At 64.3% G+C, this 115,343-nt stretch carries 87 protein-coding genes and 2 pseudogenes (1 of these 89 running past the window's edge); 31 read left to right on the top strand and 58 right to left on the bottom strand.

The genetic code is table 11. The annotated features are described in order from the left end of the window. Positions 1-899 carry the 5' portion of an AAA-like domain-containing protein gene (locus tag CKO42_RS12780; RefSeq protein WP_200244512.1) on the bottom strand. Its footprint begins 679 nt before the window's first position, so 899 of the gene's 1,578 nt are visible here — the first part of the coding sequence; its start codon is at positions 897-899; its stop codon lies off the left edge, out of view. 106 nt (positions 900-1,005) lie between these two features. After that, a complete protein-coding gene (locus CKO42_RS12775) occupies positions 1,006-1,386 on the bottom strand; it encodes a DUF72 domain-containing protein (RefSeq protein ID WP_200244511.1) in 381 nt (126 codons plus the stop codon). A 221-nt stretch (positions 1,387-1,607) separates the two neighbouring features. On the opposite strand from CKO42_RS12775, the gene CKO42_RS12770 reads away from it, so the two are divergent. Beyond that, positions 1,608-2,606: a DMT family transporter gene (locus tag CKO42_RS12770; protein WP_200244510.1), complete on the top strand. Its 999-nt coding sequence runs from the start codon at positions 1,608-1,610 to the stop codon at positions 2,604-2,606. Here the strand turns inward: CKO42_RS12770 and CKO42_RS12765 are convergent. The 12 genes from CKO42_RS12765 to otsB all read right to left on the bottom strand — a co-directional run bounded on the left by CKO42_RS12765 (position 2,557) and on the right by otsB (position 14,556). Beyond that, entirely contained in the window at positions 2,557-3,486 is a 930-nt protein-coding gene (locus CKO42_RS12765; protein WP_200244508.1) for a F0F1 ATP synthase subunit gamma, read from the bottom strand. The genes CKO42_RS12770 and CKO42_RS12765 overlap by 50 nt on opposite strands. Positions 3,487-3,490: 4 nt before the next feature. Continuing rightward, positions 3,491-5,008: an alternate F1F0 ATPase, F1 subunit alpha gene (locus tag CKO42_RS12760; protein WP_200244507.1), complete on the bottom strand. Its 1,518-nt coding sequence runs from the start codon at positions 5,006-5,008 to the stop codon at positions 3,491-3,493. 90 nt (positions 5,009-5,098) lie between these two features. Next, positions 5,099-5,857, bottom strand: a complete 759-nt coding sequence (locus CKO42_RS12755; RefSeq protein WP_200244506.1) for a F0F1 ATP synthase subunit delta — start codon at positions 5,855-5,857, stop codon at positions 5,099-5,101. A gap of 4 nt (positions 5,858-5,861) precedes the next feature. Next, positions 5,862-6,134: a F0F1 ATP synthase subunit C gene (locus tag CKO42_RS12750; RefSeq protein ID WP_200244505.1), complete on the bottom strand. Its 273-nt coding sequence runs from the start codon at positions 6,132-6,134 to the stop codon at positions 5,862-5,864. A 29-nt stretch (positions 6,135-6,163) separates the two neighbouring features. Continuing rightward, complete coding sequence (locus CKO42_RS12745) at positions 6,164-6,973, bottom strand: F0F1 ATP synthase subunit A (RefSeq protein ID WP_200244504.1); 810 nt, start codon at positions 6,971-6,973, stop codon at positions 6,164-6,166. Between the two features lie 69 nt (positions 6,974-7,042). After that, on the bottom strand, positions 7,043-7,399 hold the full coding sequence (locus CKO42_RS12740) for an ATP synthase subunit I (RefSeq protein ID WP_200244503.1): 357 nt from the start codon (positions 7,397-7,399) through the stop codon (positions 7,043-7,045). A 9-nt stretch (positions 7,400-7,408) separates the two neighbouring features. After that, a complete protein-coding gene (locus CKO42_RS12735; protein ID WP_200244502.1) occupies positions 7,409-7,723 on the bottom strand; it encodes an AtpZ/AtpI family protein in 315 nt (104 codons plus the stop codon). Then, entirely contained in the window at positions 7,723-8,196 is a 474-nt protein-coding gene (locus tag CKO42_RS12730) for a F0F1 ATP synthase subunit epsilon (protein WP_200244496.1), read from the bottom strand. The genes CKO42_RS12735 and CKO42_RS12730 overlap by 1 nt, the downstream gene beginning before the upstream one ends. After that, positions 8,189-9,574: a F0F1 ATP synthase subunit beta gene (atpD, locus tag CKO42_RS12725; protein ID WP_200244493.1), complete on the bottom strand. Its 1,386-nt coding sequence runs from the start codon at positions 9,572-9,574 to the stop codon at positions 8,189-8,191. The genes CKO42_RS12730 and atpD overlap by 8 nt, the downstream gene beginning before the upstream one ends. A 52-nt stretch (positions 9,575-9,626) precedes the next feature. Next, positions 9,627-12,059, bottom strand: a complete 2,433-nt coding sequence (locus tag CKO42_RS12720) for a glycoside hydrolase family 65 protein (RefSeq protein ID WP_200244492.1) — start codon at positions 12,057-12,059, stop codon at positions 9,627-9,629. A 129-nt stretch (positions 12,060-12,188) separates the two neighbouring features. Beyond that, positions 12,189-12,917 carry a hypothetical protein gene (locus CKO42_RS12715; protein ID WP_200244490.1) on the bottom strand — a complete coding sequence of 243 codons (729 nt, stop codon included), beginning with the start codon at positions 12,915-12,917 and terminating at the stop codon, positions 12,189-12,191. Between the two features lie 52 nt (positions 12,918-12,969). Then, positions 12,970-14,556: a trehalose-phosphatase gene (gene otsB, locus CKO42_RS12710; protein WP_200244484.1), complete on the bottom strand. Its 1,587-nt coding sequence runs from the start codon at positions 14,554-14,556 to the stop codon at positions 12,970-12,972. Between the two features lie 432 nt (positions 14,557-14,988). Here otsB and CKO42_RS12705 point away from each other — a divergent pair. From CKO42_RS12705 to CKO42_RS12690, 4 genes and pseudogenes are all read left to right on the top strand, one after another. Beyond that, positions 14,989-15,345, top strand: a pseudogene (locus CKO42_RS12705) (sugar phosphate nucleotidyltransferase); the annotation flags it as partial. 20 nt (positions 15,346-15,365) lie between these two features. Continuing rightward, positions 15,366-17,090: a DNA polymerase/3'-5' exonuclease PolX gene (gene polX / locus CKO42_RS12700; RefSeq protein WP_200244476.1), complete on the top strand. Its 1,725-nt coding sequence runs from the start codon at positions 15,366-15,368 to the stop codon at positions 17,088-17,090. Between the two features lie 277 nt (positions 17,091-17,367). Continuing rightward, positions 17,368-19,236: a PAS domain-containing sensor histidine kinase gene (locus CKO42_RS12695; protein WP_200244475.1), complete on the top strand. Its 1,869-nt coding sequence runs from the start codon at positions 17,368-17,370 to the stop codon at positions 19,234-19,236. Then, positions 19,236-19,871 (top strand): response regulator transcription factor, encoded by a 636-nt coding sequence (locus tag CKO42_RS12690; RefSeq protein WP_200244474.1) that lies wholly within the window; start codon positions 19,236-19,238, stop codon positions 19,869-19,871. The genes CKO42_RS12695 and CKO42_RS12690 overlap by 1 nt, the downstream gene beginning before the upstream one ends. Before the next feature lie 17 nt (positions 19,872-19,888). Here the strand turns inward: CKO42_RS12690 and CKO42_RS12685 are convergent, their stop codons facing one another. Continuing rightward, positions 19,889-20,221 (bottom strand): type II toxin-antitoxin system RelE/ParE family toxin, encoded by a 333-nt coding sequence (locus CKO42_RS12685; RefSeq protein WP_200244473.1) that lies wholly within the window; start codon positions 20,219-20,221, stop codon positions 19,889-19,891. Next, positions 20,218-20,448 carry a ribbon-helix-helix domain-containing protein gene (locus tag CKO42_RS12680; RefSeq protein WP_338034911.1) on the bottom strand — a complete coding sequence of 77 codons (231 nt, stop codon included), beginning with the start codon at positions 20,446-20,448 and terminating at the stop codon, positions 20,218-20,220. The genes CKO42_RS12685 and CKO42_RS12680 overlap by 4 nt, the downstream gene beginning before the upstream one ends. A gap of 147 nt (positions 20,449-20,595) precedes the next feature. Here CKO42_RS12680 and CKO42_RS12675 point away from each other — a divergent pair, with 147 nt between their 5' ends. After that, positions 20,596-23,292 (top strand): chemotaxis protein CheB, encoded by a 2,697-nt coding sequence (locus CKO42_RS12675; protein WP_200244471.1) that lies wholly within the window; start codon positions 20,596-20,598, stop codon positions 23,290-23,292. Positions 23,293-23,351: 59 nt separating this feature from the next. On the opposite strand, the gene CKO42_RS12670 is transcribed toward CKO42_RS12675, so the two are convergent. From CKO42_RS12670 to treZ, 4 genes are all read right to left on the bottom strand, one after another. Beyond that, positions 23,352-24,575 carry a 2,3-bisphosphoglycerate-independent phosphoglycerate mutase gene (locus CKO42_RS12670; protein WP_200244470.1) on the bottom strand — a complete coding sequence of 408 codons (1,224 nt, stop codon included), beginning with the start codon at positions 24,573-24,575 and terminating at the stop codon, positions 23,352-23,354. 96 nt (positions 24,576-24,671) lie between these two features. Beyond that, positions 24,672-26,093, bottom strand: coding sequence for an alpha-amylase family protein (locus tag CKO42_RS12665; RefSeq protein ID WP_200244463.1), 1,422 nt, complete (start codon positions 26,091-26,093; stop codon positions 24,672-24,674). A 30-nt stretch (positions 26,094-26,123) separates the two neighbouring features. After that, positions 26,124-31,865 (bottom strand): malto-oligosyltrehalose synthase, encoded by a 5,742-nt coding sequence (gene treY / locus CKO42_RS28720; RefSeq protein WP_200244461.1) that lies wholly within the window; start codon positions 31,863-31,865, stop codon positions 26,124-26,126. Continuing rightward, positions 31,862-33,832, bottom strand: a complete 1,971-nt coding sequence (gene treZ, locus CKO42_RS12655) for a malto-oligosyltrehalose trehalohydrolase (RefSeq protein ID WP_200244459.1) — start codon at positions 33,830-33,832, stop codon at positions 31,862-31,864. The genes treY and treZ overlap by 4 nt, the downstream gene beginning before the upstream one ends. Before the next feature lie 614 nt (positions 33,833-34,446). On the opposite strand from treZ, the gene treS reads away from it, so the two are divergent. From treS to CKO42_RS12640, 3 genes are all read left to right on the top strand, one after another. Beyond that, on the top strand, positions 34,447-38,253 hold the full coding sequence (treS, locus tag CKO42_RS12650) for a maltose alpha-D-glucosyltransferase (protein ID WP_200244454.1): 3,807 nt from the start codon (positions 34,447-34,449) through the stop codon (positions 38,251-38,253). A 173-nt stretch (positions 38,254-38,426) separates the two neighbouring features. Continuing rightward, positions 38,427-38,714 carry a ribbon-helix-helix domain-containing protein gene (locus tag CKO42_RS12645; protein ID WP_200244447.1) on the top strand — a complete coding sequence of 96 codons (288 nt, stop codon included), beginning with the start codon at positions 38,427-38,429 and terminating at the stop codon, positions 38,712-38,714. Beyond that, the gene (locus CKO42_RS12640) at positions 38,711-39,229 is read left to right on the top strand and encodes a GNAT family N-acetyltransferase (protein ID WP_200244445.1); all 519 of its coding nucleotides are present in this window, start codon (positions 38,711-38,713) and stop codon (positions 39,227-39,229) included. Before CKO42_RS12645 ends, CKO42_RS12640 begins: the two co-directional genes overlap by 4 nt. 68 nt (positions 39,230-39,297) lie before the next feature. Here CKO42_RS12640 and CKO42_RS12635 read toward each other — a convergent pair whose 3' ends face one another. Together CKO42_RS12635 and CKO42_RS12630 are read right to left on the bottom strand one after the other, a co-directional pair. Further along, a complete protein-coding gene (locus CKO42_RS12635) occupies positions 39,298-39,927 on the bottom strand; it encodes an HPF/RaiA family ribosome-associated protein (protein ID WP_200244443.1) in 630 nt (209 codons plus the stop codon). Between the two features lie 96 nt (positions 39,928-40,023). Then, positions 40,024-40,515, bottom strand: a complete 492-nt coding sequence (locus CKO42_RS12630) for a hypothetical protein (RefSeq protein WP_200244441.1) — start codon at positions 40,513-40,515, stop codon at positions 40,024-40,026. Between the two features lie 416 nt (positions 40,516-40,931). Between CKO42_RS12630 and pdhA the strand changes: the two genes are divergently transcribed. The 6 genes from pdhA to CKO42_RS12600 all read left to right on the top strand — a co-directional run bounded on the left by pdhA (position 40,932) and on the right by CKO42_RS12600 (position 47,061). Then, complete coding sequence (gene pdhA, locus CKO42_RS12625; protein WP_200244439.1) at positions 40,932-42,095, top strand: pyruvate dehydrogenase (acetyl-transferring) E1 component subunit alpha; 1,164 nt, start codon at positions 40,932-40,934, stop codon at positions 42,093-42,095. Then, positions 42,031-43,008 carry an alpha-ketoacid dehydrogenase subunit beta gene (locus tag CKO42_RS12620; protein WP_200244437.1) on the top strand — a complete coding sequence of 326 codons (978 nt, stop codon included), beginning with the start codon at positions 42,031-42,033 and terminating at the stop codon, positions 43,006-43,008. The genes pdhA and CKO42_RS12620 overlap by 65 nt, the downstream gene beginning before the upstream one ends. A 24-nt stretch (positions 43,009-43,032) precedes the next feature. Beyond that, on the top strand, positions 43,033-44,688 hold the full coding sequence (locus CKO42_RS12615; protein ID WP_200244435.1) for a 2-oxo acid dehydrogenase subunit E2: 1,656 nt from the start codon (positions 43,033-43,035) through the stop codon (positions 44,686-44,688). Positions 44,689-44,814: 126 nt separating this feature from the next. Continuing rightward, positions 44,815-46,236 carry a dihydrolipoyl dehydrogenase gene (lpdA, locus tag CKO42_RS12610; RefSeq protein WP_200244433.1) on the top strand — a complete coding sequence of 474 codons (1,422 nt, stop codon included), beginning with the start codon at positions 44,815-44,817 and terminating at the stop codon, positions 46,234-46,236. A 187-nt stretch (positions 46,237-46,423) separates the two neighbouring features. Next, positions 46,424-46,711 (top strand): toxin-antitoxin system TumE family protein, encoded by a 288-nt coding sequence (locus tag CKO42_RS12605; RefSeq protein WP_200244431.1) that lies wholly within the window; start codon positions 46,424-46,426, stop codon positions 46,709-46,711. Beyond that, a complete protein-coding gene (locus CKO42_RS12600; RefSeq protein ID WP_200244429.1) occupies positions 46,693-47,061 on the top strand; it encodes an HVO_A0114 family putative DNA-binding protein in 369 nt (122 codons plus the stop codon). Before CKO42_RS12605 ends, CKO42_RS12600 begins: the two co-directional genes overlap by 19 nt. Positions 47,062-47,236: 175 nt before the next feature. On the opposite strand, the gene CKO42_RS12595 is transcribed toward CKO42_RS12600, so the two are convergent. From CKO42_RS12595 to CKO42_RS12585, 3 genes are all read right to left on the bottom strand, one after another. Then, positions 47,237-48,007 carry an SDR family NAD(P)-dependent oxidoreductase gene (locus CKO42_RS12595; RefSeq protein ID WP_200244428.1) on the bottom strand — a complete coding sequence of 257 codons (771 nt, stop codon included), beginning with the start codon at positions 48,005-48,007 and terminating at the stop codon, positions 47,237-47,239. 136 nt (positions 48,008-48,143) lie between these two features. Next, positions 48,144-49,334 carry a cation:proton antiporter gene (locus CKO42_RS12590; protein ID WP_200244426.1) on the bottom strand — a complete coding sequence of 397 codons (1,191 nt, stop codon included), beginning with the start codon at positions 49,332-49,334 and terminating at the stop codon, positions 48,144-48,146. A 200-nt stretch (positions 49,335-49,534) separates the two neighbouring features. After that, positions 49,535-50,056: a type 1 glutamine amidotransferase domain-containing protein gene (locus CKO42_RS12585; protein ID WP_200244422.1), complete on the bottom strand. Its 522-nt coding sequence runs from the start codon at positions 50,054-50,056 to the stop codon at positions 49,535-49,537. Positions 50,057-50,166: 110 nt separating this feature from the next. Between CKO42_RS12585 and CKO42_RS12580 the strand changes: the two genes are divergently transcribed. Next, positions 50,167-50,469, top strand: coding sequence for a ZIP family metal transporter (locus CKO42_RS12580; protein WP_200244419.1), 303 nt, complete (start codon positions 50,167-50,169; stop codon positions 50,467-50,469). Position 50,470: 1 nt separating this feature from the next. Then, a complete protein-coding gene (locus CKO42_RS12575) occupies positions 50,471-51,058 on the top strand; it encodes a ZIP family metal transporter (protein ID WP_200244413.1) in 588 nt (195 codons plus the stop codon). Positions 51,059-51,107: 49 nt separating this feature from the next. On the opposite strand, the gene CKO42_RS12570 is transcribed toward CKO42_RS12575, so the two are convergent. The 3 genes from CKO42_RS12570 to CKO42_RS12560 form a co-directional block, all read right to left on the bottom strand. Beyond that, a complete protein-coding gene (locus tag CKO42_RS12570; protein ID WP_200244577.1) occupies positions 51,108-53,156 on the bottom strand; it encodes a CocE/NonD family hydrolase in 2,049 nt (682 codons plus the stop codon). A 129-nt stretch (positions 53,157-53,285) separates the two neighbouring features. Then, complete coding sequence (locus tag CKO42_RS12565) at positions 53,286-54,560, bottom strand: ATP-grasp domain-containing protein (RefSeq protein ID WP_200244410.1); 1,275 nt, start codon at positions 54,558-54,560, stop codon at positions 53,286-53,288. A 100-nt stretch (positions 54,561-54,660) separates the two neighbouring features. Then, positions 54,661-55,326, bottom strand: a complete 666-nt coding sequence (locus tag CKO42_RS12560) for an FAD-binding oxidoreductase (RefSeq protein ID WP_200244408.1) — start codon at positions 55,324-55,326, stop codon at positions 54,661-54,663. A 538-nt stretch (positions 55,327-55,864) separates the two neighbouring features. Between CKO42_RS12560 and CKO42_RS12555 the strand changes: the two genes are divergently transcribed. After that, positions 55,865-56,338 (top strand): TusE/DsrC/DsvC family sulfur relay protein, encoded by a 474-nt coding sequence (locus tag CKO42_RS12555; protein WP_200244407.1) that lies wholly within the window; start codon positions 55,865-55,867, stop codon positions 56,336-56,338. A 110-nt stretch (positions 56,339-56,448) separates the two neighbouring features. On the opposite strand, the gene CKO42_RS12550 is transcribed toward CKO42_RS12555, so the two are convergent. The 4 genes from CKO42_RS12550 to CKO42_RS12535 all read right to left on the bottom strand — a co-directional run bounded on the left by CKO42_RS12550 (position 56,449) and on the right by CKO42_RS12535 (position 60,048). Further along, positions 56,449-57,351 (bottom strand): PRC-barrel domain-containing protein, encoded by a 903-nt coding sequence (locus CKO42_RS12550; protein WP_200244404.1) that lies wholly within the window; start codon positions 57,349-57,351, stop codon positions 56,449-56,451. A gap of 183 nt (positions 57,352-57,534) precedes the next feature. After that, positions 57,535-57,669 (bottom strand): DUF3096 domain-containing protein, encoded by a 135-nt coding sequence (locus CKO42_RS12545; RefSeq protein WP_200244400.1) that lies wholly within the window; start codon positions 57,667-57,669, stop codon positions 57,535-57,537. Between the two features lie 54 nt (positions 57,670-57,723). Beyond that, entirely contained in the window at positions 57,724-58,536 is an 813-nt protein-coding gene (locus tag CKO42_RS12540) for a slipin family protein (RefSeq protein WP_200244398.1), read from the bottom strand. Between the two features lie 75 nt (positions 58,537-58,611). Next, positions 58,612-60,048 carry an NfeD family protein gene (locus tag CKO42_RS12535; protein WP_200244396.1) on the bottom strand — a complete coding sequence of 479 codons (1,437 nt, stop codon included), beginning with the start codon at positions 60,046-60,048 and terminating at the stop codon, positions 58,612-58,614. 481 nt (positions 60,049-60,529) lie between these two features. Here CKO42_RS12535 and CKO42_RS12530 point away from each other — a divergent pair, with 481 nt between their 5' ends. Next, positions 60,530-63,166, top strand: a complete 2,637-nt coding sequence (locus CKO42_RS12530; RefSeq protein ID WP_200244394.1) for a UPF0182 family protein — start codon at positions 60,530-60,532, stop codon at positions 63,164-63,166. A 6-nt stretch (positions 63,167-63,172) separates the two neighbouring features. Here CKO42_RS12530 and CKO42_RS12525 read toward each other — a convergent pair whose 3' ends face one another. Further along, positions 63,173-63,514, bottom strand: a complete 342-nt coding sequence (locus CKO42_RS12525; RefSeq protein ID WP_200244391.1) for a hypothetical protein — start codon at positions 63,512-63,514, stop codon at positions 63,173-63,175. On the opposite strand from CKO42_RS12525, the gene CKO42_RS12520 reads away from it, so the two are divergent. Together CKO42_RS12520 and CKO42_RS12515 are read left to right on the top strand one after the other, a co-directional pair. After that, complete coding sequence (locus CKO42_RS12520; RefSeq protein ID WP_200244390.1) at positions 63,482-65,383, top strand: DUF294 nucleotidyltransferase-like domain-containing protein; 1,902 nt, start codon at positions 63,482-63,484, stop codon at positions 65,381-65,383. The two genes, CKO42_RS12525 and CKO42_RS12520, sit on opposite strands and share 33 nt — an antisense overlap. Before the next feature lie 5 nt (positions 65,384-65,388). Then, on the top strand, positions 65,389-66,111 hold the full coding sequence (locus CKO42_RS12515) for a 3'-5' exonuclease (protein WP_200244389.1): 723 nt from the start codon (positions 65,389-65,391) through the stop codon (positions 66,109-66,111). Between the two features lie 155 nt (positions 66,112-66,266). Here the strand turns inward: CKO42_RS12515 and CKO42_RS12510 are convergent, their stop codons facing one another. Continuing rightward, positions 66,267-67,964, bottom strand: coding sequence for a BCCT family transporter (locus CKO42_RS12510; RefSeq protein WP_200244388.1), 1,698 nt, complete (start codon positions 67,962-67,964; stop codon positions 66,267-66,269). A 62-nt stretch (positions 67,965-68,026) separates the two neighbouring features. Then, positions 68,027-68,458: a universal stress protein gene (locus tag CKO42_RS12505; RefSeq protein ID WP_200244386.1), complete on the bottom strand. Its 432-nt coding sequence runs from the start codon at positions 68,456-68,458 to the stop codon at positions 68,027-68,029. Between the two features lie 389 nt (positions 68,459-68,847). Here CKO42_RS12505 and cfa point away from each other — a divergent pair, with 389 nt between their 5' ends. Further along, complete coding sequence (gene cfa / locus CKO42_RS12500) at positions 68,848-70,059, top strand: cyclopropane fatty acyl phospholipid synthase (RefSeq protein WP_200244384.1); 1,212 nt, start codon at positions 68,848-68,850, stop codon at positions 70,057-70,059. On the opposite strand, the gene CKO42_RS12495 is transcribed toward cfa, so the two are convergent. Then, positions 70,041-71,084 (bottom strand): class I fructose-bisphosphate aldolase, encoded by a 1,044-nt coding sequence (locus tag CKO42_RS12495; RefSeq protein WP_200244382.1) that lies wholly within the window; start codon positions 71,082-71,084, stop codon positions 70,041-70,043. The genes cfa and CKO42_RS12495 overlap by 19 nt on opposite strands. Before the next feature lie 272 nt (positions 71,085-71,356). Continuing rightward, the gene (locus tag CKO42_RS12490; RefSeq protein WP_200244379.1) at positions 71,357-72,946 is read right to left on the bottom strand and encodes a sodium:solute symporter family transporter; all 1,590 of its coding nucleotides are present in this window, start codon (positions 72,944-72,946) and stop codon (positions 71,357-71,359) included. Positions 72,947-73,250: 304 nt separating this feature from the next. On the opposite strand from CKO42_RS12490, the gene gndA reads away from it, so the two are divergent. Further along, positions 73,251-74,336, top strand: coding sequence for an NADP-dependent phosphogluconate dehydrogenase (gene gndA / locus CKO42_RS12485; protein ID WP_200244376.1), 1,086 nt, complete (start codon positions 73,251-73,253; stop codon positions 74,334-74,336). Between the two features lie 162 nt (positions 74,337-74,498). On the opposite strand, the gene CKO42_RS12480 is transcribed toward gndA, so the two are convergent. The 4 genes from CKO42_RS12480 to CKO42_RS12465 form a co-directional block, all read right to left on the bottom strand. Beyond that, on the bottom strand, positions 74,499-77,117 hold the full coding sequence (locus CKO42_RS12480; RefSeq protein WP_242479349.1) for a glycoside hydrolase family 31 protein: 2,619 nt from the start codon (positions 77,115-77,117) through the stop codon (positions 74,499-74,501). A 15-nt stretch (positions 77,118-77,132) separates the two neighbouring features. After that, positions 77,133-77,819, bottom strand: a complete 687-nt coding sequence (locus tag CKO42_RS12475) for an EF-hand domain-containing protein (RefSeq protein ID WP_242479348.1) — start codon at positions 77,817-77,819, stop codon at positions 77,133-77,135. 324 nt (positions 77,820-78,143) lie between these two features. Then, positions 78,144-81,290: an efflux RND transporter permease subunit gene (locus CKO42_RS12470; RefSeq protein WP_200244372.1), complete on the bottom strand. Its 3,147-nt coding sequence runs from the start codon at positions 81,288-81,290 to the stop codon at positions 78,144-78,146. Then, positions 81,287-82,525: an efflux RND transporter periplasmic adaptor subunit gene (locus tag CKO42_RS12465; RefSeq protein ID WP_200244370.1), complete on the bottom strand. Its 1,239-nt coding sequence runs from the start codon at positions 82,523-82,525 to the stop codon at positions 81,287-81,289. Before CKO42_RS12465 ends, CKO42_RS12470 begins: the two co-directional genes overlap by 4 nt. Before the next feature lie 353 nt (positions 82,526-82,878). On the opposite strand from CKO42_RS12465, the gene CKO42_RS12460 reads away from it, so the two are divergent. The 4 genes from CKO42_RS12460 to CKO42_RS12445 all read left to right on the top strand — a co-directional run bounded on the left by CKO42_RS12460 (position 82,879) and on the right by CKO42_RS12445 (position 86,625). Beyond that, on the top strand, positions 82,879-83,307 hold the full coding sequence (locus CKO42_RS12460; RefSeq protein WP_200244368.1) for a CBS domain-containing protein: 429 nt from the start codon (positions 82,879-82,881) through the stop codon (positions 83,305-83,307). A gap of 91 nt (positions 83,308-83,398) precedes the next feature. Next, on the top strand, positions 83,399-84,829 hold the full coding sequence (locus CKO42_RS12455) for a sigma-54-dependent transcriptional regulator (RefSeq protein WP_200244366.1): 1,431 nt from the start codon (positions 83,399-83,401) through the stop codon (positions 84,827-84,829). Positions 84,830-85,032: 203 nt separating this feature from the next. Then, complete coding sequence (locus tag CKO42_RS12450; RefSeq protein ID WP_200244364.1) at positions 85,033-85,524, top strand: hypothetical protein; 492 nt, start codon at positions 85,033-85,035, stop codon at positions 85,522-85,524. A 69-nt stretch (positions 85,525-85,593) separates the two neighbouring features. Further along, positions 85,594-86,625 carry a sodium:calcium antiporter gene (locus CKO42_RS12445; protein WP_338034910.1) on the top strand — a complete coding sequence of 344 codons (1,032 nt, stop codon included), beginning with the start codon at positions 85,594-85,596 and terminating at the stop codon, positions 86,623-86,625. Positions 86,626-86,705: 80 nt separating this feature from the next. Here the strand turns inward: CKO42_RS12445 and CKO42_RS28510 are convergent, their stop codons facing one another. The 4 genes and pseudogenes from CKO42_RS28510 to CKO42_RS12425 form a co-directional block, all read right to left on the bottom strand. After that, positions 86,706-86,885, bottom strand: a complete 180-nt coding sequence (locus tag CKO42_RS28510; protein ID WP_420844294.1) for a hypothetical protein — start codon at positions 86,883-86,885, stop codon at positions 86,706-86,708. 193 nt (positions 86,886-87,078) lie between these two features. Further along, the gene (gene gad, locus CKO42_RS12435; RefSeq protein WP_242479347.1) at positions 87,079-88,461 is read right to left on the bottom strand and encodes a glutamate decarboxylase; all 1,383 of its coding nucleotides are present in this window, start codon (positions 88,459-88,461) and stop codon (positions 87,079-87,081) included. A gap of 131 nt (positions 88,462-88,592) precedes the next feature. Then, positions 88,593-88,778: pseudogene (locus tag CKO42_RS27950) on the bottom strand (phenylpyruvate tautomerase MIF-related protein); the annotation flags it as partial. Between the two features lie 64 nt (positions 88,779-88,842). Further along, positions 88,843-90,312: a sensor domain-containing diguanylate cyclase gene (locus tag CKO42_RS12425; RefSeq protein ID WP_200244357.1), complete on the bottom strand. Its 1,470-nt coding sequence runs from the start codon at positions 90,310-90,312 to the stop codon at positions 88,843-88,845. 167 nt (positions 90,313-90,479) lie between these two features. Here CKO42_RS12425 and CKO42_RS12420 point away from each other — a divergent pair, with 167 nt between their 5' ends. After that, entirely contained in the window at positions 90,480-91,916 is a 1,437-nt protein-coding gene (locus tag CKO42_RS12420) for a metal-dependent hydrolase family protein (RefSeq protein ID WP_242479346.1), read from the top strand. Here the strand turns inward: CKO42_RS12420 and CKO42_RS12415 are convergent. The 4 genes from CKO42_RS12415 to mutS form a co-directional block, all read right to left on the bottom strand. After that, positions 91,861-93,744 (bottom strand): mechanosensitive ion channel family protein, encoded by a 1,884-nt coding sequence (locus tag CKO42_RS12415; protein ID WP_200244354.1) that lies wholly within the window; start codon positions 93,742-93,744, stop codon positions 91,861-91,863. The genes CKO42_RS12420 and CKO42_RS12415 overlap by 56 nt on opposite strands. Before the next feature lie 114 nt (positions 93,745-93,858). Continuing rightward, the gene (locus CKO42_RS12410; RefSeq protein ID WP_200244346.1) at positions 93,859-94,203 is read right to left on the bottom strand and encodes a phenylpyruvate tautomerase MIF-related protein; all 345 of its coding nucleotides are present in this window, start codon (positions 94,201-94,203) and stop codon (positions 93,859-93,861) included. Positions 94,204-94,351: 148 nt separating this feature from the next. Then, a complete protein-coding gene (locus CKO42_RS12405) occupies positions 94,352-95,269 on the bottom strand; it encodes a hypothetical protein (protein WP_200244344.1) in 918 nt (305 codons plus the stop codon). Next, a complete protein-coding gene (gene mutS / locus CKO42_RS12400; protein WP_242479345.1) occupies positions 95,266-98,133 on the bottom strand; it encodes a DNA mismatch repair protein MutS in 2,868 nt (955 codons plus the stop codon). Before mutS ends, CKO42_RS12405 begins: the two co-directional genes overlap by 4 nt. Positions 98,134-98,486: 353 nt before the next feature. On the opposite strand from mutS, the gene CKO42_RS12395 reads away from it, so the two are divergent. After that, a complete protein-coding gene (locus tag CKO42_RS12395) occupies positions 98,487-101,819 on the top strand; it encodes a DEAD/DEAH box helicase (RefSeq protein ID WP_200244341.1) in 3,333 nt (1,110 codons plus the stop codon). 92 nt (positions 101,820-101,911) lie between these two features. Here the strand turns inward: CKO42_RS12395 and CKO42_RS12390 are convergent, their stop codons facing one another. The 6 genes from CKO42_RS12390 to CKO42_RS12365 form a co-directional block, all read right to left on the bottom strand. Beyond that, positions 101,912-102,349, bottom strand: coding sequence for an ACT domain-containing protein (locus CKO42_RS12390; protein ID WP_200244338.1), 438 nt, complete (start codon positions 102,347-102,349; stop codon positions 101,912-101,914). 185 nt (positions 102,350-102,534) lie between these two features. Further along, on the bottom strand, positions 102,535-103,869 hold the full coding sequence (locus CKO42_RS12385; protein ID WP_200244337.1) for a phenylacetate--CoA ligase family protein: 1,335 nt from the start codon (positions 103,867-103,869) through the stop codon (positions 102,535-102,537). A gap of 215 nt (positions 103,870-104,084) precedes the next feature. Then, positions 104,085-104,624: a 2-oxoacid:acceptor oxidoreductase family protein gene (locus CKO42_RS12380; RefSeq protein ID WP_200244335.1), complete on the bottom strand. Its 540-nt coding sequence runs from the start codon at positions 104,622-104,624 to the stop codon at positions 104,085-104,087. Between the two features lie 108 nt (positions 104,625-104,732). Next, positions 104,733-106,565: a thiamine pyrophosphate-dependent enzyme gene (locus CKO42_RS12375; RefSeq protein ID WP_242479344.1), complete on the bottom strand. Its 1,833-nt coding sequence runs from the start codon at positions 106,563-106,565 to the stop codon at positions 104,733-104,735. 8 nt (positions 106,566-106,573) lie between these two features. Further along, positions 106,574-107,980: an alginate export family protein gene (locus CKO42_RS12370; RefSeq protein WP_200244333.1), complete on the bottom strand. Its 1,407-nt coding sequence runs from the start codon at positions 107,978-107,980 to the stop codon at positions 106,574-106,576. 318 nt (positions 107,981-108,298) lie between these two features. Continuing rightward, positions 108,299-109,048: a TSUP family transporter gene (locus CKO42_RS12365; protein WP_200244330.1), complete on the bottom strand. Its 750-nt coding sequence runs from the start codon at positions 109,046-109,048 to the stop codon at positions 108,299-108,301. Between the two features lie 45 nt (positions 109,049-109,093). Here CKO42_RS12365 and CKO42_RS12360 point away from each other — a divergent pair, with 45 nt between their 5' ends. Then, positions 109,094-109,798 (top strand): HAD hydrolase-like protein, encoded by a 705-nt coding sequence (locus tag CKO42_RS12360; RefSeq protein WP_200244321.1) that lies wholly within the window; start codon positions 109,094-109,096, stop codon positions 109,796-109,798. 1 nt (position 109,799) lies between these two features. Here CKO42_RS12360 and lon read toward each other — a convergent pair whose 3' ends face one another. Together lon and CKO42_RS12350 are read right to left on the bottom strand one after the other, a co-directional pair. Then, positions 109,800-112,286 carry an endopeptidase La gene (lon, locus tag CKO42_RS12355; RefSeq protein WP_200244318.1) on the bottom strand — a complete coding sequence of 829 codons (2,487 nt, stop codon included), beginning with the start codon at positions 112,284-112,286 and terminating at the stop codon, positions 109,800-109,802. Between the two features lie 48 nt (positions 112,287-112,334). Beyond that, positions 112,335-113,399 (bottom strand): ribosomal RNA small subunit methyltransferase A, encoded by a 1,065-nt coding sequence (locus CKO42_RS12350; protein WP_274608909.1) that lies wholly within the window; start codon positions 113,397-113,399, stop codon positions 112,335-112,337. Between the two features lie 146 nt (positions 113,400-113,545). Here CKO42_RS12350 and CKO42_RS12340 point away from each other — a divergent pair, with 146 nt between their 5' ends. Continuing rightward, the gene (locus tag CKO42_RS12340; protein WP_200244316.1) at positions 113,546-114,127 is read left to right on the top strand and encodes a Uma2 family endonuclease; all 582 of its coding nucleotides are present in this window, start codon (positions 113,546-113,548) and stop codon (positions 114,125-114,127) included. On the opposite strand, the gene CKO42_RS12335 is transcribed toward CKO42_RS12340, so the two are convergent. Further along, the gene (locus CKO42_RS12335; RefSeq protein WP_200244314.1) at positions 114,115-114,954 is read right to left on the bottom strand and encodes an ATP-binding protein; all 840 of its coding nucleotides are present in this window, start codon (positions 114,952-114,954) and stop codon (positions 114,115-114,117) included. The two genes, CKO42_RS12340 and CKO42_RS12335, sit on opposite strands and share 13 nt — an antisense overlap. Positions 114,955-115,343 lie beyond the last annotated feature (389 nt).

The following is a 115,343-nucleotide window of genomic DNA, read 5'->3' as shown; positions in this document are numbered from 1 at the left end:
AGCTGATCGAGATGGGTGACGCGCTCGAGGATCATCGACTCCTTGGCTGCATCGATCATCGCGGCGCTGATGGGCCGGCTGCGGTCACGGCCCTCGGGCTGCTCGAAACAGGTCCGATCGGCCAGCGCATTGACCAGCCAAGGCTGGCCGCAGGTCAGCTCCCAGACCCGTGCGAGCGCCTCGGGGGTGAAGGCCTGGCCGGTCTCCTGGGTGTGCTCCTCGAGTAGCGTGCGGGTTTCCGCGGCGGAGAAGTCCCCCAGGCGCAGCGATTTGGCCTTGATGTTGAAGGCGCTGCCGCCGGTGATGGGCGCCGGCTCGGAGCGGGCGTGGATGCGGTAGTCGCGCAGATCGCGCACGCCGCAGAGCATGACGGTCTGCGGAAACGGCAGCGCTGGGCGCTGGGTGTAGCCGGTGCGCAACTGCCGCAGCAGTGAGACCAGGGTGTCGCCGACCAGGGCATCGACCTCGTCGAGCAGCAACACGATGGGGCGCTCAGCGGCGGCGCTCCAGCGTGTGAGCATGCCGCTGAGCGCGCCGTGTGCGCCTTGCTCGGCTAAGGCTTCGTCAAGCCACTCGAATAGGCGTGTCTCGCCCAGGATGCCGCGTGCCGAGGCGCCGATGGCACCGCAGATGGCACGCATACCACTCGCAACATCCTCGCGCACGGTCTGGGCTGTTTCGATGTTGACGTAGAGTGCCTGATAGACGCCTTCGCGATTGAGATGCTCCATCAGCGCAAGCATGCAGCTCGTCTTTCCGGTCTGGCGCGGGGCATGCAGCAGGAAATACTTCTGGCGCTCGATGAGCCCGAGAATCTCATCCAGATCCCAGCGCACGAGCGGCGGCAGGCAGTAATGTTGGGCGCAGTGGACCGGCCCTTCGGTGTTGAAAAAGCGCATGCGGGCGAGGCTCCGGCGGCATGGGACTGGGTGCCCAAGCATAGCAGGCTCGGACTTGGGCTCGGGTTCGGGTTCGGGCGCCGCCGCCGCAAGTCTCTAAGCGTCTTCAGAGCCGGCACCCAGGGCGCGGACCCGCTCCTGAATTGCGCTCATCAGCGCGATTGCGTGGCGCATGGCCGGCCTCGTCATTGTCGAACCAGCAGTAGGTGTCCAGGCCGCGATCGGCCCAGCCTTGCAAGGTCTCGGCCCATCGCTCGAGCGCCTGATCGGAGTAGCGGCCGCGATAGGGGCCGTTGGGTCCATGCAGGCGCAGATAGACGAAGTCGGCGGTGAGATGCGGCGCGGTCTCGTAGCCATCGAGGTCATAGATGCACAAGTTTCTGGCCAATGGCAGGATCAAGCGCAGAGATTGAAATGAGAGACCGCGCAGAACCCGAGCACCAGCATTGACGATCAGCGCGACAAGGCTGGGGATCACGGGCGTCATCGGGGCATATTCCCCGTCGGCGGGGCAAATGCGCCACCGCACCTCAGCAAGTGACCGCCCACAACGGGGGATCACAGCTATCAGGACACCGCCTCACAGCGGGCAAATGTCGGCATGTGATCTGCATGGCCAGCAGGCGGAGGCATCGCATGACTGTATTTGCGAACTCGCCAAGTGGCCACTGCCGACGATGATCGTCGTACCAGACAGCGGGAGGACAGATGGCACGCATGAGCACGGCCTTCGTGGCGCTGGCGGCGCTGTGCTGGGGGCTTGCAGGCGGGATCGGTGGGATGCTGATGGCCGAGGGTTGGGGTCCGGCGGTGGTGTCGTTCTATCGCGGCGCGATCGGGCTTCTGTTTGTGCTCGCTTGGCTCCTCGTGTGCCCGGGTGGCAGCGGACTGGCGCGTCCCCGCCTCTGGGGCTGGTCGGTGGTTGCCGGTCTCGGGGTGGCCGGTAACTTCTTCTTCTATCTCACCAGTCTCGCCGAAGGCAGCATCGCGGTGGCGGCGACGCTGATGTATTGTGCCCCGGTGTTCGTCTACCTTCTGTCCTTCGCGCTGAAACTGGAACGACCCACGCCGTCAAAGTGGGTTTCGATGGCCCTAGTCCTGCTCGGCATCCTGCTCCTGACGGGGGTCTACGAGACTGGCGCGAACGACATCACGCTGCTCGGCATCGTCACGGGGCTGTTGGCAGGGGTGTCCTACGCGGTCTTCATCTTCGGCTTCAAGCGGGCTGCGGCCCACGGCAGTCCACAGGCCATCCTCTCGATCGCGTTTGCGCTCCTCGTCATCGTGCTCGCCTGGGGCGGCGATACGGGCGAAAAGGCGGCCGTGCTGACCTCCACGCGTTGGCCGCTCTTCGCGACGCTGGGCGTGCTCGGCGCAGGGCTATCATTCACCCTCTATATCCTGGGACTCAGGGCGACGCCACCGACCGTCGCCTCGATCGTCGCCATGGTGGAGCCGATCACCGCTGCGCTGTTCGGCGTGGCCCTGTTGAGCCAGGACCTGAGCGGGCTACAGGTCCTGGGTATGGGGCTGATCCTGGTCGCGGTCACCACGCTTGGCGCGAAAGAGGGTGGCAGCCAGCGTCAGACGCGATGGGTGACCAGGCCCTTGAGCCGTTGGCGGTCTTCTGGCGCAAGACCGTCGAACGCTGCCAGCATCAGGACACCGCCTCGAAGCCGGAAACCACATCGAGCAGCTCGCTGGTAATCTGCTCTTGGCGCACGCGGCGGAAGCGACCGGTGACCTCCTCGAGCCGTTCGTCGATGTTCTTCTCAGCGGCCTGCATCGCCGCCAGGCGACCGCCGTGCTCGGCGGCGAGCGACTCGGCAAGGGCGCGAAACAGCATGAAGAAGTAGTGCTGGCGCAGCAGATGCCGCAGCAGAGCAGGTTGCGGCATCAGCGCTTGCGGGAGCTGCCGTGATGGCCAGGGGCGCTGGGCGAAGCGCTGAAAGCGTTCTCGATCGAAAGGGAACAGCTGCTGCCGTGTCGGCTCATAGCCGCTGCGACCGCTTGGGCGGTTGTGGAACAGCTCGACCCGGTCGACGCCCTGTGCCCGCCAGTCATCGACGCGCAAGAGCACCCGTTGCACCACGGCCGTGATCCCGGCCGCCGAGCTCGGCACCTGCATCCATTCCAGTTGGCTCTGCTGATCCAGCAGCGGCAGTAGGCGCTCGCCGACGGCGAGCCAGTGCATCGCCTTGGGGGCCTGCTCGCCGCGGGCCTGCTCGCCGGGTGATTGTTCCGATGCTTGCTCCGATGCCTGTTCCGATGCTTGCTCCGACACATGTTCCAACGCCTGCTCGGCAATGACTTCATTGAAGCGGCCGCAGAGTCCATGATCGGTGCCAAAGACGATGACGGCTGCCGCACCGGTCCCGCTGGCGCTGCGATCAGGCAAGGCCTGAAGACCGTCGCGGAGCGCGACCTGCAAGCCGAGCTGAATGCAGTGCTCGGAATCGGCCAAGGTGTCGGCTGCACGCTCATACTGACGGATGCTGACCGCCGAGAGTGCCTTCATGGTGCGAACGATCTGCTGCAGATCGCCAAGGCTCTGAATCCGTTGCTGCAGGGCTTGGGGAGATTCCATGCGGTCAATCGTCCTCGGTCAGCCCGCTGACAGCGTCAGCGGCGGCCGTGTCGAGCTGTTCCCAGTCCGGCTCGTCCAGGTCTTCACCGGCATCGATCCGCGCGCAGATCTCAGGCAGCGAGGAGCGCACGTGCTCGCGGATGCGTTGCTCGGCATCGACGACGCGCTCGGTCGGCACCGCATCGAGGTGGCCCTCATTGGTCGCTAGCAGCACCGCGACCTGCTCGCTCGCGCGCAAGGGCTGCCCAGCCGGCTGACGCAGGATCTGCCGGACGCGCCGTCCACGCTCGATGCGTTGACGGGTGCGCTCGTCGAGCCGGGTCGCAAAGCGCGCGAAGGTCTCGAGCTCCTCGAACTGGGTATAGGCGAGGCGCAGATCGCCAGCGACTTGGCGAAAGGTCGGATACTGGGTCTTGCCGCCGACGCGCGAGACCGAGCGCCCGACATCGATGGCCGGCAGCAGTCCCTTGCGGAAGAGGGTCGGCGAGAGATAGATCTGGCCATCGGTGATCGAGATCAGGTTGGTGGGGATATAGGCGGAGATGTCCTGGGCCTGGGTCTCGACGATCGGCAGTGCGGTGAGCGAGCCGCCGCCGAGCTCCTCGCGCAGGTGCGTGGCGCGCTCGAGCAGCCGCGAGTGGATGTAGAAGATGTCGCCCGGGTAGGCCTCACGCCCTGGTGGGCGGCGCAGCAACAGCGACAGCTCTCGATAGGCGCGGGCGTGGCGGGTCAGATCGTCGTAGACGATCAGCACATCGCGGCCCTGTTGCATGAAGTATTCGCCCATCGCCGTCGCCGCATAGGGCGTGATGTACTGCAGCCCGGGCGCATCCTCACCGGAGGCACTGACCACGATGCTATGCGCGAGCGCGCCGCTGCTGCGCAGCGCGTCGACCGCGCGGGCCACCGCGGTGCCGCGTTGGCCAATCGCGCAGTAGATGCAGAGCACATCCTTGTCGCGCTGGTTGATGATGGTGTCGACGGCGACGGTGGTCTTGCCGCTCTGGCGGTCGCCGACGATCAGCTCGCGTTGGCCGCGGCCGATCGGGATCATCGCGTCGACGGCCTTGATCCCACTCTCGAGTGGGGTGGAGACCGGCGCGCGCTCCATGATCGCCGGTGCCGGTCGTTCTACTGGCTGGCGCTCACTGGTCGACAGCGGCCCGCCGTCATCCAGGGGACGGCCGGTGGCATCGATCACGCGCCCGATCAAGGCCTCGCCGACCGGGGTGTCGGCCTGGCGTCCGGTCGCCTGCACCTGAGCACCAGGCGTGAGGCGATCACCGTGATCGAGCAGGACGATGCCGAGCTCGTGCTCGTCGAGGTTGACGGCCAGGCCGAGCACGCCGTCGGGGAAGCGCACCAGTGCTTCGGCGCCCAGCGTCGGCAGTCCGCGCACCCGGGCGATACCGCCGCCGACCTCGAGCAGGGTGCCGATCTCGCTGAGCTCGGGTTGGAGCTCGAGCGAGTCGATCGCTGTGTGGACCTGGTCGAAGCTCGTGTCCAGCGTGCGTTGGAGCATAAAGTGGTCTCTGCAGCCTGAAAGCGTTTCCAGCGGCGTCATCCCCGCTGCATACTCGACGATTGAGCGCTAGACGCTAAGCGCTAGGCGCTAAGCCGGTGTCGCGCCGATGGCGTTGTCGAGGCGTTCTTCAAAGCGGTCGAGATAGTCGGCGAGGGTCCAGCCAAGCCGTTGGCCACCGACGCGAAACTCGATCCCGCACAGCAGCTGCGATGACTCCTGATAAGCGACTTCGCGCTGTTCGCCGAGCTGTTGCTGGATCGCCTCGGTGAGCTGTCGTCGCTGCGACTCGGCCAGTGCAAAACGGGTGTTGATCTGGACCTGCTCGCTCGCCGAGGCATTCGCCAACTGCTGACGCACGTCCTCGTCCAGCGCGTCCAACCTGGCGATGAGCTGATGCACCATCTGCGCCTCCAGCTCGACATCGGCCAAGTCGGTCAGGGCCTTGCGCGCCAGCTGTTCGAAGCCTGCTGTGGTCTCACGCCGCAGACCCTCGAGAAACCGGTCCTTCTCATCCTCGGCTTGCTGTTGCCAACGCTGGCGGCTGGCCTCGCGCTCGTCGCGGGCCTCATCCAGCAGCTGTTGACGCTCCTGCTCGGCCTTCTCGCGCGCCTCTTGCATGAGCTTGTCGCGCTGCTGATCGAGCTGCTCGAGGCGCTGATGCAGGCGTTCGCGCTCGTGCTCGGCCTGCGCCTCACGCTCGCGGCTCTGTTGCAGCCGATCCTCAACCCGCTGCTCGCGGCGCGCCATCGCAGCGGTGACCGGTTTGTAGAGAAAACGCTTCAGCAAGTAGACCAGGATCAGGAAATTGACCACTTGCGCGGCGACCGTGAGCCAGTCGATCTGCATGGTCTCAGCCTCCGGCGATGACGTGGTCCCAGAACGGGTTGGCGAAGATCAGGATCATCGAGACCACGAAGCAATAGATCGCGGTCGACTCGATCATCGCCAGACCGACGAAGAGCGTGCGCGTGATGTTGGCCGATTCATCGGGCTGCTGAGCCATGGCGCTCAGGGCCTGGGCCACTGCGCGGCCTTCGCCGAGCGCCGGGCCGATCGCGCCGATGCCAATCGTGAGTCCGGCGCTGAGTGCCGAAACCATGCCAATGAGGGCGATACTGTCCATAAGGCCTCCTGATGCTGAAAGTGTGGGGGTCAAGCCTGTGTCGAGCGGTCGGTCTGTTTGGATGCCTGGCCGCCTTGCTGATCGTCTTGCTGATCGTCTTGCTGATTGCCTTGCTGTTTGCCTTGCTGGTCGCTTTGCTGCTTGCCTTGCTGATCGGAGCCCTGGTCGGCTGCCCGGTTGGCACTGCTCGCCGAGGCGATGTAGACCATCGCCAGCACGGCGAAGATGTAGGCTTGGATCATGCCGGTGAGCAGCCCGAGCAGCTGCATCACGATCGGGAAGAAGAACGGCGTCAGACTCAGCAGGATGCCAACGATGACCGTGCCGCTCATGATGTTGCCGTACAGGCGGACCGCGAGCGCGAGCGTCCGCGAGAGCTCACCGATGAGATTGAACGGCATCATCAGCGGCGTCGGCTCGATGTAGTGGCGCAGATAGCCGAGCGGGCCGCGATGGATGATCCCGAACAGCGGCACGGCGATGAGCACGCACAGGGCGAGCGCGGTGGTGGTCGAGAGCGAGCCGGTCGGTGGCAGGTAGAAGGGCACTAGCGTCAGCAGATTCGAGACCGCGATGAACACGAACAGGGTGCCGACGAAGGGCAGGTACTGGCCGGGCTCCTGCTGGCTGACGTCGCGGATCTGATCGCGCAGACCGGTCACCAGCACCTCCAGCGCATTCTGCCAGCGCGATAGCTCAGGGCCGCTGGTCAGGCGCCGGCTGACGCCCCAGCAAACCAGGGTGATCAGTGCCATGATCGCCCAGGTCCAGGCCACCGTGGCGTTGAGATGGAGCGGTCCCCATGCCCAGAGGACGATTTGATCGGGACTGATGGTCATGGCTGCAGTGGCATGCTCTTTTCGTGGCTGAAGGCTGAAGGCTGAAGGCTTACGGTTCGCGGCTCGCGGTCAGCCGCGAGTGGATCGAGCGGGCTCTGAGACCGGTTGTGTGGGTGGGCTCGTCGACGGCAGCGAGCGGCGTAGGATCAGCAGGCGCATCAGCATCACGCCGGCCAGCGCCAGCAGGATCTGGACCCAGCCGCCGCCGACCTGCAGCAGCAGCCAGCCGGCGCCCGCGAGCAGCGCGAGGCGCATCACCAGGCTCAGCGCGAGCAGCCGCACCGGGTGCTCGCTGCTTGGAAGCGCCCGAACCGTGCGCAGCAGCCCATAGAAGAAGGCCCAGCCGACGACCAAGCCGCCGAGCAGGGCGACGACCGACAGACTCAGGTCCGATGACCAGGGGGCTAACCACCAGGATGTATTCATGCGGGCGCCTCACTGCTCGTTGCCGTCATGCCGACTCTCGCGTTTGACCCAATACCAGGCGTTCACACAACCGAGCGCGACGCCGATGAGGAGCAAGCTCAGGGTCCAGGAGGCCTGCTCGGCCGGCCAGAGGCGGTCGAGCCACACACCGAAGGCGACGCCGATCACGGTGGGCACCGCCACCGCCCAACCGACCAGGCCGAACATCCCGAGCCAGAACCAGACGTTGCGATCGCGCTCGCCGCGGGCGCGCCGTTTTCGCGCGGCCTTGCGCTCGACCTGGTCACGGAACCGCTCCTCGGGCGATTGTTTGTCCTGAGCCATCATCGCGTCTCTTGTGTATTGGCAAAGCGAGTTTCGGCAAATCGGGTTTCGGCAAAGCCGCGCAGCGTGCCGGCCTCAAGCCGGCCTAGGGCCGAGCGCGCCTCTTGTTCGTGTTGCTCGAGCGTCAAGAACGACTCGGTCACGGTGTCGCTGAGCCGTTCGAGGTCGTCGCCGACCACCGCGTTCAAGGTTGCGATCCGAACCCGATCATCCGCCTTGACCAGGGTGCCGACATCAACGGCGACGAAGCGCTCGACCTCGTCGGTATCCAGGAACGACAGGATTCCTGGCACCAGCTCAGCCACGCAATCGATGTGCCGAGGAAGCAGGCAGAAGGAGCCGTTGGCCGCCTCGGCGATGATCTTGCGCACCGGCTCGTCGACGAGGGTCTGGGTGGGCGCGAAGACCTGCAGTCGCAGCCTCGTCGCCCGGTTCGTCTCTGGTGCTGTTTCAAGCGCGTCGGCGTCACTCATCGATCGCCCCCTTCATGTAGAGCGCCTGCTCGTCGACGTCGGCAAAGGCGCCATCGAGGATGCGCTCGCAGCCCTCGATGGTCTGCTCACGGCTCACGAGCTGGCCCGAATGACCCGTGAACTGCTCGGTGGTGAAGAACGGCTGGGTCAGGAAGCGCTCAAGCCGGCGCGCCTTGCTGACCGTTTCGCGGTCCTGACGCGAGAGCTCTTCCTCGCCGAGCATGGCGATGATGTCCTTCAGCTCCTCGTACTCTGCCAAGGTCGAGCGCACCTGCTGCGCGACCTGGTAATGGCGCTCGCCGACGATCTGCGGGGTCAGCATCTTCGATTGAGACTGCAACGGGTCCACCGCTGGGTATAAGCCTTGGCTGGCGCGTTTACGCGAGAGCACGATCGACGCCGAGAGGTGGCCAAAGATGTGCGCGGCGGCCGGGTCAGTCAGGTCATCGGCGGGCACATACACCGCCTGCACCGAGGTGATCGCGGCGCTGGCCGAATTGCAGATGCGCTCTTCGAGCTCCGCAAGCTCGCTGGCCAGGGTCGGCTGATAGCCCACGCGCGAGGGGATACGCCCCATCAGCCCCGAGACCTCGGTGCCGGATTGCACGTAGCGGAAGATGTTATCGATCAGCAGCAGGACGTTGCGACGCTCCTGATCGCGGAAATACTCGGCGATGCTGAGGGCGGCGTGTCCGACCCGGAAGCGCGCCCCGGGCGGCTCGTTCATCTGGCCGAACAGCATCAGGGTGTGGTCAAGCACCCCGGCGTCGCGCATATCGCGATAGAGCTCTTCGGCCTCGCGTGTGCGCTCGCCGATGCCACAGAACAGGCTGATGCCTTGATAGTGACCGACCATGTTGTGGATCAGCTCGGTGATCAGCACCGTCTTGCCAACACCGGCGCCGCCGAACAACCCGGCCTTGCCCCCAGACTCCAAGGGCGAGAGGAGATCCAGCGCCTTGATCCCGGTCTCGAAGATCTCGGTGCGGGTGATGCGCTCGCTGAGCGGCAGTGGTGGGCGATGGATCGGCCAGCGCTCGACGTCCTGCAGCGGCTCGCCATTGTCGATACTGTCACCGAAGACGTTGAGCACGCGCCCCAGCAACGCCTTGCCAACCGGCACGGTCAGCGTCGCGCCGGTGTCGCGCACCGGCATTCCGCGCGCGAGCTGCTGGGTCGGCGTCAGCGCGATGCAGCGCACCCGGTCGCGATCGAGCAGGCTATGGACCTCTAGCACGACTTGATCCTGGGCGCCTGCACGCAGGGCCTGAAAGCGCGTCGGCAGCGGCGGCGGGAAGCGCACGTCGACGACGCTACCGCGCACCGACACCACCTGGCCGTCGCCCGTCGCTGGCTGCTGTTTGGCCTGCTCGCTCATGAGCCACCCTCCTGCAAGCACTTTGGCAAGCGCTTTGGCAAGCGATTTGGCATTAGGGCGCCTCCACGAACGCTGGATTGTCTTTGCGCTCGAACTCGTGGGTTTCACCGGCGCGGAGCGCGCATGCCTCCGACCCCACCCACAGCCGAATCGTCTCGGTCTCGGGCGAGATCGCGCGGACGCGCACCCGCTCGTGGCTGATGTCGAGCTCCAGGGTCTGGCCACGGAATCGCAACCGGATGCGCAGCCGTTGCAGCTCCTCAGGCAGCGCCGGGTTGAGCCAGAGTCGCTGATCGCGCACCTCGATCCCGGCATAGCAGCGTTGAATCAGATCGACGGTGCCGGCCATGGCGCCGAGGTGAATGCCCTCCGAGGTCGTGCCACCTTGAATGTCGGCCACGTCGCTCTCGAGTGCTTCGGTGAACAGCGACCAGGAGCGCTGTCTGTCGCGACGTGCCAGGACCCAGGCATCCACCACGCGGCTAAGCGTGGAGCCATGGCTGGTGCGGCTGCCGTAATAATCCACGTTGCGCGGGATCATCTCGGGGTGAAAGGGATAGCCCAGGCGGGTGAGCAGCCGCTCCAGCTCCTCGGTCGAGAACAGATAGAAGAGCATCAGCACATCGGCCTGCTTGGTGGCCTGATAGCGGTTCGGCGAGTCGCCCTCGGCCTCAAGGATGCGGTCGAGCCGTTGGATGTCGCCGTAGCGCTCGCGATAGCCCTGCCAATCGAGCTCGTCGAGCTGCTCGAAGCCCTCGAACTGGCTGATGACGTCCTGGTCGTGGAAGCACAGGCGAAGCTTGCGGCTGATCCGATCCCACTGCTCGAGCTCATCGCGCTGAATGCCGAGCTGCTCGCGCAGCTCATCCCAGCGCTCGTTGGGCAGGTGCTCGGGCAGATCGAGCGCTCGGCATAACACCCAGCAGGCCATGACATTGGTGTAGGCGTGGTTGCTCAGCCCCGGCTCCTCGCGGTCTGGATAGCCGGTATGGAATTCGTCGGGGCCGATCACGCCGTGGATCTCGTAACGCTCGAGCGCCTGGTTGTAGGTGGCGATGCTGGCCCAGAAGCGAGCGATCTCGAGCAGCATCTCGGCGCCATAGAAGGAGAGGAATTCTTGGTCGCCGCTGGTCTCGTAGTACTGCCAGAGGTTGTAGGCGATGGCTGAGCTGACATGCCGCTGCAGCCGCGACTCGTCCGGGGTCCAGTGTCCGGAGCGGGGGTTCAGGTGCAGCGTTTGGCTCTCCTCGCGACCGTTGCTGCCGCTTTGCCAGGGATACATCGCCCCGCGCAGTCCTGCCTCGCGAGCGGCCTGCCGAGCGGCGCCGAGTCGCCGATAGCGGTACATCAGCAGCGAGCGGGTGATCTCCGGCAGCCGCAGATTGAGCGTCGGGAAGATGAACAGCTCGTCCCAGAAGATGTGCCCACGATAGGCCTCGCCGTGGAGTCCCCGCGCTGGCACACCGGCGTCGAGGTCCATGACCCTGGGCGAGGCGGTGACCAACAGATGGAACAGATGCAGTCGCAGGATGGCGGCCGTGCGCCCGTCGTCGTCGTCGCGCAGGCCAAGCTCGAGGTCGAAGCGCCGCCACAGCTGCTGCCAGATCAAGGCGTTGCTCTCCCGCAGTGCGGCGAAGCGCGGCAGCGATGTGAGTGCCGAGCGGGCTTCCAGACCAGATTCGCTGATCGCCGCATCGCGCGAGGTATAGAGCGCGATCAGCTTCTCGATGCTGACCGTCTGGCCGGCGTCGAGGTGCAGCTGGAAACGTTGCTTGATCTGATCAGCCTCGGTCTCGACCCGCGCATCGAGGTCGATCGGCTGCTCCCCGCGGTAAGCCCGAGTGCGGGCGCTCATCGCGATCTCGAGGCGCGACTGCCGCGTGCGCGCCTTCAAATAGAGGCCGTCGACGTCGACCGCCTGGGTCTCGAGGCACTCGAGGTGGTCCCCCTCGAGACCGCGATAGCGTTCGACGCCGTCGTTGGTCACGCGTCCGTCGAGCGCGCTCAGTACCTCGACGCTGCCAGACCAGTTACAGGGCGTCAGCTCCGTTTCGAGCCCAGCAAGATGCTGGTGCTCTATATGCACCAGCCGACGCTGGCGCAGCTGGGTCTCGCGGCCGCCGGGCTCGCGGAATCTGATCTCGCGCTCCAGCACCGCATTGCGCAGATCGAGCCTCTGCCGGTAGTCGAGCAGCTCCACCTGATCGGGATTGAACCAGTCGCCATCGGCGAAGCGCAGTTGCAGCGGCAGCCAGTTGGGCAGATTGACTAGGTCCTCGTTCTCGACCACGCGTCCCTGGATCTCGGTCTTGGCCCGATCATAGCCGCCCGCTAGATAGGTCCCAGGGTAGTGATGCGCATCGGCTACCGACTCCGGGGCAGCGCCGCGGCTCGCAAAATAGCCGTTACCCACTGTGCACAACGCCTCGCGCAGCCGTTCCTGCTCGGGGCGATAGTCATGGTAGCTCCACTCCCAATCATGCATTGCGTTCAATCTCCACCAGAGGACCGAGCAGTGCTTCGATGTCTGCAGAGGCTCTGCAGGCCAGGCCATCGCAAGCAGCGCGGACGGGTCCGAAATACAAGACTCGTCGATGCAACTTATGGGCCACTATCAGCGCGCTGGTGCTGCGTTGTCCTCGCCAGCGGCGCTCGCTCGACAGGGGGCAAAGAAACTGTCGTTGAGTGCTTCGCGGCACTTGAGCTCGGTCCCTGTCACAGCATTCGGCCTTGCCTGTTGCGCCCGCTGCTCAGCGGCCATGTCGACCAGCTGATGTGCGGCGCTGCACTTGGTGGTATCCGCGCAGGCGTTGTCGGGACCGCAGGCCTGCTCAACCAGCACCTGGCAGGGACGGCTGTCGCCGCCCTGCGGTAAGGCTGTCTCGCCCGGCTGCCCCGGCTGCCCCGGCTGCGCAGTGTCATCCTCCCTGGGGGCCTGCTCGTCAGAGGGCGGTGGCATTGGCGTCGCCTGGCGACGCTCAAGCATCTCGGTGTTCGGCACCACCCGACCCTCGCGCACATGCAGCTCAGTGCCGTTGTTCAGGCGATAGATGCCATCCCAGAGCTGGGTCTGGTAGCCGGGTCCTTGGGTCATCGGCCGGTTGGTGCGGGGGTCGACCCAGACCTTGGCGCCGCTCTGCAGGGTGCCGCGCCAGGGCTCACCACTGGGTGTCCGCCTCGCCTCGCCGGGGGCGGCGGGATCAAAGGGTGCTTGAGCAGCGACGTCGGTGGTCGCCATAGCGGCGGTGATCGCCAGTGCGGCGCTGATAAGGAGCAGCAGGGTATTGGCGTTGAGTCGCTCGCCTGAGCATCGGGACTTTACATCGGTCATCGCAGTGTTCATCGGTTTTTGCTCTAGGAAAGGCTGTGAGGAAGGCGTTTAGCTCCACTGCCAGTCATGCATGGCGCTCGCTCTCCGTCAGAGAGGTCAGCAGGGCTTCGACGTCGTCGGGGGCGCGCAGGCGATAGTCCGCGGCGCTCGGGCGCGCTGTTTCAGAGACCAGGATGCTGATCCCGCCCAGCCGGCGCAGCGCACGGAAGGCATCCTCATCGGTGTCATCATCGCCGAGATAGAGTGGCAGCACGTCGGGACCCTCAAGCCCAAGCTCGGAGAGCAGCCAGCGCAGCGCCTGGCCCTTGTCCCAGTCGACGTCTGGGCGCAGCTCGAAGAGCCGTTTGCCGCCGGTCTGACGCAAACCATCGAGACTGCGCCGGGTCTGATCGACCGCCTCGCGCACCTGCGGCAGATCCTCGTCGGCGACCTGGCGCACGTGGATCGCGACCGCGAAGCGCTTGCGCTCGATACGGACTCCGGCGACGTCCGCAAGCCGCGCCTCGAGCCTGTCGGCCGCCTGTTGCAGCGCATCAAGCGCGTCGATGCCCTCGGGAAGCTCCATTCGCAGATCCGGGCCGCGGATATCGAAGCCGTGACTGCCAGCATAGATCAGACTGTCGATCCCGACCAAGGCGCTGACGTCGTCCAAGTCGCGACCGCTGATCACGGCCAGCGGCATCTGCTCAGCGGCGTCCCGCAAGGCGCGGCGCATGCTGTGACTGAGTTGGGCGTCTGCCGGGCGTTCGACGATCGGGGTCAGGGTGCCGTCATAGTCCAGAAAAAGCGCCGGTTGCTTGTCAGCGAGCCGGTCACTGATGAGCGCCATCTCCTCGAGCAACGGTGGTGTCTCGCGATGGGCCGATTCGATGCCGATCTGGCACAGATCGTCAAACACCCGATCGGCGCCCTTGTTCAGCAGCGACTCGCGCTGGCCGTCGCGATCGATGCCGATGACCAGCCCGAAGTGGCCGCGGCTCGCCGCCATCACGCCCGCGGTGGCGTCCTCGATCACCGCCGCGCGCTTGGGCTCGCAGCCGAGCTGATGGGCGGCCTCGACGAAGGTGTCCGCATCGGGCTTGCCTGCCAGCTCCAGTGCCTCGGCCTCGACACCATCCAGGTGCTTATCGAACAGCCCATCGAGCCCCGCCTGTTGCAGGATGAGCTCGCAATTCTTGCTGGCCGTGACCACGGCGGTGCGAAACCCCGAGCGGCGCAACCGTCGCACCAGATCGACCGCACAGGCGTAGACGGCGACACCACGCTGCTCGATCAGCTCGCGGAAGAGGGCATTCTTGCGGTTGCCGAGCCCATGCAGCGTCTCGTGCTCGGGTGGGTCATCAGGCTCGCCCTCGGGCAGATCGATGCCGCGCGCGAGGAGGAAATGCTTGACGCCCTTGAGACGCGGTCGGCCATCGACGTAGCGGCGATAGTCGCGGTCGTCATCGAACCGGCTGTGATCCTCGCCGGCCGTGGCCGGACGCTCGCTCAGATAGTCGTCGAACAGCCTTTTCCAAGCCTCGGCGTGGATCTCAGCGGTCCGGGTCAGGACGCCGTCGAGGTCGAACAGCACGGCGTCGAGCCGTTCGCGCGAGAACACCGGCTGTGCGTCGGCCATCGTGAGCTGTCCATCGGTCATCGCAGTGTTCATCGGGTCTTGGCTCTAGGGAAGTCTCGAGGAAAGTCTCGAGGCAAGCGTTAAGGAAAGCGAAGCGCTCGGCGACGGCCCTGTTCGGCGCAGTGCTTGATAGCAACGACGAAGCAACGACCGTGCCGCATAGACATCCGGCCAAGGCGTTGTGGCCCCCGGATTGCTTGAGTCTGAAATGGACACAACCACGGACACAGCCACCCGTCGCGATGGAGGCTCCATGATCTCAATCTGCGCAGCGCTTCTGACAGCACGCCAAGCCCCCCGATCCGCCTCCCCGAGCCGCCCTCAGATCCGACCTCCAATCAGGAGACCGTCATCGAATCGATCCTCGAGCCGGAGCGGCTCCATGACTGCTTCGGATGGGGCAAATCAACGATCGGCGGTGGTTTTGAACCGTCACTCACCGACACAGGGGACAGGAGCTTAGCGATGCAACCAACCCAATCACGCGCTGGCAATCGCAACAGCATCATGGCCATGGTGATGGCTGGAGGGCAGGGATCACGACTGCGCCCGCTTACCGATAAGCGCTCGAAGCCGGCGGTCCCGTTTGGCTCGCGCTACCGGATCATCGATTTCGTGCTCAGCAATCTGGTCAATTCCGGGATCTCGACGATCTATCTGCTGGTGCAATACAAGTCGCAGTCGCTGATCGAGCATGTGCGCAAGGCCTGGACGATCTCGCCGCTGTTTCCGGATCAGTTCGTGACCGTGGTGCCGCCACAGATGCTCAACGGCAAGACCTGGTTCACCGGCACGGCGGACGCTGTGGCCCAGAATCTTGCTAAAGCAGCTCATCAGACATCATGACCATCCATAACCAAGAAATCGCTGATCGGCTCGAGCGCGCGGCCGATCTACTCGAGATCGGTGGCGGCGATGCCTACCGGGTGCGCGCCTATCGCCAAGCCGCCCAGACCGTCTCCGGGCTGGCACAGAGCCTGGCCGATCGGGTCGAGAACGGCGCCGACCTGACCGAGCTGCCGGATATCGGCCAGAGCATGGCCGAGAAGATCGCGACCATCGCGCAGACCGGCGAGCTGCCCCAGCTCGATGAGCTCGAGGAGACCCTGCCGGCCCAATTGAGCGAGCTGATGCAGTTGTCTGGACTCGGGCCGAAGCGGGTCAAGGCGCTGCATCAGGATCTCGGGATCGAGAATCTTGATGATCTCAAGCAGGCCGTCGATCAGCAGCGGGTGCGCCAGCTCGAGGGCTTTGGCCGCAAGACCGAGGAGACTATCGCCGAGCATCTGGCCCGGCGCCAGGGCCAGGAGGCGCGCACGCGCTTGATGGAGGCCGAGGAGGTCGCCGACACACTCGCCAGGGATCTGGGCGGGATCGAAGGCGTTCAGCAGCTCACCGTCGCCGGCAGCTTCCGCCGCCGCAAGGAGACAGTCGGCGATCTCGACATCCTGGTCACCGCCGATGAAGGGTCAGCGGTGATGGAGCAATTCACCGGCCATGACGAGGTCCGGGAGATCGTCTCCCAGGGCGAGACCCGCTCGACGGTGGTGCTGCGCTCGGGCCTGCAGGTGGACCTGCGCCTGATGCCAGAGGACGCCTACGGCGCCGCGCTGCACTATTTCACCGGCTCCAAGGCGCACAACATTGCGGTACGCCGAATGGGGGTCGAGCGCGGCCTCAAGATCAACGAGTACGGCGTCTTCCGCGACGACGAGCGCATCGCCGGGCGCACCGAAGAGGAGGTCTATGCCAGCGTGGACCTGCCGTATATCGAGCCGGTGCTGCGCGAGCACCACGGCGAGATCGAGGCCGCGCAGCAGGGACGGCTGCCGCAGCTCATCGAGCTCGACGTTATCCGCGGCGATCTGCATTGCCATACCCGGGCCAGCGATGGGCACGAGAGCCTGCGGGCGATGGCCGAGGCCGGCGCCGAGCGCGGCTATGCGTACCTGGCGATCACCGATCACACCCAGAACCTGACCGTCGCCGGCGGCCTCGACGAGGCCCGGCTGCGCGAGCAGATCGAGCGCATCGATCGCCTGAACGATGAGCTTGACGGTCGGATCACAGTGCTCAAGTCCGCGGAAGTCGACATCCTTGACGACGGCTCGCTCGACTTGCCGGATTCCATCCTCGAGCGGCTCGACCTCTGTGTCTGCTCGATCCACGACAAGCTCGGTCTCTCGCGCGAGCAGCAGACCGAACGGGTGCTGCGGGCGATGGAGAACCCGAATTTCTCCATCCTTGGCCATCCGCGTGGACGTCTGATCGGCAAGCGCGATGCCTATGAGCTGGATCTGGAGCGGGTGCTCGCGGCAGCGGCCGAGCGGGGCTGTTTCCTTGAGGTCAACGCCCAGCCGAAGCGGCTCGATCTCAGTGACGCTGATTGCCGCCTCGCCAAGGAGATGGGCGTCAAGGTCGCGATCTCGACCGACGCCCATAGCAGCACCCATCTGAACTACATCCGCTTCGGTGTCGATCAGGCACGTCGCGGCTGGCTCGAGGCCGAGGATGTGATCAACACCCGCTCGCTCGAGGCGCTGCGCACGCTGCTCAAGCGCGGATGACGTTGGCGGGCATGACGGGCAATCCAGCCTAGCTCCCTACTAGCTCCCTACTAGCTCCCTAACAGTTTCACCCTGCCAGCCAGGATCGGGTCTTTAGAACCAAGGGGCTGTCTAAAGCAACCATTTGGTTGCCCGCGCTCCCTGTGCCTCGCCATTGCGCCGGCCAAGCGACAAGGCTGGCGCCGAATTTGCTCCGGTTTATGGGAACAAGACACTGACCTATCCTAGGCACACAGCGAGACCGCGAGACCGCGAGGCAGCGATCGATGAGGTAGGCATGACAGATGATGCAAGGGCGCCCGGTCATGGCAGGGGGCCCGTCCTAAACGTGTTGAGCAAGCCCGAGCTGGCGCGTCGGCTCGATCAGCTGATCAGTGAATTGCTGGACGGCGGAGGAGCCAACGACGCAACCCGGGATCTGCTGCTCGAGCTGCAAACGCACCAGGTGGAGCTTGAGCTGCAGGGGCGCGAGCTTGCCGATGCGCGCCACATCCTGGAGGTCTCGCGCGACCATTACGCCCGCTTGTTCGATCTAGCGCCGGTCGGCTTTGCGGTCTTCGATCGGCGCGGGCGCATCCGCGAGATCAATCTCACCGCCGCGCAGATGCTCGGGCGCGATCGCCTGCGGCTCGGTGGCACGCCGTTTCCGGTCCTGTTGGCAGGCGGTGAGATGCGGCGGTTCCTTGATCACGTCTCAGCCGTGGTTGGTGGCGCCGATGGCGTGATGGTCGAGCCACTGGAGGTCGATCTCGAGTCGCGCCGCCCGCGTCCCGAGCCGGCGCCCCAGGCCTTGCGGTTGGTGTCGTCACGCCGCTATGGCGACGACGGCCCTGAGTGCTTCAGCGCACTGGTCGATATCACCGCCGAGCGCCGGCTCGAGCGCAGCAAGCGGGCGACCGAGCACCGCGCCCACGCCATCCTCGATGCCCTGCCGGCCGAGGTGCTGGTGCTGGATGCGAAGGGCAGGGTCGTCTTCGCCAACGACGCCTGGCAGCGCTTTGCCAACTGCCCGAAGCGCTCGACCTCAGGGTCGTCAGCGCGCCGGGCCGATGTCGGATGGGATTATCTCGCCGCCTGTCGCGATCAGGCCTCCCGAGCAGAGGCTGAGCGCCCGGCGTCAAAGGCCGAGACCGCTGCCATTGCCGACGGCGTGGCGGCCGTGCTCGAGCGACGTCGCCAGCGGTTCGTCGCCGAATTTGCCTGTGAACGCCGGGATGGCGAGCACTGGCTGGCGTTGACCGCTGCCCCGCTCGATGCCGAAGGAGATGCGGCTAAGGGAGATGCGGCTAAGGGAGAGGAGACAGGGCAGGGGGCGGTGATCGTGCAGATCGACGTCACCGACCGCAAGCGCGCCGAGCAGAGAACGCAGATCGCGCGGGAGGTCGCGGCCCATGCGGCGCGCGTCAATGCGGTCGGCGTGCTCGCCACCTCATTAGTGCACGAGCTGGCGCAGCCGCTGAACGCCGCGGCCTTCTTCGGGCGCGCCGCGCTCGAGCAGCTGCAAGGCGCCGATGCGACGCAGCGCCCCAAGGATGCGGCGATGCTAGAGCCGATGATCGCCAAGGCCGATGCCCAGCTCGAGCGCGCCGGTGCCATTGTCGAGCGGCTGCGTGATTTCTTGCGCCATAAGGAGGTCCGGATGCAGTCGCTTGAGCTCGACCCCCTGATCGAGCGCACGATCGAGCTGATCGGCTGGTTCGCGAGCCAACGCCAGGTCGAGCTGCGTTTCACCTCGGGCTCAGCCGGTCTCTGGCTGCTCGGTGACCCGATTCAGCTCGAGCAGGTCATGGTCAACCTGATCTGCAATGGGGTGCAGGCCATTGATGAGGCGGAGATGGCCGAGCGGCGAGTGACCATTGCAACCTGTTCCCGCAGGTCCGAAGTGAGCCCTGAGGAAAAAACCGACGCGGGCTCGCCGATGGTTCAGGTCACGGTGAGCGACACCGGCCCTGGACTGGATGTGGAGAATGAGCATGCCTTATTCGATCTGTTCGCCTCGCGCCGCAGCTCCGGGCTCGGCATGGGGCTTCCAATCAGCCGCGATATCGTGGAAGCCCATGGCGGCAAGCTCTGGGTCGATCCCAGCTCGAGCGAGGGCGCCAGGTTCCATTTCATGCTGCCGCTGGCCCATTCAGGAGACCAATGATGGATGAGAATCAATGTGTCTACATCGTCGATGACGACGAGGCCATGCGCGAATCGATGCAGCTGCTGCTGGAGATGCTCGGCTATCGGGTGCAGGGCTTTGCGAGTGCCAAGGCGTTTCTCGGCTCCTGCGCGGACGATGACCGCGGCTGCCTGGTGCTCGACATGCGCATGCCGGAGATGACCGGCTTGGAGCTGCAGCAGGCGCTACGTCAACGCGGCTATGACCTGCCGATCATCTTCCTGTCCGGATTCGGCGATGTGCCGACCACGGTGCGCGCGGTCCAGTTGGGCGCGGTGGATTTCCTCGAGAAGCCGGTCAGCAAGAGCAAGCTGACCGAGCGCATCGAGCGCGCCTTCGAGATCGACCGCCGACGCCGTGACGATGCCCGCGCGGTGGAGACCGTGCGCACGCGCTGCGCGACCTTGACCCCACGCGAGCAGCAGGTGATGACCTTGGCGACCCAAGGCCTATCGAACAAGGACATCGCGCGCGAGCTGGAAATCAGCCCGCGCACGGTCGAGACCCACCGCGCAAAGGTGATGGAGAAGATGGAAGCCGACAGCCTGGCGATGCTGTGCAATATGGTCGCCCTCTGTCCGCCTGGTGAGGGAGAGTCCGCTGGTGTGGGTTGAGCGCCTCAGTCTAAGGATCACTCCAGCCCGTCTTGCTCGTGCATCCATCGAGGCACATCCTGGCTGCCATGGAGGACTCGCCAGACGTCGATGTGTTCATCCTCTTCCAGATAGAAAATCAGGTAGGGGTAGCGCTTGAGCGGCCATGACCGCAGACCCGGCAGCTCTAGCTCGTAGGCGTATCGCAGTGAGCCAATTGCAGGGTTCGAGCCGATCCGAGCATAGGCGGATTCCAGCGCATCCACGAACCCAAGGGCAATAGCTTCCGGACTGGTCTCCAGATAATGCTCGATGATCTCGTCGACATCCTGAATCGCGAGGCGCCGCGGTATGACTTTCTTCGTCGTCAATCGGCCTTACCTTGACGAACGCGCTTGCGTAATGCGTCGAAGTAGGCCGGATCAGCCACCGCTCCGGTTCCGGAAGTGGCCCCGTCGAGGAGAAGTCCACGCAGACGCTGCCGGTCTTGATCACGGCGGATCAGATCGCGCACGTACTCACTGCTGGTTCCAAATTGCCGACCAGCAACCTGTTCATCGACGTAGGTTTTCAGTGAGTCTGGGAGGGAGATGTTCATGGTGCTCATGTCGAGAAATTAGCGCCGATGGCAAAAGTTGGCAAGTCTCGATGGCGATCCCTCCGCGTGCGTTCTTTAACGATCGTGAAGATCACGCACGCAGGATGTTAGGCTCGTCGCTTGATCCTGTGCGGAGGTTTGAGGCGAGTGGCGAGCAAAGAAGACAGCACTACAGGTCACGCAGAGGCGCCGGCCAGCCCTGCGGATAACGCGGAGGAGCCGACGACGACAAACGCGGAGGAGCCGACGACGACAGCAGCGGATAACGATGCACATGAGACCCCCTCGGCGCCGGTGGTTGGCATCGGCGCCTCGGCGGGCGGCTTGGAGGCGTTCAAGGCCCTGCTGCATGCGCTGCCAGAGGATACTGGCATGGCCTTCCTGCTGGTGCAGCATCTGGCGCCGACCCGCGAGAGTCTGCTGAGCGAGATCATGGCGCGCGAGACCAATCTGCCGGTGCAGGAGGCCGAAGACGGTGCCTGGATCGCGCCGAACCATATCTACGTGGCGCCACCCGATCACAGCCTCGCGGTGCGCGCCGGGAGACTGCAGCTGACACAGGGTAGCCGTCGCGAGCGCGCCGGCAGTGAGCATCGCGAGCTGCCAATCGATTTCATGCTGCGCTCGCTGGCCGATGAGATCGGACCGGCCGCGATCGGCGTCGTGCTCTCGGGCACGGCCTCAGACGGCACCCTGGGGCTCAAGGCGATCAAGGCCGCTGGCGGGATGACCTTTGCGCAGGACGAGGACAGCGCGCAGTATTTCGGCATGCCCGGTAACGCCATCGCCAGTGGCGCCGTGGATTTCGTGCTGCCACCGGCCGAGATCGCACGGGAGCTGGGCCGGATTGCACGACATCCGTATCTGCTCGATCGCGGCGGCCGGACCGAGGGAGAGGAGGACCCGGGGGCGAGCACGGACCAGCTAACACAGGTGTTTCGGCTCCTGCGCGCCCGGACCGGACACGATTTCAGCTACTACAAGCATGCCACCATCAAGCGACGGCTCAAACGCCGAATGCTACTCAGCAAGCTGGATCGGTTCCGCGACTATCTGGAGTATCTGCGCAGCGAGCCCAATGAAGTCGACGCGCTCTTTCACGACATCACGATCAATGTCACCGCCTTCTTCCGTGAGCAGAAGACCTTCGATGCGCTGCGTGATTCGGTGCTGCCGACGCTGCTCAAGGGACGCGCGGCGAATGAGACGTTGCGCATCTGGGTGCCAGGCTGCTCGACCGGCGAGGAGCCCTACTCACTGGCCATGGTGCTGCTCGAAGCGCTCGGGTCGCAGCCGAGCATTCCGGTCCAGATCTTTGGCACCGATATCGACGAGCAGGCCATCGAGCGTGCCCGCAGTGGCATCTATCCAAGCCGAATCAGCGGCGAGATCTCGCAAGGGCGGTTGAATCGCTTCTTCCATGAGGTCTCGGGCGGCTGGCAGATCAACAAGTCGGTTCGCGGCCTCTGTGTCTTCGCGCCGCACAATGTGGCCAGTGATCCGCCCTTCTCGCGGCTCGATCTCATCTGTTGCCGCAACCTGATGATCTATCTCGGCAGCACGCTCCAGCGGCGGGTGCTGCAGATCTTCCACTACGCGCTGAAGCCTGGCGGCTTTCTGCTGCTCGGCGCCTCGGAGGGTATCGGCAGCAGCTCCGATCTGTTCCGGCTCGAGGACAAGGAGGCCAAGAGCTACGCCAAGCAATCGACAAGCTCGACGCCAACCTACGAGTTTGCCCCTGCCCGGCGCGAGCCTGATCGCGAGCCTCAGGGCGACGCGCATGAGCCCGGTGGGCGATCCGAGTCCGAGATCAGAAAGGAGGCCGACCGCGCCGTGCTCACGCTGTTTAGCCCACCGGGTGTCATCGTTACCCGCGATCTGACCGTCATCAGTTTCCGCGGTAAGACCGGGCGCTACCTTGAGCCCTTGCCAGGCACGGCGAGTCTGGATTTGGTCAAGCTGATTCGCCAGGAGATCCTGGTCGATCTGCGCAACCTGTTCAAACGCGCGCTCAAGAGTGATGAGCCGGTCCTCAAGACCGGGATTGAGCTCAAGGTGGATGGCCCTAGAAGCGAGCTGAGTCTGCGCATCATTCCTTTAGCGAAGGACGCCCTAGAGCGCTTCTATCTGATCCTGTTCGAGGAACATCCGGTCCATGGCGTTGAGTCCGGGAGCGCATCCGCCTCGGCGAGCAATGGCGCGCAAGAAGACCAAGAACGGGACAGCAAGGAACGGGACAGTGATGCGGATCAGGCAAGGATCGCCAAGCTGGAAAAGGAGCTGGAGGAGACGCGCGCGTACATGCAGTCGATCATCGAGGATCAAGAGAGCACCAATGAGGAGCTGCAGTCCGCCAACGAGGAGGTGCAATCGACCAATGAGGAGCTGCAGAGCACCAACGAGGAGCTGGAGACCGCGAAAGAGGAGCTGCAGAGCACCAACGAGGAGCTTGCGACGGTCAACGACGAGCTCGAGCATCGCAACGCCGAGCTGACGTCCACCAACAACGACCTCCGCAACCTCCTGAGCAGTGTCAACCTGCCGATCCTGATGCTCGATCGCGATCTGCGGGTGCGTCAGTTCACCCCGCGCGCCAAGCGGCTGTTCAATCTGATCGACGGCGATGTTGGCCGGCCGATCGGCAACCTCCGGCCCAATATCGACTTACCAAGGCTCGAGGCGCTTGCGCATGAGGTGATGGAGAGCATGGCCGTCAAGCGGCTCGAGACCGAAGGCGAGAAAGGAAAAACCCAGGATGTCACCTTGCGTCCCTACCGAACGCATGACCAGCGTATCGATGGGGTGGTGATCACCCTTTTCGATCGTGACCAGCCAACGCCTTGACCGGACAAAAGTCGGTGCTGGGGTGATGCTTGAAGTCCACCGGCGCCTCCGGTTGATCGTTAGGCGCCGAATTTCTTCATGCGGCCGGCGTGGCCGAGGGCGAGACCGAGCAGGTGGCAGCCCGGGCGCAGCCCGAGGGCGCCTTTCAGGCAGCTGGTTTCATCGAAGCGCTGGGCAGCGTCGCGACGCGCGTTCCGAGCGTGCAGAAGCACCGGTACCGGATGCCAGCTGTGCGCCGACATCACCGCTGGCGTCGAGTGATCGCCGGTGACGACGAGCACATCCGGCCTCTGCTCCAACAGCCAAGGAATGCGCCGATCGACCTCTTCGATCACCGCCACCTTCTCGGTGACATTGCCATCCTCGCCGGCGCTATCGGTGCCTTTGACATGGAGGAAGTAGAAATCATGCTCGTCGCCGATCTGCTGCTCGAACGACTCGAACAGGGCATCCATGCCGGTCGGTGGCTCGGCGATGTCCATCCCGAGCAGCCTTGAAAGTCCGCGATACATCGGATACTCGGCGATGCAGAGCCCATTGAGGCCGAAGCGCTCCTGCAGTCCGGGGATCACCTGGTGACGCTGGAAGCCGCGCAGCAGCAGTGCATTGGCAGGTTGCTCGTCAGCGATCGCCGCGTGCGCTTGCTCGAGGAACTGCGCGACCACCTCGGCCGCGGTCTTGGCCTGATCCGACTGTGGCCGCATGGGGATCGATGGCCGACCGGTGGCCTGGGGGTCGGTGTCCGGCAGGTCGTCATAGAGCGCATCACCATCTGGGCTGCTGCGCAGCACCAGCACCGCACGGTGTTGGGACTCGGTCTTGAGGAAGACCTCGCCGTCGAAGTCCAGGTCGAGGGCGTCTTGGATCTTGGCGCAGAGGCGCTGGTTCAGCTCCGTCGGAATGCGCCCGGCGCGCCGGTCGGTGATCTCGCCGGCGCTGTTGATGCTGGCAAAGTTGACCCGTGCGGCCAGATCACCGGGCTGCAGGGGGAAATCGATGCCGAGCGCCGAGAGCACCCCACGGCCGATGCGCCAGCGCAGCGGATCATAGCCGAACAGCGCCAGATGCCCGGGACCGCTGCCCGGCGTGATGCCGGGGCCGACCATCTCTAGCAAGCCGCAGGAGGAATCATGCGCGAGTGCATCGAGATTCGGCGTCTCGGCGGTATCCAGCGCGGTGCGTCCGGTCTCCTCGCTGCCCAGCCCACCGAGACCGTCCATGACCAGGTAGACGATCTTGCCGCCGGGGATGATCAGTTCTTGCCAGGTGTCGGTGATATCCATGAGGAGCCTCTGGTTAGTGGTTAGTGGTGAGTGGTGAGTGGTGAGGGGTGAGGGGTGAGCTCAGCACTTCGCTTGCCATTTGGCTGGCGTCTCGCTTCAGTGGTTGGCGATGAAGATGCGCAGACTTCGCGGCGGCAGATGGATCGCGGATGTTGGCATGCTGTCGCCAACGGAATCGTCCCCAGCCGGGTTGTCGGCCTTGTGGTTGGCCCCGTTTTCGGCCCCGTCGTTGAAGGCCGGTGTGATCTCCTGCAGCTGATCGGCCGCGCAGTCGAGGACATCGGTGAGTCGATCGCGGCTGTATTCCTGTGCTTCCTCGGGGTCCGGGTTGATCAGCACGGCGCTGTGTTGGGCCTGCCGGGGCGAGCGTCGCAGCAGCCCAACCACCGGCTCATCGACGGCGGTGAAGCGCTCTTGTGCCCCCTCTTCATTGAGCACCTGCGTCTCGGCCTTCATGCTGTTGACGCGGCCGATGAAGTCGCGGATGTCGAAGCTGGGCTCCTCCCAGTGCTGGGGGCGGGTCTCGACCACGTGCAGTCCGCGTCGGAAGCCGAGCTCGTAGCCGATGGGCATCATTACGCCGGTGGAGAAGACCGCCGCGAACAGGTACCAGAAGCGGGACTCACGGCTGTCGCCATCGGCGTCTTCGGCCAGCCGGGTGGTGTCGTGGCTCTCCGGAAAGGCGATGGATGGCGCCAGATCGCGGAAGCGCTGATACTGATCGAGCAGCCAGTCGCCGCGGAAGTCCCACCATTTGGCGCTGTTGAACAGATAGTCGAAGCCAGCCGGTCGCAGCTGCTCGATGTCGTCGGGCGGCGCACCGAGGGTCTCGGCGAAGAACCGGGTCTCCGGCGCGGCTTCGCGGGCGCGCTCGATCAGCACCTGCCAGACCTTGCCGGGCAGCTGATAGGCGGCGTCGCAGCGAAAGCCGCGGAAGCCGAGCGCGGTGTAGTGACCGATGACCTCGGAGAAGAAGTCGATCATCGCCTCGCGCTCCGGGCGCTCGCTGTAGTCGAGCTGGGCCAGGTCCTCCCAGACGGTGACGATCTCGGGGTCGTCCAGATCGGTGGCCGAGGGCGAGTGCACCGAGCCGTCGTCGTCATGGATGTACCAGTCTGGATGCTCGGTGACCAGGTCGGAGTCGATGGCGGTGTGGTTGACGACCAGATCCATCATCACCGCGATTCCGGCGTCGCTGGCGGCCTTGGTGAAGGCCTTGAGTCGCTCGTCGTCATCGCCGTCACCGTCGTCATTACGATTGCTGCCGTCATTGCCGTTGCTATCGTCATTACCGTTGTTGTCGCCGCGCAGCGCCGGGTGCAGGCGGTAATAATCCTTGACCGCATAGAGGCTGCCGGACTCGCCGGGGAGATGGAACGGGTTGACGAAGACCCAGTCGAAGCCCATCCGGGCAATCTCCGGCAGCCGCTCCGTCCAGTGCTCGATCGGACCGAGCAGGGTCGGAAACAGGTTGTAGATCCTCGGGCCCTGGGGAAAAGACGGTTGATTTGATGGCATCTTGGCGTGTCCTGAATAGCTTGTGAGATATCAGAGCGCACTGGTCTTCAGCAGCCCGACCGGGAACCGGCGCAAGACCGTGCTGGCGCGAAGGGCCTGACGGCCTTGGTGCTGCTCGGTCTCCAGCTGTCGGCTTGGTCCCGCGTTTGTGCTGCGCTCCGTGCCGCCTAGGACATCGTCGAGCCGCGCGGCCGGGATCGAGATCCAGGTCTCGTCCCAACCGGGGTCCTGCAATGGATCGATGTCGCCGTCGTCGGTGACGGCCAGCTCGCTCAGTCCGGCGAGCAGGCGAGGGGCAATGACCACCACCGACTGTCCCTGATGGCTGCGACTGAAGGCGCAGAGACGGTGCGCATGCGGGCCTTCAACGGTGAGAGGTGAGTACTCGCCGTGGGCGAAGAGGTCGGGCATCTGCTCGCGCAGCAGCAGCGCGCGGCGGATCAGATACAGCTTGGCGCGGCCGTCGCTGAGGTTGTTGCTCAATGCCTGTGGGCTCATTGACTCAGCGCTCAGTGCTTGGGAGCGAAGTGGCGGTGGCAGTTCGCTCGCTGTCTCGCTGGGATCATCGATGGTGGCGATGCCATCGATCTCACTGAGCCATTGGCGACGACGCTCGAAATCGACCGGACGACGATTGTCAGGGTCGACCAGGCTGAAGTCCCACAGCTCGCAGCCCTGATAGAGGTCCGGCAGCCCTGGCGAGGTCAGTCGTAGCAGGGTTTGGGAGAGGCTGTTGAGCAGCCCGAGCTGGGCGACGCGCTGCTGGAAGGGGATGAAATCCTCGAAGAAGGCACGGCTGCGCTCGCGATCGAGCACGGCATCGATGAAGGCCTCCAGCATCGCCTCGTAATCGGCGTTGGCGTTGGTCCAGGCGGTATGCACCTTGGCCTCCTTGACCGCCTTGCTCATGTAGGCCTGGATGCGCTGCTTGAGCGCTTCCCAGTCGTCGTTGTCCTGCGGTGTCTGCAGTGGCCAGACACCGAGCAGGGTCTGGTACAACAGATACTCGGTGTTGGCGTCGGGCCAGGTCACCGCATCAGCGTCGAGTGGATCGCGGCCTTCGCCGCTGCGGCGAAAGCGCCGATTCAGTCGCGCCCAGCGCTCAACGTGCTCACGCCAGACGAGCGGCAGCTCGGAGAGGACATGCAGACGTGCCCGCACATCCTCTGAGCGCTTGCTGTCATGGGTCGATCCGGCCAGCATCGCCTGCGGCCATTGGGCTTGGCGCCGTGCATTGGCGCGGTGGAAGCTGTCGACCGAGAGGCCGAAGCGCTCGGGATCACCGCCGACCTCGTTCAGGGAGCTGAGCCGGTGCCAGCGATAGAAGGTCGTGTCTTCGACGCCTTTGGCGGTGACCGGACTGCTGTACTGTTGGAACTTCATCGCCAGGCGCAGCACGCGCTCACGGTACGGCTCCGGCTTGCCAGCCGCGATGTCGGTCAACAGCAAGTCGCGGACGAACTCAAACACCGACTGATCCGGCATCCGGCTGCGCCGACGGGCTTCTGAGACGGCCTTCAGCACCTGATTGCGATCGGCGGTGGAGACGCCCTGATCGGTGATGTAGGTGCGGTAGACCGGAAAGCAGGCGACGACCTCCATCAGCGCACTGCGCAGCGCATCGAGGGTGTAATCGCGGGTATGCGGGTCCATCTCGGCGATGCGGGCGGCCTCGCTCGCGAGCACATGCAGCTCGCTGGAGAGCAGGTTCTTCATCACCAGCCGCTTGGCGGCATAGACCTCGTCGGCATAGCCTCTGGCTGAAGCGGAGCCAGGGCCTGAGTTGGAGCCCGAGGCCGAGCCTGAGTCTGAGCTTGAGCTTGAGCCCGAGCCTGAGCTGGCACCGATGAACGCTTGGTAGCAGCGATCAAGCTCAGCCTCGCCATCGCTGTCGACGAAGAGGGTATCGCAGAGCGTCGCGAAGTCGTAGCCGGTGGTCCCGTGCACGGGCCAGTCGTCGCGCAGCTGCTCGTCGCCGACCAGGATCTTCTCGGCCGCCAGATACAGCGGGCGATCGACGTCGAGCGGGGCGCGCTGGGGCTGCAGAACCTCCGCCGCGCGCCGTTGCAGGCGGCGAAAGTAGGCGGCTGGATCGAAGAGCCCGTCCGGGTGGTCGATTCGCAGTCCCTGCACCCGGCCCTCGGCAATCAGCTGCAGCACCCGCTCATGGGTCGCCTCGAAGGCCTTTGAGTTCTCCATCCGCAGCGCCGCGAGATCATTGATATCGAAGAAGCGCCGATAGTTGATCTCGTCGGCGGCCACGCGCCAGTGCGCGAGACGATAGGCCTGCGCCTCCAGCAAGGCATGCAGCCGGCCGCTGTCTGCCGGGTAGTCGTCGGCGCCGTTATAGGCATGCAGACAATCCTGGATGTAGCGTTGCAGGTCGGCATTGGCCTGACACAGCGCGGCGAGGCGCTGTTTGTGCAACTCCTTGTCGCGATAGCGCTCGATGACTGAGGTCTCGTCCAACGCGCTGCGCGGTGGCAGGTTGCCGAAGGCGGTGATGAGGCTCTCAAAGCTGGCCAGATCGGAGGCCGGGTCTGAGCCCGCTTTTTCTGAGCTGACTGCTGTTGAGCCTACCTCTCTGGAGCCTACTTCTCTCGAGCCTACGTTTCTTGAGCCTAGGTTCGGATCAACAGCCGGTTCATCGGCCTTGAGCCGCTCGCGCAGCGCCGCCAGAGCGGGTGCCAGGATGCGCGGATACTCGCGCGGATCGATCGGAAAATGGTGCTCGTAGTACTCGACCCGGAAGGCGCCGTCGGCGAAGACCAGCGTCAGCTCGCCTTGGTCGAGCAGGTCGCCGTAGTGATCGCCGAGCACCGGCACCAAGACCTTGTCGTGCAGCTCCTGTTTGAGCGGACGCCAGTCGATGTCGAAGAAATCGGCATGGGCCGACGCTGGGCCGTTCTCGAGCACGTCGAGCCACCAGGGGTTCTCGCTGCCCATGATGCCGACATGATTGGGTACCAGGTCGAGGATCTGGCCCATGCCGTGTGCGGCCAAGGTCTCGCACAGGCGATCATAGTCCGCCTGGCTGCCAAGCTCGGGGTTGAGCTGGCTGTGATCGACGACGTCATAGCCATGGGTGCTGCCGGGCCTGGCCTTGAGGTAGGGCGAGCAGTAGCAGTGGCTGATGCCGAGGTCAGCGAGATAGGGCACCAGCTCGGTGGCGGCGGCAAAGCCAAAGTCTTTGTGCAGTTGTAGACGATAGGTGGCGCGTGGGATTGGCGCTTGCAGCGGTGCCTCGCTGTTCGACTTGCCGCTGGCTTGCTCGTTGGACGACCGTCCAGTGTTGGATCGCCCAAGCTTGATCTGAGCTGCAGGGTTCTGGCAAGGGTTCTGGCCAAAGCCGTTCTGACCAAAGCCGTTCTGACCAAAGCTATTCTGACCAAAGCCGTTCTGACCAAAGCTATTCTGACCAAAGCCGTTCTGGCCAGCATTGGTCTGGCCAGCGTTGGTCCGGCCAGATTCATTCTGGCCAGAGCGGGTCTGACCGTTGTCGTTCTGAGCGGAGCCTGATGCGGCGTCGGCTTGGGAATTGATCTGCGGCTGTTCCGTGGCACTGAAGCGGGCTGCCGAGCTGCCGCGCTCGGCACGCACCGCCGCGAGCAGGCCTTGGATCTCGGGTTGCTCCAGCCAGTGCTCGAGCTGCAGCGGTTGGCGGCGGCGCCAGTTCGGATAGCGATCGCCGCTGCCGGGCAGGTTGATCTGCTCGGTCTCGGCGAGCAGGTCCGCGGTTTGGATCAGTAACAGCCGCGAGGGCGTGCGTGCCAGATAGACATGGATCGCCCGCAAGTGCTCGGGGCCGAGACTGGGCACGTCCACCGGGTCCGCGCCCGCGTGGTCGGGCAACAGGCCCTGGTGCTTCAACGCCAGGAACAGCTCGGTACGGTCCTGAGTGCGTTGCAGCAAGCGCTTGTCATAGTCGTGCTGGCTCGGGAACAGCTCCAGCTCACGCCTCTGCTCGAGGTCGACGCCTTGCCAGAAACCGGCCAATGGCGGGAGATCGTGGGTACCGGCCGTGACCATCGCATTCGGCTCGAAGGCCGGCGGCTCGAGAAAACCGCCGTCGCCGGCGCGCTCGAAGTAGAGCACGCGGGTCGAGAGGATGCCCCAGTCCGGGATCACCTTGCGGATCAGCTCCGGCACCGTGCCCAGGTCCTCGCCGATGATCAGGCAGCGGTGACGCACGCTCTCGAGTGCGAGCACGCCGAGCAGCTCCTCGAGCGGGTAGCTGAGATAGGTGCCTGCCGTCGGCGGCGCGCCGTCCGGGATCAGGAACAACCGCATCAGGCCCATCACATGGTCGATGCGCAGGCCACCGGCGGCGCGCATGTTGGCGCGCAGCTCGGCCGCGAAGGGCGCGTAGCCGGCCTCGCGCAGCGCCTCTGGGTGCCAGGCGAGGACATCCCAGTTTTGGCCTTTGGGGCTGAAATCGTCCGGCGGCGCACCGACATGCGCGCCCTGGATATAGAGGCCGGGCAGGACCCAATGATCGGCGCCGTCCGGTGCCGCGCCGACGGCGAGATCCAACAGCAGCCCCTGTGCCATGCCGAGCTCCTGGCAGCGGTTGCCGGCGGCCTCGAGCTGCATCTGGGCGAGCCACTGCAGCCAGGCGAAGAAGTCGACCCGCTCGGCGTGCTCGCGCGCGAAGGTGGCCACTTCGTCCGACCTCGGGTCCTGATAGGCGGCGGGCCACTGCTCATCGGCGCGCTGATCGTGATTGGCAGCGGCGAAGTGCTCACTCAGCGCCTGGTAGATCGCGAAGCGCTGCAGCGACTCACCCTGCTCGTCGCAGAAGGCCTGGAAGGCGGCGGCGCGCGGCCCCTTGACGTCGGGATGGTGCCGACGGAAGCAGCGGAACAGCTGTTCTAGCACCTGCAGCTTGGCGTCGGTGACCCCGGCCTGATCGACCAACGGCGCACTGCGCAGCGCCCGCAGCTGCGCCTTGAGCGCGTCGCTGTCGATCAGCTCCCGCGCTGCCCCGCAGTCGGCTAGCTCGGCGATCGCTTCGACATCGAGATGCAGCGGATTGAGAAACCGGCGGCTCGCTGGACCATAGGGGTTACAGCGCTCGGGCTGGCTCGGGAAGAGCGCATGCAGCGGGCTGAGCCCGACGGCACCGGCGCCGGCTTCAGCCGCGGTCTCGACCAGTCGGGTCAGGTCGGTGAAGTCACCGATACCCCAGTTGCGGGTCGAGCGCAGCGCATGCAGCTGGGTGACCAGTCCCCAGTCACGCTGGTTTTGGTCGTCGGGCTGCCAGCAGCGAGGCGGGGCGACGATGAAACGCGTCCGCGCCAGGACAGCGTCGGCTGTCGACTGGAGGGTCAGCTGGTGATAACCGATCTCGGAGGGTGCGGGAACCGCGATGCGGCGGCGCAGATAGCGGCGGCCATCGATCTCGCGCTCCTCGTCGATCGGCAGACTGCTCAGATCCAGCTCGGCTTCGGCGGTGGGGCCCGATTCCTCGGTCAGGACCAGCCGCACCGTCCTCAGCTCCGGCTGATCGGGCAGGCTCAGTGTCAGCCTCGGCGCCTCGGCACCCTGCCGGTGCACGATCACCGGCGCGAGCACGCGCTGCCATTCCCGATCGATCGCTTGGGCCAGGCTGCGCGCCTCGGTCGCCGGGTCACCCGCAGCGACGCCGAGCGCTTGGAGCAACGCCCGCCGCGTGCGGTCGTCGGCGTGATGCTGCTGGCCCTCGACATCCTCATAGGTCGCGGCGATCCCATAGTGGGCACAGAGACGCTCGAGCTCGGCGGTTCCGCTCATGGCTCGGCCTCCTCGTGATGCTGACCGTCGACACCGGCCTGTTGGGGCTGGCGCGGTTGCGATTCCTGAAGCTGTTGCGTGGAGGCGAGGTGCCAAGCGACCGCCCAGGGTGTTAGATGCTGATCGGCGAGCGCGTCGCCGAGACCGACTGGCTCCAGGTACAGGGCCTCGCCAGCCAATCGCAGCGGCAGTGCGTCCCAGCGGTGCTCGGTATCACTCAGATTGGCTGTCAGCGTCAGGGCAGCGCCATCACCGAGGCGCCATTGCACTTGGATGGCGTTGGTTGCGAAGGCCTCGAAACGGCTCTGCCCCGGGTCCATCCCGGCCAGGCGCGGCACGATCTCGCGCTGGCGCAGCCGCAACAGCTCCTGATGGAAGTGCCACCATGCGCGGTGGCGGGCATCGCCCTCGAGTGCGTTCCAGTCGAGCCGGCAGCGCTCGAAGGTCGCCGGGTCGTTCGGGTCTGGGATGGCCTCGCGCGCCTGCGGGTCAGCGAAGCGCTCAAAGCGCTGGAATTCGCGTCGCCGCCCTTGCGTGACCGAGTCGGCAAGGTCGGCGCCGAAGTCACAGAAGAACAGGAACGGGGTCTCGGTCAGGAATTCCTGCCCCATGAACAGCAAGGGCGGCGATGGCGCCAGCAGCATCAGGGCGCTGAGCGCGCGCACCGCCTCCGGTAACGCCAGCGAGGCGATGCGCTCGCCGAAGGCGCGATTGCCGATCTGATCGTGATTCTGCAGCAGGTTGATGAAGGCGCTTGGTGGTAAGCCCGCGCTCGGCTCGCCGCGTCGGGCACCGTCGCGGAAGGGCGACGGATCAGCCTGGTAGGCGAAGCCTTCAGCGAGACAGCGGGCGAGGAGACGCGCCGGCTCCTCGGTGTAATCGGCGTAATAGCCATCCTGCTCGCCGGTCATCAGCACATGGGCGGCGTGATGGAAGTCATCATTCCACTGCGCCTGGTACCACTGGGCCATACCGTTCGGGCGCCGGGTGAGATAGCGGGACTCGTTGCCGTCGTTCTCGAGCACCAGATGCACCAGCCGTCGGTGCCCGAGCTGATCCTGGACCGTCTCGGCCAGCTCGGTCAGGATGTCCGGCTCGGAGTCGTCGGCGATGGCATGCACCGCATCGAGACGCAGGCCGTCGAAGCGGTATTCCTCGAGCCAGTAGAGCGCGTTGTGGATGAAGAAGTCGCGCACAGCCCGGCTGTCAGGGCCATCGAAGTTGATCGCCGCACCCCAGGGGGTCTGGTGGCGCTCATTGAAGAACTGCGGGGCATAGAGGTGCAGGTAGTTGCCCTCGGGCCCGAAATGGTTGTAGACCACGTCGAGCAGGATCATCAGGCCGCGGTCATGGGCCGCCTGCACCAAAGCCTTGAGGTCCTCGGGGCGGCCATAGCTGGCATCGGGTGTGAACGGCAGCACGCCGTCGTAGCCCCAATTGCGCTGGCCCGGGAACGCCGCCACCGGCATCAGCTCGACCGCCGTGATGCCAAGCTCGGCGAGCTGGTCCAGTCGCTTGGCGGCGCCGGCGAAGGTGCCCTCGGGCGAGAAGGTGCCGAGATGCAGCTCGTAGCAGACCGCCTCTTCCCAGGGCCGTCCGCGCCAGGGCTCGCCGTCGTGCCAGCGGAAGTCGTTTGGCTCGATGATCTCGCTCGGGCCGTGGACGTCGGCTGGTTGGAAGCGAGAGGCGGGGTCGGGGACGGTCTGCTGGCCGTCGACGCGCTCGCCGGCGATGCGGAAGGCGTAGCGCATCCCTGGATGGGCGTTCGCCGTCGTCAGCTCGAACCAGCCGTCGCTGGTGCTGTTCATGCCGATGTCTTGCTCGCTATCGCCGTCGCCATCGCCGTCATTGCTCTCGAAGAGCCGGAGCACGACCTGATCGGCGGCCGGTGCCCACAGGCGAAAGCGGACGCTGCCATCGGACAGGGTCTCGGCGCCGAAGGACATTCGGTGTTTCGAGGTCGACATGGCGGGCTTCCTGTTTGGTGTTCGGGTTTTGGTGACGGTTCACTGACGGTTGGCGGGCGCTTCGCTGAAGGCGCACTGCCGCCTAATGCATGCGCTATACCAGGCCAGAGGCATTCGCTTGACCTGGCGGATGTCGGTCTGCTGCGGTCACAGCTGACGCTGCCGCAGTGGCTTTTGGTCGGCGCTCAGTTGCTGTTATCAGCTGCTGTGACTGGAACCCGTCTTGGCGCTGCCGCCGAGGGGTGGCTTGGTGCGCGTGCTATCCGATGATGGCCAGCATCGCTCCGCTGAGCGCTGATGCGGTTGATTTGACCCGCCTCCTGGTTGCCATGAACCAGGCGAGACGGCTGCGATGGGCTGCCGTGACGACTCGGGTTGCGGTGGCACTGAGCGTCATAGCGGGCGGGGGTGCACCAATGGGTCTATGGACGGCAGTCGAATGCTGGCGGATGGGGTGGTCGTGGTCCGATCTCGGCAACAGGGAGCAAGCCTGTGCTTTGTTGGTCCAACCATTGCACGGGCTACTGGTACAACCCTGATCCAAGTCCATCGAGTCCTCCGCCGACGCCTGCGGCCAAAACGCAGGGTCGACGCAGAGGCTGACCCGCATCCTTATGCCTGACCTTACTGATCTCGAGACCGTTGCCGCTGATCCGCTCTGGTACAAAGACGCGATCATCTACCAGACGCACGTCAAGGCCTTCTTCGATACCGATGGCGATGGCACCGGCGATTTCCGCGGCCTGACCCAGAAGCTCGATTATGTCCAGGCGCTTGGCGTCAACGCCATTTGGCTGCTGCCGTTCTATCCGTCGCCGATGCGCGACGACGGCTACGACATCACCGACTACCGCAACGTCCACCCGGCCTATGGCACAAAGCGCGACGTTCGCCGCTTCATCAGCGCTGCGCACCGGCGGGGTATCCGGGTCATTGTCGAGCTGATCATCAATCACACGTCCGATCAGCATCCCTGGTTCCAGGCCGCTCGCCGGGCACCGAAGGGCTCGAGCAAGCGCAACTTCTATGTCTGGAGCGACGACGACAGCCGCTTCTCCGAAACCCGGATCATCTTCACCGACAGCGAGGCCTCGAACTGGACCTGGGACCCGGTGGCCGAACAATACTATTGGCATCGGTTCTTCTCGCATCAGCCGGACCTGAACCACAACAATCCGCAGGTGGTGAAGGCGGTGATCCGGGTGATGCGCGCCTGGCTCGACATGGGCGTCGACGGCCTGCGGCTGGATGCGATCCCCTACCTCTGCGTGCGCGAGGGCACCAGCAACGAGAACCTGCCCGAGACCCATGCCGTCCTCAAGCAGATGCGCGCGGTGGTCGACGCCCATTATGAGAACCGGATGTTCCTGGCCGAGGCCAATCAATGGCCCGAGGACGTGCGCGACTACTTCGGCGACAGCGATGAGTGCCACGTCTGCTATCACTTCCCGCTGATGCCGCGCATGTACATGGCCCTGGCCCAGGAGGACCGGCACCCGGTGGTCGAGATCATGGAGCAGACCCCCGAGATCCCAGCCGATTGTCAGTGGGCGCTGTTCCTGCGCAATCACGACGAGCTGACCCTGGAGATGGTCAGTGATCGCGAGCGCGATTACATGTACCAGACCTATGCCACCGATCCGCGCATGCGGGTCAATGTCGGCATTCGCCGGCGGTTGGCGCCGCTGCTCGACAACGACCCCAACAAGATTCGGCTGATGGTCAGCCTGCTGCTGTCGATGCCGGGCTCGCCGATCCTCTACTACGGCGACGAGATCGGCATGGGCGACAATATCTATCTGGGCGACCGCAATGCGGTGCGCACCCCGATGCAGTGGACCCCTGATCGCAACGCCGGGTTCTCGCGCGCCGAGCCGCAGCGGCTCTATCTGCCGCCGATCATGGATGCGGTCTATGGTTATCAGTCGGTCAATGCCGAGGCGCAGTCGCGCTCGGCCTCCTCCTTGCTGAGTTGGATGCGGCGCATCATCGAGGTGCGCAAGGCGCATCGGGTGTTCGGGCGCGGCAGTATCGAGTTCCTGCATCCGGGCAACCGCAAGGTGCTGGCCTATGTGCGCGAATCGACCGCGACAGACCCGATTCCGGACGACGCCAGGGACAAGCACGAGATCCTGCTCTGTGTGGTCAATCTTGGCCGCGGTGCCCAACCGGTCGAGCTGGATCTGGCGCGGTTTCAGGGGCGGGTGCCGATCGAGCTGCTCGGGCGCACGGCGTTCCCGCCGATCGGCGAGCTGCCCTATCTGCTCACCCTCGCGGGTCATGGCTTCTACTGGTTCCTGCTGTCCGAGAAGGACGCTGCGCCGGCCTGGCATGATGAACGGCTGCCAGCGCCGCGTCTGGCGACGCTGGTGTTGCCGGAAGGGTGGAAGAGCCTGCGTCCGGATCTAGCCAAGCGGCCGGAGCCAGTGCGGCGGGCGCTGCGGCTGCTCGAGCGCCGGGTGCTGCCTGGATATCTGGGCAACCGCTTCCAAGGTGCGCCGGCTGGCGCGCAGGGGGGACTGCAAGGGGACGTGCTGGGAGGCGTGCCGGGGAGCCTGCCAGGGAGCGTGCCTGGGAACCTGCTAGCTGGTGCACCACTGTCTGCGGTGCAGCTCAGCGCCATTGAGGCGTGGCGCGACTGGCTGCTGACCTTGGTCACCGTCGATCTTGCCGATGGCAGCCAAGCGCGGTTGCTGCTGCCGCTCTGGCTGCTGTGGCAGGAGGATGGCGTCGAGCTGAACGCAGTGCCACCGGCGGCGACCACGCTGGCGCGAGCGCGCCGCCATGCAACCCCTGGCCAGCTCTGCGATGCGCTCGCGGACTCGCGATTCGTGCACGCGCTGATCGAGTTCATCGGCGATGGATCGCAGACGGCCTTGGGTGACGGGGTGCTGTCAGCGCAGCCGACCCATGCGTTCGAGCGCTTGACCGCCGATTGTGCGGAGGCTCAGGTGCGCATCCCGCCCGAGGACCGTGGCCACAGTGCCGCGCTCGGCGATCAACTGATGCTCAAGTTGTTGCCCTGCGCGACCAGGATTTCAACCAAAGCGACCGCCAGGGTATCCGGCGAGGCATCAGCCGACGAGGCAGCGACCGAGGCGTCAAGCGAGGCATCACGCAAGGCGTCAAACGAGGCATTAGCCGACGAGGCAGCGACTGAGGCGTCAAGCGAGGCACCAAGCGAGGCGTCAAGCAAGGCATCCAGCAAGGCGTCAGCCAGGGTTGCAACCGAGTTATCAGGGAATATGCCGACGGACGAGGAGGCAAGCGCGGTCGAGCACAGGCTCGATCCCAACATCGAGATTCGGCACTATCTGCAAGAGGTTGCCGGCTTTGCCAATACCCCCGCGCTGGCCGGCTGGCTCAGCTATCGGCGCGATCAGGGCGATCAGCAGGGCGGCTGCACCTTGGCCATCCTCGAAGAGTACATCCACAACCAGGGCAACCTGCGTACATTCACCCTCGAGCTGCTGTCCCGGCTCTGCGATGCCTATGGCGAGCGTCTTGACGATTGGGAGGCCGATGCGGCCCATCTGAGCTACGAGACCCTGATCGATAACCTCGGTCGTCGGCTGGCCGAGCTCCATCAGGCGCTGGCTCGAGAAGACGCCGGCGCTGCCTTCGCGCCGGAGCGCTTTAGCGCAGAGGATCAGGCAGCTTGGGCTGCATCGATCGCCGAAGACCTGGAGCGGACCCTGGCGCAGCTCGAACACTCACAGGAGGTGCTGCCCGATGAGGTTCGACCGTTGGCAACGGCACTTTTAACGCAACGCGCCGGGGTGCTGCGGCCAATGTCCGGTGCCGATGCTGGTGCTGGTGTCGATGCTAGTGCCGGTACACATGCCGATGCGGAGGACGGTGCTGGGACCGGTGGCTGCGCTGCACTGCGCATCCGGGTCCATGGCGATCTAGTGCTGAACCGGGTGCTCGTGGTCGAGAATGATGTCTTCTTCATCGACTTTGGTGGTGACTGGTTGCGGGCAGGGGAGGCGACGCCGGACAAGCAGAGCCCACTGACTGATGTGGCCCGCGTTCTCCAGTCGTTTCACGAGGTCGCCGACGAGGCGATTCAGGCGGTCTGTATCGATCCCTCCAGCACTGTCCAGCGCAGGCCCGTTGTCGATGCGATCGTCGACTGGCGTGGCCGGATCTGCCGTCGATTCCTGAGCGCGTATCGGGAGGGGCTCGCCGCTGCGGGCGCGGCACTAAGCTGCCCGACATCGCCGACATCGCCGACATCGCCGACACAGGAGACTGCAGTCACTCGCTTGTTGGCACTGCATGGAGCCTCAACACGGCTGCGGGAGGTGCTGGAGCTGGTTTCGGCTCTGGAGCCGAAGGGGGCATCTGGTGTGTCTGCCGCCGATCTAGGCGCGGCAATCCGCGTGCTCTCCAGCCTCGCTGAGCAGGAGGAGTGGTAGCCGGTATCAACAAGGAGCGGGCATCTTTCGAGCATCTCCAACAGTGCCTCGTGCCACAGCGCGGGCTTGATTACGCCCATCTTCTGCGTCAGCTTCGGTCTTCAGGTCGGAAGCCCAGTTTTTTTATGCTAGACTTTTCTACGTTCCGGTAGAAAAAACTGAGCAACTTTGATATGACCCAAATCTCGGCAACGATCTCCGCTGAAACACGGGACCGTCTCGAGCACTATGTTCGTGCGCGTGGTTTGAAAAAGGGATTCGTGATCGAGCAGGCGCTCCTGCATCATCTCCAGGCGGTCAGTGAACTCCCGGACGATGTGTTGATCCCCCCACGGCTTGTGGTTGGTCGGGACGTTGGCGACCGGCTTCTGGAACGGTTGGCATCGAACGAGTCGCCGAATCGGGCCATGCAGGCGCTCTTCGATGACCCTGTTGCGGCCGCTCCCAACAAGCCCTCGTGAAGCTTCGGATTAGGCGCTTAGAGCCGACTGACGATCGGCGTCAGTTTGCCAGCGGAAATCCGGATCTCGATCGGTTCTTTCAGCGTTTTGCGGGTCAGAACCAGTTTCGTCATCACATTGGTGTCACCTACATTGCGCTCGCCGAAGACACCATCCTAGGCTTCGTCACGGTCGCGCCCTCTGAGATCGAGCTCAGCGCGCTCCCCAAAGAGCGCAGCCGTCAACTTCCGCGCTATCCGTTGCCCGTGCTCCGTGTTGCGCGACTGGCAGTGGCCGAGCAGGCACAGGGTCATGGAGTTGGCAAGGCGTTACTCCGGTTCGCGTTAGCGCTCGCCCGTCAGACGGCTGAGGAGGTCGGTTGCATCGGCGTCGTAGTCGACGCCAAGCCGGAGGCGCAGGCGTTTTATCGCCAGTATGGCTTTGAGGCATTCAGGGTACTGGAAGGGGCTTTGCTCGAGCGACCTGAGCCTTTGCCAATGTTCCTGCCGCTGTCCGCGATCCCTTCGTCCTCATGATGCGCAGCTAACGGTCTGGAATGTCGCATCTCTGTGGTGTGGTGAGGCCTTGATGCTCGGTCTCCGCCTCAGTTGGCGGTATTACGCCACTCAGCCGGGACGTCTTCCCGAGCCTGGGTGTCTTCGGTCTCGCGTGCTCCAGGCTTGTTGACGATCTGAACGCTGCTCGCCTGTGGGCCGGCGTCGCCCATCTCCGGCTCGAAGCGCACCTCGGTACCGACCGCGAGGCGGCCGAAGTTGTCGTGGAGCACGCTGTTGCGATGGAAATAGTGCTCTTCGCCATAGGGCGTGCGCAGAAAGCCGTAACCTTCATCCGGAAAGAGCCGCACGATGAGTCCTCGTGGCTCCTCGTCGGCGGGTCTGAGGGCATCGCGCCGGCGCGGCTCGCCGGCCGATTGGAGACGTCGCTCCATGACCGAGAAAGCGGCCTCGATGACGGTGCGCAGGTTGGATTCCTGCTCGACGACTGCCGGCTCCTCGTTTACCACCAAGCGCCGGTTGCGCGGCAGATGCACCTCGATGCTGACCCGATAAGGGTTGCCGCTGTGCTGATGCTTATGCGGCTTGGAGACGATGACCGTGCAGGAGACGATATCGTCGTGGTAGCGCTCGAGCCGGTCGACGCGCTCGCGGATGAGCTGCTCGCTCCACTCCGAACGAGGCAGGTCGTGGTAGTTGAGCTCTAGCGGTTTCTGCATCGGGTCCTCCTTAAGGATCGATCAAGTCGGGTCGAACAGACGCATGGTGCGTTCATGACGCGTTCATGACGCGTTCATGACTCGCTCATCGCTCGCTCATCGCTCGCCAGCGGCGAGTCCATCGAGCGCTCCCGGTGACGCCGGCACCCGGAACAAGGCCCGGATCTGATTGCCGTCTCGCTGCTCAAAGCGGATGCCAGCGTCGGCATCGCCTTGGCGCTCGAGCATGATCGCCAGCGGCTGGACGCTCAGGCTGGTCTCGCTGCCGCCGCTGTCACCGACGACTAACGTCAGCTCCGGCGCTCCGTCCGACTCGGTGAACACCAAATCGTGCAGTGCGACATCGCTCACCAATTCCCTCGACTGTGGCTTCGACTGCGACCTCTTGGATGGCGCATGGGATGGCGCATGGGATTGCGCACGGGATTGCGCATGGGATGGCACACCAGCCTCGAGATCCACGTCTTCGCCACCGGGCGTCTCGCTGATGTGCAGGAGCCAGCCACGATGTCGATTCAGAAAACGCTCGCAGGTCTCTTGCCATCGTGGGCGCGGAATACGCTCTAAACGGTGATCCATTTCAGTCATCTGGGCCTCATCGCAAGGTCGGTCCAACAGTGTCGAGTTCCAGCAGTGAGGGGAGGTCACTGCCCATCAGCGCATCCGATGCAGCAAGCCCAGTGCCACAAAGCTGGACCGATGCGTCCGCCTGTTCGCTTGGCCCTGTAAGGCGCCGGTGATCCATCGGATGGTGCATCTGATGGTGCATCTGGCCCGACGTTGGTGGAAACCCACCGTCACTGGGCAGAACGAGCCAGCCTTGCCGAGCTTAATGTGAAGCTTGCGCGCTGCATGGTCTGAGGGTGGCCGCAAGCCATGACCGTTAGGAGGAGTGTTAGCGGCCGCTGTCACGGCAACGACGGGAAGCTAGCCGCCGGGGGCATGGTCGTGATGGCACGAAACCTGCTCTCTACGTGAGGAAAGTCACGGCTGGGGGTCTAGGCATGCCGAGAGAAGAGATCGATCTGAGCTGCAAGGTCGAATACCTATCGATCCTCGATGAGGACGGCCATCTCGATGAAGCGCTGGCGCCGGACGTCTCCGACGAGCAGCTCGAGCAGATGCACCGGGTTATGCTGCTAGCGCGGCGGTTCGACGAGCGGATGCTGAACCTGCAGCGCCAGGGGCGGATTGGCACCTTCGCCCCGGTCTCCGGTCAGGAGGCGGCACAGGTCGGGGTGATGGCGGCGTTGCAGGCGCAGGACTGGTTTGTGCCGTCGTTCCGCGAGTTTGCGGCATCGATCTGGCGCGGTACGCCGCTGAAGGCGTTGCTGCTCTACAACGCCGGCTACAACGAGGGGGCGGCGATTGCCGAGGATGCCCACGACCTGCCGATCGCCATTCCAGTCGCGACGCAGATTCCGCATGCGGTTGGGCTGGCCTATGCCGCCCGCTACCGCGATACCGACGCAGTCGCGCTGGTGTTCTTCGGCGATGGGGCGACCTCCGAGGGCGACTTCCACGAGGCGATGAACTTCGCCAGCGTCTTCGAGACCCCGACCTTGTTCGTCTGCCAGAACAACCAGTGGGCTATCTCGATCCCGCGCGAGGACCAGACCCACTCCAAGACCTTGGCCCAGAAGGCGCTCGCCTATGGGATGCCCGGTATCCAGGTCGACGGCAACGATCTGCTGGCGGTGCTGGCGGCGGCCCGCGAGGCGGTCGAGCGGGCCCGCAGTGGCAGGGGCCCGACGCTGATCGAGTGTGTCACCTACCGCCTCTCGGTGCATACCACGGCCGATGATCCATCGCGCTACCGCAGCGACGAAGAGGTCGAGGAATGGGAGCGGCGCGAGCCACTGCGCCGCCTCCAACGCTACCTCAAGGAGCGCGGCATCCTCGACGATGACGGCATCGAGGCACTGGAGAGCGAGATCAGCGAGGAGATCGACCAGGCCTGGCAGGAGACCGAGCAGGCGATGCAGGAGCTCGACGAGCCGCTCGATATCTTTGCGCACAACTATGCCGAGCTCCCTCGGACGCTGCGCGAGCAACGCGAGGAGATGGCGAGCCGCCTGGGGGAAGGCGGGGGAGGGCTGAGTAATGGCCAAACTGACCATGGCGCAGGCGCTCAACCAGGCCCTGCGCGAGGCGATGGACGAGGATGATGCGGTGCTGGTGCTCGGCGAGGACGTCGGTGTCGACGGCGGCGTGTTCCGCGTCACCGAGGGCCTGCTGGATCGCTTTGGCGCCGAACGCGCGATCGACACCCCGCTGGCCGAATCGGCCATCGTCGGCGTCTCGATCGGGATGGCCGCGCATGGGCTGCGTCCGGTCTGCGAGATCCAGTTCTCCGGCTTCAGCTATCTGGCCATGCAACAGCTCGAGGGGCATGCGGCGCGGCTGCGCTGGCGCTCGCGCGGGCGCTTCAGCGCATCATTGGTGATGCGCATGCCCTATGGCGGTGGCGTGCGCGCCCTTGAGCACCACTCCGAGAGCAAGGAGGTCTACTTCGCCCACACGCCGGGGTTGAAGGTCGTCGCGCCCTCGGGGCCGCGCAACGCCCGTGCGCTGCTGCGCGCGGCGATCCGCGACCCCGATCCGGTCGTCTTCCTCGAGCCCAAGCGCATCTATCGGGCCTTCCGCGAGGAGGTTCCCGACGACGACGAGCCGATGGCGCTCGGCGAGTCGCAAACCCGGCGCGAGGGTAACGATCTGACGCTCATCAGCTGGGGCGCGATGCTGCAGCCGACGCTGAAGGCCGCCGAGCAGCTTGCCGAGGAGGGTACCGAGGCCGAGGTCATCGATCTGCTGAGCCTCTCGCCGCTCGACGATACGCGTCTCGCGGACTCGGCCCGGCGCACCGGCCGGGTGGTCATCGTCCACGAGGCGCACCGTAGCTATGGCCCGGGTGCCGAGGTCATCGCCCGGCTGGTCGAGAAGGCCTTTTGGTATCTGGAGGCACCCATCGCGCGGGTGACCGGCTACGACACCCAGGTGCCGTTCTTCGCGCGCGAGACCGATTATCTGCCGGATGTTGCGCGCATCGTCACCAGCGCACATCAGGTGCTCGAGGCTTGAGGGGCAGGGCTTGAGGGGCAGAACATGAGTAGAGCATTTCGATTGCAGGACCCGGGCGAAGGCATCCACGAGGCCGAGATCGTCGAGATCAATGTCGCCGTGGGCGACCAGATTGAAGAAGGCGAGACGGTGCTCGCCGCCGAGACCGATAAGGCGACCACCGAGATCCCCTCACCCTATACCGGCACCGTTGAGCGTATCGCGGTCGAAACCGGCGACCAGGTACGGGTGGGTGATCTGTTGATGACCGTCTCGGGTGATGGAGACGGTGACGACGGCGACGATGGTGGTGACGGCGGCGACGGCGATGACCGGGATGACAGCGCTGTTGCCGCGGCAGCGAAAGAGGATGCCGAGGAGCCGATCTCCGCCGAGTCCAGCGCCGATGAACATGAATCAAAGGCCAGCGAGCGCGGGGCTGATGAACGCACCCGCGAGGCAGAGACGTCCAAGGCCGGTGAACGCACCCGCGAGGCAGAGGCGTCCAAGGCCGATCAACGCAGCGGCGAAGCGGCGCAGCGCCAAGCAGATGCCGAGCGTTCCACCACGGGCGGCGGCGAGCAGCGGGACCAGGCTGACCGCGACAGACCCGTGCCGGCCGCCCCATCGACACGCCGGCTCGCGCGTGAGCTCGAGGTCGATCTCAGGGCGGTCGACGGCAGTGGACCCGCAGGCCGAGTGCTGGCTGAGGATGTGCGTGCTGCTGCCGAGGGCCGCGGGGCACAGGCCGCCGGCAAGGCGGAGTCCGCGACCGAAGGCAAGCCGCAACGACAGCCCGAGGAGCCATCAGCGAAGAGGCAAGAGCAGCCACCAGCAGAGGCACCAGCAGAGGAGCCTTCTGCGGAGAAGCGAGAGGAGCCGCCAGCAAAGTCCTCGAAAAAGTCCCCGACAAAACCCAAGTCGGACCGTCAACCGAAACCCCAGGCGGGCGAGCGCGGAGACACACTGCCGGATTTCTCGCGCTGGGGCGAGACCGAGCGAGTCGCACTGCGCTCGATTCGCCGTACCACGGCGCGCGAGATGGCTCGCTCCTGGGCGCAGATCCCGCATGTGATGCATCAGGACACCGCCGATATCACGGCATTGGAGCGGTTTCGGCAGGCGCATCTTGTCGAGGTCGAGGAGGCCGGCGGCAAACTGACGCTCACGGTGCTGGTGCTCAAGGCCCTGGTCGGCGCGCTCAAGACCTTCCCGCGCTTCAACGCCAGCCTCGACGTCGATGACGACAGCATCCTGCTGAAGCACTACTACAACATCGGCGTCGCCGTCGACACCGGCCAGGGTCTGCTGGTGCCGGTGTTGCGCGATGTCGATCGCAAGAGTGTCATCGAGCTCGCCGTCGAGCTGGTGAACCTCAGCGAGCGCGCCCGTGAGGCCAAGGCCGAGCGCGACGAGCTGCAAGGCGGCAGCTTCACGCTGACCAATGTCGGCGGCATTGGCGGCACGGTCTTCACGCCGCTCATCCGCCATCCCGAGGTCGCCATCCTCGGGCTCGGGCGGGCCTCGCTGCAACCGGTGGCCGAGGGTGATCCAGACAAGCCAAGGTTCAGTGCGCAGCGTCGTCTGCCGCTGTGCTTGGCGTTCGATCATCGCGTCAACGACGGCGCCGATGCCGCCCGCTTCGTCAACCAAATCATGGCCGCCCTGCAGGACCCTGAACGCCTGCTGCTAACGGCCTGAGCAAGCAAGCCGCCCTGTCGTGATCGAGCGGTTGTGATCGAGCGGTCGTGATTGATCTGTCACGACCGAGCTGTCGCGATCGCGGTGGCGCGATGTAGGTATCGAGATGGAGGTATCGAGATGGTAATGGGCGATCTACCAGTCGAGACCCAGGTACTGGTGCTCGGCGCCGGGCCAGGCGGGTATGCGGCGGCATTCCGGGCCGCTGATCTGGGGCTGGATGTGACCCTGGTGAGTGATGAGCCGGTGCTTGGCGGCGTCTGCCTGCAGCGTGGCTGTATCCCGTCCAAGGCCCTGCTGCAGGCCGCCGAGACCGCTGTCATCGCGGCCGAGGCTGAGGCGATGGGGCTGGGGCTCGGCGAGCCACAGTGGGATCTCGAGCGGCTGCGTGGTTGGAAGGATGGCATCGTCGAGCGTCTGACCAAGGGCCTTGCCGGCCTGTGCGAGGCGCGTGGCATCCAGCGCATCCAGGGCCGCGGGCGTTTTGGCGGACCGCGGCGGCTGCTGCTCTCGGCGTCCGAGTATTCGAGCATCGATTTCGAGCAGGCGATCATCGCAACCGGCTCGCAGCCCCTGTCGCCGCCGGGTCTGAGTGCGAGTTCGCAGGGGCGGATCATGGACTCGACCGGCGCCCTGGCGCTGCCCGATATCCCCGAGCGGCTGCTGGTAGTCGGTGGCGGCTACGTCGGGCTCGAGCTTGGCAGCGTCTACGCCGCGCTGGGTGCGCGGGTCAGTCTGGTCGAGCAGACCGACCGCTTGCTACCGGGTACCGATCCGGAGCTGGTCGCGCCGCTGCGCAAGCAGCTCGAGCAACGCTTCGAGCGCATCGCGCTGGAGACCAGCGTGCGGGCGGCCGATGAGCACGAGGGCCAGGTGAGCGTCCGGCTCGAGGACGCTGATGGCTCGCGTGAGCAGTCGTTCGAGCGGGTGCTGGTGGCGATCGGGCGCCGCCCGAACACCGATGACCTCGGCCTCGATGAGGCCGGCATCGAGACCGATGACCAAGGCGTCATCAAGGTCGATGCCGAACGCGGCACCAGCACGCAAGGGATCTTCGCCATTGGCGATGTCGCCGGCGGTCAGCAGCTCGCGCATGAGGCCATGCACGAGGGCAGGGTGGCGGCTGAGGTGATCGCCGGGCGGCCGGCCGCCTTCGATGCCCGGGCCATCCCGGCGGTGATCTATACCGATCCGCAGATCGCCTGGTGCGGCCTGAGCGAGGCCGAGGCCGAGCAGCAAGGACGCCAGGTCAGCGTCACCCGCTTTCCTTGGCAGGGCTCGGGCCGGGCGTTGAGCCTGGGCGCCGAGGCCGGACTGACCAAGCTCATCATGGACCCGGACAGCGGGCGCTTGCTTGGTGCTGGCATTGTTGGGCGCGGCGCTGAGGGGCTGATCGCCGAGGCTGTGCTGGCGATTGAGATGGGCGCACTCGCTGAGGATCTGTCGCTCGCCATCCATCCCCATCCGACGCTCTCGGAGACGCTGGGCGAGGCCGCCGAGCTGTTCGCCGGGAACAGTCTCCATGGGTTGGCCAGCGCCCATCGCTGAACGGAGCGCAGTGGGTTTATCGCCTGGGGAGCCGGGCCGCTTCCCCTGACGATGGCTTGATTCCAGCAATCGAACACCCCGCCGGGAGAGCTCTATCGCGAAGCTCGATCCCCGACCGCGTCATGCCGTGATTTTCAATTCGTTGACGTTATTGACAACGGCCGCTTGCGTTGGCATTGTTGCCAACATGAAGGCCACGCTCATCACGAGTTTCAAAGACATCACGCCAGAGGGCGGAATCCTTGAGCTGGTGGTCTGGCGTCTACCAGCAGCGGTGCCACCCTGCATGCACCGCTATAAATACCGGGCGGTGTTTGTGGTCAACGGCGAACGGGTGATTGGCTTCGACAACGAGCGCGGCAAGGGCGATCATTGCCACCGCCAGGGACAGGAACAGCCGTACCAATTTACAGGTGTCGATCAGCTGATCGAGGATCTGATGACAGAGGTCGAACGATGGAGAAGCGAACACTAAGAATCACGCTCAATCCGGATTGGCGTGCGGCTCTGCGTGCGGCAGGCACCCGCGCGCAGGCCGAGAGCTATCAAGGCGAGACGCTGAATTTCGAGTCTGCGGACATACTCTTTGGCCGTTTGACGGAACGGCGCTGGTCCTTGGTGCAGGCGCTGATGGGCACCGGGGCGTTGTCCGTTCGCGAGCTCGCCCGTCGCCTTGGGCGTGACGTAAAGCGGGTGCATGAGGATGTGACGGCGCTCGCGCAACTGGGATTGATAGAGCGCACTGAGCGCGGTGGGGTGCTCTGCCCTTATGCCAATATCCACGTTGATTTGCGCCTGAGCGCAAAGCCGCGCCAGGCGGCCTGAGGCGGAAACGTACCCTCATCCCTCATCCCTCATCCCTCATCCCCCAACCGTCGAACGAATCGTCGCTAGCCGATCGCTCCCGCCCACCTTGCGCGCCAAGTTGATCGCATCGACTTCGATCTCCCACGGCTCCTCCTTTGCGACCGGTGCCAGCATGGAGTAGAGGCCCCTGTGCTCAGCGCGCGGTATAGCCGCCATCGATGACCAGCTCGCTGCCGGTGACAAACTTGGCCTCGTCGCTTGCGAGGTAGAGGACGCCATTGGCGATGTCGTCCGGCTCGCCGACATGACCGACCGGATGTCGCGCGTCAAGCTGCTCTCGATAGGCATCGACATCCTGCCCGGAATCCTTGGCGAGCGCCTCGACGAGGGGTGTCCAGATGAAGCCTGGATGGATCGAATTGACCCGAATGCCCTCGCCGGCGTAGAGCAGCGCATCGGTCTTGGTCATCTGTCTGACCGCGCCTTTGGAGGCATGGTAGGAGGGGATGTCCGGTGCGCCGATGATCCCGTAGATCGATGACAGGTTGACGATGCTGCCGCCGCCGACACGGCGCATGTACGGGATGACGTGCTTGGTGCAGAGGAAAACGCCCTTGACATTGATGTCCTGTACCTGCTGCCACTCGGCCTCGGTCAGTTGATCGGTCGGCTTGTCGGTGCCGGAGATGCCCGCATTGTTGACCAACACCTGGGGCGCTCCCAGCGCCTCGTCGATCTCGGCGAAGACCTGCTCGACCGAGGCTTCGGTGGCGACGTCGAGATGCCAGTAGCGGGCCTCGCCGCCTTGGTCGCGGATCGCGCTGGCGAGCGCCTCACCCTCCTCATCTTGGATATCGGTCACCGCGATCCGGGCACCCTCGGCGGCAAGCCGGGAACAGGTTGCGCGGCCAATGCCGTGGCTGCCGCCGGTGACGATCGCCGTTTTTCCGCTGATGCGCTGCATGCTGTTGCTCCTGTGGTCAGTGATTTGGGTCTGCATCGGTTGCGCTTATTGGAAGCGCAGCATCTTGCGTGCCACTCGGTTGCTTCGCTGTTCGCTGTCGCTATTTCGATCGCCGTGCCTCGATCGCCGTGCGCGCTCAGGCATGTGCCTCACCGGCCCGACGCAGCGCGAAGCGGGCCGCGATGGGGCCGATCAGCTCGAAGACCACGGTGGTGCCGAGCACGGTGGGCAGGATGAGGTTCTCGAGCGACGGGAAGGCCTGGGCGGCGACCAGCGCCAAGCCCAGGGCCACCCCGGCCTGTGGCAGGACCGCGAGACCGATCCAGTTGTAGATGCGCGGTGGAGCACCGCTAACCCGCCCGCCAAGCTGCGCGCCGAGATACAGCCCCGCGGCGCGTGTCAGGATGTAGACGGCACCGATCAAACCGACCGCGGTGAGGGCATCGAGATGCAGCGAGGCCCCGGCGAGCAGGAAGAACAGGATCAGATAGGGCCACTCGATCCCTTCGATGGCCTGGAACGGGCGCTTGTGATGGGCCGCGAAGCTCGACACGAAGGCGCCGAGCGTCATACAGGCGAGGATGTAGGAGACCTCGGCCCAGAGCGCGAGTCCGGCGCACAGCAGCACGAACCCGAGCGCCTCGGCCTGGGTCGGCTCGCCGCGTGTGATGCGCCCGCTCAGATAGGCCATTGGTGCGGCCAGCAAGGCACCGAGTGCCAAGGCGCCGAACAGCTCCCAGCTTGCCGAGAGCAGCACGCCCAGCGAGCCGCTGTCGCCGGCGATACGCTCGGCGATGCTGAGCAGCAGGCTGAACAGGATGATGCCCCAGCCATCGTCGATGGCAACGATGCCGAGGAGGGTGTCGGTGAATTCGCCTTCGGCCTCGATTTCGTGGACGACGTCGAAGGTGGCCGCCGGCGCGGTGGCTGGGGCGATGCCGGCCAGCAGCAGTGCGGCCTCCAGCTGCACGCCGAGCAGCAGCAGGCCGCCGAACACGCAGGCCGAGGCGAGGATCACCTTGCTCGTCGACAGGATCAGCACGCGCCGGCCCAGTCGCCGCAAGTTCTCGGGGCGGATCGTCTGCCCGATCAGTAACCCGATCATCGCCAGTGCCAGATTGGTCAGGATCGGAAACCACTGCTCGGTGAAGGCCGGCAGCAGATCCAACACCTCGGGTCCAACCAACAGCCCGGCGAGCAGCAGCAGTGTGACCCGCGGCAACGGCGTGCGCCGCCCGAGCAGATCGGCGAACAACCCGATCAGGAAGATCCCGCCGATGGTGAGCAGGATCGGCGCCGCATCATTGGCACTACCAGCATCCGTCATGTCCGTGCGCTCATCTGATCGAGTACCAGAGACTGTGATGCAGCTCGCTCGTCCATGAAAGGATGATCAGGCTCGTTCATTGGTTCCTCCACTGTGGCTGCGAGTGTCGACCCGGCTGGGCGGCTGTCATTGCAAAGGGTTAGGGTGCTATCCACCATCGGTTGGGTGATTTGCACGGCAACCGATGGCATGCGGACCCCTCAGCTCAGCTGTGCGATCAGGGCCTGACAGAACATCGGCAGATCGCCAGGATGCCGGCTCGAGATCAGCGGGCCATCGACGACCACCGCTTCGTCCTCCCACTCGGCACCGGCGTTGCGCAGATCGTCTTTGATCGACGGTGCCGAGGTGACGCGTCGGCCGCGCACGATCTCCGCCGAGATCGGCACCCAGCCGGCATGACAGATGAAGGCGATGGGTCGCTCCAAGGCTGCGACGCCTTGTACCAGCTCAAGCAGCGGCTGGTCGCGACGCATCCGATCGGGGGCATAGCCGCCTGGGATGATCAGCGCATCGAGTTCATCCGCGCGGACTGAGCCGACAGCCTCTTCGGCTTCAGCGGTCAGGCCATGCTTGCCCCGATAGGTCGTTTTCGCAGTGCCGATGAGCCGGGTCTGCGCACCCGCCTCGCGCATCCGAATCAGCGGATACCACAGCTCCAGGTCTTCGAAGAGATTCTCGACTAGAACCCCAATGGTCCGGTTGTTGAGCTCGTTTGCCATGCATCCTCCAGTGAAAGGTCAGTTTGGCGAAGGGTCAGTTTGGCGAGAAAAATGCACGGATGATGCCAAACCCTCCGACCTTATCAGTCCAGTCCAAGGAGCCACTCTCTATGGATGCCACTTCGATCGGACCGGCATTGCTGTTGACGCTGCTTGCCGGCCTCGCTACTGCGATTGGCAGTGTGATCGCCTTCTTTGCCCCTCGTGCCAATATCCGCTTCCTCGGGGTCGCGCTCGGGTTCTCGGCGGGGGTGATGATCTACGTCTCCTTCGTCGAGCTGCTGCCGTCCGGCGTGGATGCGCTCGAGGAGATCAGCAGCGCACCGCAAACCATAGCCGTTGTCGCCTTGTTCGTCGGCATGCTGCTGGTTGCCGTCATCGACCGCTCGGTTCCGCTCGTACAACCCGCATGAGATGCGCTCTCCCAACACGCTGGACTCTCCAGGCACGAGGAACTCTCCAGGCACGCAGGGCCCTTCTAGCAGTGGGGTAAACGCGGAGGCTTCTGGCAGTGCAGAAACCGACAGCAAGGGAAACGAGGCGGTTGGCGCCGAGCCGCTGATGAACGTCGGTCTGCTCACCGCAGCGGTCATCACGCTGCACAACCTGCCTGAAGGGTTGGCGACCTTGCTGACCTCGATGCAGGATATCCATCTCGGGATACCGGTCGCGCTTGCGGTGGGTATCCACAATATCCCTGAAGGGATCGCGGTCTCGGTGCCGGTCTACTACGCGACCGACAGTCGCTGGCAGGCGTTCGGCTGGTCCGCGCTGTCGGGGCTCTCGGAGCCGATCGGCGCGTTGCTCGGCCTGCTGTTGTTGTCGGGCTTTTGGTCCCAGGCCCTGCTCGGTCTCTCACTGGCGGCCGTCGCCGGGATCATGATCTTCATCTCCTTCGACGTGCTGCTGCCATCGGCCGAGACCTATGGTGAGCACCATCCAACGGTGTATGCGCTGGTCGCTGGCATGGTGGTGATGGCGCTCAGCCTGCTGCTGCTCTGAGCCCCGGCTGATCCTGATCCCAGGTTGATCCTGATCCGTCGCCAATCGCCTAAAGGAGGTCGCGCTCGATGCGATGATCCCAGTTGCGCGAATAGATCCGCTTGCCGTCCTCCCAGGCATCGAGTTCGGCGCTCAGGTAGAAGAATCGGCTGTCTGATGTGAGCAGGGTGCGCGTGCGCGTGTGGATACTCCAGTCGCCTCGCGTCAGCGAGCGCTCCCAGAGGGCCTCTCCGCGGGGCGAATCGTACTCGTCGCCACGAGAGCTGTACCACTCGAGTGCCTTTTTCGTTTCGGTCAGATCTGGCCCCGAGAGATGGCGACAGCCGTTGTCGTTGACGACCTCCAGTGTCGAGACATCGGTCTCCAGGTCGCGGATCACCCGCCAGCTGTGTTGGCCGGGGCTCAGCATTTGACTGGCCGATGGCGCCGTACCCTCGGCGGGACCGAAGTGACCGATTTCCGCGTCATGGCTGGCTGGTGGCCGGGCCGGAAGGGTGAGTCTGCTGCTGCCCGGGTAGACTGTCAGACCGACCGATTCTGGGGCCGGCCAGGCCATCGGCCAATAGGAGGTCGAGAGCGCGATGCGCACGCGGTGACCGGGCGGGAACGCATAGCCGACATCGTTGAGCGCTACCTGGACGCGATACCGTTTGCACGGCTCCAGCGGTGTCGGCGCATCGCTGGAATCGCGGTGGGTCAGGTTGAGCAGGCCGAAGGTGACGCGGGTTGCCTTGTTGTCGGGGGCGATGTCGGAGAGGCGCACCGCCACCATGGCGACCGGGCATTCCGCCGACAGCTCAAGCAGGAGGCTCGGACTCCCCAGGATCTCGAGCGGCTCTTCGAGTGGTGCCGAATCGTAGACGAGGGCGCCGCCGTCCTCCTGGCGCTGGTCGTGGGGGAGATCGGGCGATGCCGCATAGGAGCACCATTTGCCGGCGAAGAGTCCGAGCCCGAGCGGTGAGTGCAGGTATTGCGAGGCCTCATGGGCTTTAGGATCGGCCTTCTGATCAGACTCCCGTTCGGCCTCCCGATGGGTGGTTTGCGGGTTGGATTCCTGGTTACCTTCCAGGTTGGCTCCAATCTGGCGCTCCTCGGACTCGGTGAGCAGTCGATGCGGGGCCAATTGCAGCCTCAACGGCTGGATGCGCGCTGAGGGCCAGCTGCGTTCTCCGACCCAGCGCCCCGGGCGCTCCTCGTAGCGGGTGGTGGGTGGGACGCTGTCCTGCAGCCAGGCCCGCAGCATCGGCTCCTCCATCACACCGGTATCGAGGCCCTTGAGCCAATGGTCCCACCAGCGCAGGGCCTCCTGCAGGAAGCCGATGGCCGGGCCGGGCACGCCGAGATGGGGATACTTGTGCGACCAGGGACCGACCACGCCGAGGCGCGGCACCTCGAGCTTCGCGAGCATCCGGAAGACGGCATTGCTGTAGCCGTCGGCCCAACCGCTGACCAGCATGACCGGGCAGCGAAGCGCGCTGTAGTCCTCGCAGATCGACGCGTGGCGCCAATAGGCGTCGCGACGCTGATGGCGCAGCCAGTGCTCCAGCCACAGGCCGCTGTGCTCCAGGCGTTGCAGCCAGCTCGGCCCGACCAGCGCCGGGTCGGGCGGCAGCGCGTTGTAGGCGAACATGGTCGAGGCCCAGGACAGATTGTCGCCGAGCAGGCAGCCGCCCATGTGATGGACGTCGTCGGCATAGCGGTCGTCGCTCGAGGCCACGCTGATCACCGTCTTCAGTGCCGGCGGCCGCAACGCGGCGAGCTGCAGCCCATTGAAGCCGCCCCAGGAGATGCCGATCATCCCGACCTTGCCGTCGCTCCAGCGCTGTTCCGCAATCCAGCGGATCACCTCGAGGCCGTCGTCGAGCTCCTGCTGCAGATACTCGTCTTGGAGCAAGCCCTCGGAGTCGCCGCTGCCGCGCAGGTCGACACGCACCGCGGCGTAGCCGTGTCCGGCGAAGTAGGGGTGCAGGGTCTCGTCGCGCAGCCGGATCGAATCGCGCTTGCGGTAGGGGATGTACTCCAAGATCGCGGGCACCGGGAGTTGATCGGCATCCTCGGGCATCCAAATGCGGGCGGACAGACGCACACCGTCCGCCATCTCGATCCAGATAGGCTCGCGATCGATGATCGGGTTGGGGAACTCCGTGACCGTTCGCAATGGAACCTCCTCGCCGTGAACAGGCTGCTGGCTTCTATTGGCTGAACTCTATCGGCTAAGCTTTGGCTATCAGCTGAGCTTGAGCGGCATGGCGTCGACGATCTGCTCGTATTGTCCAAGCAGTTCGTGCTGATCATGGGCCGCGATGAAGATATGAGCGAGCTCGTAGCTATAGCTGTCCTGCTCGAACAGCTCTGAGAGACGCATGCCTGGCTTGATCAGGAGCTCAATGCAGCTCCCCGGATAGTCCTGTTCGATCTGACGCAGTGCTGCCTCGCTCGGAACCTGCTCGACAAGGGCATCCTCGAACGCGCGCAGATGAAACTTCGCCGCGCAGCCGAACGGCCCTTGGCGACGCAGCACGCAGGGCTCCTCGCCGAGCGCGAGCTCGACGCCGACCTGATGATTGGGCCGCCCGTCGACCTGCCTGTACAGGTATCCGTGTGACTGCGAGAAACGCGGATTGACCTCCAGCAGTGAGAGCGCATCGGTGCCCTCGTCGTAGAAGTACTCGATGTTGAAGGCCGCCTGGTCATAGCCGATGCCTTCCATCACCCTGACCGATGCCTCGCGCATCCGAGTCTTCACCCGGTTGGGTAGCCGCGACGGGTACTGATAACGCTGGAAGGACATCCCGTTCGGGTAGTTGATCGAATCGACCACGCCATAGATGTTCGCCTTGCCGCGATAGACATAGCCGGAGACGGTGCACTGGCGGCCCTTGAGGGGCGCTTCGGCGATGCAATAACGCCCACTGATCGGTGCGATCGCGCTCGGCAGGCTGACCTGAGACAAGAAGGCATCGAAGGCCTCGGCGATAGGGCCGATGCCCTCGCGGATCTGACTGAGCGCATCCTCCAGCTCGCGCCGATCATGGACGTGGAAGCTGAGCAGCGAATTGGTGCTCTTAATGGGCTTGAGCCAGAACGGGAAGTCGAGGTCGAGCTGATCCGCCGCCTTGGCGTCAAAGGGGTCGACCGCGGTGAAGCGGGGCACCATCTCTGGGACCAGCCTCTGCTGCTCGAGCCGGCCCCAATATTTGTGCTCGCAGCAGGCGACGCTCTCGACCGTGGGTGAGGGCAGGCCGAATTCGCGGCAGAGTACGGCCACAGCCGATGTGACCGGGAAATCCCAGTAGCCAATGATGGCATCGATCCGCCCGTCGAAGCGTGCGAGCTGGTCTCGGGCCTGGTCAAGGACGGATTGGAACGGGAAGGTCCCGTGCGCCTTGACCTCGTCGACGGTCATCAGCGGGTGGAAGCGATAATTGTCGGCATTGCGAATGGCGCGGAGCTGGCGCAGATTGAAGTCGTCGATGCCGAGCACGAACAGGTTGCGCTCCATTGTGATCCTCTCCCAATCGCGGTTCTTGTGATCCGAAGCGGCCTCACAGCGGCGTCGAAGCGGCAGCCAAGAGGTCGGCCATGGTCGTCTGTCAATCCTGCTATTGCTCGTAGACGAGCTGCTCCCGCTGCACGCCCAGGCTTTGCAGCTGATCGTTGATCGCTTCGACAAACGCATCGGGTCCGCAGACATAGAACATCCCATCGAAGGTCGCGAGATGGGACTTCAAGAAGTCGACGTCGATGCGCTGGCCCTGATGTCCAGGCTCGTGCTCGCGGGTGAAGGTCAGCACGCAGTCATCACCTAGGTAATGCTTGAGCTCCTTCTCGCAGATCACATCGTGCTCGGTTTTGTTGGTCAGCAACAGCTTGTGGCCGTCTAAGGCATCATCGGCCGCGAGTTGGCGCAAGATCCCAAGGAAGGGTGTCAGGCCGGTGCCGGCGGCGATGAAGGTGCCCGGACCCTGGTAGTTGATGCTCCCGAAGGCGTCGCTGAGCTTGAGCTGGGCGCCTGGCTTCAGGGCGTGCAGGGACATGGTCATGCCGTCGCCCTCGGGATAGCGTTTGGTGGTGAATTCCAAGAGCTGATCATTGGGCAGCGAGGTTGGCGTGAAGGGGCGGCCCTCTTCGCGCCATTCATCATTGTCGATATGAACCTCGACACCTTGTCCTGGCTGCCAGTCGAGCCCCTCCGGTCGCGTCAGCAGCAGACGCTGGACGTCGTGGGTGACAAACTCGGTCATCAATAGGGTTGCGTCATGGGACATCGGCAGCTCCTTCGACAGAGACTAAGAGGTGAGCGGTAGATCAGATGAGCGGTAGATCAGATGAGTGGTCGATCAGATGAGCGGTAGATCAGATGAGTGGTCGATCATCGGGAGAACCGCGATGACGCGACCGGCGGCGCCGACCGGACAGAAAAGCCGCAGGCCACGCATCTCGCGGTTGAATGAAAGCGAGCAAACCTGATGCCACAAAGCTGGCATGAAGGTTTGTCGTGCTTGCGGGGCCGGCGGCTCGGTGCGGCGACAGGGTCCTGCGGTGCACCTGACCCCCTCTTGGTGGCAATCCACCAGCTTGGCGTGCAAGCTCGGATGCTCGTCGCAGCCTCGAAGCCCCTTCCACAGAGCCAGCCTGGAAGGTTCCGCCAGGCGCATAAGGGCAGGCGCATAGACCTCGACCCAGACCAGACTTGCCTTCCGCACTGGTGCAGGGCTTGCTTCAATTGATCAAGAGCCCGCACCGGCGCTTGTCCGAGACTTGCTGCGGTGCGGCGATGCATTGCGATGAGTTAGGAGGTATGCGATGGCCAATCAGAACTCCAGCCAACAACCACGCCTGGACGCTCTGGTGCGCGACGATCAGCGTCTAGACGAGCGTCTAGACGAGCGTCTAGATGAGCGTTTAGATGAAGGACTAGACGGACGTCTCCATGCAGACGTGCTCGACGAGTATGGATTCTTCAAGGACCCCGATCTGTGGACCCGCGATCTGGCGCTGAGACTCGCTGCTGAGATGGACATCGGTGAGCTGAGCGAGACGCACTGGCGCGTCATCGATCAGGTGCGCTCGGATTACCTCGACAGCGGCATGCTGCCGGTGCAGCCGACGCTCTGTCACGAGTTCGAGCTGGACCCTGAGTGCATCCTGAGGCTCTTTGGTGGCCCGATCGACGTCTGGCGGCTCGCTGGTCTGCCGAATCCCGGCGAGGAGGCCCGCACCTATATGGAGAATCAGGAGGCACCCGAAGGGCAGGGAACGACTCAGGTGCCGCGTTGAAGCAGCCTCTAGTTGATCGAGAGGCTGGTTAGACGGCTCGCCGGCTGCTAGCCGGCGGGCCTCATTGCCACATTAGTGACGGGTCGTTGATGCAACAGGCATCAGGTGCATCAGTTGCTCTTCCCAGCCTGCTTCGAGCCGCTCGCTTCGAGCTCGAAGAGGGCAAATTCTGAGCGGGTGATACGGCCGTTGTCGTAGCTGTCGATGCGTTCGAACTCCTTGGCGAGCGGCGGGTGGGCTTGCGCTTCTTCCTTGGTGATCGCTGCGTCATCGTTGGCGTCGAGCTTATCGAATAGCTGCTCCTTAGCGTCCGGCAGGTACACCATGTCGCGGTTCTCATCAAAGGGGAGCGATGTCTGCTCTGAGCCGCCGCCGTCGTTGTTCCCAGACGACTGCTGCACGCTCTCGGGTGTCTTCGCCTTCACATCATCGCGATCCTTCGGCGGGTTTGCGTCCTTTGCGTCTTCCGGCAGCCAATAGGCGACGACGACGCTCTCCCAGCGCCGCAGGGGCAGGTTCGGATAAGTGCCAGCCTCAAAGCTCGGAGCTTCACTGACCTTTGCCGGGGTGGCATCCAGCACCATATAGCGCTCGTCGTCTTCGTCCGGGTACTGGAAGTGGTTCATCGGCACCGCGATCCGGTCGTCCTTGTACTCGTCGGCAACCTGCTCACTCTCCATGATCACATAGCGGAAACGCCCATAGTCATCCATGATCATGTCGCGAATGGTGCCAATCTGCTCACCGGCTTCATTATTGACCGGCTTGCCGAGCCAATTGCTGATCTTGTAGACCGGCGGCAGGTTGTGAGCCAAGCCGGTCTTCAGATCTTGTTGCGCCTGCTTCTGGTCACTACGACCGTCTTGCTCGGTGGCTTCGACAGCGGTGGTTATTCCGGCTAGGTAGAGCAGCGATGCCATGAGCGCAACGGCCGAGAAGGCTGTGGCGGTATGGTGGCGAGAAGAATAAGAAGCGGAAACGGCTGTCAGGGGCTTGTTTGTCTGTGTCGGCATCATTGGGAATGGCCTCCTTTGAGAGAGTTGGGATTGGCGATGCGATGTAGCTATTCCTCGGTAGCAGCGCAGTGCAGCTGGAACGGCAACAAAGCGCATCGGCTCGACATGGTTTGAGCAATCGTCAGGCCAATGTCTCGACCATTGACGCTGTCGTCTGATGTGATCGCGATTCGCTTGCGCTCAGAGCTGGAGCAGGCCAAGAAGGCCAACGACGATCAGGTAGATTGCGACCACATAGTTGAGCAGTGAAGGCCGGACCAGGATCAGGATTCCGGCGATCAGCGCGACGATGGGTTGGATCATTGGGTGCAACATGGACGTCTCTCCTTTGGCAAATGAGGGGCGGCGACGACCGCCGGGATGGGAATCTCACGCCGGGCGTTCCGAGGCCTCGGGATCGGCTTCTTGCGGTGATGCATGCTTCGTACCGGGAGCACCGGCGAGGGCACTGAGCCACTCCATCGGCAGCGGGAAGACGACGGTGGTGGCGCGGTCGCTGGACATGTCGGCGAGGGTCTGCAGGTAACGCAGCTGCAACGCCTGCGGCTGCGTGGAGATGACCTCCGCCGCGCCGCGCAGGCGCTCCGAGGCCTGCAGCTCGCCCTCGGCATTGATCACCTTGGCGCGGCGGTTGCGCTCGGCCTCGGCCTGGCGGGCGATGGCGCGGATCATGTTCTCGTTCAGATCCACATGCTTGATCTCGACATTGACCACCTTGATGCCCCAGGCGTCGGTCTGGTCGTCGAGGATGGTCTGGATGTCGCGGTTGAGCTGCTCGCGCTCCGAGAGTAGCTCGTCGAGGTCGTGCTGGCCGAGCACCGAGCGCAGTGTCGTCTGCGCCAACTGACTGGTGGCCATTTGGAAATCCTCGACCTGGATCACCGCCTTGTCGGACTCGACCACCTTGAAATAGAGCACCGCGTTGACGCGAACGGTGACGTTGTCCTTGGTGATCAGGTCTTGTTCCGGGACATCCATGGTGACCACCCGCAGGTCGATCCGAACGACTTTCTGGATACCGGGAACGATGAGGATGAGCCCAGGGCCCTTGACCGCTTGGAAGCGGCCCAGGAAGAAGACGACGCCACGCTGATACTCGGGCAGGATGCGGATTGCCGAGCCCAGGAACAGGATGATCAGGCCCAGGGGGAGGAGGTAGGTCAGGAATGCGCTATAGGCCATGGGTGACTCCGTCGAGTGTCGAGTGTCGAGTGTCGAGTGTCGAGTGGACAGGTAAGTGATTGAGTTGAAGAGTGATTAGGTCGATGAGCGATGAGGTGATGACTGTTCGCGCGCCGAGGAGGCGGGCGCCACCTCGAGCTTGAGGCCGTTGACGGCGAGCACGCGCACCGCCTCGCCGCGTCGAACCGGTGACTGGCTGCTGGCCTGCCAGAGCTCGCCCTCGAGATGGACTTGGCCAGTGTTGTTCGACGCCCCGCCGAAGTCCGCGCGTGCCTCGCCCGTCTTTCCGACCAAGTGCTCGGCACCGACCGTCGATGGCTTGCCGCGCAGGCCAATGAAGCGACCGATGACCCAGATCGACAGGGCGGCGCTCAAGCCAGCGGTGATGCCGATCACCGGCCAGGAGACGGCGGCCCCTTCGTCATCCATCAGGATCACCGAGCCGAACAGGAAGGCGGCGAACCCGCCGATGCCGAGTGCCCCGAAGCTCGGCGCTAGGGCCTCGCCGATCATCAGCAGCACGCCAAGCAGGATCAGGCCAACGCCGGCGTAATTGACCGGCAGCACCTGCAGCGCATAGAGCGCGAGCAGCAGGCTGATCGCACCGATGATGCCCGGAAACAGGGCGCCCGGATTCGAGAGCTCGAAGATGATCCCGTAGATGCCGATCAGCAGCAGGATGTAGGCGACGTTCGGGTTGGCGATCACAGACAGCAGCTCGATGCGCCAGTCGGGCTCGAGCTCGCGCAGCTTGAGGCCGGCGGTCTCGAGCACGTGCTCGCCGGTGGCGGTTTGCACGCGGCGTCCGTCGATGCGCTCCAGCAGGGTCGGGATATCCTCTGCGACCAGGTCGATCACATCGTGCTCGGCGGCGGCGCCGGATGTCAGGCTGACCGAGGCGCGCACCGCCTCTTCGGCCCAGTCGGCATTGCGCCCGCGCAGCTCGGCCAGACCGCGGATGTAGGCGACGGCGTCGTTGACTAGCTTGCGCTCCTTGGCGTTGGCGGCACTGCTGTCGCTACGGTCGCTAAGGTCTTCGCGGGTCGGGAAACGCTCGCCAAGCCCGGGCATATCGCCTCCGCCGACCTGAATCGGGGTTGCGGCGCCCAGGTTGGTGGCCGGCGCCATGGCGGCGATCTGGCTGGCGTAGAGGATATAGGTGCCGGCGCTGGCCGCTCGGGCGCCGGGCGGAGCGACTAAGCTGGCCACCGGCACGGGCGAGGCGAGGATCGCCTTGATGATGCGGCGCATCGCCTGATCCAGACCGCCCGGGGTGTCCATGCGCAGGACGACGATCTCAGCGTCGGTCTGCGCGGCCTGCTCAAGGCCAGTGACCACCAGCTCGCCAGTGGCGGCACCAATGGCGCCGTCGATCGGGATGACCAGTGCTTCGCGCGCCTCGGCCGCCTCGGGCATGGCGGGCATCAGAGATCCGGTCGCGATCATCAGCGCCAACATCAGAATGGCGATGAGCGAGCGAATCGACGTTCCCAAGATTGAAGGTAATGTCATTCGGAATGCTGTCTCGACTACAGATCTCGGCTGTAGCCTCGACTAAAGCGAGTTTCGTGCCGGGCGAGTTTCGTGCCGGTCTGCGGACGGCTGTCGATGGGCCGTCGGGGTCCAGTGCTCGCTGGCTGGGGCATTTCGACCGCCGCTGGTTCAATGCACCCGCGGCCATATCGATAACCGGGATGCAGAAGCCCCTTCGGCCTCGCTCCCGGCGTTTCGGCTGTCTGCGAGGGTATCGCGGAGCCTTTGGCTGGCGCCGCGGTGCGTCACCCTAGATTGGCATGATGGCTTGGCATGATGGCTTGGCACGATGACTGCTTTGACATGGGTTGTGTCTTTATTCCTGAATGAGGAGAGAAATCCATGTTCGCAGCCGATTCGATCGTGATCCTAGAAGAGAACGGCGGCGAGACCGCTTCTTAAGCAGCTGCCGATGTTCGGACAACCGATCATTATGCGCTCCTGGAAAACCTATTCTCTTTTGCTAATCGGCTTAGTGCTGGCTGTCGGGCTTGGCTTGACGCTGCTGGGTTTGGCGCTCAGGAATTTCCTGATCGAGTTCTGGTGGTTCGAGTCACTGGGTTATGCGTTCTATTTTTGGCAGCGTCTGCTGTATCGCTATCTGGTCTTCGCCGGTGGCGTGGGGCTCTTCTTCGCGCTGTTCTTTGCCAATTTCTGGATTGGCAGCAAATACCTAGGCGCGCCGCGTCCGAGCGAGACGGCATCCGAAGCCAACCGCAACCATCCCTCTCCCCGACTTTATCGTCGCTTCCAGACGCGCTCGCTGGTCTTTTACCTGCCGCTGACGCTCACCCTGGCGGTGATCGTTGCGCTACCACTGTTCTTCTATTGGGAAGAGGCCTTACTGTTCCTGCTGGCCCCCGAGGCTGGCATCCAAGATCCGGTCTTCGGTCATGACATCCGGTTCTATCTCTTTTCGCTCCCCTTTTTCAGGCTGCTCTACACTGAGGTCATGCTTGCGCTCGGGGTCGTGCTGCTTGGGCTCGGCCTCCTGTACGGGCTCGAGCACCGGGTGATGCCCAGAGCGCGAGGAGGATGGCGGCGCGGGGCTCGGTTACATCTGAGCCTGATCCTGTTGCTCCTGATCCTGATGGGGAGCGTCTATTTCCTAGGCGATGCCTACATGCTGCTCTACACCGACGCCCATCTGCCGTTGTTCTATGGGCCGGGCTACGAGGAGATGACGGTGACCTTGCCGCTCATCGGTGGCGCAGCACTGCTGGGGCTCATCGCTGGTGCACTGCTGCTGATGGTGCTCAATACCGGCAAAGGCAAGCGGCTCTTCGCGGGCACATCGCTGCTGTTACTCGCCGTGATCGGATTGCGTCATACGCCTTATCTCAAGGAGCGGGTGGGTGAGTTTGTGGTTGAGCCGGCCGAGATGACGCGCGAGACACCCTTCATCGAGCACAATATCCAGGCAACCTTGGCCGCCTATGGATTACAAGCGGTGGAGACGCGCACCTATCCTATCCACGAGGAGGGGTGGGAGAAGATCACACCCGAGATCAGCCTCAGCCTGCGCAACATCCCGATCTGGGATGACGACAAGCTATTGCCCGTCTATCGCGAGCTGCAGGAGATTCAGCCCTATTATGCGTTCGACAGGGTCAGCGTTGGCCGCTATGAGGTCGAAGAGACCTATCGCCAGGTGTTTCTCGCCGCCCGCCATATTGATCTCGAAAAGCTCGGCGAGGCACGTCAGACCTGGGTCAACCTCTGGCTTCGGTACACGCACGGCTATGGCGTGGTGATGACCCCGGCGGCACAGCCGGCGGATGAGCCGATCGAGTGGCTGATCCAGGGCATTCCGCCGGAGTCGGTTGCGGGGCTGTCTGTCGACCAGCCGGCGATCTACTATGGACCGACCGATTTGCATCCGGTGATGGCTCCGAATGCGACCCATGAACTCGATTACGCCGCATCCGGCGAGACCAAGCTCGCCGACTATGCGGGCAGCGGTGGTGTGCCGGTCAGCAGCCTGTTTCGCAGGCTGGTCTTCTCGCTGTACTTTGGCGAGCGTAATATCTTGTACACCACGCAGATGACCGACGCGAGCCGGCTGTTGTTCCGGCGTGATATCCGCGAGCGCATCAAGACCCTGACGCCGGATCTGATGCTCGGTCCGGAGCCTTATCTTGCGCTTGCCAATGGTCGGCTCTACTGGATTCAGGATGCCATGACCGCCTCCAAGTGGTATCCCTACGCCAAGGCCTATGATGGCGATGTCCAGCACTTTGAGCGCCCGTTCAATTACATCCGCAATTCGATCAAGGTGGTGGTGGATGCCTACAATGGCAGCGTCGACTACTATCTGGCTGATCCGTCTGACCCGATTGCCGCCGCGCAGGCGCGCCTCTATCCTGGGCTCTTCAAGCCGTTGGACGCGATGCCGCCGGCACTCAAACAGCATCTGCGCTATCCAAAGAGCCTGTTCGACGTGCAAATGGACCTCTACACGCGCTACCACCAGACCGATCCGGAGACCTTCTACAACCAGGAGGATGCCTGGGAGCGGCCACCCGATCAGTGGCGCGAGGACCTCGAGCGGATGCGCTCGCATTACCTCACCCTCAATCTGATTGACCCCGATCGCTTCGAGTACAGCCTGTTCGCGCCGATGACGCCGCTCGGTCAGCCGAATATGCGGGCGCTGGCCGTTGCTGGGAACGATGGCGAGAGTTATGGCCGGATCATCGTCTACCGCTTCCCGAAGGGCGCCTTGGTCTATGGGCCCGAGCAGGTAAATGCCTTCATCAAGCAGGACCCAGAGATCTCCCAAGAGCTGAGCCTTTGGAGTGAGAAAGGGTTGCATGTCATGCATGGACGTCTGATCGTGGTGCCGGTCGAGGGTGTGGTGACCTACATTCAAGGCATCTTCCTGCGAACCGCCTCGGCGTCACCGCTGCCCCAGCTCGCTCAGATCATCGTCAGCCAAGGGCCGCTGGTGGTCATGGCCTCCTCGCTTGAAGAGGGATTCCGAGCGCTGCATAAGCTGATCAAAGAGACGCGGGAGCAAGAGCCCGTGCAAAAGGTGCCGCCGCGCGATGAGCCGCCGGAGGTCACGCAAGCGCCTCAGGGCGCAGCGGCTTCCTGATTTGATTCACTGGCTGGATGGCGTATTGCGAGCCAGTGCGGATGTTAGCGTGCCGCGCAACACCCCGATCCTGATCTTGCACCGGGCGATGGACAACGTGCGCGATGAGTGGCAGGAGCCGGTAGCGGCGGTGGGCGAGGCGTTTGAAGCACGGCTGCGCCCAATCACGATGTCGGCGAGTTCACCGGTGCCGCAGGGGGTAGGGGCTGTTGGGCAGGTGCCGTTGCCCGGCGCAGCGCCTTCGGGCTTGCCTGCGACCGAGGGTGCTTCTACAGTGCCGGTAACGAAGCAGACGACCCAGAGCGCAGGATCATCATGGAAGCAGAAATCCGGGAGTTTCGCGATCATATCAGCCGCTATCCGCCCTTCGACGGGCTGAGCGACGATCTCCTTGACGAGGTGGCCGGCGCGGTGGAGATCGCCTATTTCAAGGCTGGCACGACCATCGCTGAACGGGACGGCTCGGTGGAGGCGCTGTCCTACATCCGCAGCGGCGCGGTGGAGGTGTACCGCCACAACGGCCAGCTCTACAATCGCCTCGGCGAGGGCGACATCTTCGGGCAGCTCGACTTGCTGCGGAACCGCCCGGCGCGCTTCCCGGTGCAGGCCATCGAGGACACCCTGATCTATCTGATCCCGAAGCCCGTTTTCGATCGCCTGTGCGCCGAAGACGACGATTTCGCCGATTTCGTGGAGCTGTCCGGCTCACGGCTCAAGAGCACGGTGGAACAGAGCCTGCGCAACAATGACATGATCGCCACGCCGGTGCGCCGCCTCATCTCCCGGCTGCCGGTCATGATCGAGGAGTCGGCCAGCGTGCAGGAAGCGGCAAGCCTCATGACCGAGAACGATGTCTCTTCGGTGCTGCTGCTCAAGCCCGGCGACGGCGAGGATTCGGACCACGTTTTCGCCGACACTGAGGGACGCCAGTGGCTGCTCACAGGGATGATCACAGACAAGGATCTGCGCCAGCGCATCGTCGCTGAGGGGGCCTCGCCGCAGACCCCGCTCTCCAGTATCAGCCACGGCTGGATCATCACCATCCAGTCCAACGAGTCGGTCAACGAGGCCATGTTGACCATGCTGCGCAACAATATTCAGCGACTGCCGATCCTCCACCGCCGTCGTCCCGTGGGGGTCGTCTACCTGTCGGACATCGTCCGCTACGAGACCAACAACAGCGTCTACCTGGTCAACAACATCTTCAGTCGCACCTCGGTCAAGGCCCTGGCGCGCCTCACGCCTGAGGTGCGGGCCTCCTTCGTGCGGCTGGTGGACGAGGGCGCCACCTCGCGGATGATCGGTGGGGCCATGTCGAGCGTCGGCCGCAGCCTGATCCGCCGCCTGGTGGAGCTTGCCGAGGCCGATCTAGGTCCGCCCCCGGTTCCGTACTGCTTCATGGTGCACGGCTCCCTTGCGCGCAACGACCAGTCGATCACCACGGATCAGGACAATGCGATGGTGCTCCACGATTCCTTCGACCCGAAGCGCCACGATGACTACTTCAGGGAGCTGGCGCGACAGGTGAGCGACGGGCTGAACGCCTGTGGCTATCCGTATTGCAAAGGGGGCGTCATGGCCACCAACGACCAGTGGCGCCAACCGCTGGCCCGCTGGAAACAGTACTTCAGCGACTGGATCGCCAAGCCGGACCCGCAGCGGCTGCTGCACAGCTCCATCTTCTTCGACCTGGACGCGGTCCACGGCGAGGCGCGTTTCGCGGAGGAATTGCAGGACCTGATCGCGATCCGGGCGAAGGCCAGCCCCCGGTTCCTAGCGGCCTTGGCGCGCAATGCCCTCGGCCGTACGCCACCGCTGGGCTTTTTCCGCACCTTCGTGCTGGAGCAGGACGGACGGCATAACAACAGCATCAATCTCAAACGCCGCGGCATCGCCCCCCTGAACGACGTCATCCGGGTCCATGCCCTGGGCGTGGGCTCGCGGGCTCAAAATGGCTTCGAGCGGCTCGATGAGATCAGCAGTGCCGGGGCCCTGCCTGCCGGCCAGACCGACAAGTTGAGCTATGCACTGGAGTTTCTGTCCCTCGTGCGGATGCGCCATCAGGCCCAAGAGATCAAGGACGACCATGAGCCGCACAATGCCATCCAACCGGAGCGCATATCGGACACTGAGCGTCACAACCTCAAGGAGGCCTTTCAGATCCTGAGCAACGCCCAGAGCTTCCTGCGCTTCCGCTATCCCAGCCCGAGCCGCTGACCGCAATGACCCTGGGTACGCACCAGCGGCAGGCCTCCCCGAGCTGGGCGGACTATTTCACCGGCCAGGCCCAGGTCTGCAGGACCTTGGCCCTCAAAGCCTTCTACGCGGCGGGAGTGCCCGCAGAGGAGCGCCCCATCGGGAAGGTCCCACTGGTGGCATTGGACTTCGAGACCACGGGCCTGAATCCCCGCGAGCACGCCATCGTCAGCATCGGCCTGGTGCCCTTCGATCTGCGGGTCATCCGCCCAGCGGCGGGCCGCTACTGGGTCGTCAAGCCGCCTCGGACGCTCACGGAAGAATCTATCGCCTTCCATCGCATCACCCACTCGGAGGTCGAGCAGGCGCCGCCGATCGCCGCGATCCTCGACGAGCTGCTGGCCGAGCTCGCCGGCCGCCTGGTGGTGGTCCACTACCGCAACATCGAGCGACCGTTCCTCGAGGCGGCCATCCTGGCCAATCGCGGCGAGCGCTGCCTGTTCCCGGTCATCGACACCATGGCCCTGGAGGCGCGCTGGGAACGCCAGGGCCTCCTGCAGCGTCTCAAGCGCCTGCTCGGCATCCAGGCGGCGTCCATCCGGCTGGCCGACAGCCGCAGCCGCTACGGACTACCCCATTACTCCTCCCATCACGCCAAGGTGGATGCCATCGCCACGGCGGAGCTGTTCCAGGCTCAGATGGCCCGGCATTTTACGCCCGACACACCGGTCTCCGATCTCTGGGCTTAGGCGATTTCTGTCAAAGCTCATACCGCCTTGCTGGTCTTTTCGCTCGCCTTCTTCGTCGCGCCGCCGGTCACATAGCCCGGCTATGCTCCCGGCGACGCTCCTCGAAGGCAAACGAAAATCCTGCGCAATTCGGTACGAGCTTTTCCGGCAATCGCCTAAGACTTGGCCGGCTTAGCCGACTTGGGCGGTTTGGCGATCCGGGGCTCGCTCAGCAGCCCCCTAACGATGGCGTAGCAGCCCGCCAGGAGCAGCAGGGTGAAGGGCAGGCCGGCGGATACCGCCACCGCCTGTAGGGCGGCCAGACCACCCCCCAGCAGCAGCGCAATGGCGACGGCACCCTCGATAACGCCCCAGAACACGCGTTGGGGCTTGGGGGCATCGATCTTGCCGCCCGCGGCGATGGTATCGATCACCAGGGACCCGGAATCCGAGGAGGTGATGAAGAACACGAGCACGAGCACGATACCGATGAATGAGGTGATGTCCGTCAGCGGCAGCTCGCCCAGCATCATGAACAGCTGGAGTGGCAGCTCCGCCGAGACCGCGCCGTCGAAGCCCGCTTGCACCTGCTCGATGGCCGTGGTGCCGAAGGCGGTAAACCAAAAGATGGAGACCGTGGTGGGGATGAGCAGCACCGAGATCAGGAACTCCCGCACCGAGCGCCCCCGGCTCACCCGGGCGATGAACATGCCCACGAAGGGCGACCAGCTGATCCACCAGCCCCAGTAGAAGGTGGTCCAGCCCTGGCTGTAATTGACGTCCTCGCGCGCGAAGGGGTTGGACAGGAAGGGCAGCTCAGCCAGATAGCTGACGATGTTCTTGCCGAAACTGGTCAAGATGAGGAGTGTCGGTCCCACGAACACCACGAACATCAGCAGCAGGAAGGCCAAGACCATGTTGATCTCGGACAGGCGTTTGACCCCTTTGTCCACGCCCGCCACGATGGACACGATGGCCACCGCCGTGATGCCGGTGATCAGTAGCACCAGGGTGACATCGCCGTCACCGATCCCGAACAGGTAGTGCAGCCCCGAGGCCGCCTGCTCGGCGCCGAACCCGAGCGAGGTGGCCAGTCCGAACAGGGTCGCGAAGACCGCCAGGATGTCGACGATATGTCCCGGCCAGCCCCAGATGCGCTCACCTAAGATCGGGTAGAAGATGGACCGCACCGTCATCGGCAGGCCCTTGTTGTAGGAGAAGATGGCCAAGGCCAAGGCCACGATGGCGTACATGGCCCAGGGATGCAGGCTCCAGTGGAGCAAGGTTGCGGCCATGCCCAGGCGAGCGGCGGCCTCCGGATCACCGGCAGCTCCCCCGAGCGGGGCCCAGTCCGTGCGCACGCCGTCCTCGCCCAGGGTGGTGCCAGACAACGCCGTTCCATAGTGGGTCAAGGGCTCGGCCACGCCATAGAACATCAGGCCGATCCCCATACCCGCTGCGAACAGCATGGCGAACCAGGAGATCCGCGTGAAGTCCGGCGTTGCCTCGGCGCCGCCGATGCGGATGCGTCCCAGGGGCGAGACGATCAGACCGAGGCAGAGCAGCACGAAGACGTTGGCCGACAGCAGATAGAACCAGGTGGCATTGGCGTTGATCCAGCTCTTCGCCCCGTCGAAGGTGGCGGTCGCCTGCTCGGGCAGGGCCAGGGTCAGCACCACGAAGCCGAGGATCATCAGGGACGACACGGCGAAGACGGCCCCATGGATGTCGATATTGACCCCGAGCGGACGGGCCTGATAGTTGTCCTGACCGATCTGGTAGTCGGTATCGATCAGATTGGCCGCCCCTTCTGGAGCTGGTACGCCGACCGACTCGGCTGCTGCCTCTGGGGCGATTGCGGGTTTTTCTTCCACGAAGTTCTCCCTTGGCTGCCTGATGCGAATCAGGCGTCTTGTGTGTTGGTATCGAGGGGCGCTTATTCGGGCGCGAGATCCCGACGCACGAGGAACACGGACGCCTTGGTCTGCTTGGCGATCTTGGCCCCATTGGAGGGCATGATGGCGTCGAGATGGGTCGGCAGATGGGTCGCCATGACGACCAGGTCGGCACCGACGTCATCGATGGCCTGGACCAGGATGTCGTCCAGGTCTGCTGCTGGATCATGACTCACGTAGACACGCGCGGTCGGCTCATGACCGCTGTCAGGGGCATGCTCGTGAGCGAACGCCCTGAGCTTGAGCTCATATTCTTCGGGTGTGCGGGCCACCGCGCTGGGCTGGGAGGTGGTCACGCCGACGTAGCACAACGCCGTTCCGTAGTGGCGCGAGAGATCGGCTGCGACGGTCAGGGCCTTCTCCAGCTCACCCATGTGCGCAAGATCGACCGGAACCATAATCTTGTTGAACATGAACGCGTGCCTCCTGAGGGTTAGGCGAGCGCATGCGGCGCGGAGCATCCTGCACACCGCGCCACCGGCTCATCGGTTAGTTCGGTGAACAGTCTAGCAAAACGTCGGTATCTAAGGCCAAGGGCGGGGCGGACTATTCCAGCAGGGCGGACTATTCCATAAGTTGCAGGCGAAGCATTCAGGATAAAATGGGCATCATGGAGAGCGGGTGTTTTGCACCCGCTCTGGTCGTTATCACCCAATCGATCTGGGGTTGACAGCGATGGATCAGGGACTTTCATACGGCATTGATCTTGCGGTTCTTCGTTTTGGCAACGGCGTCTGTCAGAAGGCGCCTGAGCGCGGGCAGTTCGCTAGCAATCTGCATTCAAGACGAGGAGCAGCAACCCATGAGCACGTTACCGAATCAAACCTGGCAGTCGCAGCCCGAGCGCAGCTTGCTGGATAGCATCCGCGGTCTCGGTCGAGGCGGTCCGCAATTGCTGAAGGAATTGGCCGCGCAGGCGGATGTGAGATTAGACGGCCATCGTCCCTGGGACATCCGTGTTCATGATCCGGCGTTCTACGACCGGGTGTTGAGCGCCGGCTCGCTGGGTCTCGGCGAGTCTTACATGGATCAGCAATGGGATGCACCGGCGCTCGACGAGACCTTCACCCGGTTGCTAGGAGGCGGCATCGAAGACAGGCTGTACGGTGCCGCTGGGCTCGGGCTGCGGCTGCGGATCGCGCTGCTCGTGCTGCGTGCTCGGCTATTGAATCTGCAGAGCCAGAAGCGGGCCTTCCAGGTCGGCGAGCAGCACTACGATGTCGGCAATGACCTCTACGAGGCCATGCTCGACCCGACCATGAGCTATAGCTGCGGCTATTGGGCCGAGGCCGAGGATCTGGAAAGCGCCCAGCGCGCGAAGCTGGATCTGATCTGCCGCAAGCTCGAGCTGGAGCCCGGCGAGCGAGTACTCGACATTGGCTGTGGCTGGGGTGGCTTGGCAGAATACATTGCGCGTCATTATGACGTGCAGGTGGTCGGTCTGACCGTCTCGCGCGAGCAGGCGCAGTTGGCACGGCAGCGCTGCGCCGGGCTGCCGGTCGATATCCGGCTCCAGGATTACCGGGAGCTGGACGGGCGCTTCGATAAGATCGTCTCGGTGGGCATGTTCGAGCACGTTGGCCGTAAGAACGACGCTGCCTTCTTTGACACCGCGGCGCAGCTGCTGAAGGAGGACGGGCTGTTCCTGCTCCATACCATCGGCACCAGCGACGTCAATCCGGTCAATGATCCCTGGATCGACCGCTACATCTTCCCCAATGGCGAGCTGCCCAATGCCGAGCGACTCGCCCAGGCGCTGCGACCGCGCTTCGTGCTCGAGGATTGGCATGCGTTCGGACCGGACTATGACCGGACCCTGATGGCCTGGTGGGCGAACGTCGAGCAGGCTTGGCCGGCGCTTGCAAACGCCGGCTACGATGAGCGCTTCCGGCGCATGTGGAAGTACTATCTACATTGCTCGGCGGGGTTCTTCCGTTCACGCAGGGGCCATCTCTGGCAGCTGGTGCTGAGCCATCCGGGCGGGCGCAGCGACACCTATCGGGCGCCGCGTTGAGCCGCGTGCTCCATCTCCGGCGCGTACTCGCCGAGGCTCGCGAGCGCGTTGAGCTTGGCCCGTTGCAACAGGGCCTCACTGGCCTGCTCGGCCTTTGAGGCATCACCGCGCCAGGTCTCGAGCACCTGATTCTGCAGCGCGCGTGCATAGGAGAAGGTGAGGCGCCAAGGCAGCGACAGCTTGGCCGCCATCTGATTCATCGCGTTTAGATGCAGGGTCGCTTGCTCGTCGCCCTGGCCGCCGGACAAGAAGGCGACGCCGGGCACGGCGGCCGGCACCGTCTGCTGCAGGCAGCGCAAGGTCGCTTCGGCGACCTGCTCGACGCCAGAGCGCTGCGGACACTCGGTTCCGGAGATCACCATGCTCGGCTTCAGGATCATGCCTTCGAGCTGGACGCCTTGCCGGTAGAGCTGTTCGAACACCTGGCGCTGGGTCTCGACGGTGACCGCGTAGCTGGTCTCGATCGTGTGCGCGCCATTGATCAGCACCTCGGGCTCGACGATCGGCACCAGGTCTGCCTCCTGACACAAGGCGGCGTAACGTGCGAGCGCATGGGCATTGGCCTCGATGCAGGCGCGGCTCGGTTTCTCCTCGGCGATGGTGATCACCGCACGCCATTTACAAAACTGGGCGCCGAATCCCACATACTCCTCTAGTCGCTCGCGCAGCCCGTCCAAGCCTTCGGTCACCTTCTCGCCAGCGTTCAGCGCGAGCGCTTTGGCGCCGGTATCGACCTTGATCCCGGGTATGATCCCTTGGCGCTTCACCAGCTCAGGAAAAGGCTCGCCCTCGGCCGTCGACTGGCGAATGGTCTCGTCGTAGAGGATGGCGCTGCTGATGAACTCGCCGAGTCCGGGCGTATTGAGCAGGATCGTCCGATAGGCAATCCGGTTATCTTCGGTATTCTCGACACCAACCGCCTTCAGCCGCTTGCCGATGGTGGGCGTGCTTTCGTCCATGGCCAGGATTCCCTGACCAGGCTTGACCATGGCTTCAGCGGTTTGGCGTAGGGCGTTCAATGTCATCGTTGCACCTCTATCGGGTATCGCGGGTTGAGAACAATGCAATCGGATGCTTGCAAGCTCCAAACCACGATGGCCCTGAAGAAACGGAGAAACGCATTCAACTGCTGCGGCTCGAACAGAGGGCATGCCTTTGCGCAGTCCGTTCAGGGGGCAATGAAAGGCGGGATGACGATCGGATCGTTGTGCGCGCGACAAGCTGGTGCAAATCCCCCATGAGTGGTTCAAATGACGCGCTCATCCATGCGCGCCCTATCGGCGATCGTCGAGATTGCTCACCACCACCAGACCACCATCGCCGCTGCCAGCAGGGTCAACCCGAGCGCCATATAGCGATAGTTCGCATACCAGGGCGTATCAGCCAGGTCCCGGGTCTCTTGCCGCCACAGTGCCGGCCGCCAGGTGCATTGCTGCACCTTGTCCGGGTCCGGCGGCGCGGTCGCCAGGCTTACGGCGACCAGGATCAAGGCGCTCAGCGCGAACATGATACCGGCCGCATAGAGGTACTGGAGCGGCAGCCAGTCGAGCAGCTCGTTGGCAGCCCAGCCGAGGATACCCAGGGGCACGCCGATCACCAGCGTCGCCAAGGCACCGGCATTGTTCGCCCGCGGCCAGAAGATGCCGATGATGAACACGGCCGTCACCGGCGGCGTGATATAGGACATGAACGACTGCAGATACTGCCAGAGGGTCGGAAACTGCAGCACGATCGGGGACCACAGGATCGCCGCGATCATGAAACCGACCGTTGACCACCGGCCCCAGCGGGTCAGCCCTTGGTCGCTGGTCTGCGGGCGGAAGGTGCGCACGAAGTCCATCGTGAACAGGGTTGCCGAGGAGTTGAAGATCGCCTCCAGGCTGGACAGGATCGCGGCGACGAAGGCAGCCAGCAGCAGACCGCGCAGACCCACCGGCAGCAGATCCACAACCAAGGTCGGAAACACCAGATCCGGGCGCTCGAGGTCTGGGTAGAGGGCGACCGCCAGCACCCCGGGCATGACCAGGATGAACAGGTTCGGCAGCTTCAGCAGCCCGGCGAACAGCGCGCCCCAGCGGCCGTGATCGAGGTTGTGGGCGCCCAGTGCGCGCTGCACGACGAACTGATTGGTGCACCAGAAGTAGACGCCGATCACGAGCACGCCGGTGAAGATGCCAGGCCAGGGCAGCAGCTCATCGTCCGCGGGTCGGATCAGATGCAGCGCATCGGGGGGCGCCGCCTGCACGACGGCATCCCAGGACGGCACCGCCTGCCAGGCCAGCACCAGCACCAGTGTGCCGCCGATCATGATCATGGCGGCCTGCAGCGCATCGTTGATGACGACGGCGCCGAGACCGCCGAAGAAGATATAGACCCCGGCGATCAGCGCCCCGGCCGCGAGCAACGGCCACATCGGCACCGACGGGAACAGGGCTTGGCCGACCATGGCGCCGGCGTAAAGCGACGCTGGGGCATCGATCAGCGTCACGGCAACCAGCAAGAAGCCCGAGAACGCCAGTCGCGGCTCGCGGCCGAAGCGGGACTCCAGGAACTGCGGGGCCGTATAGATGCGCGCGCGCAGGTAGAGCGGCAGCAGGAATAGCACGAACAGCACCAGGATCACCGCCGGCAGCCATTCGTAGTGGTAGACGGCGATGCCGTCGTTGTAGCCGCTGCCGGGCAGGCCGACGAAGCTGCCGCCGCTCATGTTGGCGACATAGAAGGACAGACCGATGATGGGCCAACGCAGCGCCCGGCCACCAAGAAAGTAGCCTTCGGCGCCCTTGCGGGCGGTGCGAGCCGCCCACCAACCGAACAGGATGCGGGTGCCGATCACATAGACGGCGACGACGGCCAGGTCCCAGGGGCTGATCTGAACGTTTGGCATGGCGCTCTCCACTCAGAGGAAGGCTACTCGTCAGAGATGGCTGCTCGGCGACGGCCCTTGTCATCGAGCTCGGCACGCGTCCGGTCCGAGGCGGGTAGCCTCCAGCCTTGCGGTCGATAAGTCACGGGCGATGTCCTGCAGCGGGCAGGCTTCAGTGGCAGCAAACGACGTGCCCACTATCAAGCGCGGATATAGCCACAGCTCGCCCTGTGCTCTGTCAAGGCTAGGTCTTCTGGCCCACAGTTTGCTGCCTGGGCCGGTGACTGACGCCTATGCACAACCCGCGACAACAGAGGAGGCCACCATGGCAGCAAACGATCAACCCTCCGAGATCGGCCTCATCGGCCTGGCGGTGATGGGCCAGAACCTGGCGCTCAACATCGCCGATCACGGCTTTCGCATCTCGGTCTACAACCGGACCACCGAGAAGATGGAGACCTTCGTCGACAACCATCCAGACACGCCCGGTGGACTGGTTGGTTGTGCGACGGTCGAGGCGTTGGTGAGCTCGCTAAAGCGACCGCGCAAGATCATCGTCATGGTCAAGGCCGGCAGCGGCACCGACGCCGTCATCGAACAGCTCGCACCATTGCTCGACGAGGGCGACATCCTCATCGACGGCGGCAACAGCAAGTGGACCGATACCATCGCGCGCGAGCAGCGGCTCGCCGAGCGCGGCCTGCGCTTCATTGGCAGCGGGATCTCAGGCGGCGAGGAGGGCGCGCGCTTTGGACCCTCGCTGATGCCCGGCGGGCAGGAAGATGCCTGGAAGGCGCTGGAGCCGGTGTGGACGGCGATCGCCGCCAAGGTCGATCCCGACACGGGCAAGCCGCTGCTCGGCGCCAAGCCCGGCAAGCCGATCGAAGGTGGCGAGCCCTGTACCGCCTACATCGGCCCGGACGGCGCCGGCCACTACGTCAAGATGGTGCACAACGGCATCGAATACGGCGACATGCAGATGATCTGCGAGGCCTATGACCTGATGCAGCGCCTCGCCGGCATGCGTCCGGCCGAGATTGGCGAGACCTTCGCGCGCTGGAACGAGGGCGTGCTCGACTCCTATCTCGTCGAGATCACCGCCGATGTGCTGCAGCAGACCGACCCGGTCACCGGCGAGCCCTTCGTCGACGTCGTCCTCGATGCGGCCGGCCAGAAGGGCACCGGCAAGTGGACCAGCATCAACGCCCTCGACATGGGGGTGCCGGCGCCGACCTTCGCTGCATCGTTCGCCTATTACGACAGCTATCGCTCGGCGCGCCTACCGCAGAACCTGCTCCAGGCCCAGCGCGATTACTTTGGCGCCCACACCTATGAACGGGTTGATCAACCCCGTGGGCGCTTCTTCCACATCGACTGGCCCGATCCGGAGCGTCCGCAGCGTGAGTCCTGATATCGTCAGATTTGGCTGTGAGGTGATTGTGCTTGCTGTGTAGCGGCTGTGGATTTAGGACGACATCGATGCCGACCTCGGCAGCGGTGTCCAATACGTCGCTTGAAGACGCAGGATTCGTTCATCGCCGGCGGTCACGGTTACGCCAGAGATCGATGCAGTTCATTCTGCGCTCAGCTGATGCGCGCCGCCATCGTCGTCGAGCGTCACCACCGCTGCGTGGTCGGCTTGATCCCACCGCCAGTCGACTTGGGGGACAGCGTCGAGCAGCATCTGCTCGGGCTGTTGAGCCAAGTGTAATCGCAGCACGAGTTGGCGAGGATGCGGCTGCCAGCCGCCCTGGCGGGGTCCGATCCTGAGCCTCGGTCCTGCTTGTCCGCCTGTCATCGCTAACGCGGTCTCGGCTTGCGTGTCATGGGCATTGCCGCCGCCATCGCCGGCGTCTTCGATCAGCGTCCAAGAGTCACCCTGTCTCTCGTCTGGATAGGCCTCGAGTGTGAGCTTGGTCAGCGGCTCGCGCGTCGATTGTCGTCTCGGCCCAAGCGTCAAGCAACTGCCGCCGCGGACCAGAATCGGCATGCGACCCGGCGGTGCCGGTAGCAGACAGCGTCGATGCATGGCATTGGCGTTGGCATCAGCGCCAGTATCGGCAGCGCGCGCTGGCAGCGCACCGCCGTCGATCCGGCTGCCGGTGTGGAAGTCGTACCATGCGCCAGGCGGCAGGAGAACCTGCCGCTCGCTGACGCCCGGCTCGCAGACCGGTGCGATCATCAGCAGCGGACCAACCATCAACTGGTCTTCGATCTCGTGCAGCTCGGTCGCTTGCGGGAAGTCATAGAGCAGGGGCCGCAGGATCGGCTCGCCAGTGCGATGGGCACGGTGCGCCAGGGTGTAGAGATAAGGCAAGAACTGGTAACGGCGCTCGATCGCGATCCGCGCGATGGCCTCGACCTCTTCGCCGAACGCCCAGGGCTCCTGCGGCGGGCTGCCATAGTAGGCATGGGCACGCATGAACGGGTAGAAGGCGCCCAGCTCGATCCAGCGGGCGAAGAGCTCGCCGTCGCAAGCGCCGTAGAAGCCGCCAATATCGACGCCGACATGCGGTGAGCCGCTCAGGCCCATGCTCGCCAGCTGCGGCAGGCTGGTGCGCAGATCCTCCCAGCTGGAGGCATTGTCGCCCATCCAGCTGACGGCCCAGCGTTGGGCGCCGATGCTGGCGGATCGCGTCAGCACCCAAGGTCGGCGTTGCGGCCGCAGCCGCTGGAGGCCCTCATAGGTTGCCCGTGCCATCAGCGTCCCATAGAGATTGTGCGCCTCGGCATGGCAGGTCTCGGCGTCGTCGCCCTGTCTGGCATCCAGTGGAATCGCCAGCGCGGTGGCGCCTGGCACCTCGAACGGACGATCGACGATCGCAGGCTCGTTCATATCGCCCCAAATGCCGTCGACGCCGGCGTCGAGCAGACCGGCGTGCAGATCGCCCCACCAGCGGCGCGTGCTCGTGCGGCAGAAGTCCGGAAACAGCGATGCGCCAGGCCATACATAACCGGTGAACAGCTCGCCATCCGGACGGCGGATGAAATGGTCGCCGCGCAGCCCGGTCTCTAATACGGGGTAACTGGAGCCGATGCGTTTCACGCCCGGGTCGATGATGGTGACTGCGTGGATGTCCTGCTGATGCAGGGCTTTGACCGTGGCGCGCGGGTTCGGGAAGCGCTCGCGGTCCCAGCTGAAGACGCGAAACTCGTCCATGTAGTCGATATCGAGATGGATGGCGTCGATCGGGATGCGTCGGCTGCGGAACTCATTGGCGATCGTGCGGATCTCGGCATCGCTGCGGTAGCCCCAGCGCGACTGGTGATAGCCGAGTGCCCAGAGCGGCGGCAGGGCCGGCCGACCGGTCAGCCTGGTGATCTGCTCGACCACGGCGGCCGGGGTGGGGCCGGCGAAGAGATAGTAGTCGAGCTCGCCGCCCAGGCTGAAGAGACCCAGCGCGTCGGGCCGCTCGGCACCGAGGTCGAAGTGACTGTACCCGCTCGAGCCGAGCATCAGACCCCAGGCGAGGCCGGGCCGCAGCGCGAGCAGTACCGGGTGCGATTGGTATAGGCAACCGTCGACCACGCCCAGTCCTGGCGAGTGAATGTCCGTGGTCCAATGCGCCAGCCGTTGGCCGCGTCGGTTCAGCGCCCCGAAGCGCTGACCGCAGCCGAACAGGCCCTCCCGCGGGTCCAGCGCCTTCTGCAGCCAGAGGCCGGTGGTGGCGAGACCGGTCGACCCGCCGCTGTTGGCTTGCCGGCTGGTGGTCGGTGCGGTTGCTGGTGAGACGCTCGGGGTAGCGGCGGGCGCGGCGGTCGATGCAGCAGCTGACGCGACGGTCGAGGCGACAGCTGGTGCGAGCGCTGGGGCCAGAGTCGGGATCTCGTGGCGCTCGACGGGACGCCAGCGCACCGGGGCGAGATCGCTGGCATAGACGGCGCCGTCGGCACTGCCGAGTGAGAGGGCGCCCGTATCCAGATCGAGCCTAGCCCGCATCGCACCAGTCTCGAGATGCAGGACGCGCAATCGCTCCTCAACCGAGAGTCGGCCGCCGGCAAGCGATCGAGACGCATCCTGCCAGCTGTGGCTTGGCGCAAGCCGACCACTGGGCGCGACCCGGATGCGCAGGATATCCTCGGCGATGGCATCGATGCGGGTCAGCGCCTGCGCGTGCTCGGCGATGATCGACCCTGGCCCCGCCTGCCAATGGCAGACGCGACCAGGTGTCAGCTCGGTATGGTCGGGCATCTCAGCGATCGCGTCTTAGGGCTGCATCATCTTGCGTTGCTGCATTTGGGCGCTCTCGAACTCCTCCTTGTCGATCTGGCCGTCGCCATTTTGATCGACGTCTTCAAAGGAGGGTGCGTTGGCGAGGTTGCGCATCTGATAGCCCTGTTGCGAGCGTTCTTTGATGCGCTCGGCCCGGCCTGTCTCGAATTCATCCTTGCTGAGCATGCCGTCGCCATCGGCATCGAAGGATGCGAACGTCGGCATCTGACCGCCCATCCGGCCCATGCCAGGCCCCATTCCCTGTCCTGGTCCCATCCCGCGTCCCTGTCCGGTACCGCCCATGCCGCCCGCGCCCATACCAGCGCCTGGCCCCATGCCGCCGCGGCTGCCCATGCGTTGGGCTCGAAAGTCTGCAAACTCCTCGACTGTGAGCTGGCCATCGCCGTCCTGGTCGATGTCGCTGAACTCGGGCGCATTGGTGATTCCGCGCATCGGCGCGCCGGCCTCGGAGCGGGCTGCCCGGCGTTCGGAGCGCGCCTGGTCGAATTCCTCTTCGGTCACGATGCCGTCATCGTTGCGGTCGAGCTCGGTGAATCTCATCGGATCGCGCATGCCGGCTCCCGGTGGTGCGCCGTCCTGGGCAAGCACTGGGGCGAGCGCGGACAGGCTCAGCGCCGAGGTCAAGGTCAAGCTGAGAGTGGTGGCTGTGGTGAATCTCATGGCTGTCTCCATCGTTGGTTGGGTTGAGGCTGACCGGCTGAGGTTGCCGCACTGACTGGCCGCGCGGACTGGCCGCGCTGACTGGCTCAGTGGGAGCCATCGTCCGTCTGAGCCATCGCCGGACGCATGCTGTGATGCAACTATGAAGCCGATTCTGCGGCCTGGCCTTAAGATTCTGCAGTGCGGCCTCAACAGTGCGACATCAAAGCGGACAGCCTGTCGGTCTCGAGACCTGCCGTGCATACTCGGCCCAGAGCAAGATACGCTTCTTGATCCGTTCACTCATGCTGACCCAGCTCCCGGTTGATCTGCCACGCGCGCGTCTTAGCGGGTCGTTGAGGTTGCTGGCCCCGTCTTCGCCTCAGCATGCTGCTTGGCAAGCGTATCGGCGAGCGCGGAGCGGGCAGAGGTCCGTTTGGCGAGGATCAGATAGAGCACCGGCACCAGGAACAGCGTCAGCAGCGTGGCGGCCAGCACACCGCCGAGGATCGCCAGCCCGATGATGCGCCGCGTTTCGGCGCCGGGACCGAAGGCCAACGCCAGGGGCAGGGCGCCGAACAGGGTCGCGATCGAGGTCATCAGGATCGGCCGGAAGCGGATGCGCGCGGCGCCTTCGAGCGCGGGGCGCAGGTCTTCACCACGATCGCGCAGCTGATTAACGAACTCGACCAGCAGGATCGCGTTCTTGGCCATGATGCCGACCACCAGGATGAAGCCGATCTGGCTATAGAGGTTGATCGAGCTGCCGGCGATGAGCAGGGCCAGCAAGGCCCCGAATAACGCCAGTGGCACACCGGCAAGTAACACGATTGGCTGGATGAAGCTCTCGAACTGCGCCGCCAGCACCAAGAACACGATGGTCAGCGCGAGTAGGAAGGCGAGCTGAAAGGCGCGACCGGAGCGTTGATAGTCCTGACTCACGCCGAGCCATTTGATCTGGACATCATCGGGCAGCAGTGGACGGGCACGCTTGGCGAGCTCGTCGAGCACGTCGCCGAGCGCCGCGCCGCCAGCGAGCGAGCCCTGGAGCGTGACCGCCGGCAGCCGATCGACCCGCAGGCGCTCGGCCGCGCGGCCGACCAGCTCGGTCTCGATGAGCCCGGACAAGGCCACCAGCGAGCCGTCCTCGGTGCGCACATAGACCTCGCCGAGGTCGTCCGGCGACATCCTGTCCGCGCGCCGTGCGCGCACCATCACCTCGTAGGTCTCGGCGGCGATCGAGAAATCGGTGATGTCCTCGCCGCCCATCAGGATCTGCAGCGTGCGTCCAATATCGGCCGGCGAGATGCCGAGTGCCGCGGCGCGGTCGCGGTCGACCTGGATGCGCAGCTGCGGATTGGTGGGCTGGAAGTCGAGGCGCGCCTGGGCAATGCCCGGAACCTGGCGCGCCTCTTTCAAGACCTCCTGCGCCAAGCGATGCGCTTCCTCGAGGTTGGGACCCGTAATGGCCATCTGCACCGGTTGCTGGAAGCCTTCGCCCCCCAGGCTGGGCGGATTGACCGCAAACGCCTGAGCGCCGGTGATCCCGGCCAGCTTGGGCAGCAGTTGGCGCGTCACGGCAAACTGGCTCTGCTCACGTTGGCTCCAAGGCTTGAGCTTGAGGATGACGATGCCGCTGTTGACCGGGCCCTGGCCAGCACTGCGTGGCGCGACCAACGAGATCACATGTTCGGCGGGGCCGCTTTCTCCAGAGCCGTCGTCGTCGGTCAATGGCAGCAGCACCGCTTCGATCCGCTCGAGGATCGCGACCATGGCATCGAGCGTCGTGCCCTCCGGGGCGGCGACCGGGATGAAGACGGCGCCGCGATCCTCGCGGGGCGAGAGCTCACGCGGCAGCTCGCGATAGAGCCAGACGGTGGCAGCGAGCAGCAGCAGCGCTAAGATCACCACCAGCCAACGCGCCGCCAGCACGCCCTTGAGCAGGCGCAGATAGCCTCGGCTCAGGGACTCGAACAGGCCACCGACGCGCCGGCGCAGCGGGCTGGCCTCGATGCGCTCGGCGTCGATCAGCTTCGAGGCGACGGTCACCCCGATGGTCAGCGCGATCAGGCTCGAGAGGCCGAGCGCGCCGCCGAGCCCGGCCGCAAACTCACTAAACAAGCGACCCGAATCGCCGGTGAGGAAGGCCAGCGGGGTGATCACCGCAAGCAGCACCACCGTCGTGGCGATGACCGCGAACGCGACCTCGCCGGCGCCGAGGTCGGCCGCTAATAACCGCGGCTTGCCTTGCTCGGAGAAGCGAAACACGTTCTCGCCGACGACGATCGCATCATCGACCAGCATGCCGATGGCCAGGATCAACGCCAGCAGGGTCAGGACATTGATCGAGTAGCCCAGTGCCCAGAGCAGGATGAAGGCGCCGATGACCGAGGCCGGAATGGTCGCCGCCGGCACCAGTGTCGCCCGCCAGGAGCCGAGCGCGACGAAGACCACTAAAATGACCAGGGCGATGGTCAGCAAGAGGGTATTCAGGATCTGGCGGATCGAGGCCTCGACGAAGGTGGCGGCATCGTAGGGGATGTTGACCGAGACACTGTCGGGAATGCGCGCGGAGAGGGCCTCGAGCTCGGCGCGGACCTCGGCCGAGATGGCAACCAGATTCGATCCCGACTGGCGCACGACGCCCAGGCCGATCGCGTCCTTGCCGTTGAGCCGCACTGCGGTGCGGTAGCTCTCCGGGCCGTACTCGATCTCGGCGACCTCGGCGAGGCGGATCTCGGCGCCATCGCGCGCGGCGATGATCAGGTCGCGGTAGGCCTGTGGGCGCTCCAGCTCGGTCATGGTGCGCAGTGTCAGCTCGCGGGTGTCGCTGATCAGCCGCCCGGCCGGTAGCTCGAGATTGCGGGCGCGCAAGGCCTGCTCGACATCCAGTACGGTGAGCTGATGGGCGGCTAGGCGCTGCAGATCCAGATGGATGCGCATCGCATAGCGGCGCTCGCCACCGAACAGGACTTGGGCGACGCCGGGCACGGTCGAGAGCTGATCGACCAGCACCCGGTCGGCGAGATCGGAGAGTGCGAGCCGGTCCAGCTCATCACTGGTGAGCGTGACCCACATCACCACCTGGGCCTGCAGCGATTGCTGGCTGATCTCGGGGTCCTCGGCCTCGTCCGGCAGTTCATTGCGCACGGTCGAGATGCGATCGCGGACGTCGGCCGCGGCAAGATCCAGATCGCGATTGAGCGAGAACTCGACCTCGATGCGCGCACGCCCGTCGCGCGAGCTGGCGCGGATCTGGCGCACGCCGTCGATGCCGCTCACCGCCTCCTCGATCGGCTCGGTGATCTCGCGCTCGACCACCTCGGCGGCAGCGCCAGGGTAGATCACGGTCGCGGTGATGGTGGGGTCATCGACGTCTGGGTATTCGCGCACCGGCAGATTGAGCACGGCGGCGAGCCCGATGACGATGACCAGCAGTGACACGACGGTCGCGACCACCGGCCGGGTGACGGCGAGGGTGGTGAGCTTCACGGGCTGTCACCGTTGATTTGAACGGCAATGCCATCGCGCAGACGCTGCAGGCCCGCGACGACCACCCGCTCATCCGCGCTGACGCCGCTGGTGATCTCCACCCAGCCGTCTCGGCGAATGCCGGTCTGCACCGGCTGCCGCCGCACGCGCGCCTGGCTGGTGGGGCCATCCTTGGCGGGTCCGTTCTCTTGCGTCTCAGGCTGCGGCTGAGTGCCGTCCTGGTCCTGCTCGGAGGTCTCACCCTCCGACGAGCGTGATGGTTCGGAGCCCTGTCTCGCGGCGTCTGTCGATATCTCTGCGGCGTCCTTGGTGTCGACGATGAAGAGATGCTCCGACGGCCCCTCGGCAATCACCGCGGCCTCCGGCACCCGGAGGATCTCGCGGCGGTCGGTGACCAGCTCGGCGGTCATGAACAGGCCCGGCTTGAGCTGATGATCGGCGTTGTCGAAGCTGGCCTCGAGTGCCAGGGTTCGGGTGTCTTCAGCGACCTCGGGTGAGACAAAGGTGACCCGGCCCTCGAAGCGCTGCTGCGGGTAGGCAGGAGTGGTGGCGATGACCTGCTGTCCGGTCTCGATCTTCGCCAGCTCCTTGCCGGGCACGTCGAGCAGCAGGTCCAAGGGCGCGGTGCGGCTGAGCGATGCGATGGCCATGCCGGGCTCGAGCAGCGCGCCGGGGCTGATGAGCCTGCGCCCGATCAGCCCGTTGAACGGCGCCTCGATGACCCGGTCGGCGAGGTCTTCGCTGCTGACTCGCAATGCCGCGCGCGCCTCGCTGGCGGTCGCTCGCGCCTCCTCGAACTCGGTCTCGGAGACGAAGGCATCGGCATCAAGCGTTTCAAACCGCTCCAACTGCCGCGCCGTCTGCGCGACGCGCGCGGCGGCCTCGCGTACAGCCGCCTGTGCGCGCTTGCGCTCGAGCAGGACCAGCGCCTGATGCTTGCTGACCTCGCTGCCTTCTTCGAAGTGCACCGTCTCGACGCGGCCGCGTGAGCGGGCGGTGATGGTGATTGTCTCGGCTGCTTTAAGGGTGCCGGTTGCCTGGATGCGCGCTTCGATCTCGGCTTGCTCAACGGCAGCGACCTTGACCACTGGCGCGGGTTGCTGCTGCGCTGTCTCTGTTGACGCAGGCGCCTCGATCAACGCGAGGAGGGCCGCTCGGTTCCACCATCCAAGGGCTAGGATGACCGCGAGTAATAGGCCCAGCAGGATGAGTAAGCCCCCTTTAAAATTTGGCACCTCAGTATCCTCTGCCAGTAATTCATCGATAGATCACAGCCTTCGCCGACGCAACTTGCATGCCTGTCTGTTCTTGGTTTCCGGCTGGCGTGCCGCTGCCGAGCATCGGCGAGTGACCGATGTGCTCAATCAGCATGCAAGCGAATTTGCAACCCTGGCAGCAAGGGTGGCAAGGTACCCAGGGCTCGAACCACGATGGGTCATTTCAACCAGCCTACGGTTGATATCAGCCGATTGTGCAGACAGGTGAGGCGCCTGGCGCGCTCCACCTGGCGCTATGACTCAGTGCCCGAGTGCGGCATCGAAGTTGCATCTTATCGACGGCAACACCTGCATCGACCGGGAGCTTCTTGATGACACTGATCAACGCCATGCGCACTGACTTTCCGGTGGTCGACCCGGAATGCACACTGGCCGCAGCGGCGAGCCGATTCGGCGAGACGGGATACTGTAGCTTGGCGGTGGTTGACCAAGGTCGCTTGATCGGTGTCCTCGACTCGCTGGATGTCGCTGCGCGGGCCATCAACGGGGAGCTTGATCCGACGCGCGCACTCGTCCGTCACTTAATGCGCGGCGAGCCGGTCAGCTGTGGCCCCGAGACCCGGCTCGACGACGCGCGGCGTTTAATGCTGTCCAAGCGCGTGAATACGCTCTTTGTGATCGAGTCGGGACCACGACTGGTGGGTGTCATCGACCTGATCGGGCTGTTGGAAGCCGCTGAAGCCGCGTCCAGCGCCGGTCCCGAGTTGGAATGGAATCAGCGCGTTCGCGGTGAGTCTTGATCGACGATTCGCGATGGAGAACAGGAACGGAGAACAGGAATAATGGCGAACAAGCACCCTGGTCAACGCGCAGCATGCAAAGGATTCACTGATGGCTGATTCCCTACTCATTCTCGAAGACGAGGACGCCCTCGCACAGGAGTTCGAACGCCATTTTTCCGGCCAGGGCTGGGATGTCGAGGTCGCTGGCCGGTTGTCGAGCGCCCGGGATATCCTGACCAGCCAACGACTCGAGCCCTTGGTGATCCTGGCCGACATGAGTCTGCCGGATGGCAGTGCGCTCGATCTGATGGAGACCCTGCGCGCGCAGAAGATCCCCGGCGAATGGATCCTGCTGACCGGCTATGGCAGCGTGCCGGACTCGGTGCGCGCCCTGCACCTCGGCGCCTATGACTTCCTCGAGAAGCCCTGCCCACTCTCTCGCCTCGAGCTCGTCGTCGCCGGTGCCCGCCGCAGCGCGCTGGCCCAGCGCCGCCTGCACACCCAGACCCGCGACAGCCGCCGCCGCTATGCACCAAGCGCCTATCTCGGCGGTAGCAAGACCACCGAGGAGACGCGCCGCCTGATCGCGCGGCTCGCCGAGGTGCCGTTCAGCGCCCTGATCATTGGCGGCGAGACCGGCACCGGTAAAGGCCTGGTGGCGCGTATCCTCCACCACGGCGGTCCGCGCGCCGAGGGTCCCATGGTCGAGGTCAACTGCGCGGCGTTGCCCCGCGAACTGCTCGAATCCGAGCTCTTCGGCCATGAGGCCGGCGCCTTCACCGGCGCCAAGGGTCGTCATCGCGGCTATCTGGAACAGGCGCACGAAGGCACCCTGTTCCTCGATGAGATCGCCGAGATGGAGCTCGATCTGCAGACCAAGCTCTTGACCGTGCTCGAGGACCGGCGTCTGCGCCGGCTCGGCGGCGAACGCTTGATCGAGGTCGATGTGCAGATCATCGCCGCCAGTAATCAGCGTCTTGATGAGCGCGTGCGCAGCGGCGACTTTCGCAGCGACCTGTTCCATCGCCTCTCGGTGTTCCGTCTCGACCTGCCACCGCTGCGCGAGCGCCTCGAGGATCTCGAGCAACTGGTGCCGGTGTTGATCGACGAATACAACGCCCGCTCTGGCCGCCAAGTGTGTGAAGTGCCGCCGGCGGTCTACGAGCAGATGCGCGGCTACCACTGGCCGGGCAACGTGCGCGAGCTGCGCAACGTGATCGAGCGCGCGGTGCTGCTGGCGCGCGACAGCGTCTTCCCCATCGAGTGGCTACAGCTTGGCCAAGGGGTGGCTGCCGCACCGGGCAGCGGACCGAGCATCGAGGGCGATCGGCTGATGATCCCGCTCGATGGCAGTCTGTCGCTCGATGAGATGGACCGCTACATCATCCACACCGCGCTCGAGCGCAGCGGTTACAACGTCACCGCCGCCGCCCGCGCCCTCGGCACCACGCGCGAGACGCTGCGCTATCGCTGCCAGAAATATGGCTTGTCGAGCGAGGCATCGGAGCCGTCGTCTGCGGCGGCACCGACCGCTGACTGAAGCCGTTGTCCACAGACATCAAATGCCCCGCGCTTGGTTGAAATGCCCCGCATCAACGCGCGGGCCAAGCGCTGGGAGACCGAGGAAAGGGAAGGGTGCAAAGCGCGGGGAGGCGGTGGACGCGGAAGACGCGCCGAGTTCGGAAGTAGGCATGGTGGTTGCTTTCAGTGTCATACCCTTTCCATGCACTGAGGAGATTGATCATGAACACCTGGTTACAACGCATCGCGCTCCTGTCCATCGCCTTGGGTCTGAGCGGCGTCGGTGTGGCGACCGCTGCGGAAACTGCCGCGGAAACCCAGCTGAGCGGTGAGGAGATCCCGATCGATCAAGGCACCTATCGCGGCACCCCTTGGGTCAGCGGTGGCGTCGGGGAATCGGCCCGCGAGGCGTTGATGCGCGAGTATGACGATTACAATCTGAAGCTCGAGTTCGCGGTTGCCGAGGGCAACTATCTGGCGGATATCGCGGTCAGCCTGACCACGCCCGATGGCGTGCCCGTCTTGCGGGCCTTTTCCCCCGGCCCTTGGTTGATGGCCAAGCTCCCAGCCGGCCGTTATGAGGTGGCTGTGAACGGCTTCGAGAAGACCTTCGTACGCGAGGTGACTGTCCCTGCGCAAGGCCTGGAGACGGTGATCTTCAACGGTTGGACCAAAGCCGGTGTGGCGGAAGCGACGCCCGGCCCGAGCTATTGATCAGGCATCCTTGCGCCTGTTTGCCTTCGCCAGCGCCGATAGGCCGGCGTCCCAGCCAGTGAGTGAGTGGTGAGCCCGGAGCAGCTGTCGCTTCCCCTGACGGTGTTGCTGTTTGGGTGTGGTGCGCTGGTCATTGCCGTCGCCGGTTCGCGGCTGGCCGCCATCGCCGACCGGCTGTCGGATCTGACGGGCCTCGGCGAGGCGGTGTTCGGCGCCGTGCTGTTGGGGGCGACGACCTCGCTACCCGGGACGGTGGTGTCGATCACAACGGCGCTCGCCGGTCGTGCTGACCTGGCGGTGGGCAATGCGGTCGGCGGGATTGCGGCCCAGACCGCGTTCCTCGTCGTCGCCGACGTGGTCTACCGTGACGCGAATCTCGAGCACGCAGCGGCCTCGGTCACCAACCTGATCAATGGGGCTCTGCTCTGCGCCTTGCTCGCCCTGCCGTTGCTGGCGGCGACAGCGCCTGAGGTCGCGTTCTTCGGCGTGCATCCAGTCTCCGTCGTGGTGCTGGTGCTCTACGTCTTCGGCCTCAAGCTCGCCTCGGCGACCAACAAGGCTCCCGGTTGGACACCAGTGCAGACCGCCAACACGCGCGAGGACATACCGGCCGAAGCCCAGCGCAGCACCCGCAGTGCTTGGCGGGTCTGGATGCACTTCTTGCTCTTAGCGGCGATCGTTGCGGTGGCCGGCTGGGTGGTTGGCGTCAGCGGGATTGCGCTGGTGCGCCACACGGGGCTCTCGGAGACCCTGGTCGGCAGCCTGTTCACCGCTGTGGCGACCTCGTTGCCGGAGCTGGTGACCGCGATCGCCGCGGTGCGCCAAGGCGCCTTGACCCTTGCCGTCGGCGGTATCATCGGCGGCAATACCTTCGACGTCCTGTTCCTGGTGTTCGCTGATGTCGCCTATCGTGAAAGCTCGATCTACCATGCGATCAGCGAACAGCCGCTGTTCATCATCAGTCTGACCCTATTGCTGACCGCCATCCTGTTGTTGGGTCTGATCCGCCGCGAGCGCAGCGGTGTCGCCAACATCGGTTTCGAGAGCGTGGCCGTGCTGGTGTTCTACCTTGCCGGTCTAGCGATCCTGGTGCGCTGGTGACCAAGCGACGTAGCCGCCCACGACAAGCCCCACCAGGGCAAAGCGTGCGGCAAACTGCAGACTGCTGGAGACCGATTTGATCATGGCCGAGCGATGGGCCCTTTCCGGGAGCCAGTGCCGGCCTGCTGGATCGCCTGCATCAGGCGCAGCATGATGTTTTCCTGAATGGCCAGGAATTCGGTGTAGGAGGTGGTGCGAATATAGGCGCGCAGCTCCAGCGTCAGCGCCTGGTCGCGAAAGCCGAGAAAGCGCGCCCGAATCGGGTACTCCTCGGTGTGAAGCCGTGGCGGTGGTGCGAATTCGATGTAGAAGCCGTCACGACAGGCCCAAGGCGAGAGCCTGTTCCTGGTAACGGCGGCTGCCCAGTCCCGTTAGAACGATGATGTTGTGAGGATTCCACTTGCAGTCTTTCAGCGATTGGAGCGCGAACCCAAAACCCGACCGGTGCGTTGCCTAATGATGGAAGCCCGATCCCTCTTTGCTCGTCAGTGACTCCTGAATCGGATGTGCTTCGATATAGTCCAGGGCCGCCTTCATGTGCTCGACGAGGAGCGTGCAAAGGTCTTGGCTGACGCCATTGCGAACCAAGATCCTCTGGATCGCTTGCTCCTGGCAATTCGCCGGCAACGTGTAGGCGGGCACCTGCCAGCCGCGCACTCGGAGCCGATCGGCAATATCGAACAGCGTAAAACCTGGATCGATGCCCTCCTTGAGCTTCCATGAAACCGCTGGGATGCCGCGCGCCATGTCGCCGCTGAAGACGATCTCGAACGGCCCGATCTTCGCGATCTCGTCGGCCAGATACTCAGCGCTGCGATAGCAGGCGGTGTGGACCTTACGGTAGCCCTCCCGGCCGAGACGGAGAAAATTGTAGTACTGGCAAACGATCTGCCCGCCAGGCCGCGAAAAATTCAGAGCGATGTCGCGCATATTGCCGCCGAGATAATTCACCCAGAACACCATGCTCTCTGGCAGGTCTTTCTCTTCGCGCCACAGAACCCAGCCCACGCCAAGTGGGGCGAGGCCAAACTTGTGGCCCGAGGCGTTGATGGAGCGCACCCGCGGTAGGCGGAAATCCCACGCCAGCTCCGGTGCACAGAACGGGGCGAGGAAGCCGCCGCTGGCGCCGTCGACGTGGATTGGAATGTCGAGACCGGTGTCGGCCTGCAGCTTGTCCAGTGCATCGCTGATCTGCTGCACCGGCTCGTATTCTCCGGTGAAGGTCACACCCAGTGTTGGCACCACGCCAATCGTGTTCTCGTCGCAGCGGCTCAGCACCTCTTCCGGCGTCATCAGCAGCCGACCCTTTTCCATCGGGATCTCGCGGTGCTCGATATCCCAGTAGCGGGTGAATTTATGCCAGCAGATCTGCACTGGCCCGGTGATCAGATTGGGCTTGTCGGTGGACTTGCCCTCGGCTTTGCGGGGTGCCTCCCAACGACGCTTCATCGCCAGGCCGCCCAACATGGCGGCCTCACTCGAGCCGGTGGTCGAGCAGCCAACCGCCTGGCCGCTATCAGGGGCATGCCAGAGATCAGCCAACATCTGCACACAGCGTGATTCGATCTCGGCCGTCTGCGGATATTCGTCCTTGTCGACCATGTTCTTATCGATGCAGGCATCCATGAGCTGATGGATCTCGGGCTCTTCCCAGGTCTGGCAGAAGGTCGCGAGGTTTTGCCGCGAGTTGCCGTCGAGCATCAGCTCGTCGCGGACAGCGGCGTAAATGCGTCGCGGATCACGTTCGTGATCGGGAAAGGCCGACTTCGGGAGGCCGGTGGCAAGATCGCTGGAGGCGTAGGTCTCGTCGTTGCTGTCTTCTCGCTGGTCGTACATTGGATCGCGGTCCTCCCGCTCGGTTTGATGGCTGAGGTCTTGTTTTGGCCGCGTTGCCATGCGTTGATGGCGACATCAGCCAAAGTCGCTAAATTGGATTCACTGCCGGCAGTGGTTGAAAAGGTCTTGCCGTCGAACCCTAACAGGTGCCGTGGCGGTGATGCGAATTCGATGTAGACCCGGTTGGAGGGTATCGCGAGCGTCTCGTCGAACAGCTCGCAGAGTGCCGCCGAGAGTGCTGGGGTCTGATCTTCGGACAACCCCAGGCTCATCAGCTCCAGGAAGGCGAGGGGGCTGGTCTCGCCACCAAAGCACATCGCGACAGGCCTCGCTGCAGTGGTTTGCTGGGCCGGCAGCATAGCCGATCGCTGGGATGAGCGTTTAACCGCTGCTCGAGACGGCTGCGTCTGTCAGGGTCCCAATCCGTCCACGTCCGCTTCGCTTCACCTCCAGCATGGCCAGATCGGCCTGATGCAGCAAGGCATCCAGGTCCAGGGGATGATCGGCACGCAGGCAGGCGACGCCGATACTGGCGCTCAGGCTCAAAGGCTCGCCCTGATCGTTGAGGATCTTGGCCGCCCGGATCTCCTCCAGCAGGCGTTCGGCAAGGCCAAGCGCCGCTGTTTGATCTTGACTGATGAGCACGACGAACTCATCACCGCCCCAGCGGCCAACGACGTCCTCGGCGCGGGTGACCCGGCTGCAGCAGGCGGCAAAGGTCTTGAGGGCGCGATCGCCGACATGATGACCATGGGTATCGTTGATGGTCTTGAAGCGATCGACATCGACCATCAGCAACGCGATCCAGCCCTGAGTCCGCCGCGCCCGGGCGATCTCGCGTTCCGCCAGCGCGGTGAAGTAAGAACGGTTGGCGATCCCGGTCAAGGGGTCCGTGCGCGCCTGCTGATGCAATGCGTTACGCCCTTCGAGCAAACGCAGGTAGTTGCGCAGGGCGATAAACCCCAGCGCCATGATCAGGGTCCAGCCCAACACCGCCAGCCAGGCCAGACGATACCAGTCCGCCAACCAGTTGGCGCGATCGATGCCGAGGATGATCGTATAGGGAGTCCCCTCGACCTTTCGTGTGCCGAAGTAGCGGTGTTTCTGGTCCACCGGAGAGCGCACAGGGGGGTAGACCCGAAACTGTTCGTCAGAGGCGAAGAAGTCATTCATGGTTGGGTCGTCGAACAGTTGCCCGATCGCCTGCGGGAACGGCGGGTAGCGCGCCAGCAGCATCTGTTGATCGTCCTCGATCGCCAGGGAATCGAGGCGACCCGTGCCCATGCGGGCCAGCCATTGACTGAAGAACTCGAGATCCAGCGCAATGGCGACCAGGCCGAGAAAGCGCCCGTCTTCATCCCGTAGGGCGCGTGCATGGGTCACATTCACCGGACCGATATTGGAGCGATAGCCGCGCGTCACCAGGCTATCGAGTTCGGGATCGGCCTGCAGCCGCTGACAGTATTCGCGCTCGCTGGCGTCGTAACCGAGCCTGGCGTTGCCATGTGTGACCACGCACTGGCGATCGAACGCGCCATACAGGAAGGCGTGGGGAAAGGTCTTGTAGCGTTGCTCGAGCCGTTGGCTCAGATCGGCATGGGCCTGGGGGTCGGGATGGGGATAGCGGAGGTCATCGGGGGCGATCTGGCCGGCCATGTCCCGCAACAGGTAATCCGAGGCGACAAAGGCGCCGTGAATCCATTCGGCGATCAGCTCCGAGGAGAAGGCCAGGCGGCTCTCCTGAAGCTCCCAGGTGCGCTGATACGACGACCAGAGCAACAGGCCTAGCAGAAGACTCGACAGCCCCAACAACAGCGCATAGGTGGTGAGCCCTGAACTCCTTTTTTGCAACTGACGACTCCTGACTAACCTAAACCCGGGATGATACCGACGACCTTACTTGATGTCACAAGCTGGTCGGCTGGGCTGCTAAACTGGCCCCATCGTCTCGGCGATCAGAGCGAAACCCCATGCCTGGTCGCGCGACGCATTGCACCGAGGGCTGTTGATCTTCAACCATGTGGTATCCGCTAAACATCGCGTTCTTGATCCTGATGTGTTTCACCACCGCAATGGCCGCGAGCGCCGATTCTTCGGCGCCAATGCCAAAGCCAGCGCCAGCGCCAAAACCAACGCCAACGCACGGAGTCTTGTTCGAGGCGGTGCACGTCTTCGACGGCACCGCCGAGCAGCTCACCGAGCCGATGCAGGTGTTGGTGGTCGGCAACCGCATCGTACAGCTCTCGGCGGAGCCGATCGCGCCGCCGGCCGAGTTCGAGCTCACCCGCATCCAGGGCGCTGGCCGCACCTTGATGCCGGGGCTGATCGATGCGCACACGCATGTGATGTACGCCACGCTGTCGCAGCAGGCGATCCTCACCAGCGATCTCGGTTTCCTCAATGTCGCCGCGACCAAGGCGGCGGCGGACATGCTACTGCGCGGCTTCACCAGCATCCGCGATCTCGGCGGACCGGTGTTCGGGCTCAAGCGCGGCATCGACCTGGGGCTGGTGCCGGGGCCGCGCATCTGGCCGGCGGGCGCCTTCATCTCCCAGAGCGGGGGTCATGGCGACTTCCGCCTGCCGAGCGAGCTGCCGGCCGCGCCGGATGCCTTCTCGTTCAGCGAGCGGGTCGGCGCCGCGGTGATCGCCGATAGCCCCGATGCGGTGCGCAAACGCGCCCGCGAGCAGTTGGCACTGGGCGCCTCGCAGATCAAGCTGATGGCCGGTGGCGGTGTCGCCTCGAGCTACGACCCGCTCGATGTCACCCAGTACACGGTGCCGGAGCTGCGCGCTGCGGTCGAGGCGGCGGAGAACTGGGGCACCTATGTCGCCGTGCATGCCTACACGCCGCGTGCCGTGCGTCAGGCCATCGAGGCGGGTGTGGCGAGCATCGAGCACGGCCAACTGTTGGATGAGGCGACGGTGCGGCTGATCGCCGAGCAGGATCTCTGGTGGAGCCTGCAGCCATTCATCGATGATCAGCCCTCGCCCTATGCCGAGGGATCGATGAACCGGCGCAAGCAGCTGGCGATGTACGCCGGCACTGATCGCGCCTATCGGCTGGCCAAGCAGTTTGGCATCAAGACCGCCTGGGGCACCGATATCCTGTTCAATGCCGAGAATGCCAAGCGACAGGGCGCCAAGCTGGCCGCGATGACGCGCTGGTATACGCCAGCCGAGGCGCTGCGCATGGCGACTGCGGACAATGCCGAGCTGTTGGCGCTCTCCGGTCCGCGCAGTCCTTACGAGGGCAAGCTGGGGGTGGTCGAGGAGGGCGCGCTAGCGGATCTGCTGCTGGTCGATGGCAATCCGCTTGAGGATCTATCATTGGTTGCTGATCCCGCCAGCAACTTCTTGGTGATCATGAAGGATGGTTGGATCTACAAGAACAGTTTGACTAGCCCTGATCCGCCCCCGGCGAGCCCTCGGGCGGATAGTCCAGAGTCCCGGTGATGCGCTTGCGCTGCGCCTCGTCCATGTCGGGAAACGGCAGCTCATGCGCGGCCGCCCATTCGCGCACGCGCTGTTCGGCCGCCGTGCGCGCGTCGGCATCGAGTCCGTTGTCGCGGGCCATGTACAGGGTCTGTGCCGGCAGCGCAAAGCCGGTGCCGGCCTGCTGGATCGCCTGCATCACGCGCAGCATGATGTCTTCCTGGATCGCCAGGAATTCGGTGTAGGAGGTGGTGCGGATATAGGCGCGCAGCTCCAGCGTCAGCGCCTGGTCGCGAAAGCCCAGAAAGCGCGCGCGGATCGGGTACTCCTCGGTGTGAATCGTCATCGGGTGCGCGTGCAGCAGCTCGCGCAGGGTCGCCAGTAGATAGCGCAGTTGATCGGCGCTGGTCTCGTAGCGCAGCGGCAGGCGTTGCTGGAGCAGAAAGCGCTCGCAGGCACTGAGGTTGACGATGTTGCGCTCGGCCAGATCGGCGTTCGGAATGGTGATCAGCGAGCGATCGAACTGACGGATCTTGGTCGAGCGCAGGCCGATCGCCTCGACGGTGCCGACCGGATTCCAGCCCTGACCGTGGCGCTCGTCGAAGCGGCACAGGTCGCCGACGCGGATTGGTCGGTCGGCGAACAGGTTCAGCGCGCCGATAAAGTTCTCCAGCGTCGGCCGTGCGGCGAGCGCGATCGCCAAGCCGCCGACCCCGGCGCCGGCGACCAGGCCATAGACCGGAATCCCGAGATCCTGGGCCGCGGCAAACACCAGCGCCAGCACCGCGAACAGCGCAAAGACGCGCGCGACCCAGCGGATCAGACTGGCATCCGCGCGCTCGGTATTGCGCCCTGGCGCGGCGATCAGCGCCTCGGGAATCCAGCGTGCGACCAGCAACACCAGCCAGATCAGCGCCAGCACTCGGGTCAGCTCGGCGAGGTAGTCGGGCCAAGCGATCACCAGACCGGTGACCTGCACCTGGTCATCGAGAAAGCCGCGCAGCAGGGGTATCCAGAACAGCAGGGTGAGCGGTGCGCTCAGGCGTCGCAGCAAGGTGCTAGGGCGGGCATCCCAGGCACGGCGGTGCGCCCAACGCAGCACCAGCCCGAGCAGGACCAGGGTCAGCGCCAGACTGGCCACGAGCATCGCCCATTTCCACAGCACCTGGCCGGCGATGGGTTGTCGCGCCCAGTCGGGCAGGCGCTCGATCAGGTGCGGCGGTAGCATCCAGCCGGAGAAGCCGAGCGCCGTGGCGCTGAGGTCTCTGACGTTGTCGATACGTGAGGAGCGCCGATAGGGCAGCTCCCGTGCTAGTTCGGCGTAGCTGCGTGCCGAGGCGACCGTCTCCGGGCTGAACAGGAACTCGCCCGCGCGTGGACCCTCCTCGACGCGCGCGATGACGATGCTGGTGTCGGGAAGACGCCAGCGCGCTGGTTGATCAGCAAGTGGGCCACCGCTGCTGAAATCGGCCGCCTCCGGGATCAGTTCGGCCTCGGGCAGATCGACGCGGGCGATGATCTCCCAGAGCCAGATGATGGTGGCGGTGGCGATCTCATGCTGTGCTGCGGGTGGCACGTTGCTCAGATCCATCAGCTGCTTGCCCTGCTCGACGGCGCGCAAGAAGGTCTGCTGGCGTTGCGCGCTGGGGGCTTCGCGATAGGCAGCATACTGCTCAGCGATCTGATCGGTGAGTCGGCGAAAGCTGTCGAAGGTCGCCCGTGGCGAGCTGGTGTCGGGTGGGCTGAGCAGGCTGGTGCTGGTGCTGGTGCCTGTGCTGGCGCGGTCGCTGGTCTTGGTGGCAAGCGCAGGGAGGGTGATGGCGATGGCGAACAGCGCCGCGCAGAGCATCCAGCCCAGTCTCCAGTAGGGCCTCCAGCTCAGCCATGATGCGCGCGATTCAGACCGACTCGGCATCGTGCCGACAGCGCCGTGTTGGCTCGGATTCACTGCCGGCAAAGCGGGTCAGAAGGTCTTGCCGTCGAACCCGAACAGGTGCCGTGGCGGTGATGCGAATTCGATATAGACCCGGTTGGAGGGTATCTCGAGCGTCTCGTCGAGCAGCTCGCAAAGTGCCGCCGAGAGCGCTGGGGTCTGATCTTCGGGCAGCCCCAGGCTCTTCAGCTCCAGGAAGGCGAGCGGGCTGGTCTCGCCGCCAAAGCACATGGCGGGGGTTGGCTCGATGATCACCATGACATAGCGCTCCGGCTTGCCGAGCAACTCGGCGACACGGACGGAGGCGCGCTTGAGGAGCGACTCGGACGCCGTCGACTCAAGAGGGGCGTTGGTCTTGATGATGAGGGTGGGCATGACAGACCTCGCTGCAGGGGTTTGCTGGGCCGGCAGCATAGCCGATCACTTGGATGAAGCAAACGCAGGTCGTTGCGCAGGGCAATAAAACCCAGCGCCATGATCAGGGTCCAGCCCAATAGCCAGCCAGGCCAGGCGATACCAATCCTCATCGGCCCTCCGGCCCCTCTGGATTGATGACCTCGAGCAGCATCAGATAGCTGGCGATCAGGAAGCAGCATGAGCCAATAAAGGTCGAGCGATTGCTGAGCATCGGGTCCTGGAAATCCGACTTGAATCCGAACCAGGCGCAGAGAAAGAAGCCGATGGCACCCAGCAGGTTGAACAGGCCGCTCCACCAGCCGAGCCTATCCCAGGCGGGTCTTAGCACGCTGGGCTGCACCTCGCGCATCGCCATCCAGGCTGCAATCACGAACCAGGTGGCGCCGATCATCTGCGGTAGCCAGTACCAAGTGAAGGCATCGATCGCTGGATGCGTCGCTAGGAGCGCGCCGACCACGCAGGGCACGAAGAAGATGGTCGCGCCCAGCAACTGCGCCAGATTCAGCCAGTAACCCCAGTTGGCCGGTTGCAGCCCAAACCATCGAAAACGATGATCGTCGGCATGCAGGGCGCGGCTGTGTCGGCCCTCGTCATCCTGCAACAGCGACACATAGAGCGGCGCGTTCAGTACCTCCGACCAGGAGAGATAGCCGCCGATCAGGAAGATCCCGCCACCAAGCACGGCTGTCCAAATCGGCACATTGGCCTTGATCGCGGGCGCATCGGAAAACGGCAGAACGGTGACCAGGCCATTGATCAGCCAAACCAGGCTGCCGAGGGTAAAGACCGCCGCGACCCACCAGGACAGTGATCGCCACTGAACGGCAAACAAGCGATACCTTGCCCGCGCAGCATAAACCCCATCGGCCGTCTTCAGTGGGTGGGAACGCCGTTTTCGATGGTTACGGGCATTCCAATGCAGCTCGATCCCTGCTTCTGCGTGACGGAAGACATGCTGAAACGAGCGCGCCTCTGCCGTGTCAAAGCGGCGCAGCTCACGCATCAGGGAGGCATCGCTGTTCATGGCAGATCATCCAAACCACGATCCAGCGCCTGTAAGCGGTACAGCGTCTCAAGGGCCTTACGTGGGCTGAGTTCATCGGGGTCTAGCTCGCGCAGTGCATCCAGGGCCGGGCTGGGCATTGGCTCGCGGATCATGGGCGGCTCTGGCAGCGAACTTGATGACGGGGTTGGCGCATGCTCCGTTGACGGCGAGGATGCAGACCTCGACTTGGACGCGGATCTTGACCTGGATGCACCGGATGCCTCGAGCGTTGAGGCGGAAGATGCTGTGCGCTGATCTTGCGCGGACATGCCCGCAGAAGGCTCGGACGGAAACAGCGACAGCTGCCTGGCGCCCTGGTCGCGCTCAGCCGATTGCTCCTCGAGCCGGCGGAGATGCTCACGCGCGCGTGCGATCACCGCCGCCGGCACGCCGGCCAGCGCCGCGACCTGTAAGCCATAACTCTGGCTGGCTGGCCCCTCGCGCAGGCTGTGCAGAAAGACGATCCGCTCGCCGTGCTCAACGGCGTCTAGATGCACGTTGCGCACGCTCGCATGGCGCTCCGGTAGCGCGGTCAGCTCGAAGTAGTGGGTCGCGAAGAGGGTGAAGGCGCGCAGCTGGTCGGCGATCGCCTCAGCGCAGGCCCAGGCAAGTGAGAGGCCGTCGAAGGTGCTGGTGCCGCGGCCGATCTCGTCCATCAGCACCAGGCTGTTGGCGGTGGCGTTATTGAGGATGTTGGCGGTCTCTTCCATCTCGACCATGAAGGTGGAGCGACCGCGCGCCAGATCATCGGCGGCGCCAATGCGCGAGAAGATGCGATCGATGGGGCCAAGCTGAGCGCTCTTTGCAGGCACGAAGCTGCCGGCATAGGCCATCACTACGATCAACGCGACCTGACGCATGAAGGTCGACTTGCCGCCCATGTTTGGGCCGGTGATCACCAGCATCCGCTGCGCGTTGCCGAGCTTGAGCCCATTCGGTACGAAGGGCTCGGCGCGCACCTGCTCAACCACCGGATGGCGGCCATCCTGGATCTGAATCCCGGGTGCGTCATTGAGCTGCGGCCGGCTCCAGTTCAGTCGCTCGGCACGCTCGGCCAGGTTGCAGAGGACGTCTAGCTCGGCGATGGCCGCGGCGGTTGCCTGCAATGGGGCCAGATTCGCCTGCAGTTGTTCGATCAGGGCCTCGTAGAGAAGCTTCTCGCGCGCCAGCGAGCGCTCGCGTGCGCTCAGCACCTGCTCCTCGAAGCGCTTCAGCTCGGGGGTGATATAGCGTTCGCTGGCCTTCAAGGTCTGGCGGCGCTGATAGTCATCGGGCACGCGCTCGGCATGGCTGCGCCCGAGTTCGATGTAGTAGCCATGCACCCGGTTGTAGCCGACCTTGAGCGTGCTGATGCCGGTGCGGGCGCGCTCACGCTGCTCCAGGTCGATGAGGAACTGATCGCCGTGCTCGGCCAGATCGCGCAGCTCGTCGAGCTCGGGATCATAGCTGCGCGCGATCACGCCGCCGTCACGGATCAGCATCGGCGGCTGCTCGATCAGGGCGCGCTGCAACAGGCTGGCCAGTTCCGGATGCTCGCCCATCTCGGTATCCAGCTGTCCGAGTCGAGCGCTCTCGGCCATGCCGAGATCCGCATGCAGCGCCGGCAACCGGGCGAGCGCCTCGCGCAGCGCCGCCAGATCACGTGGACGCGCGGAGCCCAGCGCGACCCGCGCGAGGATGCGCTCCAGATCGCCGATCGCTGCCAGTTCCTCGCGCAACGCCTCGAAGGCTCCAGACAGCAGCAAGGCCTCGATGGCCTGATGACGCTCGCCGACCGCCAGGCGATCGCGCAGTGGGCGGTTGATCCAGCGTCGCAGCAGGCGGGCGCCCATGGCTGTGGCGGTGCGATCCATGATCCCGGCCAAGGTGTGCTGATCGCTCCCAGCGCTGCCCTGGGTGCCGCCGGAGGCTGCGCTGAGTGAGCGTGTGAGCTCCAGGTTGCGACGGGTCGCGGCGTCCAGGATCAGTGCATCGTCGCGGCTTTCGGTGCGCAGGCCCCGGAGATGGGGCAGGGCGACGCGCTGGGTCTCCTTCACATATTGCAGCAGACAGCCCGCCGCGCCGATCGCCAGCCGCAAGCCGGCGCAGCCGAACCCGCTCAGGTCCTGGGTGCCGAATTGCTCGCAGAGCAGACGCTCGGCGCTGTCGGCATCGAACTGCCAGGGCGCGCGGCGCGTGATGCCGGCTGCTAGGCCAGACGCTAGGCGCTCGCCGAGCTGCTCCGGTAGCCGGCTGCTCTCGCTGAGCAGCAGCTCGGCCGGCCGAAGCCGTTCAAGCTCTGCCGCGAGTGCCTCCTGGCCATCGATCTCGAGGACCGAGAAACGCCCGCTGGCCAACTCCAGCACCGCAAGCCCAACGCGCCCGCCCGCGTCTGCAGCTGACCTGGCGTCCGACTGAGCCGCCGCGCCGGACTTGCCTTCAGGCTCAGCGAGGGCGCAGATCAGACTCTCTTGCCGCTCCTCGAGCAACGCCTCATCGGTCAGGGTGCCGGGCGTCACGATGCGCACCACCTCACGCTCGACCGGCCCCTTGGACTTGGCGGGGTCGCCCTTCTGCTCGCAGATCGCAACCGACACGCCCGCTCGCACCAGACGCGCGAGATAGCCCTCGGCGGCATGGTAAGGTATGCCGGCCATCGGAATTGGCTGCCCGGCCGACTGGCCGCGTTTGGTCAGGGTGATCTCGAGCAGCCGCGCGGCGCGCTGGGCGTCCGCGAAGAACAGTTCGTAGAAATCACCCATGCGATAGAACAGCAGCATGTCCGGGAACTCCGCCTTGATGCGCAAATATTGCTGCATCATTGGCGTGTGCTGAGCCATCTGCTCAGCCGTGTGCTCAGCCATCTGCTCAGCCGTATGCTCTGCTAATCGCTCGACTCGTGTTGTTTTCTGATCACTCAATCTGCGGTTTCCTAGCGTCGGTGTCTCATGGGCTTGGCCTGGCTCGATCGCGCTGTACGAGCAGGTCGAGTGCCACTGCAGCGGCGTCGGATGGCTCAGCCGAGCGGTGGCTTCAGGGGCTCTTCTCTTTGGCCCTCGCGGGCGAGCACGTTAGTCTCTCACCCACGATGACGGCAAGGACTCGCGATGACAGACCGCGTCAGCGATCTTGATCGAGCGATCTCGAGCCAGCGATCTCGAGCCAGCGACTTCAATTCAACAATCCCGATTCAGCAGACTAAAAGCATTACCCACCCATGATCTTTGACGAACAGCAGCTCAAACAGGTGCTGCCGGCGGCCTATGTGGAACGAGGTCGGCGCTACCTTCGCGACGGGCATGTGCTCAGTGTCGATCAACGTGCTGACAAAGGCGTGATCTCGGGTCGGGTGCGCGGGTCCGGCGCCCGCGTGTATCAGGTCGTGGTGCAGATCGAGGATAGCCCAGGGTCTAAGAGCAGCATCCGCGGACACTGCTCCTGCCCGGTAGGCTGGAACTGCAAGCATGTGGCCGCCGTCTTGCTGAGCGTTGGCACAGCGATGGCTGCGGATGGAGAGACGCCGGCCCCGCGCCGTCCGCAGCCTGTTTCACCGCGCAAGGCGCTGCCGGCGCCGCTCGCGAGCTGGCTCTACGAGACCGGGCAGTTGGAGCTTGAAGAGGACGATCAGCAGTGGCTGCTCTATCTACTGCGACTGCAGACGCAAGCCATTTCCCACGCCAAGGTGATGCTGAACGCAGTCAAGGTGCGAACCCTCAAGAGTGGTGGCTACGGCAAACCGAGCGCGTTCAATCTGCGCGGCCAATCCAAGGGGCGTTTCATTCGGTCTGAGGATCGCAGCATCATCGCGCTCGCTGTGGCGCAGCCGAGCGGTGGCGAGTTTGGTGCCGCGGTGCTCAGCGACGATTTGGGTATCGAACTGCTAGAAGCCGTGCTGCGATCCGGCCGGGGTTACTGGCAGGACAAGGATGGGCCTCGCCTGACGCGAGGTGCTCCGGTCGCGGGTGAGCTCAGCTGGCGCTGGGGTGATGATTCCCAGCTCCATCTGCATTTCGAGACCAAGCGCGAGGGGCTGTTGCTCTTGCCGCTCTGTCCGCCCTGGTACCTTGACCCGAACTCAGGCGAGTGCGGCCCCATCGACACCCCGCTCGGTGAACGTGAGGCGACCGCCCTGGTGCGGGCGCCGGCGATCCCGCTTGCGAATCTTGATCTCTTCAAGGAGCAGGCGCGCACTCGGCTCAAGGGGCTCAATCTGCCAACACCACCACAGCCCAAGCATCGCCGGGTCAGCGTCGATGCGCCAACGCCTTGCCTGCGGCTGTCGAGTCATGCCGTTCCAGGGGGCTCAGGCTATGGCGCCTGGGGTTATGCCGGGGCGTCAGAGCCGCAGTGGGAGGACGAGGCCCGCCTCACGCTCGATTACGCCGGGGCGATGGTCGACCCACGCGAGGCCGGGGAGCAGGTTTCTTCTATCAAGGACGGGGTGATGATCGAGTGCGAGCGCCACCCCCAGGCCGAGCAAGCGGCGCTCAAGCGGCTCGAGACGCTCGGTCTCGAGCAAAAGGTCGCGACCTCGAATCGGGTTGGCGTGCCCTTCGGTCCGCCCCGAGTCGAGGCCTGGCTGGCGTTCATGGATCGGGATCTGCCTGCGCTCGAAGGCGAGGGCTGGCGGGTCGAGGTCGATCCGAGCTTCCGCTTTCGAGTTGGTCGAGTCGGTGAATGGGATCTGGATATCGAGGAGGGCGATGCCGGGCGCTGGCTCGATCTCAGCCTGGGGGTCGAAGTCGACGGCGAGCGCCTGGACTTGCTGCCGATCCTGCTCAATCTGATTCAAAATCCAGCCGTGGATCTCTCGGCCGAGGCGCTCGCGGCGCTGACGGACGAGACCCGTTTCAGTCTGCGGCTCGACGATGGGCGCTATGTCTTCTTCCCCGCCGAGCGCCTGAAGCCGATCCTCTCGACCCTGGTCGAACTCTACGACCCGATGGCGCGCCTCAACGCCGACGGGCGGATGCGGCTGTCGCGCTTGCAGGCCGGTGAACTCGCGGAGCTGGAGCAACAGGCGCCTAATCTCAACTGGCGCGGTGGCGAACAGGCACGCGCTTGGGGGCAGCGACTGCGCGAGTTCGAGCGCATCGAGCCGGTTGCACCGCCGACTGAGTTGCAGGCAGAGCTGCGGCCCTATCAGCAGGAGGGTGTCAGCTGGATGCAATTCCTGCGTGATTTCGAGCTCGGCGGCGTACTCGCTGACGACATGGGGCTGGGCAAGACGATGCAGGCCTTGGCCCATCTGTTGATCGAAAAGGCGGCGGGTCGCGCGGATCGGCCGAGCCTGGTGGTCGCGCCGACCAGCCTGATGTTCAACTGGAAGCGAGAGGCCGAGCGCTTCGCGCCGACGCTGCGGGTGGTCATCCTGCAAGGGCCGAAACGCCAAGAGCACTTCGACGCTCTTGCCGAGCAGGATCTAGTGCTGACCACCTATGCCTTGCTGCCGCGCGATCTGGAGGTACTCCGCGCCCAGCCTTGGCATCTGCTGATCCTCGATGAGGCACAGGCGATCAAGAATCCGCGCAGCAAGGCGGCGCAAGCGGTGCGCTCATTGGATGCACGGCATCGGCTCTGTCTGAGCGGCACGCCGATGGAGAATCATCTCGGCGAGCTCTGGTCGCTGCTCGATTTCCTGATGCCGGATCTGCTCGGCGATGAGCGCGTTTTCCGGCGCCTGTTCCGCAACCCGATCGAGCGCCATGGCGATCAGGATCGGACCGACCGCCTACGCCGTCGCGTGGCGCCCTTCCTGATGCGACGCACCAAGGAGCAGGTCGCCACCGAGCTACCGCCAAAGACCGAGATCCTGCGCGAGGTGCCGTTGGCCGCCGATCAGCGCGATCTCTACGAGACCTTGCGCCTTGCCTTGCATGAGAAGGTGCGCAAGGAGATTGAGCGCAAGGGCTTGGCGCAGAGCGGCATCATCATCTTGGATGCGTTGTTGAAGCTGCGCCAGTGCTGCTGTGATCCGCGGTTGGTCTCGCTGGCGAGTGCGCGGCGGGTGAAGGGCTCGGCGAAGCTGGACCTCTTGATGGAGCTGTTGGAAGAGTTGCTGCAAGAGGGTCGACGGGTGCTGCTGTTCTCGCAGTTCACAAGCATGCTGAGTCTGATCGAGGAGGCCCTCGACAAGCGCTTGAAGAAAAAGAAAGACCGCGACTATGTCAAGCTGACCGGACAGACCCGCGATCGGCAAACGCCGGTGGATCGCTTCCAGGCCGAGGAGGTGCCGCTGTTCCTGATCAGCCTCAAGGCTGGCGGCAGCGGCCTGAATCTCACCGCGGCCGACACCGTGATCCATTACGACCCTTGGTGGAATCCCGCTGCCGAGCGACAGGCGACCGATCGGGCGCATCGGATCGGCCAAGACAAGCCGGTGTTCGTCTACAAATTATTGACCGAGGGCACGGTCGAGCAGCGTGTTGCGGAGCTACAGGCGCGCAAACAGGCGCTTGCGGATGCCATGCTAGAAGGTGGCGGCAGCGCGACCAAGTCGCTGAGTCATGAGGATCTGGAGTTGCTGTTCGCGCCGCTAGACGCGGACTGAGTGGGGTTGATTGAGCCTGATTGAGCCTGGCCCCTTTGTGGGCCATTGAGCCTGGCCCCTTTGTGAAGGAAAAGGTGCCATGGCTCGCATGCTCAGCCAACCAGCGCTTCGAGCCGCTCGGCATCGAGCACCTGATGGCCGCTCGCCTGGAGTGCCGTGATGGCCTGGTCCGGCTCCTGGAATCGGAACACCAGGATCGCCCGGTCTTCGCGGCGCAGGGTAAAGGCGTAGACGTATTCGACATTAAGTCCAGCCTGCTCGAACACGCCGAGCACCTCGGCCAGGCCGCCGGGCTGATCAGGCACCTCGACGGCAACGACCTCGGTCAGGTTGACCGCCCAACCGGCCGCGTTGAGCACCTCGGCGGCGCGGGTAGGGTTCTGCACGATTAGCCGTAGGATGCCGAACTCGGCGGTGTCGGCTAGGCAGAGTGTCATGACGTTGATGCCCTCGGCGGCAAGCAGCCGGGTCGGCTCGATCAGCCGGCCGGGGCGGTTCTCAAGGAACAGGGAGAGCTGGTTAAGTTTCATGATGAACAGGCGGTTAGCTGCTTTGGTGGAGTCGCTGCGCTGGCTCCAGGCGTATTTTTCAAGACGAGCTACAGATGAGCACAGATTCTTGCTGCGCTCTTTTATCCCGCTTCATCGGTGTTTATCGGTGTTCATCTGTGGTTCTGATCTGTAAGAAGCGGGTATGAGGTTGAGCAGAAAGGGCCTTAGTCGCCACGCTGATCGATCACGCGTTTGGCCTTGCCCTGGCTGCGCTCGATGCTATGCGGCTCGACCAGCCGCAGACCGACGCGAATCCCAAGGATGCGCTCGATGGCCTGAGCGATGCGCTCGCGCATGTCTTCGATGACGCGCACCTGATCGCTCAACACCTCGGGCGTGACCTCGACCTCGACCGTCATCTGATCGAGTCCCTGCTCGCGGCTGAGGATGATGCGGTAATGCGGTAGGGTGCCTTCCACCGCCAGCAGCGCGGCCTCGACCTGAGACGGGAAGATGTTGACGCCACGGATGATGATCATGTCGTCAGAGCGCCGGCCGATGCGCTGAATGCGGCGCAGGCTGCGCCCACAGCCGCAGCGCTCGGGGATGATCGCGGTGATGTCGCGGGTACGGTAGCGGATCATCGGCATCGCGCGCTTGCTGAGCGTGGTCAGCACCAGCTCGCCTTCCTCGCCGTCTGGCAGTGGCTCGCCCGTCTCGGGATCGATGATCTCGGGGTAGAAGTGGTCCTCGAACACATGCAGACCATGATGCTCAGGGCATTCACTGGCGACACCGGGGCCGATGATCTCGGAGAGGCCGTAGATGTCGAAGGCACTGATGCCAGCAGCGGCCTCGATGTGGCTGCGCATGCCATCGCTCCAGGGCTCGGCGCCGAACACACCAACCCGCAGCGGCAGCTCGCGCAGGTCGATGCCAAGCTCGCTGGCACGCTCGACCAGATGGGTGAAGTAGCTCGGGGTCGAGAAGAGGGCCGAGACGCCGAAGTCGCGGATCACCATGATCTGGCGCTCGGTATTGCCGCCTGAGATTGGGATCACCGTGGCGCCTAAGGCCTCGGCGCCATAGTGGGCACCAAGGCCGCCGGTGAACAGGCCATAACCAAAGGCGTTCTGGACGATGTCGCCGCGGTGCAGGCTGCAGCAGGCGAGGGTGCGCGCCATGACCTCGGACCAGACCTCGATATCCTCGCGCGTATAGGCGACGACGATCGGCTTGCCGGTGGTGCCGCTGGAGGCATGCAGCCGCACCACCTCGCTCATCGGGCTGGCGAAGAGACCGAACGGATAGGTATCGCGCAGGTCGGCCTTGACCGTGAAGGGTAGATGACGGATGTCTTCGAGCGACTGGATCGCGGCGGGGGTCAGATCGCGCTCGCGTAGGCGATCGTGGAACAGGGCGACGTTGTCGTAGGCGCGTTCGACCACGGCGCGTAGACGCCGTAGCTGGACCTCCTTGAGCGCAGCTTCTGGCAGGAAATCAGGGGCGCTGGCAGGGTGGAAGCCACCGGCGGCATCGTTCCAGAGCTCTTTCAGCATGGAAAAGCCTCTAAGTTTCGTCGTACCGAGCATCGGTGATCGATGCCATCATGATTATCATGTTTGCATGTTGCCATGCCTGATGAGAGGCTGTTTGAGTCCTCAATAGAGATGCTTGAACGCCGTTCTTGACGAGCTCCCAGGACAATCGAATGCAGGGCTTCCAAACAGCTTCTTCGTGGTGCAGTCTCGATCTAGGGCTCAGGGCTCAGGGCTCAGGGCTCAGGATGACGCTCGCTTGGAATGGCGTTATCAAGCACGTCTGCCTGCCTGCTGGGGCCACGCGTGCGACCGAGCGCGAAGGCCTGAGCGTTGAGCGCATGTAGCTTCTCGGCCAGGTTGGCCTGGATCGCCTGCTGCCAGTACAGCTCGCCGATCTCGAGTGCGGTCGAGAGGGCACCGAGCATGGCGACGTTGAAGCTCTTCTTGTTCTTCAACGCACCCGGCTCGATCAGCTCCGGGCCGATCAACAGGCCGCCGGGATGCAGCAGCGGCCGGGCGACCTCGACCTGGGTTGGCTCGAGCACCAGCAGCACGTGGGCTTCGCCGGGTGGCACCATCGGGCTTAACACCGGGCTGTGCTCGGGGTGGCCATAGCGCACGTCGCTGGTGACCGAGCCGCCGCGCTGGCTCATACCGTGCAACTCGCTCTTTTTGACGTCGAAGCCAGCCGCAAGCGCGGCATCGGCGAGGATGTCAGAGGCCTTGACGACGCCTTGGCCGCCGAGGCCTGCGATGACGATGTTGGTGATCATCGATGCTCTGTTTGATGCCTGATTCGAGGACCGCCGTTGCGGTCGGTTGTTAACGTGAATCTCACGCGATTCCTTGTCCGGGGTGGCGCTACGCCATAAGCGTTAGTACTAGATTTCTGGCAGTGCGGCGCATTGGCGCTCACGCTCGCCAGCCGCCGCCTTCTCGTAGAGCCGGATCTTCGGCGCTGCCAGCACACAGGGCTGGCGCACGATGAACAGCGCCGTCTCATTGCTGGCGAGCTGTGTAGCGATGCGCTCCTCAAGCGAGACGCTCTTGTCGCTGCCGTCGACCAGCACAACCGATTGCACGCCCATCGCCTGCCCGATGCCGGCGAAGTCGAGCTGATGAGTTGGGCTGTGGTCGAGCGAGCGCCCAGTGCCGGGGTGCTCCTGCTGACCGGTCATCGCGGTGGTGCCATTGTCGAGGATGAGCACCAGATGGCCGGTTGGCGGCGGGTTGTAGACCATCTCGGCGAGACCGGTGAGCCCGGAATGGACGAAGGTCGAATCGCCAATCACGCTGACCACCCGGCGCGCCTCGGCCTCGGGCAACACATGGCGCATGCCGAGACCAACGCCGATGCTTGCGCCCATGCAAACGCAGGTATCCATGGCCGAGAACGGCGGCAGCACGCCGAGGGTGTAGCAGCCGATGTCGCCAGCGACGATGCAGTTGAGATCACGCAGCGCCTCGAACACCGTCCGATGCGAGCAGCCCTGACAGAGCTCCGGCGGCTTGCCCTTGGTGGGCTCAGGCTCGGGGCTGTCGTCGCCGGCGATGATGCTGCGCACGCGCTCGACATTCAGCTCGCCGAAGCGGTAGCGCATCGGCTTGCCCTCGGCCTTGATGCCGGCGGCGTTGAGATCGTCGACCAACACTGGATCACCTTCCTCGATCACCAGCAGCCGCTCGACCTGGGCGGCGAAGGTCCGAATCCGCTTCAGTGGCAGTGGATAGGTGAGGCCGAAGGTCAGTTGACGGGCATCGGGCGCCGCCTCCCGTGCGTGCATGGCGGCAACGCCGGTGGCGATGATGCCGAGCTTGGGAGGTTCTAGGACTCCTGCGGTAGCCTGCTTGCGGGCCTGAGCCTCAGCCTGCTTTCCAGCATCGAGACCAGTCTGGTTGCCAATCGCGCCAGCCGCCTGATGGCCAATCGGGACAGGGCCCGGACGGTCACCCTGCTCCCGGGGGTGATCGCCGCCTTGGTCACGGGCTTCGCTCCCATACTCCTGCATCGGTCCTTCAGCCTCATTCCAGGCGGCGATCTCAGCCAGCTTCTGGCGCAGCCGATGGTGCGCGGGTTTGGCGAAGGCCGGGATCATGACGCGCGCCGGGATATCGCGCCGAAAACGATGTTCAGTCTTGCCGTTCTCCGGCGGGGTTTCAGTGTCCTCCAGCGAGCGCCGCTGCTCGACGCCACGTGGGCGAACGACGGTCTTGGCATGGCAGACCCGGGTGGTCAGGCGCAGGATGACGGGGATCTTCCAGCGTTCGCCGATCTCGAGCGCGAGCCAGGTGTAGTCATAGGCCTGCTGTGAGTCGATCGGCTCCAGCATCGGTGCGCCGGCAGCGCGGGCGAAGTGGCGATTGTCCTGCTCGTTCTGGCTCGAGGCCATGCCCGGATCATCGGCCGAGATGATGACCAGACCGCCGTCGACATCGGTATAGGTGGCCGTGAACAACGCATCGGCGGCGACATTGAGACCGACATGCTTCATCGTCACTAGGGTGCGAGCGCCAGCGAAGGCGCTGCCAATGCCGACCTCGAGCGCGACCTTCTCGTTCGGTGCCCACTGGGCATGGCCGCCAAGGCGATCAAAGGTCTCAAGGATCTCGGTCGAGGGCGTGCCCGGATAGCCGGTGCCGAGCCGGACTCCGGCGTGCAGGGCAGCGAGGGCGACGGCATCGTCACCGCTTAACAGGAGGCGTTCTTCAGTCATCGCTCTTTTCACCAATGCAGCACCAGTTCGGCGCGCAGAAAGTAGGAATCGTCCCGGCGGTGCTCGGCATAGAAGTCGCCGGGCGCCAGGTATTCGGCAACCAGATGCCCAGAGATATGATCGCTAATCTTAGCCTTGAGCCAGACCGTGAACAGATGGCCGCGAAAGCGACCGTCGCCGGAGAGATTCACCGCCTGCTGCGGCGTCAGCGTACTCTCTTCGTTCGCGAACAGGGCGTGGTAGTCGAAGGTTAGCAGGCTGGTCGGATGCACCTGCGCCATCCAGCCCAGGTTGAGCCGCAGCAGGTTGGTGGCCTGCGCAACACGGCTGTCGAGTGGCCACTGATAGATCATCAGCTCGCTCCATTGCGGCCAGCGGCCCCAGAGTGGATCGAAGGCCTGATCGGCGCTGTCGCCGGGATCATCGCCAGAGAGATATTCCAGGTCGGCATGGAAGCGGCTGTCATGCGCGTCCTGCAGTCGGTAGAGGAGGCGGCCATTGAAGCCGACTGCCGTCAGATCGCTCCCATTGAGCTGGCCCCATTGATAGGCGCCTTCAGCGCGCAGGCCCCAGGCTGGGCTGAGATCGCCCTCGGCACGCAGCCCGACGGTGTAGATGTCGCCGCGATCGCTCGGGGATGGAAACGGCGCGCCGTTGTTGACGCGGATGTTGCCGGGCGTGAAGTCCGGCCGATCCTGCTTGTAGATGAAATAGCCGTCGAGATCGGTCTCGGGGAACAAGGAGCGGTTACGCGCATAGAGGATGGCGCCAGTCTCGTACTGCTCGATCTGATCCTCGATGACCCCATTCAGTGGTCGCGGGAAGCGTCCGGTGGTCGCCTCCTGATCGAGGTAGATCAGGTCGACCCGGGTCTCGATCTCGGCCAGATCCAGGGTCGCTCGGGCGGCATCGAAATAGATCGTCCGCGAGCCGTCTAAAGGCGTGCCCTCGAGCACCAGCCAGCCGTGGCCAAGGATCAGATCCTGACGGCCGACCTTAAAACTGAGAGGAAGACCTGCGGGCTGGTCTAGACTCAAGGCGAGCTGGTCAAACAGGAGTCCGCCTGAGTACCAGGTTTCAAAGCCAGGAATCGGCCATTGATCGGCGTTGGGCTTGTGGTAATGGCGCCCTTCCCACATCAGCCGCGCCTCGGCGCTGAGCTGTTCGGTCGGCGAATACCGGCTCCAGAGCCGGCCGCGATAGCGTTGAAAGGTGCGATCGGCGATTGGCGACTGGTCGTTGAGGCCGACATTGTTGATGAAGACCTGGCGCATGCGTAGATCGCCGCCCCAAGCAAAGGCGGCGGCGCTCGGATTAGACTCGGGTTTGGAGCCACCGCTAGCCTCTGTATGGGCGCTGACACCTAAGGCGAGCAAAAAGAGACTCGCGCCGAGCACTATCAAGCTGCGTTTCATCGGCCAAGGGCACAGGTTGAAGGAAAGGCCGCGAGGGTACACTGAGAGACCACCGGCAACATTGACCTGGTCGGCGAAAATCCCGACTGAGATGATGCCTTTTTGACACAGATCAGGGCCTGTGCCAGCTGCACCATCTTTAGCAGGTGCTCCGCGTTGGTCGCGATGACAACAAAGGTCACGCGTGGGTTCTCTGGCACCCCTTTGCATCCAGGGGTCGACATGCGAGCTCCAGCGAGCGAGCACCAGTGAACCAGCAGGTTTGAAGGGTCTTGCTCAGGAGTTTCTTCGTGATGTGAGCTATAGGGCGCGGCATCGTCATGGCATGACCAGCAGCTTGACCGAGATCGCGAGTGAGGCAACGACCAACACCGGTCTTACCAATCCTGTCCCGTGTCGAAGCACCAGATGGGCGCCCAGCCAGCCGCCAGCAAGCTGCCCACCGGCCATGATCAGCGCCAGCGACCAGACCACGTGCCCGCCGAGCACGAAGAACAAGAGCGCCGCGAGATTGCTGGTGAAGTTGAGTAGCTTGGCATGCGCGGTCGCGCGGCGCATGCCAAAGCCGAGGAGGGCGACGAAGCCCATCGCAAAGAAGGTGCCCGTGCCAGGCCCAAAGAAGCCATCATAAAAACCAACCCCGAACCCGACCGTCAGCGCAAACGCCGGCAGGCCGATGCGCTGCTGCGAATCCAGGTCCGAGATCCTTGGTGAAAACAGAAAGTAGAGCGCGAAGGCGATCAACAGCAGCGGCACCAGTCGCGCGAGTAGTTCCGAACCGAGATACTGCACCAAGAGTGCACCGAGGGCTGAACCGATGAAGGTGCAGAGCACGAGGAAGGATGTGCGGCGCAGATCGATGGTGCCTTGGTGCACGAAATGCGCAGTCGCCGCTAATGAGCCCCAAACCGCCTGCGCCTTGTTGGTCGCCAGCGCCGCCACTGGCGGCAGCCCAGCCCAAAGCAGCGCAGGCACGGTGATCAAGCCACCGCCACCGGCGATGGCATCGATCAACCCCGCGAAGAGCGCGAGCACAAACATCAGCGGAGCGATCTCGAGGAATTCCATCGGATGAGCCTGAATAACGGTGCAATAAGTACTAGCAGAAGTAGGGTGGAACAAGCGCAGCGTTTCCGACAAGGAAGCCAAACGCCTGTACACCCAGCACCGACCCAAACCGAGGCAGTCGTCTTCGATTTCGACGGCACCCTAGCCGACAGCTTCCCCTGGTTTGCCGCCGAGCTCAATGCGGTAGGCCGCGATTGGGGCTTCCGTCAAGTTGCGGCCGAGGACGCGTCGAGGCTCCGCCACCTCAGCGCAGACGCCATCTTTCGCGAGCTTCGCGTGCCACGCTGGAAGCTCCCTTGGATCGCACGCGACCTGCGTCGCAGGATGGCACGAGATATCGACCAAATCACGCTCTTCGAGGGGATTGAGCCACTGCTCAACCGGCTTGCCGTCAGCGATCTTCGAGTCGCGATCATGAGCTCGAACACGGCCAGGAATATTCGCACCGTGCTTGGCCCCTCGCTCTACGCGGGCATCGAGGCCTTCGAATGCGGGGCCGCCCTCAATGGCAAACAACAGCGCCTCAAACGACTGAGTCGTCGCCTCAGACTGCCCACCGCAGCCCTAATCTATATTGGTGATGAAGTGCGGGATATCGAGGCTGCGCGCCGCGCCGGCGCCAAAGCCGGCGCGGTAACCTGGGGCTACAACAGCGAATCAGCCTTGCGCGCCAAGGCCCCGGATCAGCTGTTCCAACAGATCGCCGAGATTGCTGATCAGCTCTTGTGCCCAACGATGGAGTCTGGCTGACCTAGCTCGCCTTGGCCGCGAACAACAGCGCCGCCACATCCTCGAAACGGCTGACGAAGTGCACCTTGAAGCCCTTCTTGACATGCTCGGGCACCTCGTCGAACTCACCCCGATTATCCTCCGGCAACAGGATCTCCTTGAAGCCAGCCCGACGCGCAGCGATCAGCTTCTCGCGCACACCGCCAATCGGGAACACCTCGCCGGTCAGCGTCAGCTCGCCGGTCATCGCGATTCGGCGCACGGGCTTGTTGCGCGCCAAAGAGAGCAGGGCGGAGGCCATGGTGATGCCGGCTGAGGGGCCATCCTTCGGTGTCGCGCCGGCGGGGACATGCAGATGGATGAAGGCCTTTTCGAAGAAGCTGGGGTCGGTGCCGAACTCGCGCGCATGGCTGACGATGTAGCCATAAGCGATATCGGCCGACTCCTTCATCACATCACCGAGCTGGCCGGTGAGCTTGAAGCCGCGGGCAAACTCGTGCGTGCGCACCGCCTCGATCGATAGCGTCGCGCCGCCCATCGCAGTCCAGGCCAGGCCAGTGACCACCCCAGGGCCGGAGAGCTTGCGCTCATCGCGAAACACTGGGCTGCCGAGATAATCCTTCAGCGTCTCCGAATCGACCTCGAGCGGCGTCTCGGCGCCCTCGAGCATCTTCACCGCGACCTTGCGCACGATCTTGCCGAGCTGCTTCTCGAGCCGCCGCACGCCGGCATCACGCGCATAGCCTTCGATCAAGCTGCGCAGTGCCTTGGTCTTGAGCTTGACCGTGTCCTTAGGCAGTCCAGCGCGGTCGATCTGCCGCGGGAGCAGGTATTTCTTGGCGATCGCCAGCTTCTCCTCGGCGATATAGCCGGAGAGCTGGATCACCTCCATGCGGTCGAGCAGCGGGCCGGGGATGCTGTCGGTCTGGTTCGCGGTGCAGACGAAGAGCACCTTCGAGAGATCAAAACGCAGATCCAGATAATGATCGAGAAAGTCGACGTTCTGCTCCGGGTCGAGCACCTCGAGTAGCGAGGAGGCCGGGTCGCCGTGGTAGCTGGCGCCGATCTTGTCGATCTCATCGAGCATGATCACCGGATTGGCGGTACCGGCGTCCTTGATCGCCTGCAGGAACTTGCCCGGCATGGCGCCGATGTAGGTGCGCCGGTGGCCCTTGATCTCGGCCTCGTCGCGGATGCCGCCGACCGAGAAGCGGTAGAAGCGGCGGCCGAGCGCATCGGCGATCGAGCGGCCGATCGAGGTCTTGCCGACGCCAGGCGGTCCGACCAGCAGGATGATCGAGCCGGCGATCTCGCTCTTGTGGATGCCGACCGCGAGGAACTCGAGGATGCGGTTCTTGACGTCGTCGAGGCCGTAGTGATCGCGGTCGAGCACGCGCCGGGCGCGTTTCAGGTCGAGCTTGTCCTTGGAGTGCAGGCCCCAGGGTAGCAGCGTGATCCAGTCCAGATAATTGCGCGTCACCGAGTATTCGGGCGAGCCGGTCTCGAGCATCGCCAGCTTGTCCATCTCTTCGTCGACGCGCTTTTGTGACTCCTCGGTCAGGGTCAGCTTCTTCAGGCGGTCTTTGAATTTATCCGTCTCGGCGGTGCGGTCGTCCTTGGCAATGCCGAGCTCCTTCTGGATGACCTTGAGCTGCTCCTTGAGGAAGAACTCGCGCTGCTGCTTCTGCATCCGCTCCTCGACCGACTGGCGGATCGAGTGCTGCGCCTTGGCCAGCTCGAGCTCGTTGTTGAGCAGCACCAGCACCTTCTCCATGCGCTTCATCAGCGGCACGGCCTCGAGCACCTCTTGCAGCTGCACCTTGGTTGAGGTAGTCAGGCTGGCCGCGAAGTCGGCGAGGTGGGACGGATCATCGGGGCCAAAGCGATCGAGGAACATCCGCAGTTCTTCGACATAGAGCGGATTGAGCGGCAGCAGCTCCTTGATGGTGTTGATCACGGCCATCGCATAGGCCTTGATCTGGTCCTCAGGCTCTGGCACCGGCTCCGGCATGTAGTCGACCCGCGCTGAGAACGGGCGTTTACGGCTGACGAAGCGCTCGATGCGGAAGCGCTGCAGGCATTCGACCAGCACTTGCAGCTTGCCTTCTTCTGAATGCACCCGATGCACGCGACAGGCGGTGCCGACCGGCTTGAAGTCGGCGCTGCGGGCCTCCTCGGAGGTGTTGCTGCCGACCAGCACCACGCCCAGGATCTTATGCTCGGTCTCGCCGACCGCCTTCATGGTCTGCAGCCAATACTCCGAATCCATCAGCAGCGGCACGGCCTGGCCGGGGAAGAACGGGCGCGAGGCCACCGGCAGCAGATGGATCATCGACGGCAGCACGTCACGAGCACGGGCCAGCTCGCCCTTCTCCTTGTCGAAATCTTCGCTATCGAAGTCCTCATTGGAGACATCATCTTGCTCGACGTTCTCCTGATCTAGCTCCAAATCTTCCTTCCCGACATCCTCGTCTTTTTGCTGCTCGGTGTCTGCAACCTCGTCGTTCATCAGCTACCCCTCGTAAGTCATCGGCTTAATCCAAAACGCCTTTCAATCTCAGGGTATTTTCGTCTCAATGCAAGCGCTGGTCGCGTTGGCGAGCGCGGCAAAGTTGGCGACGGAGAGGGTTTCCGCGCGGGCTTGGGGATCAATCCCCTGCGCGATCATCTGCTCCGGTGTGACCAGCCCGGAGAGGCTATTGCGCAAGGTCTTGCGACGCTGTGCAAAGGCGGCTGCGACGATGCGCGCATGCCAGGGCGGATTGGCGAGCGGGTAGGGCAGCGGGCGATGTGGGCGCAGCCGAGTGACTGCTGAGCTGACCTTTGGCGCCGGATGAAAGGCGCCAGCGGAGACCAGAAACAACCGTTGCGCCGAGCAGAAGGTCTGCACCATGACCGAGAGCCGGCCGTAGACCTTGGTGCCCGGCTCGGCGGTCATGCGGTCGACCACCTCCTTCTGCAGCATCAGGTGCATGTCCTCGACGCAGTCGGCTTGATCGAGGAAGCGGAACAGCAGCGGCGTGGAGATGTTGTAGGGAAGGTTGCCGATGAGGCGCAGCCGGTGTTCGGTTGGCGGATAGGGCCTTTCGACGTTGGCGCCTGCCATTGAGTCCATCGGCATTTGAACAGTCGGCGTCGAGGTGGCCAGCAACGATGCTGTTGATTGCAGTCCGCTTGGGCCTGATCTCAGCAGCGCACACAGATCGAAGCTCAACGCATCCGCGTTGTAGATCCGCAGCCTGGATGGCTCGGGCGCGATGCCGCTAGCGTCTGGCTCAGGGTCTGGCATAGCGTCTGGCATAGCGTCTGGCTTAGCTTCTGACTGAGCGTCTGGCTGCCTAGAGCGGTTGCTGCGCTCTACCGCCGGGCGTCCAGCGATCACCCGTCCACCGAAACGTTGCGCCAACGGCGCAATCAGATCTCGGTCCAGTTCGATCAGATCGAGCGCACCGGCCATCTCCAGAAAACCCGCCGTGATCGCGCCCTGGCCTGGACCGATCTCGACCAAATGCTGATATGGCTGTGGGTTGACGGCGTCGAGGATGCGCTGAATTACCCCGGGGTCATGGAGAAAGTTCTGGCCGAAACGCTTACGGGCTTGGTGGGGATGCTGACCGCTCAAGGGTGTGCAGGGCCTGTTGTGGAGACATGATGAAGAACGCTGATTCTTGTCGGGGTCTAGTGCGGTGACTAGACTTGTCGACTATAAAGCACTGGGCTGCCTAAACACTGAGCGCAACGATTCTCGTCAAGCCGAGGAACCCCATCATGCTGACACAACCTGTACCCGCGTATCGTTTCGAGGACTATCTGGCATTTGAGCGTGAAGCGCTGGATGTCAAACATGAGTACGTTGCTGGCGAAGTCTTCGCCATGAGCGGCGGGAGCTTTGAGCACAGTCTGATTGCCGCCAATCTCTCTGGAGAACTGCGCCAACAGCTCAAGTCCGGCCCTTGTACAGTGCTGACCAGCGACATGCGCATCCGCATCGAAGCCGCCGATGTCTGCGCCTATCCGGACGTCAGCGTGCTGTGCGGCGAGCCGGTCTTCCATGACGAACGGCGCGATGTCCTCACCAATCCGGCGCTGATCGCCGAGGTGCTGTCACCGTCGACCGAGGCCTATGATCGCGGCAGCAAATTCGCGCACTATCGACAGCTCCCAAGCCTGCGTCACGTCCTGCTCATCAACCAGGACCAGGTTTCCGTGGATGTGTTCACCCGCCAGCCAGACGATCGCTGGATACTCGATGCCTATACCAACCCGGAAGCGGAGATTCCGCTGGACGCATTGGATTGCCGACTATTGATGCGGGAGATCTATGACCGGGTTAAGCTTCAAGGCGCCTGATACAGGGTCACCTTCAGAGCATCTTCGTTGAGCTCAAATGCTGGCTCAGTCCCGTTATGGGCGCGCATAGCGGGGATCACCTTGGTGCGCACGCCCATACCACGAGCCTCTACGTAGCCATAATCGCGCAAGAGATCCATCAGGATCGGATTCCGCGGTGACCGCTGCCCGGCGATCATCTTGGCGATGGTCATCGCATTCTGTAGCCGTCCAGGGCTGATGACCTCGAGGCGGTCTGAGTAGCAGCTGATCTCGATATCGACCGAGCGGGTCCAGTCACGATGGGCGAGGGCATTGATCACGACCTCGCGCACCGCTTCCCAAGGGTAATCCCAGTGGGTCTGTCGACGCATGCTCTCATCGATCTCGGCCGCATCGCGGCTGATGAACGGGCGCAACGTGGACGCGAGCTTCTCGATCAGCCCATCGTCCACATGCTGAGCCGAACCACTCGCGGAGCGTTTGCGTCGAGCCACGAAAGGACCATCGAGAACGCTGTCCAGTTTCGTTGCGTAGGTCTTTTCGCGGCTATCAAAGACCATGATCCGCAGGCCCGCTTGGCGCAACGCGCGGCGGGGTTGAACGCCGAAGCCGAGGATACCCGCAATGGAAGCCGTCTGGTGACCAAGTCCGTCCTCAGCCATCAGCCCCAGACCGAGCAGTCGTTGCTGCCACTCAGCGCCATCGCAGGGCATATCCGGGTCCTGGATGATGTGGCGCAGATAGAAATCCAGCCGATCCAGATCCAGGCTGTCGATGCTTGTGCCAGCCACCGGCCCAGAGCTTTCGCCGTTAGCAATCAGTTCTTCCAGTTCCTGCCTGAGCATGGACGCAGTTCCAGGGGGGTGATAAGGGTGGGTGATAGCGTACCCAAGTTGGTACCGGTAGGAAGCGAGGTTAGCACATGGCTATCATCGTTATGACTTTGACTTTACATAATATACATTATGCGCATAACCGATATTCTGTTATCTGGATACCGGATACTCGTCGCGATAGAGATGATTTGGGATCATGCGCAGAGATCGCTGGGATCATGCGCAGAGATTGTGAAGAGGATCACAGAACGGATCGGAACTGGAGCGACCCACATATATGGTCCGCCCCGCGATGCAAGAGCCACTTGACTGTTCAGCAGAAGGAAACGTTGCGGCCATATATCCGGCGTCGTGATGAGGTGGCGTGATCGCTCCTCGCGCCCTGATGGAATCCGCGC

The sequence above is a fragment of the Lamprobacter modestohalophilus genome (assembly GCF_016583905.1).
GTDB lineage: Bacteria > Pseudomonadota > Gammaproteobacteria > Chromatiales > Chromatiaceae > Lamprobacter > Lamprobacter modestohalophilus.
Note: the sequence above shows the minus strand (reverse complement) of the source record. Positions and strands in the feature narration are given on the sequence as shown.

Excerpts from the sequence above, each read along its gene's own strand:
- CKO42_RS12775 (WP_200244511.1), bottom strand. The coding sequence starts at position 1,386 with ATGACGCCCGTGATCCCCAGCCTTGTCGCGCTGATCGTCAATGCTGGT.
- CKO42_RS12770 (WP_200244510.1), top strand. The coding sequence starts at position 1,608 with ATGGCACGCATGAGCACGGCCTTCGTGGCGCTGGCGGCGCTGTGCTGG.
- CKO42_RS12765 (WP_200244508.1), bottom strand. The coding sequence starts at position 3,486 with ATGGAATCTCCCCAAGCCCTGCAGCAACGGATTCAGAGCCTTGGCGAT.
- CKO42_RS12760 (WP_200244507.1), bottom strand. The coding sequence starts at position 5,008 with ATGCTCCAACGCACGCTGGACACGAGCTTCGACCAGGTCCACACAGCG.
- CKO42_RS12755 (WP_200244506.1), bottom strand. The coding sequence starts at position 5,857 with ATGCAGATCGACTGGCTCACGGTCGCCGCGCAAGTGGTCAATTTCCTG.
- CKO42_RS12750 (WP_200244505.1), bottom strand. The coding sequence starts at position 6,134 with ATGGACAGTATCGCCCTCATTGGCATGGTTTCGGCACTCAGCGCCGGA.
- CKO42_RS12745 (WP_200244504.1), bottom strand. The coding sequence starts at position 6,973 with ATGACCATCAGTCCCGATCAAATCGTCCTCTGGGCATGGGGACCGCTC.
- CKO42_RS12740 (WP_200244503.1), bottom strand. The coding sequence starts at position 7,399 with ATGAATACATCCTGGTGGTTAGCCCCCTGGTCATCGGACCTGAGTCTG.
- CKO42_RS12735 (WP_200244502.1), bottom strand. The coding sequence starts at position 7,723 with ATGGCTCAGGACAAACAATCGCCCGAGGAGCGGTTCCGTGACCAGGTC.
- CKO42_RS12730 (WP_200244496.1), bottom strand. The coding sequence starts at position 8,196 with ATGAGTGACGCCGACGCGCTTGAAACAGCACCAGAGACGAACCGGGCG.
- atpD (WP_200244493.1), bottom strand. The coding sequence starts at position 9,574 with ATGAGCGAGCAGGCCAAACAGCAGCCAGCGACGGGCGACGGCCAGGTG.
- CKO42_RS12720 (WP_200244492.1), bottom strand. The coding sequence starts at position 12,059 with ATGCATGATTGGGAGTGGAGCTACCATGACTATCGCCCCGAGCAGGAA.
- CKO42_RS12715 (WP_200244490.1), bottom strand. The coding sequence starts at position 12,917 with ATGAACACTGCGATGACCGATGTAAAGTCCCGATGCTCAGGCGAGCGA.
- otsB (WP_200244484.1), bottom strand. The coding sequence starts at position 14,556 with ATGAACACTGCGATGACCGATGGACAGCTCACGATGGCCGACGCACAG.
- polX (WP_200244476.1), top strand. The coding sequence starts at position 15,366 with ATGACCATCCATAACCAAGAAATCGCTGATCGGCTCGAGCGCGCGGCC.
- CKO42_RS12695 (WP_200244475.1), top strand. The coding sequence starts at position 17,368 with ATGACAGATGATGCAAGGGCGCCCGGTCATGGCAGGGGGCCCGTCCTA.
- CKO42_RS12690 (WP_200244474.1), top strand. The coding sequence starts at position 19,236 with ATGGATGAGAATCAATGTGTCTACATCGTCGATGACGACGAGGCCATG.
- CKO42_RS12680 (WP_338034911.1), bottom strand. The coding sequence starts at position 20,448 with ATGAACATCTCCCTCCCAGACTCACTGAAAACCTACGTCGATGAACAG.
- CKO42_RS12670 (WP_200244470.1), bottom strand. The coding sequence starts at position 24,575 with ATGGATATCACCGACACCTGGCAAGAACTGATCATCCCCGGCGGCAAG.
- CKO42_RS12665 (WP_200244463.1), bottom strand. The coding sequence starts at position 26,093 with ATGCCATCAAATCAACCGTCTTTTCCCCAGGGCCCGAGGATCTACAAC.
- treY (WP_200244461.1), bottom strand. The coding sequence starts at position 31,865 with ATGAGCGGAACCGCCGAGCTCGAGCGTCTCTGTGCCCACTATGGGATC.
- treZ (WP_200244459.1), bottom strand. The coding sequence starts at position 33,832 with ATGTCGACCTCGAAACACCGAATGTCCTTCGGCGCCGAGACCCTGTCC.
- treS (WP_200244454.1), top strand. The coding sequence starts at position 34,447 with ATGCCTGACCTTACTGATCTCGAGACCGTTGCCGCTGATCCGCTCTGG.
- CKO42_RS12645 (WP_200244447.1), top strand. The coding sequence starts at position 38,427 with ATGACCCAAATCTCGGCAACGATCTCCGCTGAAACACGGGACCGTCTC.
- CKO42_RS12635 (WP_200244443.1), bottom strand. The coding sequence starts at position 39,927 with ATGCAGAAACCGCTAGAGCTCAACTACCACGACCTGCCTCGTTCGGAG.
- CKO42_RS12630 (WP_200244441.1), bottom strand. The coding sequence starts at position 40,515 with ATGACTGAAATGGATCACCGTTTAGAGCGTATTCCGCGCCCACGATGG.
- pdhA (WP_200244439.1), top strand. The coding sequence starts at position 40,932 with ATGCCGAGAGAAGAGATCGATCTGAGCTGCAAGGTCGAATACCTATCG.
- CKO42_RS12620 (WP_200244437.1), top strand. The coding sequence starts at position 42,031 with ATGGCCAAACTGACCATGGCGCAGGCGCTCAACCAGGCCCTGCGCGAG.
- CKO42_RS12615 (WP_200244435.1), top strand. The coding sequence starts at position 43,033 with ATGAGTAGAGCATTTCGATTGCAGGACCCGGGCGAAGGCATCCACGAG.
- lpdA (WP_200244433.1), top strand. The coding sequence starts at position 44,815 with ATGGGCGATCTACCAGTCGAGACCCAGGTACTGGTGCTCGGCGCCGGG.
- CKO42_RS12605 (WP_200244431.1), top strand. The coding sequence starts at position 46,424 with ATGAAGGCCACGCTCATCACGAGTTTCAAAGACATCACGCCAGAGGGC.
- CKO42_RS12600 (WP_200244429.1), top strand. The coding sequence starts at position 46,693 with ATGGAGAAGCGAACACTAAGAATCACGCTCAATCCGGATTGGCGTGCG.
- CKO42_RS12595 (WP_200244428.1), bottom strand. The coding sequence starts at position 48,007 with ATGCAGCGCATCAGCGGAAAAACGGCGATCGTCACCGGCGGCAGCCAC.
- CKO42_RS12590 (WP_200244426.1), bottom strand. The coding sequence starts at position 49,334 with ATGACGGATGCTGGTAGTGCCAATGATGCGGCGCCGATCCTGCTCACC.
- CKO42_RS12585 (WP_200244422.1), bottom strand. The coding sequence starts at position 50,056 with ATGGCAAACGAGCTCAACAACCGGACCATTGGGGTTCTAGTCGAGAAT.
- CKO42_RS12580 (WP_200244419.1), top strand. The coding sequence starts at position 50,167 with ATGGATGCCACTTCGATCGGACCGGCATTGCTGTTGACGCTGCTTGCC.
- CKO42_RS12575 (WP_200244413.1), top strand. The coding sequence starts at position 50,471 with ATGCGCTCTCCCAACACGCTGGACTCTCCAGGCACGAGGAACTCTCCA.
- CKO42_RS12570 (WP_200244577.1), bottom strand. The coding sequence starts at position 53,156 with ATGGCGGACGGTGTGCGTCTGTCCGCCCGCATTTGGATGCCCGAGGAT.
- CKO42_RS12565 (WP_200244410.1), bottom strand. The coding sequence starts at position 54,560 with ATGGAGCGCAACCTGTTCGTGCTCGGCATCGACGACTTCAATCTGCGC.
- CKO42_RS12560 (WP_200244408.1), bottom strand. The coding sequence starts at position 55,326 with ATGTCCCATGACGCAACCCTATTGATGACCGAGTTTGTCACCCACGAC.
- CKO42_RS12555 (WP_200244407.1), top strand. The coding sequence starts at position 55,865 with ATGGCCAATCAGAACTCCAGCCAACAACCACGCCTGGACGCTCTGGTG.
- CKO42_RS12550 (WP_200244404.1), bottom strand. The coding sequence starts at position 57,351 with ATGCCGACACAGACAAACAAGCCCCTGACAGCCGTTTCCGCTTCTTAT.
- CKO42_RS12545 (WP_200244400.1), bottom strand. The coding sequence starts at position 57,669 with ATGTTGCACCCAATGATCCAACCCATCGTCGCGCTGATCGCCGGAATC.
- CKO42_RS12540 (WP_200244398.1), bottom strand. The coding sequence starts at position 58,536 with ATGGCCTATAGCGCATTCCTGACCTACCTCCTCCCCCTGGGCCTGATC.
- CKO42_RS12535 (WP_200244396.1), bottom strand. The coding sequence starts at position 60,048 with ATGACATTACCTTCAATCTTGGGAACGTCGATTCGCTCGCTCATCGCC.
- CKO42_RS12520 (WP_200244390.1), top strand. The coding sequence starts at position 63,482 with ATGGAAGCAGAAATCCGGGAGTTTCGCGATCATATCAGCCGCTATCCG.
- CKO42_RS12525 (WP_200244391.1), bottom strand. The coding sequence starts at position 63,514 with ATGATCGCGAAACTCCCGGATTTCTGCTTCCATGATGATCCTGCGCTC.
- CKO42_RS12515 (WP_200244389.1), top strand. The coding sequence starts at position 65,389 with ATGACCCTGGGTACGCACCAGCGGCAGGCCTCCCCGAGCTGGGCGGAC.
- CKO42_RS12505 (WP_200244386.1), bottom strand. The coding sequence starts at position 68,458 with ATGTTCAACAAGATTATGGTTCCGGTCGATCTTGCGCACATGGGTGAG.
- cfa (WP_200244384.1), top strand. The coding sequence starts at position 68,848 with ATGAGCACGTTACCGAATCAAACCTGGCAGTCGCAGCCCGAGCGCAGC.
- CKO42_RS12495 (WP_200244382.1), bottom strand. The coding sequence starts at position 71,084 with ATGACATTGAACGCCCTACGCCAAACCGCTGAAGCCATGGTCAAGCCT.
- CKO42_RS12490 (WP_200244379.1), bottom strand. The coding sequence starts at position 72,946 with ATGCCAAACGTTCAGATCAGCCCCTGGGACCTGGCCGTCGTCGCCGTC.
- gndA (WP_200244376.1), top strand. The coding sequence starts at position 73,251 with ATGGCAGCAAACGATCAACCCTCCGAGATCGGCCTCATCGGCCTGGCG.
- CKO42_RS12480 (WP_242479349.1), bottom strand. The coding sequence starts at position 77,117 with ATGCCCGACCATACCGAGCTGACACCTGGTCGCGTCTGCCATTGGCAG.
- CKO42_RS12475 (WP_242479348.1), bottom strand. The coding sequence starts at position 77,819 with ATGAGATTCACCACAGCCACCACTCTCAGCTTGACCTTGACCTCGGCG.
- CKO42_RS12460 (WP_200244368.1), top strand. The coding sequence starts at position 82,879 with ATGACACTGATCAACGCCATGCGCACTGACTTTCCGGTGGTCGACCCG.
- CKO42_RS12455 (WP_200244366.1), top strand. The coding sequence starts at position 83,399 with ATGGCTGATTCCCTACTCATTCTCGAAGACGAGGACGCCCTCGCACAG.
- CKO42_RS12450 (WP_200244364.1), top strand. The coding sequence starts at position 85,033 with ATGAACACCTGGTTACAACGCATCGCGCTCCTGTCCATCGCCTTGGGT.
- gad (WP_242479347.1), bottom strand. The coding sequence starts at position 88,461 with ATGTACGACCAGCGAGAAGACAGCAACGACGAGACCTACGCCTCCAGC.
- CKO42_RS12420 (WP_242479346.1), top strand. The coding sequence starts at position 90,480 with ATGTGGTATCCGCTAAACATCGCGTTCTTGATCCTGATGTGTTTCACC.
- CKO42_RS12415 (WP_200244354.1), bottom strand. The coding sequence starts at position 93,744 with ATGCTCTGCGCGGCGCTGTTCGCCATCGCCATCACCCTCCCTGCGCTT.
- CKO42_RS12410 (WP_200244346.1), bottom strand. The coding sequence starts at position 94,203 with ATGCCCACCCTCATCATCAAGACCAACGCCCCTCTTGAGTCGACGGCG.
- CKO42_RS12405 (WP_200244344.1), bottom strand. The coding sequence starts at position 95,269 with ATGAACAGCGATGCCTCCCTGATGCGTGAGCTGCGCCGCTTTGACACG.
- mutS (WP_242479345.1), bottom strand. The coding sequence starts at position 98,133 with ATGGCTGAGCACACGGCTGAGCAGATGGCTCAGCACACGCCAATGATG.
- CKO42_RS12395 (WP_200244341.1), top strand. The coding sequence starts at position 98,487 with ATGATCTTTGACGAACAGCAGCTCAAACAGGTGCTGCCGGCGGCCTAT.
- CKO42_RS12390 (WP_200244338.1), bottom strand. The coding sequence starts at position 102,349 with ATGAAACTTAACCAGCTCTCCCTGTTCCTTGAGAACCGCCCCGGCCGG.
- CKO42_RS12385 (WP_200244337.1), bottom strand. The coding sequence starts at position 103,869 with ATGCTGAAAGAGCTCTGGAACGATGCCGCCGGTGGCTTCCACCCTGCC.
- CKO42_RS12380 (WP_200244335.1), bottom strand. The coding sequence starts at position 104,624 with ATGATCACCAACATCGTCATCGCAGGCCTCGGCGGCCAAGGCGTCGTC.
- CKO42_RS12375 (WP_242479344.1), bottom strand. The coding sequence starts at position 106,565 with ATGACTGAAGAACGCCTCCTGTTAAGCGGTGACGATGCCGTCGCCCTC.
- CKO42_RS12370 (WP_200244333.1), bottom strand. The coding sequence starts at position 107,980 with ATGAAACGCAGCTTGATAGTGCTCGGCGCGAGTCTCTTTTTGCTCGCC.
- CKO42_RS12365 (WP_200244330.1), bottom strand. The coding sequence starts at position 109,048 with ATGGAATTCCTCGAGATCGCTCCGCTGATGTTTGTGCTCGCGCTCTTC.
- lon (WP_200244318.1), bottom strand. The coding sequence starts at position 112,286 with ATGAACGACGAGGTTGCAGACACCGAGCAGCAAAAAGACGAGGATGTC.
- CKO42_RS12340 (WP_200244316.1), top strand. The coding sequence starts at position 113,546 with ATGCTGACACAACCTGTACCCGCGTATCGTTTCGAGGACTATCTGGCA.
- CKO42_RS12335 (WP_200244314.1), bottom strand. The coding sequence starts at position 114,954 with ATGCTCAGGCAGGAACTGGAAGAACTGATTGCTAACGGCGAAAGCTCT.